The organism is Bifidobacterium sp. M3-N-101, from assembly GCF_023656805.1.
In the GTDB taxonomy this organism is placed as follows: Bacteria; Actinomycetota; Actinomycetes; order Actinomycetales; family Bifidobacteriaceae; genus Bifidobacterium; species Bifidobacterium breve.
Genome location: NZ_JAMOKQ010000005.1, coordinates 115,344 through 223,469, shown reverse-complemented (window position 1 = coordinate 223,469; position 108,126 = coordinate 115,344). Strand labels below are relative to the sequence as shown.

93 protein-coding genes, 2 tRNA genes and 7 pseudogenes (1 of these 102 cut by a window edge) are annotated in these 108,126 nt (G+C 58.3%); 49 read left to right on the top strand and 53 right to left on the bottom strand.

Going from position 1 to position 108,126, the window contains the following annotated elements; all coding sequences use genetic code 11:
- A pseudogene (locus NBH12_RS10960) lies at window positions 1-115 on the top strand (IS30 family transposase); the annotation flags it as partial.
- A gap of 76 nt (window positions 116-191) precedes the next feature.
- Here the strand turns inward: NBH12_RS10960 and NBH12_RS05590 are convergent.
- On the bottom strand, window positions 192-1,265 hold the full coding sequence (locus NBH12_RS05590) for a bile acid:sodium symporter family protein (protein WP_080867876.1): 1,074 nt from the start codon (window positions 1,263-1,265) through the stop codon (window positions 192-194).
- Window positions 1,266-1,526: 261 nt separating this feature from the next.
- On the opposite strand from NBH12_RS05590, the gene NBH12_RS05585 reads away from it, so the two are divergent.
- Together NBH12_RS05585 and NBH12_RS05580 are read left to right on the top strand one after the other, a co-directional pair.
- Window positions 1,527-1,602: transfer RNA gene (locus NBH12_RS05585), tRNA-His, on the top strand.
- Window positions 1,603-1,709: 107 nt separating this feature from the next.
- The gene (locus NBH12_RS05580; protein ID WP_014484006.1) at window positions 1,710-2,735 is read left to right on the top strand and encodes a threonine aldolase family protein; all 1,026 of its coding nucleotides are present in this window, start codon (window positions 1,710-1,712) and stop codon (window positions 2,733-2,735) included.
- 140 nt (window positions 2,736-2,875) lie between these two features.
- Here the strand turns inward: NBH12_RS05580 and NBH12_RS05575 are convergent, their stop codons facing one another.
- Together NBH12_RS05575 and NBH12_RS05570 are read right to left on the bottom strand one after the other, a co-directional pair.
- Window positions 2,876-4,036 carry a glycosyltransferase gene (locus NBH12_RS05575; RefSeq protein WP_014484007.1) on the bottom strand — a complete coding sequence of 387 codons (1,161 nt, stop codon included), beginning with the start codon at window positions 4,034-4,036 and terminating at the stop codon, window positions 2,876-2,878.
- Between the two features lie 116 nt (window positions 4,037-4,152).
- Window positions 4,153-5,403: a pyridoxal phosphate-dependent aminotransferase gene (locus NBH12_RS05570; RefSeq protein WP_174768108.1), complete on the bottom strand. Its 1,251-nt coding sequence runs from the start codon at window positions 5,401-5,403 to the stop codon at window positions 4,153-4,155.
- Between the two features lie 499 nt (window positions 5,404-5,902).
- Here NBH12_RS05570 and purT point away from each other — a divergent pair, with 499 nt between their 5' ends.
- From purT to NBH12_RS05540, 6 genes are all read left to right on the top strand, one after another.
- Window positions 5,903-7,204 (top strand): formate-dependent phosphoribosylglycinamide formyltransferase, encoded by a 1,302-nt coding sequence (gene purT, locus NBH12_RS05565; protein ID WP_015438575.1) that lies wholly within the window; start codon window positions 5,903-5,905, stop codon window positions 7,202-7,204.
- A gap of 81 nt (window positions 7,205-7,285) precedes the next feature.
- Window positions 7,286-8,038, top strand: coding sequence for a phosphoribosylaminoimidazolesuccinocarboxamide synthase (purC, locus tag NBH12_RS05560; protein ID WP_003828646.1), 753 nt, complete (start codon window positions 7,286-7,288; stop codon window positions 8,036-8,038).
- Between the two features lie 207 nt (window positions 8,039-8,245).
- Window positions 8,246-11,980 (top strand): phosphoribosylformylglycinamidine synthase, encoded by a 3,735-nt coding sequence (locus NBH12_RS05555; protein WP_250819256.1) that lies wholly within the window; start codon window positions 8,246-8,248, stop codon window positions 11,978-11,980.
- Window positions 11,981-12,117: 137 nt separating this feature from the next.
- Window positions 12,118-13,455 (top strand): alpha/beta hydrolase, encoded by a 1,338-nt coding sequence (locus NBH12_RS05550; RefSeq protein ID WP_250819255.1) that lies wholly within the window; start codon window positions 12,118-12,120, stop codon window positions 13,453-13,455.
- On the top strand, window positions 13,428-14,798 hold the full coding sequence (locus NBH12_RS05545; RefSeq protein WP_052792333.1) for a hypothetical protein: 1,371 nt from the start codon (window positions 13,428-13,430) through the stop codon (window positions 14,796-14,798). The genes NBH12_RS05550 and NBH12_RS05545 overlap by 28 nt, the downstream gene beginning before the upstream one ends.
- A complete protein-coding gene (locus NBH12_RS05540) occupies window positions 14,795-15,454 on the top strand; it encodes a DUF6320 domain-containing protein (RefSeq protein WP_003828635.1) in 660 nt (219 codons plus the stop codon). The genes NBH12_RS05545 and NBH12_RS05540 overlap by 4 nt, the downstream gene beginning before the upstream one ends.
- Before the next feature lie 83 nt (window positions 15,455-15,537).
- Here NBH12_RS05540 and NBH12_RS05535 read toward each other — a convergent pair whose 3' ends face one another.
- On the bottom strand, window positions 15,538-16,329 hold the full coding sequence (locus NBH12_RS05535; RefSeq protein ID WP_115786396.1) for an FxLYD domain-containing protein: 792 nt from the start codon (window positions 16,327-16,329) through the stop codon (window positions 15,538-15,540).
- 147 nt (window positions 16,330-16,476) lie between these two features.
- Window positions 16,477-16,887 (bottom strand): annotated as a pseudogene (locus tag NBH12_RS05530) (DUF4230 domain-containing protein).
- Window positions 16,888-17,041: 154 nt separating this feature from the next.
- On the opposite strand from NBH12_RS05530, the gene NBH12_RS05525 reads away from it, so the two are divergent.
- The 5 genes from NBH12_RS05525 (at window position 17,042) to NBH12_RS05505 (ending at window position 20,130) form a co-directional block, all read left to right on the top strand.
- Window positions 17,042-17,713 (top strand): hypothetical protein, encoded by a 672-nt coding sequence (locus NBH12_RS05525; protein ID WP_236717498.1) that lies wholly within the window; start codon window positions 17,042-17,044, stop codon window positions 17,711-17,713.
- Between the two features lie 17 nt (window positions 17,714-17,730).
- A complete protein-coding gene (locus NBH12_RS05520) occupies window positions 17,731-18,777 on the top strand; it encodes a hypothetical protein (protein ID WP_052789622.1) in 1,047 nt (348 codons plus the stop codon).
- A 41-nt stretch (window positions 18,778-18,818) separates the two neighbouring features.
- Window positions 18,819-19,085 carry a hypothetical protein gene (locus NBH12_RS05515; RefSeq protein WP_054321862.1) on the top strand — a complete coding sequence of 89 codons (267 nt, stop codon included), beginning with the start codon at window positions 18,819-18,821 and terminating at the stop codon, window positions 19,083-19,085.
- Between the two features lie 186 nt (window positions 19,086-19,271).
- On the top strand, window positions 19,272-19,826 hold the full coding sequence (locus tag NBH12_RS05510; protein WP_025341635.1) for a DNA-deoxyinosine glycosylase: 555 nt from the start codon (window positions 19,272-19,274) through the stop codon (window positions 19,824-19,826).
- Window positions 19,827-19,974: 148 nt separating this feature from the next.
- Entirely contained in the window at window positions 19,975-20,130 is a 156-nt protein-coding gene (locus NBH12_RS05505; protein ID WP_250819254.1) for a hypothetical protein, read from the top strand.
- Window positions 20,131-20,163: 33 nt separating this feature from the next.
- On the opposite strand, the gene NBH12_RS05500 is transcribed toward NBH12_RS05505, so the two are convergent.
- Together NBH12_RS05500 and NBH12_RS05495 are read right to left on the bottom strand one after the other, a co-directional pair.
- The gene (locus tag NBH12_RS05500) at window positions 20,164-20,382 is read right to left on the bottom strand and encodes a hypothetical protein (protein WP_052787422.1); all 219 of its coding nucleotides are present in this window, start codon (window positions 20,380-20,382) and stop codon (window positions 20,164-20,166) included.
- Window positions 20,379-21,959: a Y-family DNA polymerase gene (locus NBH12_RS05495; protein ID WP_171842515.1), complete on the bottom strand. Its 1,581-nt coding sequence runs from the start codon at window positions 21,957-21,959 to the stop codon at window positions 20,379-20,381. Before NBH12_RS05495 ends, NBH12_RS05500 begins: the two co-directional genes overlap by 4 nt.
- Before the next feature lie 310 nt (window positions 21,960-22,269).
- Here NBH12_RS05495 and purF point away from each other — a divergent pair, with 310 nt between their 5' ends.
- The 3 genes from purF (at window position 22,270) to purD (ending at window position 26,230) form a co-directional block, all read left to right on the top strand.
- A complete protein-coding gene (purF, locus tag NBH12_RS05490; protein WP_052828996.1) occupies window positions 22,270-23,781 on the top strand; it encodes an amidophosphoribosyltransferase in 1,512 nt (503 codons plus the stop codon).
- Between the two features lie 116 nt (window positions 23,782-23,897).
- The gene (gene purM / locus NBH12_RS05485) at window positions 23,898-24,935 is read left to right on the top strand and encodes a phosphoribosylformylglycinamidine cyclo-ligase (protein WP_052828997.1); all 1,038 of its coding nucleotides are present in this window, start codon (window positions 23,898-23,900) and stop codon (window positions 24,933-24,935) included.
- A gap of 26 nt (window positions 24,936-24,961) precedes the next feature.
- Window positions 24,962-26,230: a phosphoribosylamine--glycine ligase gene (gene purD / locus NBH12_RS05480; RefSeq protein WP_050824720.1), complete on the top strand. Its 1,269-nt coding sequence runs from the start codon at window positions 24,962-24,964 to the stop codon at window positions 26,228-26,230.
- 521 nt (window positions 26,231-26,751) lie between these two features.
- On the opposite strand, the gene NBH12_RS05475 is transcribed toward purD, so the two are convergent.
- The 4 genes from NBH12_RS05475 to NBH12_RS05460 form a co-directional block, all read right to left on the bottom strand.
- Window positions 26,752-28,311, bottom strand: a complete 1,560-nt coding sequence (locus NBH12_RS05475) for an aldehyde dehydrogenase family protein (RefSeq protein ID WP_250819253.1) — start codon at window positions 28,309-28,311, stop codon at window positions 26,752-26,754.
- A 118-nt stretch (window positions 28,312-28,429) separates the two neighbouring features.
- Window positions 28,430-30,505 (bottom strand): LTA synthase family protein, encoded by a 2,076-nt coding sequence (locus NBH12_RS05470; protein ID WP_250819252.1) that lies wholly within the window; start codon window positions 30,503-30,505, stop codon window positions 28,430-28,432.
- Between the two features lie 294 nt (window positions 30,506-30,799).
- Entirely contained in the window at window positions 30,800-31,723 is a 924-nt protein-coding gene (locus tag NBH12_RS05465) for a metal ABC transporter solute-binding protein (protein WP_052822485.1), read from the bottom strand.
- A gap of 339 nt (window positions 31,724-32,062) precedes the next feature.
- Window positions 32,063-32,833, bottom strand: a complete 771-nt coding sequence (locus NBH12_RS05460) for a hypothetical protein (protein WP_014484022.1) — start codon at window positions 32,831-32,833, stop codon at window positions 32,063-32,065.
- Between the two features lie 50 nt (window positions 32,834-32,883).
- Here NBH12_RS05460 and rpmB point away from each other — a divergent pair, with 50 nt between their 5' ends.
- The 12 genes and pseudogenes from rpmB (at window position 32,884) to NBH12_RS05405 (ending at window position 38,768) form a co-directional block, all read left to right on the top strand.
- The gene (gene rpmB / locus NBH12_RS05455; RefSeq protein ID WP_012578240.1) at window positions 32,884-33,120 is read left to right on the top strand and encodes a 50S ribosomal protein L28; all 237 of its coding nucleotides are present in this window, start codon (window positions 32,884-32,886) and stop codon (window positions 33,118-33,120) included.
- A gap of 170 nt (window positions 33,121-33,290) precedes the next feature.
- Window positions 33,291-33,461: a 50S ribosomal protein L33 gene (rpmG, locus tag NBH12_RS05450; protein ID WP_012578241.1), complete on the top strand. Its 171-nt coding sequence runs from the start codon at window positions 33,291-33,293 to the stop codon at window positions 33,459-33,461.
- Window positions 33,462-33,679: 218 nt separating this feature from the next.
- Window positions 33,680-33,985, top strand: coding sequence for a 30S ribosomal protein S14 (gene rpsN / locus NBH12_RS05445; RefSeq protein ID WP_012578242.1), 306 nt, complete (start codon window positions 33,680-33,682; stop codon window positions 33,983-33,985).
- Window positions 33,986-34,111: 126 nt separating this feature from the next.
- Window positions 34,112-34,369 carry a type B 50S ribosomal protein L31 gene (locus NBH12_RS05440; protein WP_012578243.1) on the top strand — a complete coding sequence of 86 codons (258 nt, stop codon included), beginning with the start codon at window positions 34,112-34,114 and terminating at the stop codon, window positions 34,367-34,369.
- A gap of 49 nt (window positions 34,370-34,418) precedes the next feature.
- Complete coding sequence (rpmJ, locus tag NBH12_RS05435; protein WP_012578244.1) at window positions 34,419-34,541, top strand: 50S ribosomal protein L36; 123 nt, start codon at window positions 34,419-34,421, stop codon at window positions 34,539-34,541.
- Window positions 34,541-34,708, top strand: a complete 168-nt coding sequence (rpmF, locus tag NBH12_RS05430) for a 50S ribosomal protein L32 (protein WP_014484023.1) — start codon at window positions 34,541-34,543, stop codon at window positions 34,706-34,708. Before rpmJ ends, rpmF begins: the two co-directional genes overlap by 1 nt.
- A 181-nt stretch (window positions 34,709-34,889) precedes the next feature.
- On the top strand, window positions 34,890-35,249 hold the full coding sequence (locus tag NBH12_RS11140; protein ID WP_019727902.1) for a metal ABC transporter solute-binding protein, Zn/Mn family: 360 nt from the start codon (window positions 34,890-34,892) through the stop codon (window positions 35,247-35,249).
- A pseudogene (locus NBH12_RS11135) lies at window positions 35,228-35,287 on the top strand (hypothetical protein); the annotation flags it as partial. The gene NBH12_RS11140 and the pseudogene NBH12_RS11135, both read left to right, overlap by 22 nt.
- A gap of 124 nt (window positions 35,288-35,411) precedes the next feature.
- Window positions 35,412-36,557, top strand: a complete 1,146-nt coding sequence (locus NBH12_RS05420; RefSeq protein ID WP_014484024.1) for a permease — start codon at window positions 35,412-35,414, stop codon at window positions 36,555-36,557.
- 2 nt (window positions 36,558-36,559) lie between these two features.
- A complete protein-coding gene (locus NBH12_RS05415; protein ID WP_016462346.1) occupies window positions 36,560-37,315 on the top strand; it encodes a TIGR03943 family putative permease subunit in 756 nt (251 codons plus the stop codon).
- Between the two features lie 424 nt (window positions 37,316-37,739).
- A complete protein-coding gene (locus NBH12_RS05410; RefSeq protein WP_332850534.1) occupies window positions 37,740-38,072 on the top strand; it encodes a transcriptional repressor in 333 nt (110 codons plus the stop codon).
- 348 nt (window positions 38,073-38,420) lie between these two features.
- A complete protein-coding gene (locus NBH12_RS05405; RefSeq protein WP_198554016.1) occupies window positions 38,421-38,768 on the top strand; it encodes a lectin-C in 348 nt (115 codons plus the stop codon).
- A 166-nt stretch (window positions 38,769-38,934) separates the two neighbouring features.
- Here NBH12_RS05405 and NBH12_RS05400 read toward each other — a convergent pair whose 3' ends face one another.
- Entirely contained in the window at window positions 38,935-39,147 is a 213-nt protein-coding gene (locus NBH12_RS05400; RefSeq protein ID WP_232782090.1) for a transcriptional regulator, read from the bottom strand.
- Window positions 39,148-39,150: 3 nt separating this feature from the next.
- On the opposite strand from NBH12_RS05400, the pseudogene NBH12_RS05395 reads away from it, so the two are divergent.
- The 3 genes and pseudogenes from NBH12_RS05395 to NBH12_RS05385 form a co-directional block, all read left to right on the top strand.
- Window positions 39,151-39,594, top strand: a pseudogene (locus NBH12_RS05395) (ABC transporter ATP-binding protein); the annotation flags it as partial.
- A 5-nt stretch (window positions 39,595-39,599) separates the two neighbouring features.
- Entirely contained in the window at window positions 39,600-40,019 is a 420-nt protein-coding gene (locus NBH12_RS05390) for a hypothetical protein (protein WP_025299627.1), read from the top strand.
- Window positions 40,004-40,726 (top strand): ABC transporter permease, encoded by a 723-nt coding sequence (locus tag NBH12_RS05385; protein ID WP_232782068.1) that lies wholly within the window; start codon window positions 40,004-40,006, stop codon window positions 40,724-40,726. Before NBH12_RS05390 ends, NBH12_RS05385 begins: the two co-directional genes overlap by 16 nt.
- Window positions 40,727-40,772: 46 nt before the next feature.
- On the opposite strand, the gene NBH12_RS05380 is transcribed toward NBH12_RS05385, so the two are convergent.
- The 4 genes from NBH12_RS05380 to NBH12_RS05365 all read right to left on the bottom strand — a co-directional run bounded on the left by NBH12_RS05380 (window position 40,773) and on the right by NBH12_RS05365 (window position 43,931).
- A complete protein-coding gene (locus NBH12_RS05380; RefSeq protein WP_003828581.1) occupies window positions 40,773-41,201 on the bottom strand; it encodes a Fur family transcriptional regulator in 429 nt (142 codons plus the stop codon).
- A gap of 8 nt (window positions 41,202-41,209) precedes the next feature.
- Window positions 41,210-42,388, bottom strand: coding sequence for a 5-(carboxyamino)imidazole ribonucleotide synthase (gene purK, locus NBH12_RS05375; RefSeq protein WP_106629865.1), 1,179 nt, complete (start codon window positions 42,386-42,388; stop codon window positions 41,210-41,212).
- Entirely contained in the window at window positions 42,372-42,872 is a 501-nt protein-coding gene (purE, locus tag NBH12_RS05370; RefSeq protein WP_250819251.1) for a 5-(carboxyamino)imidazole ribonucleotide mutase, read from the bottom strand. Before purE ends, purK begins: the two co-directional genes overlap by 17 nt.
- Before the next feature lie 66 nt (window positions 42,873-42,938).
- A complete protein-coding gene (locus tag NBH12_RS05365; RefSeq protein WP_003828576.1) occupies window positions 42,939-43,931 on the bottom strand; it encodes a zinc-binding dehydrogenase in 993 nt (330 codons plus the stop codon).
- Window positions 43,932-44,184: 253 nt separating this feature from the next.
- Here NBH12_RS05365 and NBH12_RS05360 point away from each other — a divergent pair, with 253 nt between their 5' ends.
- Window positions 44,185-46,290, top strand: a complete 2,106-nt coding sequence (locus NBH12_RS05360) for a 1-deoxy-D-xylulose-5-phosphate synthase (RefSeq protein WP_250819250.1) — start codon at window positions 44,185-44,187, stop codon at window positions 46,288-46,290.
- On the opposite strand, the gene NBH12_RS05355 is transcribed toward NBH12_RS05360, so the two are convergent.
- Genes NBH12_RS05355 through NBH12_RS05345 form a run of 3 tightly spaced genes read right to left on the bottom strand, consistent with a single transcriptional unit; the run spans window position 46,274 to window position 49,934 of the window.
- Window positions 46,274-47,803, bottom strand: a complete 1,530-nt coding sequence (locus NBH12_RS05355) for an ABC transporter permease (protein ID WP_250819249.1) — start codon at window positions 47,801-47,803, stop codon at window positions 46,274-46,276. The genes NBH12_RS05360 and NBH12_RS05355 overlap by 17 nt on opposite strands.
- Before the next feature lie 11 nt (window positions 47,804-47,814).
- Window positions 47,815-49,110, bottom strand: coding sequence for a COG1361 family protein (locus tag NBH12_RS05350; protein ID WP_134859392.1), 1,296 nt, complete (start codon window positions 49,108-49,110; stop codon window positions 47,815-47,817).
- 11 nt (window positions 49,111-49,121) lie between these two features.
- Window positions 49,122-49,934: an ABC transporter ATP-binding protein gene (locus NBH12_RS05345; protein WP_134859393.1), complete on the bottom strand. Its 813-nt coding sequence runs from the start codon at window positions 49,932-49,934 to the stop codon at window positions 49,122-49,124.
- A gap of 131 nt (window positions 49,935-50,065) precedes the next feature.
- Here NBH12_RS05345 and NBH12_RS05340 point away from each other — a divergent pair.
- A pseudogene (locus NBH12_RS05340) lies at window positions 50,066-50,365 on the top strand (IS3 family transposase); the annotation flags it as partial.
- Window positions 50,270-50,719 (top strand): IS3 family transposase, encoded by a 450-nt coding sequence (locus tag NBH12_RS11130; RefSeq protein ID WP_250819248.1) that lies wholly within the window; start codon window positions 50,270-50,272, stop codon window positions 50,717-50,719. The pseudogene NBH12_RS05340 and the gene NBH12_RS11130, both read left to right, overlap by 96 nt.
- On the opposite strand, the gene NBH12_RS05330 is transcribed toward NBH12_RS11130, so the two are convergent.
- The 6 genes and pseudogenes from NBH12_RS05330 to NBH12_RS05305 form a co-directional block, all read right to left on the bottom strand.
- Window positions 50,629-51,120 carry a peptide-methionine (S)-S-oxide reductase gene (locus NBH12_RS05330; protein WP_106648641.1) on the bottom strand — a complete coding sequence of 164 codons (492 nt, stop codon included), beginning with the start codon at window positions 51,118-51,120 and terminating at the stop codon, window positions 50,629-50,631. The genes NBH12_RS11130 and NBH12_RS05330 overlap by 91 nt on opposite strands.
- Window position 51,121: 1 nt before the next feature.
- The gene (locus NBH12_RS05325) at window positions 51,122-52,741 is read right to left on the bottom strand and encodes a peptide ABC transporter substrate-binding protein (RefSeq protein WP_025221286.1); all 1,620 of its coding nucleotides are present in this window, start codon (window positions 52,739-52,741) and stop codon (window positions 51,122-51,124) included.
- A gap of 108 nt (window positions 52,742-52,849) precedes the next feature.
- Window positions 52,850-53,026, bottom strand: a pseudogene (locus NBH12_RS05320) (transposase); the annotation flags it as partial.
- 228 nt (window positions 53,027-53,254) lie between these two features.
- Entirely contained in the window at window positions 53,255-55,069 is a 1,815-nt protein-coding gene (locus tag NBH12_RS05315) for a glycoside hydrolase family 13 protein (protein WP_250819258.1), read from the bottom strand.
- Window positions 55,050-56,294 (bottom strand): LacI family DNA-binding transcriptional regulator, encoded by a 1,245-nt coding sequence (locus NBH12_RS05310; protein ID WP_050824706.1) that lies wholly within the window; start codon window positions 56,292-56,294, stop codon window positions 55,050-55,052. The genes NBH12_RS05315 and NBH12_RS05310 overlap by 20 nt, the downstream gene beginning before the upstream one ends.
- A gap of 11 nt (window positions 56,295-56,305) precedes the next feature.
- The gene (locus NBH12_RS05305; RefSeq protein WP_016462335.1) at window positions 56,306-57,637 is read right to left on the bottom strand and encodes an ABC transporter substrate-binding protein; all 1,332 of its coding nucleotides are present in this window, start codon (window positions 57,635-57,637) and stop codon (window positions 56,306-56,308) included.
- Between the two features lie 260 nt (window positions 57,638-57,897).
- On the opposite strand from NBH12_RS05305, the gene NBH12_RS05300 reads away from it, so the two are divergent.
- Window positions 57,898-58,083, top strand: coding sequence for a hypothetical protein (locus NBH12_RS05300; RefSeq protein ID WP_025221282.1), 186 nt, complete (start codon window positions 57,898-57,900; stop codon window positions 58,081-58,083).
- A 277-nt stretch (window positions 58,084-58,360) separates the two neighbouring features.
- Here the strand turns inward: NBH12_RS05300 and NBH12_RS05295 are convergent.
- Both NBH12_RS05295 and NBH12_RS05290 read right to left on the bottom strand, forming a co-directional pair.
- A tRNA-Arg gene (locus NBH12_RS05295) sits at window positions 58,361-58,434 on the bottom strand.
- Between the two features lie 66 nt (window positions 58,435-58,500).
- Complete coding sequence (locus NBH12_RS05290) at window positions 58,501-59,370, bottom strand: MurR/RpiR family transcriptional regulator (protein ID WP_042994204.1); 870 nt, start codon at window positions 59,368-59,370, stop codon at window positions 58,501-58,503.
- Between the two features lie 204 nt (window positions 59,371-59,574).
- Here NBH12_RS05290 and NBH12_RS11125 point away from each other — a divergent pair.
- Together NBH12_RS11125 and NBH12_RS05280 are read left to right on the top strand one after the other, a co-directional pair.
- Window positions 59,575-59,865, top strand: a pseudogene (locus NBH12_RS11125) (hypothetical protein); the annotation flags it as partial.
- Between the two features lie 403 nt (window positions 59,866-60,268).
- The gene (locus NBH12_RS05280; RefSeq protein WP_014484040.1) at window positions 60,269-60,490 is read left to right on the top strand and encodes a hypothetical protein; all 222 of its coding nucleotides are present in this window, start codon (window positions 60,269-60,271) and stop codon (window positions 60,488-60,490) included.
- Between the two features lie 3 nt (window positions 60,491-60,493).
- Here NBH12_RS05280 and NBH12_RS05275 read toward each other — a convergent pair whose 3' ends face one another.
- From NBH12_RS05275 to pdxS, 4 genes are all read right to left on the bottom strand, one after another.
- Complete coding sequence (locus tag NBH12_RS05275) at window positions 60,494-61,672, bottom strand: anion transporter (protein WP_025221279.1); 1,179 nt, start codon at window positions 61,670-61,672, stop codon at window positions 60,494-60,496.
- 80 nt (window positions 61,673-61,752) lie between these two features.
- Window positions 61,753-63,276 (bottom strand): MocR-like pyridoxine biosynthesis transcription factor PdxR, encoded by a 1,524-nt coding sequence (pdxR, locus tag NBH12_RS05270; RefSeq protein ID WP_016462331.1) that lies wholly within the window; start codon window positions 63,274-63,276, stop codon window positions 61,753-61,755.
- 57 nt (window positions 63,277-63,333) lie between these two features.
- The gene (gene pdxT / locus NBH12_RS05265; RefSeq protein WP_015438539.1) at window positions 63,334-63,972 is read right to left on the bottom strand and encodes a pyridoxal 5'-phosphate synthase glutaminase subunit PdxT; all 639 of its coding nucleotides are present in this window, start codon (window positions 63,970-63,972) and stop codon (window positions 63,334-63,336) included.
- Window positions 63,973-63,998: 26 nt separating this feature from the next.
- The gene (gene pdxS, locus NBH12_RS05260) at window positions 63,999-64,874 is read right to left on the bottom strand and encodes a pyridoxal 5'-phosphate synthase lyase subunit PdxS (protein WP_117651058.1); all 876 of its coding nucleotides are present in this window, start codon (window positions 64,872-64,874) and stop codon (window positions 63,999-64,001) included.
- Window positions 64,875-65,084: 210 nt separating this feature from the next.
- On the opposite strand from pdxS, the gene NBH12_RS05255 reads away from it, so the two are divergent.
- Together NBH12_RS05255 and NBH12_RS05250 are read left to right on the top strand one after the other, a co-directional pair.
- A complete protein-coding gene (locus tag NBH12_RS05255; RefSeq protein WP_003828530.1) occupies window positions 65,085-65,315 on the top strand; it encodes a DUF6364 family protein in 231 nt (76 codons plus the stop codon).
- Window positions 65,312-65,734: a type II toxin-antitoxin system VapC family toxin gene (locus NBH12_RS05250; protein ID WP_003828527.1), complete on the top strand. Its 423-nt coding sequence runs from the start codon at window positions 65,312-65,314 to the stop codon at window positions 65,732-65,734. The genes NBH12_RS05255 and NBH12_RS05250 overlap by 4 nt, the downstream gene beginning before the upstream one ends.
- Window positions 65,735-65,782: 48 nt before the next feature.
- Here the strand turns inward: NBH12_RS05250 and dnaG are convergent, their stop codons facing one another.
- The 3 genes from dnaG to alr form a co-directional block, all read right to left on the bottom strand.
- Window positions 65,783-67,885: a DNA primase gene (gene dnaG, locus NBH12_RS05245; protein ID WP_025332128.1), complete on the bottom strand. Its 2,103-nt coding sequence runs from the start codon at window positions 67,883-67,885 to the stop codon at window positions 65,783-65,785.
- A 183-nt stretch (window positions 67,886-68,068) separates the two neighbouring features.
- Entirely contained in the window at window positions 68,069-69,355 is a 1,287-nt protein-coding gene (locus tag NBH12_RS05240) for a deoxyguanosinetriphosphate triphosphohydrolase (RefSeq protein ID WP_003828522.1), read from the bottom strand.
- A 39-nt stretch (window positions 69,356-69,394) separates the two neighbouring features.
- Window positions 69,395-70,753 (bottom strand): alanine racemase, encoded by a 1,359-nt coding sequence (alr, locus tag NBH12_RS05235; protein WP_250819247.1) that lies wholly within the window; start codon window positions 70,751-70,753, stop codon window positions 69,395-69,397.
- A gap of 187 nt (window positions 70,754-70,940) precedes the next feature.
- Between alr and NBH12_RS05230 the strand changes: the two genes are divergently transcribed.
- The gene (locus NBH12_RS05230; RefSeq protein WP_052789799.1) at window positions 70,941-72,368 is read left to right on the top strand and encodes an APC family permease; all 1,428 of its coding nucleotides are present in this window, start codon (window positions 70,941-70,943) and stop codon (window positions 72,366-72,368) included.
- Window positions 72,369-72,650: 282 nt separating this feature from the next.
- Entirely contained in the window at window positions 72,651-73,664 is a 1,014-nt protein-coding gene (locus NBH12_RS05225; protein WP_223261703.1) for a LacI family DNA-binding transcriptional regulator, read from the top strand.
- Between the two features lie 144 nt (window positions 73,665-73,808).
- Here the strand turns inward: NBH12_RS05225 and NBH12_RS05220 are convergent, their stop codons facing one another.
- On the bottom strand, window positions 73,809-74,786 hold the full coding sequence (locus NBH12_RS05220) for a LacI family DNA-binding transcriptional regulator (protein ID WP_021649410.1): 978 nt from the start codon (window positions 74,784-74,786) through the stop codon (window positions 73,809-73,811).
- 109 nt (window positions 74,787-74,895) lie between these two features.
- Between NBH12_RS05220 and NBH12_RS05215 the strand changes: the two genes are divergently transcribed.
- The 6 genes from NBH12_RS05215 (at window position 74,896) to gnd (ending at window position 81,768) form a co-directional block, all read left to right on the top strand.
- Window positions 74,896-75,444, top strand: a complete 549-nt coding sequence (locus tag NBH12_RS05215; RefSeq protein ID WP_021649411.1) for an HIT family protein — start codon at window positions 74,896-74,898, stop codon at window positions 75,442-75,444.
- A gap of 30 nt (window positions 75,445-75,474) precedes the next feature.
- A complete protein-coding gene (gene uxaC / locus NBH12_RS05210) occupies window positions 75,475-76,902 on the top strand; it encodes a glucuronate isomerase (protein ID WP_021649412.1) in 1,428 nt (475 codons plus the stop codon).
- A gap of 35 nt (window positions 76,903-76,937) precedes the next feature.
- On the top strand, window positions 76,938-78,332 hold the full coding sequence (locus tag NBH12_RS05205) for a mannitol dehydrogenase family protein (RefSeq protein ID WP_021649413.1): 1,395 nt from the start codon (window positions 76,938-76,940) through the stop codon (window positions 78,330-78,332).
- A gap of 98 nt (window positions 78,333-78,430) precedes the next feature.
- Window positions 78,431-79,678: a D-mannonate dehydratase ManD gene (manD, locus tag NBH12_RS05200; RefSeq protein WP_032742980.1), complete on the top strand. Its 1,248-nt coding sequence runs from the start codon at window positions 78,431-78,433 to the stop codon at window positions 79,676-79,678.
- A 73-nt stretch (window positions 79,679-79,751) separates the two neighbouring features.
- Window positions 79,752-80,273 carry a gluconokinase gene (locus NBH12_RS05195; protein WP_021649415.1) on the top strand — a complete coding sequence of 174 codons (522 nt, stop codon included), beginning with the start codon at window positions 79,752-79,754 and terminating at the stop codon, window positions 80,271-80,273.
- A 52-nt stretch (window positions 80,274-80,325) separates the two neighbouring features.
- On the top strand, window positions 80,326-81,768 hold the full coding sequence (gene gnd / locus NBH12_RS05190; RefSeq protein ID WP_021649416.1) for an NADP-dependent phosphogluconate dehydrogenase: 1,443 nt from the start codon (window positions 80,326-80,328) through the stop codon (window positions 81,766-81,768).
- A gap of 64 nt (window positions 81,769-81,832) precedes the next feature.
- Here the strand turns inward: gnd and NBH12_RS05185 are convergent, their stop codons facing one another.
- From NBH12_RS05185 to NBH12_RS05145, 9 genes are all read right to left on the bottom strand, one after another.
- Entirely contained in the window at window positions 81,833-83,341 is a 1,509-nt protein-coding gene (locus tag NBH12_RS05185; RefSeq protein WP_032742985.1) for an MFS transporter, read from the bottom strand.
- 108 nt (window positions 83,342-83,449) lie between these two features.
- Window positions 83,450-86,191, bottom strand: coding sequence for a 3-keto-alpha-glucoside-1,2-lyase-like domain-containing protein (locus NBH12_RS05180; protein ID WP_021649418.1), 2,742 nt, complete (start codon window positions 86,189-86,191; stop codon window positions 83,450-83,452).
- Between the two features lie 47 nt (window positions 86,192-86,238).
- On the bottom strand, window positions 86,239-87,108 hold the full coding sequence (locus NBH12_RS05175; protein ID WP_141430316.1) for a YesL family protein: 870 nt from the start codon (window positions 87,106-87,108) through the stop codon (window positions 86,239-86,241).
- A 139-nt stretch (window positions 87,109-87,247) separates the two neighbouring features.
- On the bottom strand, window positions 87,248-88,138 hold the full coding sequence (locus NBH12_RS05170) for a carbohydrate ABC transporter permease (RefSeq protein WP_021649420.1): 891 nt from the start codon (window positions 88,136-88,138) through the stop codon (window positions 87,248-87,250).
- Between the two features lies 1 nt (window position 88,139).
- Window positions 88,140-89,093 carry a carbohydrate ABC transporter permease gene (locus NBH12_RS05165; RefSeq protein ID WP_021649421.1) on the bottom strand — a complete coding sequence of 318 codons (954 nt, stop codon included), beginning with the start codon at window positions 89,091-89,093 and terminating at the stop codon, window positions 88,140-88,142.
- Window positions 89,094-89,257: 164 nt separating this feature from the next.
- Window positions 89,258-90,601: an ABC transporter substrate-binding protein gene (locus NBH12_RS05160; RefSeq protein ID WP_021649422.1), complete on the bottom strand. Its 1,344-nt coding sequence runs from the start codon at window positions 90,599-90,601 to the stop codon at window positions 89,258-89,260.
- Between the two features lie 219 nt (window positions 90,602-90,820).
- Window positions 90,821-92,368, bottom strand: a complete 1,548-nt coding sequence (locus NBH12_RS05155) for a glycoside hydrolase family 30 protein (protein WP_032742990.1) — start codon at window positions 92,366-92,368, stop codon at window positions 90,821-90,823.
- 73 nt (window positions 92,369-92,441) lie between these two features.
- On the bottom strand, window positions 92,442-94,328 hold the full coding sequence (locus NBH12_RS05150) for a DUF2264 domain-containing protein (RefSeq protein WP_021649424.1): 1,887 nt from the start codon (window positions 94,326-94,328) through the stop codon (window positions 92,442-92,444).
- A 181-nt stretch (window positions 94,329-94,509) separates the two neighbouring features.
- On the bottom strand, window positions 94,510-96,837 hold the full coding sequence (locus NBH12_RS05145) for a family 78 glycoside hydrolase catalytic domain (RefSeq protein WP_021649425.1): 2,328 nt from the start codon (window positions 96,835-96,837) through the stop codon (window positions 94,510-94,512).
- Window positions 96,838-96,991: 154 nt separating this feature from the next.
- On the opposite strand from NBH12_RS05145, the gene NBH12_RS05140 reads away from it, so the two are divergent.
- Window positions 96,992-98,089, top strand: a complete 1,098-nt coding sequence (locus NBH12_RS05140; RefSeq protein ID WP_021649426.1) for a substrate-binding domain-containing protein — start codon at window positions 96,992-96,994, stop codon at window positions 98,087-98,089.
- A gap of 83 nt (window positions 98,090-98,172) precedes the next feature.
- Here the strand turns inward: NBH12_RS05140 and NBH12_RS05135 are convergent, their stop codons facing one another.
- The 9 genes from NBH12_RS05135 to NBH12_RS05095 form a co-directional block, all read right to left on the bottom strand.
- Window positions 98,173-98,715, bottom strand: coding sequence for a GNAT family N-acetyltransferase (locus tag NBH12_RS05135; protein ID WP_032742992.1), 543 nt, complete (start codon window positions 98,713-98,715; stop codon window positions 98,173-98,175).
- Between the two features lie 241 nt (window positions 98,716-98,956).
- Window positions 98,957-99,451 carry an S-ribosylhomocysteine lyase gene (locus NBH12_RS05130; protein WP_014484046.1) on the bottom strand — a complete coding sequence of 165 codons (495 nt, stop codon included), beginning with the start codon at window positions 99,449-99,451 and terminating at the stop codon, window positions 98,957-98,959.
- A 113-nt stretch (window positions 99,452-99,564) separates the two neighbouring features.
- Entirely contained in the window at window positions 99,565-101,520 is a 1,956-nt protein-coding gene (gene recQ, locus NBH12_RS05125; protein ID WP_021649428.1) for a DNA helicase RecQ, read from the bottom strand.
- Window positions 101,521-101,825: 305 nt separating this feature from the next.
- Window positions 101,826-103,010, bottom strand: a complete 1,185-nt coding sequence (locus NBH12_RS05120) for a cystathionine gamma-synthase (protein ID WP_015438531.1) — start codon at window positions 103,008-103,010, stop codon at window positions 101,826-101,828.
- Between the two features lie 189 nt (window positions 103,011-103,199).
- Entirely contained in the window at window positions 103,200-104,222 is a 1,023-nt protein-coding gene (locus NBH12_RS05115) for a pyridoxal-phosphate dependent enzyme (RefSeq protein WP_041473293.1), read from the bottom strand.
- A 392-nt stretch (window positions 104,223-104,614) separates the two neighbouring features.
- Window positions 104,615-105,400, bottom strand: coding sequence for an ABC transporter ATP-binding protein (locus tag NBH12_RS05110; protein ID WP_025221268.1), 786 nt, complete (start codon window positions 105,398-105,400; stop codon window positions 104,615-104,617).
- Window positions 105,393-106,184 (bottom strand): ABC transporter ATP-binding protein, encoded by a 792-nt coding sequence (locus NBH12_RS05105; protein ID WP_250819246.1) that lies wholly within the window; start codon window positions 106,182-106,184, stop codon window positions 105,393-105,395. The genes NBH12_RS05110 and NBH12_RS05105 overlap by 8 nt, the downstream gene beginning before the upstream one ends.
- Window positions 106,174-107,067 (bottom strand): ABC transporter permease, encoded by an 894-nt coding sequence (locus tag NBH12_RS05100; protein WP_250819257.1) that lies wholly within the window; start codon window positions 107,065-107,067, stop codon window positions 106,174-106,176. Before NBH12_RS05100 ends, NBH12_RS05105 begins: the two co-directional genes overlap by 11 nt.
- 89 nt (window positions 107,068-107,156) lie before the next feature.
- Window positions 107,157-108,126, bottom strand: partial view of an ABC transporter permease gene (locus tag NBH12_RS05095; RefSeq protein ID WP_250819245.1) — the 3' portion only. Its footprint extends 8 nt past the window's final position; the window shows 970 of its 978 coding nt (coding positions 9-978); its start codon lies off the right edge, out of view; it ends in the stop codon at window positions 107,157-107,159.

The following is a 108,126-nucleotide window of genomic DNA, read 5'->3' as shown; positions in this document are numbered from 1 at the left end:
CGACGAGATCAACAACCGCCCCATGCGCGTGCTCGGCTACCGCACGCCCGCCGAGGCGTTCGCCGACGAACTGTTAGAATTACAGGACCAACAAGGGTGTTGTACTTCTAAATAGACATCGGGAACGCCCAAAACAGTAATCGGGAGTAGGCGGGAGCGGTTATTGCGCAGTCGGTTTTCAGCTGAGAAAATCAGCCTTCGACCTTGGCATCAGCGGTTGCCTTCTTGTCAGCATCGAACGGGTGATCACCGGTCGCGACGTTCTTGGCAGAGCCCTTCTCGCCATTGTCGGAATCCCAGTGGATCTCGTGCTTGTCATCGTGGTTGCGCCACCAGCTGGACAGGATGGAACCAGAGATGTTGTGCCACACGGAGAAGAAGGTGGACGGCACGGCGGCAATCGGGTTGGAGGCAAAGGAGGTCAGAGCCAGGGTTGCACCCAGAGCGGAATCCTGCATGCCGACTTCGAAGGTGATGGCCTTCTGCTGTGCGTAGCGGAAGCCCTTCGGGTAGATCTTGTACATCAGCTTGGAGAAGCCGAAGCCCAGCGAGTAGCCGCACAGGTTGTGCAGGATGACCACCGGGATGGCCATCAGGGAGCTGGCCACGAACAACTTCGGGCCGTTGGCGGCAACGACCACGCCGATGATCAGCAGGATGGCCACCTGGGAGACGATCGGCAGGGCCACGGTAATCTTTTCGATCTTCTTGCCGAAGATCATGTGGCAGATCACACCGAGGGCGATCGGGAAGAGCACCACCTTGACGGCGTTGAGGAACAGGGACTCGACCGGCACGGACACGTACTGGGAGGCCAGCAGCTGCATCAGCAGCGGAATCATGAACGGAGCGCACAGGGTGGAAAGGATACCGATGGAGACATCGAGCGCCACGTCACCGCGGGAGAGGTAGCTCATCACGTTGGAGGAGGTACCGGACGGGCAGCAGCCAACCAGAATCACGCCGACGGCCAGCGGACCGGACAGGTGGAAGATGGCGCACAGGGCCACAGCGATAAGCGGCATGATGATGAAGTGGGCAATGGTACCGACGATGACCATCAGCGGCTGAGTGAGAATGCGCTTGAAGTCATCCAGCGTCAGCGTCAGGCCCATGCCGAACAACACAATACCCAGCATGTAACCGGTGTATGCCTTGCCCCACAGGCTGGCAGCCGGCACGAAGTAGTTGAATACGGCCCACACGATAACGATGGCGGTGAACCATTTGGTCAGCCAATCAGCGAAAGCCTTGACCTTCTCCATGATGTCTCTCTTCTATGTTTGGTGAAGTAACATCGCAAGAAACTAAACGGAATTGACCAAGAATGGACAATTCTGTTCGCATCGTGAACGCTCGCATGTCCACACCCAAGGCATGAGATGCAAAAGAACAATGCCTTCGACGGGCGAGAACGCGATGAGCCACAATCGCAACACACCGGCACGCACATTTTCCACAGGATTGTGTATAGTGTTCACCTGTTGTGCTAATTCAGCGCTTTGCGCGCCGAGTCAAACACCATGGTGGCCATAGCTCAGTTGGTAGAGCATCTGATTGTGGTTCAGAAGGTCGCGCGTTCGAGCCGCGTTGGCCACCCCAGCAAGACCCTTCCGTTCATGGAAGGGTCTTTTGTTTTTTCTGCGCACCCCCACGTTGTACACTCGGGGCTGTCCACTTCACCAAACCCAAGGACATAAAGGTCCATCATGCTGTCTTTTGAGAACGATTACTCCCGCGCTGCCCACCCTGCCGTACTGGAGGCCGTGGCCGAAGCCAACAATCATCTGTATTCGGGTTATGGCTCCGACGAGCTTACCGAACAGGCCAAGGCGAAGATTCGCGAGGCTTGCGGCCAGCCGGATGCGGACGTGTGGTTCCTGGTAGGTGGCACACAGACCAACCAGGTCGTCATCGATACCATCACACCGGCGTATGCAGGCGTGATCACGGTCGCATCCGGCCATCCGAACGTGCATGAGGCCGGCGCCATCGAGTTCTCCGGCCATAAGGTACTCACGATTCCCCACCACAACGGCAAGATGGATCCGGCCGAATTGGACGAATTCTGCAAGACCTTCTATGCGGACGGCAACTACGAGCACATGGTGTTCCCCGGTTCCGTATACGTCTCGCAAAGCACCGAATACGGCACCATCTACTCCAAGGCCGAATTGCAGGCCATTGCCGACGTGGCGCATACGTACGACATGCCGCTGTTCGTGGACGGCGCACGTCTTGGCTATGCACTGACCGTCACCGGCAGCGATATGACGCTGGAAGATATGGCAAACATCGCCGATGTGTTCTATATCGGCGGCACCAAGGTAGGTGCCCTGTTTGGCGAGGCTATTGTGTTCACCAAGCACAACACGCCGAAGCATTTCCTGACCCGTATCAAGCAGCATGGCGCGCTGCTGGCCAAGGGCTTCGTGCTGGGTGCGCAGTTCGATGCACTATTCACTGACGACTTGTACTTCAAGATCGCCCGCAATGCCAATGAGGCGGCCGACCGCATTCGTGAGGCACTGCACGCCAAGGGATACACGCTCACCTTCGAAGCACCGACCAATCAGATCTTCGTGACGATGGACCAGCCGACCATCGACCGGCTCGAACGTGACGTGAAACTTGGATTCACTGAAAAGGCTGATGATACGCATACCGTGATGCGCATCTGCACGAGCTGGGCCACCACGCCCGAAGAGGTCGACCAGCTTATTGAGTTGCTGTGACCGTTGAGCTCCAGGTCTCTCCCTCCGCCATCGCTTCGCGATGCCAGCTCCCTCGTCAGAGGGAGGTTTTTTAAGCTCGCTCTGACGAGGGAGCTGGCCGCCGAAGGCGGACTGAGGGAGAGACCCCGGTGAAAACGAACCTACTCCCCTATGGCTTCGCGTTCCATGTCCACGAACTTGTGAACCGAGGCTTCCACGGAATAGTGCGCCTTGGTGTATTCGGCGTACTTCTCACCCCATTCTGCACGCTCAACCTGATGTTCGATCCACCAATCGATACGCCGTGCCAGCATCGCCGCATTCTGCACCGGGAACAACGATTCGCCCAGCAGCGCAAACTGGCTGGCCGCCGATAATTCGGACGCGGCAATCACCGGTACCAAGCCGCAAGCCATCGCCTCAATTACACTCACCGATTCGATGTCGGCAATCGAACAGTGCACGAACAGATCGCCCGAACGCAGCAGATCCGGCATATCGGCATGCTTGTGAAAGCCGATGTCGGCCTTGCGTGCCAGCAAACGACCGGCACGGAACCTGAGATACTGTTTGAGCGGCCCGGTACCGGCGATGATGAGCTGAATGCCCCCAGCATGCTTCGACATCGAAACTGCCTTAATCAGCGTAATCTGATCTTTCTCGCTGGCGAGCCTGCCGGACGCAATAACGCGGAACGGTACCGGAGCGGACGCCTCAGGATCAACCGGCTTCTTGGGTGAGTAGACAGGCGAATAACCGTTGGAAATCACATGCAGTTTCGCCTTGTATCCGTGCGCGCGTAGCAAGCTGGCGGTCATCTCGGTGGGCACATGAATATGATCGATGCGCTTGTACAGCCAATGTTTGAATAACCAGTACAGGAAGCTGGAGATGCCGGGAATATGGCGTAACGGACCGGCGGAATACAGCACGTTTTCAGGCTGCAGATGGAATCCGGCAGTGACCGGAATACCCATTTGGTGGGCGACCTTTGCGGCACGACGGCCGAACTTGAACGGCATATAGACATGCACCACATCCACACCTTGGAACGCGGTGCGGAACAACGTGTCACTGGGCTCGGCGAACTGCATGAGCTGTTTAGCCGCCACCCAGGAAACGAGCGGAACCTTGTTCACTCGTGCGGGATATTCAGGGGCGCCAACACCTACGAGCCGCACATGATGCCCTTGTCTCTCCAATTCAGCAGCCCACTGCAAGGCCGAATTGGACGTGCCATTGCCCTGGCTGCCCACGGTATCCACCACCAGAGCGATGGTCAGCGGGCGGTCAATGCTCTTTTCAATCCCGTTTTCGCGCATTGCTTCATCGTAGCCGTCACATCTGGCGGCTGAGTCCGGACCAATAGGAAATGGTATGGCTCAGCGACGTTTGCCCAATAAGGTGACCTATCGTTGCCGCACTACAGGAATAGCAATCACTTGTCTTGCAGAGCCCTCGAAACCCGCGCTGCAGCCTGAAACAGATCAGCGGTGTGTTTGAGCAAACTGATACGCACCCAGCCTTCGCCTGCTTTGCCGAAGCACGAGCCCGGCATCAATGCGACACCCGCGGTCTTCAGCAACCAATCTACGAATGCCGAGGAATTATTTGCCAAGTCTGCCGAGCCATCCGCAACCCTAACCTCACTCACTGTGCCATCGTGCACGCCCGCGCTGCCCCACCGCTCAGGTACTTTGGCCCATGCGAACAGTCCACCTTGCGCTTCAGATACCGGCAGGCCGGCTTGGGTAAAACCGTCTCGCACCACTTCGAAGCGATGCTGGTATTGCACGGCGAGCGCCGCCACAGTGCTCTGATCGGATTCCAATGCCACTGCACCGGCCTGCTGGATGACGCTGGACGCCAGTACCGCGGTCTGCCTGTGCACGGCCTTGACCTCAGCCAACACTTCTGCATTCCCAGCCACAAATCCACCGCGCCAGCCGGCCACCATATACATTTTGGAGAGTGACCCAAGTTCCAGAGCCACATCAAGCGCACCGGGTGTCTCCAATAGGCTCAGCGAGCGCGTACTTCCGAATTCAAGCCCAGCATAGGCAAAATCATTAAGCACGATGAACCCATACTGCTGAGCTAGGCGTACAGCGGTTTCATACAGTTCCGGCGCGGCCACAGCGCCGGTCGGATTGTTGGGATAGTTGAGAATCAGCAGCTTCGCACGTTCCCACACAGCCGGATCAACAGCATCCAAATCAGGCAGGAAACCACGCGCCGGATCGGCGGGAATCGTCTCGAATCGACCTCCGGCAACCGCCGTGGAACCTTCATATTGCGGGTAATAAGGATTGACAGCAACAACCGTCTCGCCCGGATCGATAAGCGCCTGAATAACAGTGGCAATGCCTACTGACGAGCCGGAAGTCGCCAGCAGTTGAGTGGCCGGGTCCACGGAGACACCGTGCTTGCTCTCGTACCAACCGGCAATAGCATTCAGGTATTCCGGCAAACCATCAAATGACGGATAGCGAAACAGGGAAGGATCATGGGCGGCATGAGCGAGCGCATCCTGCACAAATGCAGGTGGCTGACCATCCGGATTGCCTTTGCTTAAGTCGATGACATCTTCGCCGGCGGCGATGGCTGCTGCAGCTCGGGCATCCGCCTCGGCAAAAGGATTGCCCGGCAACCCTGCTGCCCGCTGAGAAATCAAAGCCGCGTTCGACATCGGTATGCCGGCCTCCCCTGTATCCAGCCAGCGGCGTACTGGTTTTGGAACACCGCCGTCATCCCCAAAACGTTGGCCCGACCGTACTACAAACCTCATCGGCCGGTGATTGCTAAGGTACGGCAGCTCTGTTACGCGCGCAATGGCGTGTCTATACGCAGTATTTATGGCAGGTTACGGGCAGGACAACTTTTTTTTCAATGGCATGCGGTGCTGTATCGACCACTCTCAGGCTTCCCTCAGGCGGCCAAAGTTCCCATTATTCCTTGGGACGGTGAAACCTCCATGGGAATGTGCTTTCTGTCCTGAATCGCAACCCCATCATGTGGTAAACGTCACACCGTGCGGTAAAAAACGCACCGTGCGGTAACACGATTTTAGCAAACTGCGGAATTAAGCCATTTTGCATTACTGCACCGTGCGGATTTCACTGCACCGTGGGTCATTCACCGCACCGTGGAGCGCTCGCCTATTCCATGCAGCATGGCAGAATGTGGGTATGACTGAGAACGCCGTGAATACTGCCGTGACTTCCCCCTCCCCCGCAATTCCTGCCGTGAACCGCCCGCTCGGCACACCGCTGGGCAAACATCCCACCCGCGTGCTGTTTCTGGGTGCAGGCGAGCTAGGCAAGGAAGTGGCCATTGAGCTGATGCGGCTGGGCGCATGGGTGTGCGCAGCCGACTCCTATGCCGGTGCTCCAGCCCAGCAAGTGGCGCATGAATATCGCGTGCTGGATATGGCGAATGCCGCCGAGCTGCAGGTGTTGTTCGATGAAGTCAAGCCGGACATTATCGTGCCCGAAGTGGAGGCCATCGCCACCGACATGTTGGCCGGAGCTGCAGCTGCCGGTGCCCAAGTAGTGCCAAGTGCCGAGATTGCTGCGATCTGCATGGATCGCGAACGCCTACGCGTGCTGGCTCACGAGGAGCTGGGCTTGCCGACCACGCCGTATCGTTTCGCTGGTTCGTTGGAAGAGCTGCGCGCCGGGGCTTTGGAAGTTGGCTATCCATGCGTGGTCAAGCCGTTGATGAGCTCGTCTGGTCACGGTCAGTCGGTGGTACGTTCCGCCAATGCCATCGATGCCGCTTGGACCGAGGCTCAGGAAGGCCGCCGTGCCGCCGATGAAGGTGATGTGTCGCGAGTAATCGTGGAAGCGTTGGCCCCATTGGAACGTGAGTTGACGGTACTGACTGTTTCTTCGTCCGCCGGTATTGTGACATGCGCGCCGATTGGTCAGCGTCAGGAGTCCGGCGATTATCGCGAGTCTTGGCAGCCGGCCGCTGAGCCAGGCGGCGAATCTGAGCGGGCTCAAGACATTGCACGCACCGTCGTTGAAGGCTTGGTGGCCAAGGCACAGGCAGCCGGTGAAACCGGTTGGGGCGTGTTCGGCGTGGAACTGTTCGTGCTCACCGATGGTTCGATTCTGTTCAACGAGGTTTCTCCCCGCCCGCACGATACCGGCATGGTGACGATGGCTTCCCAGCGCCTGAGCGAGTTCGCGCTGCACGCTCGCGCGATTCTAGGTCTGCCGATTACTGCTGAGCATGTGGCACTTACAATTCCGAGCGGCTCGGTGGCTGCCAGCCACGCCATCGTGGTGGCCGGCGATGGCGAAGCCGAATTCACCGACGTGGCCGCCGCACTGGCCGAGCCCAGCACTGATCTGCGTATTTTCGCCAAGCCCGAAGTGCATGGCCACCGCCGCATGGCCGTGGCACTGGCCGTCGGCGAATCCGAAGCCGACGCCCGCGCCAAGGCCGCCCACGTGGCCGATGCGCTGACTATTACCGTGAAGTAATCCGTGAGTGTTGTTGTAGCCCTCGATTGGTACCCTTTTACCGTTAGTTCACCTAGAAATTTCACTCCTGAAAGGTGAGTCATGGAGAAGCTGGAAAAGCTCTACGAGGGCAAGGCCAAGCAACTGTACGCAACCGATGATCCCGAGGTTCTGTGGGTCGAATACAAGAATACCGCCACTGCTGGCGATGGTGAGAAGAAGGAAGACTTCACCGGCAAGGGCCGTCTGAACAACCTCATCACCACCATCATCTTCGACCTGCTCAAGAAGCGCGGCATCGACAGCCACCTCGTCAAGCGCGTGAATGACACCGGCCAGCTGGTACGCAAGGTGAACATGTTCCCGTTGGAGATCGTGCTGCGTAACGTGGCCGCCGGTCACTTCTGCTCCCGCTTGGGCGTGGAGGAAGGCCTGCCGCTCAAGGAGCCGGTGCTCGAGTACTTCCTGAAGAACGACGATCTGCATGATCCGTTCGTCAACGATGATGACCTCGTGGCCCTTGACGTGTGCACCCGTGAGGATCTGGCTGAGATCGCCCCGCTGGCTCGTAAGATCAACGAGGCCCTGATCGAGATCTTCGCCAAGATCGACGTCAAGCTGGTTGACTTCAAGATTGAGATGGGTCGCGCCACCGACGGCACGTTGCTGCTGGCCGACGAAATCACCCCGGATTCCTGCCGTCTGTGGGATCAGAAGGACCACTCCGGCAAGGTCGAGCACCTCGACAAGGACCTATTCCGCCGTGGTCTGGGCAGCATCATCCCGGCCTACGAGGAGATCGAGGAACGTCTGGCCGAGCTCGCCAAGTCCGAAGGCATCGAAGTCGCCGAGTAAGTCGTTTAGGTGCAGGTAGCAGAACATATAGCTGGCTCCTCTCTCTGAGGGGAGCTGTCGCCGATAGGCGACTGAGGGGAGGTCAAGACGTTCACCGCCATGACAACTCCCCTCAGTCAGCTTCGCTGACAGCTCCCCTCAGAGAGGGGAGCCAAGTTCTTTTACCGCACTTCTTCAATTTTTCAATAATTTCAAGAAAGGATTTCCATGGTTTTTCGCGTGTACGTGGAAAAGAAGCCCGGCTTTGATGTCGAAGCCCAGCAGCTTGCGGGCGAACTGCACACGATCCTCGGACTGACCGGCCTCAAGGCCCTGCGCATCGTGAACCGCTACGACGTCGAAGGCATCTCCCAGGAGCTGTTCGACCAGACCGTGCCCACCGTGTTCAGCGAGCCTCAGGTGGACAATGTGGCCTACGACCTGCCCGACTTCGCCGGCGCCAAGGTCTTCGCCACCGAGTTCCTGCCCGGCCAGTTCGACCAGCGCGCCGACTCCGCCGCCGAATGCATCCAGCTCATCTCCCAGGGCGAGCGCCCGACGGTCCGCTCCGCCAAGCTGTACGCGCTGGAAGGCGAACTGACCGACGCCGACGTGGACACCATCAAGCATTACGTGATCAACCCGGTCGAGGCCCGCGAGGCCAGCCTGGAGACCAAGGAAACCCTGAAGACCCAGGTGCCGGTGCCCGGCAAGGTCGAGACCATCGCCGGTTTCAACGAGATGGACGCCGAAGCCGGCCAGAAGTTCATCGACGAACGCGGCTTGGCCATGGATCTGGCCGACCTCGAATTCTGCCAGAAGTACTTCAGCGAGGAGGGCCGCGAGCCCACCATCACCGAAATCAAGGTGATCGACACCTACTGGTCCGACCATTGCCGTCACACCACGTTCGGCACCGAACTGGACGAAGTGGACATCGATGACGCCACCGTCAAGGCCGCCTTCCAGCGTTACCTCGACATGCGCCACGAGCTCGGCCGCGACGCCAAGCCCGTCTGCCTCATGGACATGGGTACCATCGGCGCCAAGTGGCTCAAGAAGAACGGCATCCTTACCGGTCTCGATGAGTCCGAGGAAATCAACGCCTGCACCGTCAAGGTCAAGGTTGATGTGAACGGCGAGAATCAGGACTGGCTGTTCCTGTTCAAGAACGAGACCCACAACCACCCCACCGAAATCGAGCCGTTCGGCGGCGCGGCCACCTGCATCGGCGGCTGCATTCGCGATCCTCTGTCTGGCCGTTCCTACGTGTATCAGGCGATGCGCGTCACCGGCGCCGCAGACCCGACCGTGCCGGTGTCCGAGACACTCGAGGGCAAGCTACCCCAGCGCAAGCTCGTGACCACCGCTGCCGCCGGCTACAGCTCCTATGGCAACCAGATCGGTCTGGCCACCGGCCAGGTCGATGAGATCTACCACCCCGGTTACGTGGCCAAGCGCATGGAGGTGGGTGCGGTCGTAGCCGCCACCCCGGCCGACCACGTGCGCCGCGAGACCCCGGCCCCCGGCGACAAGATCATCCTGCTGGGCGGTCGTACCGGTCGTGACGGTATCGGCGGTGCTACCGGTGCTTCCAAGGCTCACAATGTAGAGTCCTTGGAACTCGACGGCGCTGAGGTACAGAAGGGCAACGCTCCTGTGGAGCGCAAGCTGCAGCGTCTGTTCCGCCGTGGCGATGCCTGCCGTCTGATCAAGCGCTGCAACGACTTTGGCGCGGGCGGAGTGTCCGTGGCGGTCGGCGAGCTGGCTGACGGCCTGTTCGTGGACCTCAACACCGTGCCCAAGAAGTACGAGGGCCTGGACGGCACCGAACTGGCCATCTCCGAATCTCAGGAGCGTATGGCCGTGGACGTGGCCGCCGAGGACGTGGACGAGTTCCTCACCTACGCTCGCGAAGAGAACCTCGAAGCCACGGTGATTGCCAGTGTGACCGAGGATCCGCGCATGGTGATGACCTGGAACGGCGACGAAATCGTGAACCTGTCCCGTGAATTCCTGGCCTCCAACGGTGCCTCCAAGCACCAGACCGTGCACGTCGAAGCCCAGCAGGGCTACGAGACCCCGTGGGGCGAGGGCACGTTGGCCGAGCGCATGAACAAGATGGTCACCGATCTCAACGTGGCCTCCAACAAGGGTCTGTCGGAGCGCTTCGACTCCACCATCGGCGCGGGCACCGTGCTTATGCCGTTCGGCGGCAAGCGTCAGCTCACCCCGAACATGGCCATGGTCGCCAAGCTGCCGGTGTTCGGCGAGACCACCACCGCTTCGGCTATGGCGTGGGGCTTCAACCCATACATTATGTCCAAGAACCAGTTCACCGGTGCATACCTGTCTGTGGTCGAGTCGCTGGCCAAGCTGGTCGCGGCAGGCTTCGAGCATGAGAAGGCCTACCTGAGCTTCCAGGAGTACTTCGAGAAGCTGCGCGACGAGCCGGAACGCTGGGGCAAGCCGACGGCCGCCGTGCTCGGTGCGCTGATGGCCCAAGTTGATCTGGGCGCCGGTGCTATCGGCGGTAAGGACTCCATGTCCGGCTCGTTCGAGGATCTCGACGTGCCGCCAACGCTGATTTCCTTCGCCGTGGCCGTGGGCAACATGAAGCGCGCCACCTCCCCCGAGTTCAAGGGTGCCGACCACCGTATCGTGCGTATCGCACCGCGTTACCTGGCCGACGGCCTGACTCCGGACAAGGACGCGCTGCTTGAGGCATTCTCCGTGATCGAGGAGCTCACCGACTTCCACGATGCCTTGGCCGTCTCCACGCCGGGCTATGGCGCCACCGCCGAAGCCCTGTTCAAGATGACGCTCGGCAACCGCATTGGCGTGACCCTGAACGACAGCATCGCCGTGGATGACCTGTTCACCCCGGCATACGGCTCGTTCATCGTCGAGCTGGCAGACAACGCCAAGCTTCCGGCCGTCTCCAACCTGGTCGAAATCGGCGAAATCGGCACCACCACCTCTGAATACGCGTTCAAGGCCGCCGGTGAGACGCTGGACTTGAACGCCGTGCAGGAAGCTTGGGAGTCCGGCATCGAATCCGTGTTCCCATACCGCTCCAAGGGCGAGGATAAGGGCAAGACCGTCGAGACCATCGACTTCCACGCACCGAAGAAGACCGCGTACACAGGTTCTTCCGTTGCCAAGCCGCACGTGGTGATCCCGGTGTTCCCGGGCAACAACTGCGAGTACGATTCCGCCGCCGCCTTCGAGCGCGCCGGTGCCGACGTGACCACGCTGATTGTCAACAACCTGACGCCGGCCGCCGTCGCCGAATCCACGCAGGCACTGGTCAAGGAAATCAACAAGAGCCAGATCGTGATGATTCCGGGCGGCTTCTCCGGCGGCGATGAGCCGGACGGTTCCGCCAAGTTCATCACCGCGTTCTTCCGTGCGCCGGCCGTCACCGAGGCCGTGCGTGACCTGTTGAAGAACCGCGATGGCCTGATGCTCGGCATCTGCAATGGTTTCCAGGCGCTCGTCAAGCTGGGTCTGGTGCCGTACGGCGACATCGTGCCGATGACCGACACCTGCCCGACGCTGACCTTCAACACCATCGGCCGTCACCAGAGCCGACTGGTCCGCACGCGCGTGGCCTCCGACCTCTCCCCGTGGCTGGCCAAGACTTCGGTGGGCGACATCCACACCGTGGCCATCTCCCACGGCGAGGGCCGCTTTGTGGCCTCCGACGAGGTGCTCGCCCAGCTCAAGGCCAACGGCCAGATCGCCACGCAGTACGTGGACGAGACCGGCACCCCCGGCATGGATCTGGACGTGAACCCGAACGGCTCGCTGCTCGCCATCGAGGGCATCACCAGCCCGGACGGCCGCGTGTTCGGCAAGATGGGCCACTCGGAGCGTTCCGGCAACGGCCTGTACGTCAACGTGCCCGGCAACAAGTACCAGCCGATCTTCGAGGCCGGCGTGGAATACTTCGCCGCCTGATAATCGGCGCACATCGCGCCTGATACGGCACACAGGGAAGGAACTCTCGGGTTCCTTCCCTTTTTTGTTCATGCCGGTCATGGGCTAAGGTTGGGGTGTTCGCACTACCGAATCCGCCGCTGAAAGGACCTGTCGTCATGCCGATCAACGAGGCATTGTTCACCGCGATGAAGGCCGCCAGCTACATCAAGCCCAACGCGGGCAAGTCGTACAAATTGCAGCGCGTGGCGGAAGAGCTTATCGCCAAGCAGGCACCCGCCAATCCGAAATGCCGTGTCGAGGATATTTCGGCGCCTATGGCGGATGGATATGCCGTACCATTGCGAGTGTTCACGCCGCTGGTCGCCTATGGAGCGCCCCTGCCCGAAGCCCTGGAGGAATCTTCCGCCAATGACACGCCAGTGGCCTCGGCAATATCCGCGATTCTGCCCGCCGTATTACCCAAAGTCCTACCCAAAATACCCATCAAGGAAAGCACGTCGAGCGGCAACACCGGCAGCATTCCCGACGACTCCGGCACGGAAATCCCCGTGATTACGCCACATGGCACTATCCTGTTTTTCCACGGCGGAGGTTGGGCCACGGGCGGCATCAACCTGTACACGCAGGCTTGCGCGCATATGGCCGTGCGATTGCAGCGCCGTGTGATTGCGGTCGAGTACCGGCTGGCTCCTGAATACCGCTTCCCTACTGCCGTTGAGGATTGCTATGAGGCGGCCCGGCAGTTGTTTGCCGGGGAGTTGCCGATTTCTGGGGTGGGTGGAGGTTCTGCCGCTGATGGCCACCCCCAGTCGGCTTTGCCGACAGCCCCTGCCGGCGGGAGCGATATTCCTGCGGACCAGAGAGACATTCCCGCCAGCGGGGGCGATATGTCTGACCCCGCTCCCGATCCCGACAGCATCGTGCTGTTTGGCGACAGCGCGGGCGGCAATCTTGCGGCCGCCGTCTCGCTCATGGCCCGTGACCGCGGCGAGTTCATGCCGCGCACGCAGATGCTGCTTTACCCGGTAGTCGGCAACGACTACAATCCCGAGACCAGCCCGTTCGAATCGGTGCGGACCAACGGAACCGACTACATCCTCACCGCACAGGACATGGCCGATTACATCGACATGTACCGTTCGTCCGTGGCCGACCTGACCAATCCGTATTTCGCGCCGCTGACCGCGCACGACCTGAGCAATCAGCCGCGCACGCTGGTGTTGTCCGCCGAATACTGCCCGCTCAGAGACGAGGATGAAGCGTACGCCCGTCGCCTGCAATTGGTGAACGACAACGTCTCCTGTTACCGAATTCACGATGGCATCCACGGCTACCTGCTCAATACGTCGGCCGTGGGACTGGTGGCCACCACCTACCGAATCATCGAGCATTTCCTCGACGGCACACCGCTGGAACCAGCTCCCGGCACCGGCACCACCGCCAACGCACCGGAGGGAGGCTACGCGTGGCAAGACGTACTTGGTACCGACTAGACAACATCGGCAAGTTCTACTCCTCCCAGGCTGGCCGCTCCTCGCAGACCGTGTTCCGCTATTCGGCCGAGCTGGCGGACGACATCGATCCGGACATCCTGCAGCACGCGCTCGACCATGCCATCGCCCAGTTCCCGAGCTTCAACGTGCACCTGCTCAACGGCATGTTTTGGCATTACCTCGAACAGTCGGACGGCCGGCCGCTGGTGGAGCCGGAACATCTGCCGATATGCTCGCGGCTGCATTACGGACCCAAAAGCATGCTGTTCCGCGTAAGCTATTTCCGCAATCGTGTCAATCTCGAGGTCTCGCACATCATTTCGGACGGTCGCGGCGCCATCAACCTGTTCAAGTCACTGCTGCACGCCTACATCGCCGAGCGGTACGACGTGCCGGGCGTGCCTTCGGATTACGACGGTTCGGATAGCGACAAAGCCGAAAACAGCTTCGACAAATACTACGAGAAAGACAAGGCCGGCGCTGCGCCAGGCACGAAAATCTACCGGATGGCCGGCCCCATCGACCGGGCCGCGCCTACGTTCATGGAATACCACGTCAGCGCCAGCAAGGTGCTTGGTGCAGCGCATCAGTGCGGAGTGAGTCTCACCTCCTACCTCATCGCCGCGATACTGTGCGCGATTCGCGACGTCATGCCCTCGCGCGCCCGCAATCGCGCGATTCGCGTGGATATTCCGGTCGACTTGCGCGCCTTCTTCAGGTCGGAGACCGTGCGCAACTTCTACGGCATGACTTACGTGGCGTACACGCCGGCCGAAATCGAAGCCGATGAGGACTCCGCGAAAACTTCCGCAACAAGCCCAGACGCAGCCGGCGACGGCCAGCAGTCCGCCGCCCGCACCGCGCACGGCAACGGTATGGGTAGATTGCTGACCGATGAGCCGTTGGCCGACATCGCCCGCCAGGTGCAGGAGCAGCTCGGCCATGCCACCAGTCGCGAGCGCGTCGAATCGCATATGAACCGCATGATTGCGCTGGAAAAGAATCCGGTGCTGCGTCTCGCGCCCTCCCCTGCCAAGGACTGGGTGCTGGAGCTGGCCCGGTTCATCGCCGACCGCGAGACCACGACCACCGTCTCGAACCTTGGCCGAATCACCTTGGACGAACGACTCGCGCGTCATGTACGTTCGGTGAGCTTCCTCACCACACCGGCCAGCCTGAATTTCACGGTCTGCTCGTTCGGCGACGACCTGAGCATCGGCATCTCCACCATCTACCATGATCTGAACGTCATCAAGAATCTGTGTCGGATTCTCGCCGCGCAGGGCATCAGCGGCCGTATGAACATCGCTGGCGTGCATGTGGAGAAAGGAGCGTCGGCATGAAGCATTGCGATGCCTGCACCGTCGATTTCACCGGCGATATGGCCCGTTGCCCGCTCTGCCAGAACGAATTGCGCGGCGAGGCCTCCCCCGCTGCATTCCCCGCGCAGCAGATCTATCTGCGTCCGAGGCGTTTGGCGGTGGAAATCATCACGTTTGTAACCGGCGCGATTTTGCTGCTGCATGGATTCTTCAGCTATCTGTTTTCGTGGCCGATACCGATTGCCAGTGCATCGGCGGCCGCGCTGATCATCAGCGTGCTGTTCATCAATAGTGCGATTCTGCACGTGCCGCGGCCGCTTCGCCTCATGTTTCGATATTTCTATATCATGCTGGCGATTGCACTGGTCTGGTTTGTGGCGACGATGAATCATGTCGTCACCATGTTCGTCATACCGATCACGTGTCTGGTTTCGCTGGTCTTTGACGTGGTGCTGCTTATCGTGCTGCGAGCCAAGGCCATTGACGAGTATGCCAAGTATCTGGCGTTCGACATCGTCGCTGGTCTGCTGCCTCTGACGTTCATTCCGCTCGGCTGGGCTCCGTGGGATGTGCTGGTGATGGTCAGCGGGCTGGTCTCCCTGCTGGTGCTGCTCGGCCTGCTCGTCTTCGCCCGCCGCCAGCTCTTCTCGGAATTCGGCAAACAGTTCTCGGCGTAAGTTGACTGATATTGACGTTTAATAGTGATGGCCCACAGGAAGATTCCCTGTGGGCCATCACTATCTGTTGTGTATGGATACGCTTAATCGTCTACTTCATAGTGGTCGACAGATGCCTTCACCTGCGCCGCATCGGCATCGCTACCGGTTTCGAATTTTACCTTTTCTCCTGCAGGCCAAGCATTAGTACTGGCGTATACTTCGGCAGCCTTCACGCCATCGGCATCGTATAGAGCCAATATCAAGTTGACGGTACCGAAATCGATTCCGCTGATGTTTTCGATGACGGCTGAGTATGCGTAGTAGCCATATCCGTCATCAGTTTTCTCAAAAGTCGCAGAGGCAATCAGATTATTCAGCGCGTCTTCCGTTTCCGTCTTTTTCTTGACGGACGAACCGTTGGCAACAATATCATTCAATGGATCTTGATATTTACTGTCTACCGTGAGCTTGTAATTATCGACAAAATCCTTGAGCAATGCCGAACGCTTATCGTATACCTTAGTCCATTCGGTGCTGTAATCCGAGCTGAGATAGGAATAATCCTCGTTCACTTTTTGTGAATCCTCAAGCAGGTTGATATAAGTAATGACTTTCTCCTGCAACTTCGAATCCTTGAACTGCCGCTCTTTCAAAGGCTCATCGTTATCGATTTCAGCCTGAACAGCATCTTTGACATGCTTGACGGAATCGGTATCTTTCTTCTGCTCGTACTGGTCGAGAACATCCGAACGCTTCTGATACGCTTTTGCGATTATGGACATCGCCTCATCATCCGCATAGTCTGGACCGTCATCCTTTTGAGTGTTACCGCAGCCTGCAGCGCCAACGATGAACACCAAACTAACGACCGCTGCAAGTACCGTCTTACCCACGTTTCGTACATAGGAAATCATAAGAGTCCTCTCAATTCCTCGTTTTTCCTATGACGCGACTGCATAACCTCCAAGAATAAATCAGTTCCCAACTGATTTTTGACGATAAATAATTGACCTTGCTATACCATAAAAAAGCGCTGTTACTCATGCCTCATAGCATGAGTAACAGCGCTTGGCAACAATGTAGACTATTTTTTTCGGCTCTGTTGTGTGGATATTCACCGTATACGAGTCCATTTCTGCAATAGATGAATACATCTTTTCAATCACCGTTTTTGCCTGCTCATTAGCATTCTTCAACAAATCCCCCTTATTCAGTTTCTTTTCCGACTGCGTTTTGGCGTCTTTCAAGGCATCTGCTGTATCTGAAACTTCATTGCCGTTAAATAGTGAAGATTCTTCATCAAAGAATCTCAATGAATCCGGGTCCACCGAAACTGACTAGATAGTAGGTGCTGGCAGCGTGATGTCGATGGTTCGATTATGCTTATTGACATCAATCTCAGCCTTACTCAGATCGACGCCGGCACGGGCCTCAAACGTATAGAACATCACAAATGATTTTTTTTATTGAGGAGAGACATGGTGGTGATTAACGCAATTTACAAAAAGCTTTACGCGCAAGACTGTGGCAGCCGACTAAGTGGGGTAAGAAGCTTCTGAAAATCGCGGATTCCATAAGCTACTAAGTGACGGAAGCGAGTGGACAATGCAAACGCGGGAGCATGTGTTGGATACTTTGAATCATGACGGCGCGAAAGTCTTTGCCAAGGGGATGATAAGGCAGGGATGGAATGCTCTAGGTGAGGGAATGCATAACACCGTAGTCGGTATCCAGCATTCGTTGAAGAACAGTGGCAGGGCATGGAATCGTTTCGTCTCCGGATGGCAGGATGCGAAACAGGCCGCGAATGCCGCTCATTCTAACCCAAACAACACGGTGATGAGGGATTTCTGGGATGGTCAGTTCAAGAGATTCGGAGATTGGAGCAAAGGCCACGGGTGGTCCATCGGCAACACAATTATGAATGCCCGAACCGGGTATACCGATTTTCGGGGTATCCACGACATGAAGAATATCGCGGCTGTCGACACCCGTCGGACGGTGTGGGACACCATGAATATTGGCCAGCATTTTTTGGCGTATGCCAACGCGACGTATGACACGTTGAATACGGCGAAAGTGGTGAAGCCGTTTGTGAATCCGACTGCGGATGGTGGTCTGCAGTGGAAGCATTCGCCACAGGATTATTTCAAGACGCTCGTTCCGGATCCAGATCAGTTATGGAATTTCAAGACCATATATCAGGCACCGGGAAAGTTGTCCGATGGGGCGGCTGAGGCATCTAATGCCATTCGAGTTGGTATCAGTGATCTATAAAGGATGGATGATTGACGATGAGCAGGAAATCGGATGCTGCTGAGCGTGGGCGGGAGGCTTACGCGCGGTGGAAGGAGCTTTCGGAGGATGAGAAGAATGAGGATCTTCGTCGGCGTCTTCTCGCCTCCGATCAGAATAATCCCGTGGTCAGGGATATGTTGAAGACTGTCGAGAAGGATATCCGGGGTCGTTCCTCGGCGAATGGTGGTCCGACTCTGGAGTATGAGAGTCATGGTTTGTTTGCGCTGACGGTTCCTCATCTGCATGGTCCGCGTCCGGGGCGTCGTGCGTTCGGAATGCGTGGCGTGGTGTTGAAGTCTTTGTGGTTCCTGTTTGTTTTTGTGGTGTCCGTGGTGGTGCAGGTAGTGTTCATGGATGCGGCGAAGGCGAATGGGTCGGGTGATTGGTGGCCGTTGGCGGCCGTCCCCAATGTTGGGGTGTTCGTCATTGTGTTTGCGTCGATAGCGTTGTCTCCGTTCATCGTTTACGCGATTGGCAGTTTGTGGCCTCGTCTGACCGTGCCTTTCGTGATGTTCGCCTCCTTGGCGATGCTTGCGGCTGGTTCGTTTGTGGGCCAGGAGGTTGGTCGTAGGTGGTTGTGGGACCGGTATGTGGCGACTGGCTTGTTGAAGCCGGGGGATTTCGTGGACTGGTCGTCTGATCGTCTGCCTGCGCCTTTGGCACAACCCGCGTCGGGTGGTTGGTGGGTGACCGGCTTGGTGGCCGGTGTACTGCTGGTGTCGGGTTCCCTGTTCCTGTACCGGGAGGATCGGCATCGTGGGTCGAACATTCTTCCTCGCTATATATCGTATGGTGGCGGCGTGGTTGGTCTGGTCGCGGCCATCGGCATCGCGTTGACCCGTCATGTGAGCGGTTTCGCGTTGGTGGCGGCCCCGCTGGTTGCGTTGTTCGTTGGGTTCCTGTGGTTCCCGTTGGATTTGGCGGCTGCCTGTTTTTGTGTGGATAATCGTCGTGAGTCGTGTGGCGAGTGGCCGGCCGCGTTCTGGCTCACCGCCGAGGCGTTGTTCGTCATTGGCGTGTGTACGGCGCTGCCCATGACGTGACGTCTGGTTGTGTGCTGGGATGGTAGTGCAAAGGAGGGTGAGTGGGGATGTCCATTCGGTTGGATGAGCGACGGTATGTCGAGGAGTTGAAGCGGCTGGTTGCGGATTTCCGGATGTGGAAGAATCCGCTGGTTCCGTTGCCGGATGGCTTCGAGGACGATCTGGCGTGGAGCAATGTTGCCTTCCTTATACTCTTCAAAACCAAAATCGGTTTCCTTGGCCGTAGTAAGATCCTGAATCTTTTCCAACTGCCTGGCCACAACCGAATTGGTCAGAGTCGCCTGAGGATGCAGCATATTGTCAACTGACCTATATCCAAATACCGCAGCAATTGCGCAAACGACGACTAAAACACCAATAAGAATGGCTTGTGCCTTCACTGGCAATTTCTTCCACCTTTTTTCATTGTAAATCCTTCTTCTCTTTGAGGGAATATGACATTAACTGTCCGCCCCCGAACTATTTTCAAGACCAAACGGCATAATATGGGGCTTATGAGCGAACATGTGGAGCATGGGTTTGGGCCGGTGTGGGATGGTGAGTCCCGGGCTTTGATTTTGGGATCGATGCCGAGTCCGAAATCCCGAGCGGCGGCGTTTTACTATATGCATCCGCAGAACCGGTTTTGGCCGGTGATGCAGGCGCTGTTTGCCAACTCCGCTGATCCTACTGACGCTGTCGGCGATTTACCTGAGTCCCGTCGTGCGTTTGCTCTGCGCCACCACATTGCGTTATGGGATGTCATTGCTTCTTGCGATATCACCGGAGCCAGCGATGCCAGCATCCGCAATGCCGTGCCCAACGACTTGGCACCAATCTTGCGCGGCGCTCCGATCGCCCACATCTTCGCAACCGGCGCGAAATCAGCGCAACTTTACCGCAAACTTATCGAGCCGCGCCTGACCGAAGCCGGCATCGCCATCGGTATGACCCAACTGCCCTCCACCAGCCCGGCCAACGCCTCAATGCGTTTGCCGGACCTTATCACCGCCTATCGCGAAGCTTTTCAAAAGGCAAACGTACTAGAGAATGCGTATTGGAAAAACTAGAAGTAGATACCTAAAAGTATGGCGAAACCATCAATCTCGGACGGCAAACCCAGCATCACGAATCCTATCTTGCATCTCATTGGCAATAGCAATACAGCGCGTCCGCGGAATACCAGCCTTCACGCCAACACCAGTCAAATCCGCAACAGTGACGCGCTTCCCCCTTCCGTTCACCGAAGTCGCTTCCAAGCCCAGCCAGCTGGAGAACAACATGAAGGCCGCCGGCTTCAAGATTCCAGCCGATGCGATGGCCGAGATCGACAAGATCACTGGCTTCCACCGCTTTGAGCGTCACGTGGGCTGACGGATCTGAGACTTCCTCCAACGGGAGCGATTGTTAAGCGCCGAAATCGGTATCGCCTTGGGCCTCGGCCTGAGCGATGGCGGTTTCGGCGTTTTTTGCTGCCTGCTCGATGACTTGGCCGTAACCGGTCAGAGCCGCGAACGGCATGAATTGGGCAGCCCGCTGGCGGCGAGACATGTGTGGATGCTTGCGCGACTGGTGATGGGGCAGGTTGATGATGTCATCGTATGCGTGAGTTTCTTGCAAGGTCATGCGCGATGACCTCCAATCTGACGGTTGCGAGTCTGACCGGTGGCACCGTCTTCCATATCCATGGCTTTGATGACGGCGTTGCGGCCGAATTTACGTTTCACATCCAGCAGCGCACGCTGGATATCATGCTCACCATCTCTGTCATCAGCGGGCTCGGACCCATACGATTGAGCCTCGTCATCACCGAACAGGTCGAGCTGCTCATAGCGTTTGCCGGCGGCAAGCTCCTCCGGCGTGGCCACATCATCGGCGATGACGGTCAGGCGTCTCACGAGCAGGCGTGAATCCACAATGCGCTCGTACAGCATCGTCATGGCCTCACGGATACGCGCCGAAGATGACGTGAAATCACCCAAACCAATCGACCCGACCGCGCTCTTGGGCACTTTACGCCCAAACCGGTCGACGGTCACCGGCCCCTGATAACTTTTCGCCGCACGCTCAGCGGCACGTTTCATCGCATAATCAGCGCATGAATCGAGCTTCGACGCGTCCAAACTGCCGATGTCATAGCCAACGGCAAGCGTGAGTCGATTCGTCAGCACGCCTTTATCAACCAAATCGAGGGCGAGCGCATCGGCCATCTCCTTGGTAATCAGTCGGGCCGTGGCATAGTCGGCGGGACCGGTGAGCACCTGCCCACTGCTGATGCTGTGCGCATCCGGCTCATAGGATTGAATGTCTTCAATCTCGCACGGTTCCCAGCCCCATGCATGATCGATCAGCAATTCGGCATTCACGCCGAACATGCGGTACAGCAGATCCTCGTTGTAGTAATCCGAGGCACGCCCAACCGAGCATCGGGCGATATCGCCCATGGTCATCAAGCCGGCATGCTCGAGCTTCTTGGCATAACCACGCCCAACCCGCCAGAAATCGGTGAGCGGACGATGATCCCAGAGCAGCCGCCGGTATGACATCTCATTCAGTTCGGCCACACGCACGCCGTCCGCGTCGGCCGGCATATGTTTGGCGACGATGTCCATAGCGACTTTTGCCAGATACATATTGGTGCCGATACCGGCAGTGGCGGTGATGCCGGTTTCAGCAAGAATCTCGCGCACAATGGTTCGCGCCATCGCATGTGGCCCCATGCCCAGCGAGCGCAGATATGGCGTGGCGTCGATAAACACCTCATCAATCGAATACACATGGATGTGTTCGGGAGCGGCGTACCTGAGATAGATACCGTAGATCTGCCCGCTGACTTCCAAATAATGCGCCATGCGCGGCTTGGCGATGACCATCGAGGCCTTGAGTCTTGGCGAGTGTTCCAGATCGCACGCATCACAGGACTCCCCGATCAATCGACCTCCAGGAGCATGGACCGCGCGCTCGATGTTGACCCCGCTCAAGCGTTGTTTTACCTCGAACAGCCGTGCACGACCAGGAATGCCATAGGCCTTGAGCGACGGTGAGACCGCCAGGCAGATGGTTTTGTCGGTGCGGGTCTCGTCGGCCACCACCAGATGCGTGGTCAACGGGTCGAGCCCGCGCGCCGCACACTCCACCGAGGCGTAGAAGGACTTAAGGTCTATGGCGATATAGACATGCTCGCGTTGCATGTCTCGGGCCATCGCCATCACCTCCTTATCCACTGCCAGCAGCTTGACTAGCATAGCAAAGCAATCGAACATTTGTTCGACAGTGCGCAGCGAATCATTCTCAACAAGAAAAGTGCGAGCAATCCAAACATCTCGGCACAATCGAACATTTCCACAATTGACGGAATATCAGGGCTTCTCGGTGACCAATGTTCATTTCGCCGCCTTTCACCCGCACACTTTTCTTATTGAGAATGATTCGCTGTGAGACAACACGCGATGTAGCCGCCGATTGGTAGGGTTGGCAGATAGTTAATCCCCTGTTTGAAAAAGGAGCTTTGGCTTGTCGGCTGAACTCGAAGACATTCACGAGGAATGTGGCATCTTCGGCGTGTGGGGCCACCCCGACGCCGCCCGACTTACCTATTTCGGCCTGCACGCGCTGCAGCATCGCGGTCAGGAAGGTGCCGGCATCGTCTCCAACGATCACGGCCATCTGACCGGCCACCGCGGACTCGGACTGCTCACCCAGGTGTTCAGCGATGAGCGCGAAATCGAACGGCTCAAAGGCGACCGAGCCATCGGCCACGTGCGTTACGCCACGGCCGGCTCCGGCACCACGGACAACATCCAGCCGTTCATCTTCCGCTTCCATGATGGCGACGTGGCTCTGTGCCACAACGGCAACCTGACGAACTGCCCGTCACTGCGCCGCAAGCTGGAAGACGAAGGCGCGATCTTCCACTCGAACTCCGACACCGAGGTGCTCATGCACCTCATCCGCCGCTCCCTGCAACGCACCTTTATGGACAAGCTCAAGGAAGCGCTCAACACGGTGCATGGTGGCTTCGCCTACCTGTTGATGACCGAAGACGCCATGATCGGCGCACTCGACCCGAACGGCTTCCGCCCGCTTTCCCTCGGCAAGATGAAGAACGGCGCTTACGTGCTCGCTTCCGAAACCTGTGCCCTCGATGTGGTCGGCGCCGAGCTGGTGCGCGACATCCGCCCCGGTGAAATCGTGGTGGTAGATGACCACGGCTACAAGATCGTGCAGTACACCAACAACACGCAGCTGGCCATCTGCTCGATGGAGTACATCTACTTCGCCCGCCCGGATTCCAACATCTACGGCATCAACGTGCACTCCGCCCGCAAGCGCATGGGCGCACGCCTGGCACAGGAATCGCCGGTCGATGCCGACATGGTCATCGGCGTGCCGAACTCCTCCCTGTCCGCGGCCTCCGGCTACGCGGAAGCGGCTGGGCTGCCCAACGAGATGGGTCTGATCAAGAACCAGTACGTGGCCCGCACCTTCATTCAGCCCACGCAGGAACTGCGCGAGCAGGGCGTGCGCATGAAACTGTCCGCCGTACGTGGCGTGGTCAAGGGCAAGCGCGTCATCGTCATCGATGACTCCATCGTGCGTGGCACCACTTCCCGTCGCATCGTCCAGCTTCTGAAGGAGGCCGGCGCCGCCGAAGTGCACATGCGCATCAGCTCGCCGCCGCTCAAGTACCCGTGCTTCTACGGCATCGACATCTCCACCACCAAGGAACTCATCGCAGCCAAGATGAGCGTGGAAGAGATTCGCGACTACATCGGCGCCGATTCGCTGGCCTACCTATCTCTGGACGGCCTGGTCGAATCCATCGGACTGAACGCCGATGCCCCGTACGGCGGCCTGTGCGTCGCCTACTTCAATGGCGACTACCCCACCGCTCTGGACGACTATGAGGCCGACTTCCTGAAGTCCCTCACCCCCGAGGATCGCGTGCGACTGCCTGAGTTCGCGCTGTACAAGAGCAAGTACGTCGGCAACGAGTACAACACCGTGCAGCCGGATGCCCAGTAACTTATCATCAACCCATCCAACAACTCCTTGACCGGAGGCGCTTGCCTCCCCTCAGTCGGCTTCGCCGACAGCTCCCCTCCAGATGGGAGCCAGAATAAGTAGAAAGGCCCAACCAAATGCCACAAGCATATGAGAACGCCGGCGTGAGCGTCGAAGCCGGGTACGAAGTCGTCAAGCGCATCAAGTCGCACGTGGCTCGCACGAACCGCCCCGGTGTGGTCGGCGGTATCGGCGGCTTCGGCGGCCTTTTTGACCTGGCTTCCCTTGGATACAAAGAGCCGGTTCTCATCTCCGGCACCGACGGCGTGGGCACCAAGCTCATGGTCGCCAAGATGGCAAATAAGCACAACACCATCGGCATCGATTGCGTGGCCATGTGCGTCAACGACATCGCCGCTCAGGGTGCCGAACCGCTGTTCTTCCTTGACTACATCGCCTGCGGCAAGAACGATCCGGCTCTGCTCGAGCAGGTCGTGGCCGGCGTGGCCGACGGCTGCGTGCGGGCCGGTTCTGCACTGGTCGGCGGTGAAACCGCTGAAATGCCGGGCATGTACGACGAGGACGAATACGATCTCGCTGGTTTCTCGGTCGGCGTCGCCGAAAAGTCCGCCATCGTGGACGGTTCCACCATTGCCGAGGGCGATGTGCTCATCGGCTTGCCCTCCACCGGCGTACACTCCAACGGCTTCTCTCTGGTGCGCAAGGCCCTGTTCGAGCAGGCTGGCTACACCGTGGACACCGAACTTGACGAGCTGGACGGCGAAAAGCTCGGCGACGTGCTGCTCACCCCCACCAAGATCTACGTCAAGGCTCTCTCCCCGCTGTTCAAGGCAGGCGTGGTCAAGGGCGTGGCCCACATCACCGGTGGCGGCTTCATCGAGAACATCCCGCGCATGATTCCGGACGGCCTGGCCGCTGAGATCGAGCTCGGCACCTGGCCTGTGCTCCCGATTTTCGATGTGCTGGAGAAGGCCGGCAACATCGATCACAAGGAGATGTACAACATCTTCAACATGGGCATCGGCATGGTACTCGCCATCGACCCCGCCCGCAAGGACGAGGCGCTGAAGCTGCTCACCGACAACAACGAGCCCGCTTACGTGCTCGGCTCCATCACCGCCGACACCACCGGCACGCAAATCGTACTGAAGTAACTCGCTTTCCGCAGGAAAGGAACAACATGGGTCAGAAAGTATTGGTCATCGGCTCCGGAGCGCGTGAGCACACCATCGCCTACACGCTGCTCAAGGCACCGAGCGTTGACGAAGTCACCGTGGCCCCCGGCAACCCGGGCATGCTCAAGGACGGCATCCACACCACGCAGCTCAGCCAGTCGAACCACGCCGCACTCATCGACTTCGTGAAGGACAACGACTACGACTGGGTGCTCGTCGGCCCGGAAGTCCCGCTGATCGAAGGCATTGTGGACGATTTCGCCGCCGCCGGCATCAAGGCGTTCGGCCCATCCAAGGCCGCCGCCCAGATTGAAGGCTCCAAGGATTTCGCCAAGCAGCTCATGGACCGTCACAACATTCCGACCGCCCAGTACAAGACCTTCAGCGATCTTGAGCTGGCTCAGGACTACGTACACGAGCATGGTGCTCCGATCGTTATCAAGGCCGATGGCCTGGCCGCCGGCAAGGGCGTGACCGTGGCCATGGACGAGCTCACCGCTCAGCGTGCTCTCGAAGACATCTTTATCGACCACCGCTTTGGCTCTGCCGGCGCCAAGGTCGTTATCGAGGACTTCCTGGACGGTCAGGAATTCTCCCTGATGAGCTTCGTCAACGGCACCGATTTCTGGCCGATGCCAATCTCCCAGGATCACAAGCGCGCCCATGACGGCGACGAAGGCCCGAACACCGGCGGCATGGGTGCCTACAGCCCGGTTCCGCAGATTCCGCAGTCCGTGGTTGACGAAGCCATCGAAACTATCGTGCGCCCCACCGTTGAGGGCATGGCTGAAGAAGGCACGCCGTTCACCGGCATTCTGTACGCCGGCCTGATTGCCACTGCCGACGGCCCGAAGGTCATTGAATTCAACGCTCGTTTTGGCGATCCGGAAACCGAAGTCGTGCTCCCCAAGCTCACTTCCGACCTTGGCGCTGGCATCTCCGCCATTCTCGACGGCGAAACCCCTGAGTTCACGTGGAACGAGTCCAACGCCACCCTTGGTGTGGTGATTGCCTCCAACGGCTACCCGGAGAACGTTATCAAGGGTGCTCACGTGCCCGAAATCGACGTTGACGAGGATTCTCACGTCTACTACGCCGGTGTCGCCTCTGACGAGCACGGTAACCTTGTGGCCAACTCTGGCCGCGTGCTGCTCGTTGAGACCTCCGCTCCGGATATCAAATCCGCGCAGGACAAGGTCTACGCAATCATCGATAAATTCGAACTGCGGGGAATGTTCTATCGCCACGACATCGGCTTCAAAGCCCTGAAGTAGCAGAACGGCGCATCTGCCGCGTTGCTGTCTCGTCGACGTACCTGTTGCGCTACACGCAACCGTTGCGGTACAGCCGCTCCCCTCAGGTGAGGACAGCCCACTGGGCTGTCCTCTATACAGTTCGGCACCTTCCTCGACGCGCCTTGCAGCTGCACCACTTCTGCTACTTCAGGAAACCTGAACGCTTGATGATGGAGCGTTAGCCGCGTATTTTGGCCCGGTAGTCGATTTTGACTCTTTTTTACGAACCGGGACAGTTGCTCACCTTCAGTATGGAAGTATTCGGGATTCCTCTCCATGCTCAACAGCGTCGTTTCGCCATTCCCTATGGATACCAACAGTATGTCTGCCGATGATTTTGTCCCGGTACACAATAATTGGCCAAAATCCGCTACCGGGACAGCGATATTTGTCCCAGCACGGAAGTTAATCGATTAACCCAACTACCGGGACAGCAAACATTCGCCGTATCAGAGTAACCATCGGTGAATAGCAGAAAATTTCACCGAAAACATCATCATTCAACTCAGCTTTGAGATGAGATCCATCAGCTTGGCTTTGGCCTCGTTGAATGGCGGATATACCAACCGTAGGGTGTCGGGGAACTGCGGCTTGCTGACCACGGTTTTGATGTGACTGAACGTGCGGAAGCCCGCTTTGCCGTGATACGCACCGATACCGGAACCGCCCACACCACCGAACGGCAGTCGGCTGGAAAGCAGATGGCCCAGCGGCAATGAGTATCCAAGAGCACCGGAACTGGTCTGGCGCTCGAAGGCAAGCCGCACTTCATGGTCGTGCGAAAACACATATGCTGCCAACGGGCGAGATCGCCGATTGATGAAACGAATTGCAGCCTCGGCATCTTCGACCACCACGATCGGTAGAATCGGGCCGAAAATCTCCTCCCCCATCACCGGCGCATCCGGCTGCGTGCCGTACAGCACGGTAGGAGCAACGTAGCGAGCAGCCCGGTCGACCTTACCACCGCACATCACACGGCCGGCCGGATCCACCACGCCAGGCACCGCAACAATACCGGTCTCAGCGGTATCAGGACGGGCCTCAGCTGCCGTATTTCCAGACGCAGCGGCATTAATGCGTTTCCCGACCATGTCCACCGCAGCACCAACCGCAGACGCCACCTGAATCAGCGGAGAGCTCGACTCATCAGAGGGCACGGTACCGACCGGCAGCAGCTTGCAGAGTCTGTCAAAGTGCCGTTCGTTGATGATACGGCCAAAGTTCGGCGAATCCTGTGGGTTCTTGCCATAGAACTCGGTGACTGCCACGGCAATACGTTTGGCCAACGCTTCAGCCACATCCGGCGTGGCAAGCACATAGTCAGGCGCCACGCAGGTCTGCCCGGCATTGGTGAATTTGCCCCACACAATGCGGCGTGCAGCCACGTTGATGTCCGCAGTACGATCCACAAAACATGGCGACTTGCCGCCAAGTTCCAAAGTGACCGGCGTCAGGTTCTCGGCCGCCGCCCTCATCACGATTTTGCCGACGCGCCCGCCACCGGTATAGAAGATATGGTCGAACGGATTCTTCAGCAGATCACCGGTTTCCTTAGGTCCACCTTCAACCACATGCACCGCCTCGGCATCGAGGTATTGCGGCACGAGTTCAGCAAGCAGTTTGGATGTATTCGGTGAGAGCTCGGACGGCTTCAGACAGACGGCATTGCCTGCGGCGAGCGCGTCGGCCATCGGCTCCAAAGCCAGCAATACCGGATAATTCCACGGTGAGATGATAAGCACCACGCCTTTGGGCTCGGCGATCGTCCATCCGGCGGCAGGCTGCAGCATCCAATGCATCGCCTTGGGATGCCGGGCAGTCCACAGGCCCAGACGATTGCGTACAAACTGCGCCTCGCCAGCCACCAGGTTCAGTTCCATAAGCACTGTTTCAGCCGCGGGCTTGCCCAAGTCGGCCATGGCCGAGGAGATGAAAGCATCACGGTTCTCCATAACCAGACGGCGCAATGCGTTCAACTGTGCACGTCGCCATGCCAGCGGCCGCGTGAGACCGGATTCGTAGGCAACTTTAAGTTGTTCGAAAGTCTCGTTCGTCATGGAAGCCCCCTTACTTTACGGCAGTGCTACTGCAATTTCAGACGGGCTGTACCCGCGCCTTGCTGGCTCGCCTGTCGGCTCGCACGCTGCCTACAGACAGCCTACTAGGCCGTCTGCTTTACGGCAGCGTCATAAAATCAGTATCTTTCAGATAGTTTTTGCCGGCGGTGATGTCGTATTGGATGAGTTTGTAGTCGGCAAGCAGCTGCTTGGTTTCGGCGTCAAAATCATCCTCGGACATCGGGTTGCCGTTTTGATCGAGATAGATGTTCTGGCCTTCGGGAATACGATCCCATCCCTGAATCTTGTTGACCACGGGCGGTTCCATGGCGGCAATCTTGGCATGCATTTCGGTCAGGAATGCCAGATACGGGCTCACCTCGGCGTCCATATGTTCGGCAGCCTGCGCCACGAAGAAGTTCGGCGACGAGTAGGCCGCATCGCTGGCCTTGTTACCTTGGGTGCTTGAGGCCTTGTTCGACCAGATGAAGTAGTCGGTCAAATGCAGCGCCAGGGAGTTGTTTTCATCCCCGCTGGCGGAAGAATAGATGCCGGGCAAGTGGTCACCGTAGAACACCACGGTGACGGGCTTATCGAGTGCATCCAGCTCGTCCAAGAACTCCTGCGTGGCCTGATCGGTAATCTCTACGCCCTTCTGGTAGGTCTCGATTGACTGCTGCTCGTCGTCGCCCAGCGGCGTACCAGTGGTGGATTCGGCGGTGTAGTCGTTGTTCTCATACCATTCGTGGTAGGGCATGTGGTTCTGCATGGTGATGATCTGGATGAACTTGCTCGCAGAACCGTCCTTGATGCCTTCCAAAGCGGAATCATAAGATGACTTATCAGAAACGTACGGCGACTCGTCGATCTTGTCCTGATACTTGATCACGTCCGGTCCGGTCAATGTGTAGAAGTGCGAGAAGCCAAACTTCTTGTAGTTCGTGGCTCGCGAGTACATGCTGGACTCATACGGATGGTAACCAAGCGAGTTGGCGGGCGCACCCCACAGCTGATTGATGGTGGGGGTCCAATGCTGGCTGGGCACCAGCTGCTGGTATGGGCTGGATAGCGAGGAATCGAAGTTGGCCATGCTCAGGCCGGACAATCCCATGTATTCCAGGTTGGCCGTACCACCGCCGTAGCCGGAGGAGAGCATCAGACCGGAAGTGGTGCTTGCCTTGATTTTGCGGATGTTGGGCATTGAATCCTTGTTGACTTTCAGCCCTGGCACACGCGACGGGTCGGAGAAGGATTCGGAAAGCACGTACACCACGGTGGAATCATTGAGGTTGTTGGTACGGGAAGCGTTGATGGTTTCGGCTTCCTGCTGATACCGGGCCGCAACCTTCTTCATGGTCTCCTCGGAATAGTCACTTGGCTTGTCCATGATTTTCGGGTTGAGCTGGCGGGTGAACGCCACCAGCGGACCGTTGCGCTGCGCGTCATATACGGAATCCCACATGGACGGAATGTCACCCATGGTACGAGAAAACTTGTTGGCCACGGAGTCGGTGGTGCTCACCTGAATGCAATACAGTGCGAATATCAGAACCGGCAGCAGCAGCAAAATCAGTCGGGAGGTGAGATTCAAGCTCAAATTGTCCGTACGAATCATGCGGCCTTTGCGCCCGTCAAAGTGCCGCATCACCAGAATCGCGGCAAGCAGTACGGCGAACGCGCCGAGTGCCACAAGAATCGTTACATGCGCTCCAGCCGGGATGAACGTCAGCATATTGCCGGTGTTCGAGCCGAGGAAACCGAGGTCGGCCGGCAAGATGGCCTCATAGCGAATCTCGATTTTGAAGTGTTCGATGGCGGCCACAATGATGCCGACGCCAAGAATCACGATGCTGGCGGTCCAGAACCGGTTGAACAACATAAGCAGCATGAGGTACAGCAGCGCCACAAGCAGTATGTTGAGCACGAATACGAAGTTGCCATCGGTCCACATCTTGCTTACAAAGCCGAATCCGACCGTGGGGCTGGATAGCTGCACGCGGGTGGAGCTGGAGGAGACGCCCACTTCGAGCGCGGCCACGACAATGATGTCAAAAATAACGAACAGCACGCCGTATACCCAGCTGGGGAAAGGCTTGTACGTGCGCTTGGGCGTGACTTCGTCAGCCTCGGTCCGCTTGGACCAAAGCTTGAAACGGGGTTTCACTGTGGTGATACTGCTAGTGTTTTCGCTCATTCGCCTGTTTCCGTATGTGACTGTTCAAGGGCATATTGTTGCCGCCGAACCTTGGAAAATCCATAGTTCCACTGTTTTTCTTACTGTTTCCTAACTATTTACCCTAACGCAAAGGGTGCCTCGGGGTATCCCCGAAACACCCTGATTGATAAGGAGCCTTCCCTGATATCGCATCTATTGCCGCGTGATATCAGGCCAATCGAATTACCTTAAGGTGTATCCCCACACGATCCTTTCAGACACCCCATTATCGAGTTGACCTGCATGCATATACGGCAACATATGCGGTTTGGGCTACTTCACAGCGGCGGCGAACTGGTCGACCAGTGCGCTCATCCAGTCAAGCAGGTTGGTGTACTGCTTTGGCATCTGCTCGGTGAGCTCCACGATCGGCACGTTGGCATCCTTGGCGACGCCGGTGATCTGGTCGGTGGTGGAGTTGGCTTCCTGGCTGTTGAAGACCAGCATCTTGATGGAGCCGACCTTCAGCGTGTCCTGGAAGTCCTTGATGTCAGCCGGGGTCGGCTCGCTCTCGTTGGCGGAGGCCTGGGCGTAGCCCTTCGGAGTGGCGTCGGTCATCTTGAGGTCGTCGGCCAAGTACCAAGCCACGGATTCAGTGGCGGCGTAGGGCAGGTTCTCGGTCTTGGAGGAAGTGTCCTTGATCTTGGATTCGAGCTGGTCTTCCTTGGCATGCCAGTCCTTGTTGAACTTGGCGTAGTCGTCCTTGTGGCTCGGATCGGCCTTCTGGTAGGCGGCGGTGATGGCGTCCGCGGTGTTGGAGCGCACCTTGGCGGAGAACCAGACGTGCGGGTTGTCGCCTTCCTTGATGCCGGCGGTTTCGGCGGCGGTGACCAGCGTGGCCTTGGTGGACTGCGCGGCCTTGGTGGCCCACGGGTCGTAGTCGGCTCCGTTGACCACGGCAACCTTGGCGGTGCCAAACTTGGCGACATCCTGGCTGGTGGGTTCGTAATCATGTGCTTCGACGTTGGTCTTGGTCATGATGTTGGTGACTTCGACGTTGCTACCGCCGAGGTCCTTGGCCACGGAACCCCACTGGTTGATGGAGGCGACGACCTCGATCTTGCCGGAAGACGCGGCGCTGCTGGAATCGGACTTGCTGCCGGCGGCATTGCTGGAACCGCAGGCGGCCATCGAGAACAGGGTCGCCGAGGCGGCCGCGATGGCGAGCGCGCGCTTGGCGTTGGACATGATGGACATGATTGGATTTTCCTCTCTAATTCAGCTGTTTGGCTGGGCGATGTTGCTGTTGCTGCATCATCGCTCGGCCACCCACACGACAGAATAACATGTATTGAGAATTATTATCATTTGCATTTATATCGGCGTGTTGCACGCGCACACCCGCGCTGCCGGCGGAAATCCCGCGCCCCGACGACGGCAACGCGGGATCCCGCCGTTTTCGGCAGACGAAACGGCAGTATCCCCGCGTCCGAACGATACCCGCGCGGGGGTTCTGCCATTTAAAGCCTCGGAAACGACAGAAATCCCGCGCCACCTTCGTTCGGACGCGGGGGGTTCTGCCGTTTGCCGCACATGTCACAACGGCATCGCGGCACAGACCGACGCCTGCACCAGGTCGACGAGCCCCACGGTGTGGGCATCCTCACAGACCAGCGCATCACGCAAGGCGATTGCACGGATGATGTCGCGGCAGGCGCACTCCCCGTCTGTACCCAAATGGCGTGCCAGGCAACCGGCACCAATGACCGGCAATTCGAGCACGCACGAGGCCTCACGGATCAGGCGGGAGACCACTACGCCGGTCGAACGCTCGTCATAGACGCCGTTCTCCTCGCCCATGCCGTACAGGCACAAACGGTCGTCGTCAAAGAATCGCTCTTCGAATTCGTCAAGGCCTACGGCATTGGCCACCGCACCCACGAACATCGACTCACCCCACTCGTTGAGACGGAAGGAATCGGCCAGATACTGCGCGACCGGCGTGGCCTCAAGGCCCACAGGCAGCGAGACCAGAAACGCGCCGGCCCGACCTTGCAGCGATCCGAGCGTCCGTTCAAGGTCATGTTTGACCGCGCAGCTCATGCAGCACCCCTCGAGCCCGAACGAATCGGACTCGCCGAACACCACCCCGCTTGCCTGGGGCTTCGCGACGTTGCGCACGATATCGAGACCGGATTCCACGGCTTCGTTCGGGCGCACGTCATAAGCAATCGAGCATACGGACGGGAAGGAATCGACCAACGAGAACGCCACGGAGTCCAGGCTCAGGCGGTCGGCGCCGGTGAGCAGCACCACGGGCGTGCGCCCCTCCGCGTTTCCCTGTGATTGCAATGCCGGATGAATCATGACAGCCTTTCTGATTTGATAATGGTTATCATTATGATATAGTTGCAGGCATGTCCAAAACATGTCAAATTCTGGGAACACGCGCCGGGGTCGGCAACCGCGTCTCCCACTCGCACAGGAAAACACGCCGAACCTTCGCCCCGAACCTGCAGTCCAAGCGGTACTGGGTGCCGTCCTTGCAGCGGCACGTCACGCTTACCGTGAGCGCCAAGGGCATCAAGACCATCGACCGCATCGGCATCGAGGCGGCGATCGCCCGCATCCGCCGCGATCAGAACGTCAACTGAACCGGCCACGGCATCACCCCCATGCTCGGGCAGTCAGTAGGCCCGCCACTGTGCCGGCGCGTAACCGCGCAACAAACCGCGCTAACGAGCTGCATCACCCACATGGCACCGCGACGTACGCGACATACGTGACATAACAGCGTGACACCCACACATAGAAAGCACCACTCATGGCAAGCAAATCCTCCGCAATCCGCCCGGTCATCACCCTGAAGTCCACGGCCGGCACCGGATTCACCTACACCACCACCAAGAATCGTCGTAATACGCCGGACCGTCTTGAGCTCACCAAGTTCGATCCGGTAGTCCGCAAACGGGTGCTCTTCCGAGAGACCCGCTAATCCATCTGTTCGTTCATTGGACACCAGTCGCGAGGCGAGGAAGAGGCTTAAGCACCCGCCGAAATCGTTTCCTTGTTGGCATTCCGGCGGTTTCCTCTATCACCATTTCATGAACTCATCTTCCGAACCTTGCGGCATGCGCCCAATGAACGAATGCACTCGTCCCAGCTCCGGCCGGCGCGATTCCCGCGCCCCGGAGCCTTATCAAGGAGCCGGACATGGCCAAAACCAGTAAGATCAACCGACAATTGCAGCGCGAACGCATGGTCGCCAAGTATGCCGAACGCCGCGCCGAATACAAGCGCGACAGCGTCAACCCTCATCTGACCGCCGAAGAACGCGCCGAGGCGATGCGCAAGCTGCAGGCCCTCCCCCGCGACGCCAGCCCCACCCGTCTGCGCAACCGCGATTCCATCGACGGCCGCCCGCGCGCCTACAACCGCAAGTTCGGCCTGTCACGTATCAATCTGCGCGAGAAGGCACACAAGGGCAAACTGCCCGGCGTGGTGAAATCCAGCTGGTGATCGGGCCGGCACAACCGGCCGTCAGGCCGTCTCAGGCCATCTCAATTCACCGGATTCCACCCGCGCGTCCGACGCCATTCTCATCCATATCACCACACAACACCACACAACCAAAGGTCCATAACCATGCAAGAGGGCATCCACCCCGAATACGGCCCCGTGGTCTTCTATGACCGCTCCGCCGACAAGTACTTCCTCACCAAGTCCACACTGGTGGCCAAGGCCGTAAACCTGCCGACCATCGACTGGGAGGACGGCAACACCTACCCGCTCGTCAATGTGGAGGTGTCCAGCTACAGCCACCCGTTCTACACCGGCAAGAATGTGGTGATCGACGCCGCCGGTCAGGTGCAGAAGTTCAACGCTCGTTACGGGCGCAAGTGATTCGCCGCACATTCCGCAAAGACCGTAAGACAAGAAGAAAGGAACGGACATGAAGGTCAAGGCATCGGTCCGCTCATTGGCCCGCAAGGATGGCTCCTATGTCGTCCGCCGGCGCGGCCATCTGTATGTAATCAACAAGAAGAACCCCCACTGGAAGGCGAGGCAAGGCTGATGGCACTGCCCAAGTACAAGGCGTCCCGAGCAAACACGCATTCGCGCCGAGCCAACTGGAAGGCCAAGGTGCCTCAGCTGGCCACGGCCAGAACGCCTGAAGGCGAAGTGGTTCAGGTTCCGCAGAATCTGGCCGCAGCCGTACGAAAGGGGTATATGAAGCCATAACCAACATCGTGGATTCCGCAATCCATCAAGTCTCGTAACAACAACTCGACGGTCCGCTCCACAGGCCGGCGGCGTACGTTCTTTCTCCCATTTCCTTCCGTATGCCGTCACCTGCCGGGGCGAACCGCCGTTTTATGAGGCCACCGCATCCGATCTGGCCAAGCTCGCCAAGGCAGACATCGTGGTGCCCAACGGCGCCGGCTACGACGGCTGGGCGGAAAAGGCGCAGCTTGACAAGAAACGCCAGACCATCGTGAACGTGGGCGGCCTCATGGGCGTCACCGCCACCGACGAGCACGAGCATTCCCACGACCACGCCGAGGGCGAAGAAGGCCGCCATCACCACCATGGTGCTACGAACCCGCACCTGTGGTTCAGCCCGGAAGCCGTGCTGAAGGCCGCCGAAGCCATCAACGCCGTCTACGCGGACAAGGCCGGGGCCGGTTCTGCCACCGCCGCCACCGTGCAACGTCACTTCAACGACAGGAAGAAACCCTCAAGGAAATGGACAACTGGCCCACGTATTACCCGGCATCCATGAGCAAGGAGGAAGTGGCCACCGAGATGCTGGCCCACTGATTCGCCATCGGCCCAGGCAACCATGTGCAAAGTTCCCCGCATATCGATGTGTACCATCGGTATGCGGGGAACTCGCATATTATCTCGACCACTATCATGCGTACGGTGCTAATATGACGGCGATATGGCAGGTGATATTCGCATGAAAGAACCTCGCATGCAGCGCACGGAACAGGTGAACACCGCGCAACAGGACCATTCGGCGAACTATCTGTTTCTGATTATCGGCACGCCGCTGGTGGCGTTCCTGATTGCGGCTTCCGCGATGCTCGAGTCGCGTGGGTTTCCGGTTCCGCTGGTGCGTATCGGCACCGGTGCCGCGGGGCTTATCCTGCAGGCGATTCCGTTCATGCTGCTGGGCGCGATGATGTCGGCCGCGGTCAGCACGTTCGTCAGCGCCGATTTTCTGACCCGCCACATACCGAAATCGTTGGCCGGCGGACTGGCCGCGGCATTGGTGGCCGGTCTGTGCCTACCGGTGTGCGATTGCATGGTGGTGCCTACGTTCGCGAATCTGATGCGCAAACGCCTGCCGCTGCCGTGTGCGGTGACGTTTCTGTGCGCAGTGCCGGTGATGAATCCGATGGCGATATGGTCCACATGGTTCGCATTCACCGACAAACCAGGAATGGTGGCGGCCCGCGCGGGGTTGGGCATGGTAGTGGCGATAGTCGCGGGGGTGTCGTTCGCGGTGTGGCCGCCCCGCTCCCCTGCGGTACGTGAGAGGCCGCTGACGATTGGGCGGTCGTTGGTTTGCGAGGATTGTGCAGGGGCGACGGGTGATTCGCCTGAGAGCCACCCCCCAGTCGGGCTTTGTCGACAGCCCCGCCGGCGGGGCACGGGGCGTGGATTGGAGCGGTTCACGCATTTCATTCGGCATACACATGACGACTTTATGCGGATGATGCCGATTCTGCTGTTCGGCACGATCATTGCCTCCATCATGCGCACCGCATTGTCGTCGTTGACCAACGGTTCAAGCACGCTCGATGACGCTGGTGCCATCGTACTGATTCTGGCGGCGATGGGACTGGCGTTCCTGTGTTCGCTGTGCTCTACGTCCGATGCGGTGATCGCCGCCAGCATGATTGGCGCGCTGCCGGTCTCCGCCATGCTTGCCTTCCTGGTCTTCGGCCCGATGCTCGACCTCAAGAACACGCTGATGCTGGCCACGGAATGCCGGCCACGGTTCATCATCCGGTTCATCGCGACCGTGGCGGCGGCCTGCTTCCTCGCCGCGATTGCCGCCCATCTGGTGATGGGAGCGTAGCCATGAAACGCAAAGTCGCACTCCCCGACCGCGTGGAGGCGCTGTGTTTCGCGGCGCTGGGCGCGGCCATCGCCTATGCAGCGGTGGGCGGATCATACACCACGCTGACCACGCCGCGTTCGCTGCCGTATCTCATCATCGGTGCGGTACTGCTGTTCGTGCTGGCGACCGCAGCATGGCTCGGACTGTTCCATGCCACGGAGCGTTCGGTTTTACGGTTCCTGATCGCCTTGATTATTCCGGCGCTGCTGATCGCCGTGCCGTTCCAGCCCAGCAGCGGCAGCGGCGGCTTCGACGAGTACGCCGGTGGCCGCGCTATCGTCATTCCCCGCAGCTCGCACAAGCCTGATGGCTCCTCGCAGCTGCACGGACTCGACACGGCGAACAAGACCCTGACCATCAGCGACGACGAATTCGGCTCATGGTTCGAGCAGATCGACCATAATCCGCAGCGTTACGTCGGTTACCATGTGCAGGTCACCGGGTTTGTGAGCAAGTCGCGTACGTTCGACGCGGACGAGTTCGAGCTGTCCCGCCAGTTCATGTCCTGCTGCATTCTCGACATGACCCCATTCGGGTTCATAGCCAGCTCCGGCAAGGCCGGCACCCCGCACAATCACGACTGGGTCACCGTCGACGCCGTCATCAAGCAGGGCGCCTACGGCTCCGCCGGCCACGAGCGCCAAGGCCTGATACTGCAGGTCCGGTCGGCCAGCAAAGCCGCAGCCGCCCCGACCGGCTACTTCTACTGGCAGTAAATGACGCGTCTCCCGAAATGGAAAGCACTGCGCTGCGCCATGACTCGCCCCATATCGGCAGAAATCCCGCGTTACAACGAAAGGTACGCGGGGGCTCTGCCTTTATAGGGCTCAAAACTGGCAGAAATCCCGCGCAGGCCTCGTTGAAACGCGGGATTTCTGCCAGTTGATTCAAATCATGTGACAACATGCCGGGCATCTGATTTGCTTTAATAACGATAATGAATATCATTTGTTAACGGAAAGGGGCATAACGTCATGAGCATCGAGCAAACCGCGACCACTCGGCGCGTGACGCGACCCCGACTCCTCATCACCCAGGTCCTGGCGGAACTATCCCGATTCGCCACGGCCCAGGAAATCACCGACATCCTGCGAGCGCGGCACGCGCATCGGCACGGCCACCGCCTACCGCAATGTGCAGATGATGGCCTCCCAAGGCGAGCTCGACGTAATCCACGTCAACGGCGAGGCCCTCTACCGCGAGTGCTCGGACCAGCATCACCACCATCACATCGTATGCCACGAATGCGGGCGGACCATCGAAATCGAGATTCCCGGACTTGAGCAGTGGATCGACAAAGCCGCCAAGCAGTTGAAGTACCAGACCATCGCCCACGAACTGGAGATTTTCGACCTGTGCCCCAGGTGTGCGGCGAAGCATGCCATCGAACCGCCTCTCAGCGTCGGCACCTCACCAAAGGATGGACCACTGACGACGCCAGACGATACTGGCCGTCGGCGCTCGAACAAATAATGGCGCAGTCCCGACGCTACTGGCCTTCAGCATCGGTGCCCTTCCAATCCTTGGCGCAATAGCGACGATATAAGCTCCACTCGCATCGTTAGATTGCCAACGCCTGGCGCAGCACCGACGCCAGACACGCTCATCGTCGTCGTTCCACCAATATTTGGATTGGTACCGCCACCACCTATACCAGGCGTCGACACTCGGCCAACAATCGGCCCGTTACCGACACAAAACTGCATGAGGTCTCATTGCTCTTAATAGCAGCAATGGGCCTGATAATCACTTTCACCAACTTTCGCCGCTGCCGTCTGCCGCCCTACAGTCGCAGACGAACAAACGCTGAAAGGAACAACAATGACTATCAAGACCATCGATGAGCATGCTTACGAGATCGTTACCGAAGAGGGCACCTTCGCCGTCTGCAAGGACACGCTGGCCAAGTTCGACGCCACCAAGCACGAGCACGGCGTGGCCGCCTGTGGCCGCTGCGGCTGCTGCTTCACCGGCGACTGCTGCGACGACACCGGCTGCGAGCACAACCACACCGAAGAGTACGGGGGCAAGGCTTGCCTGCACGCTTGCAACGAGAACCGCGAAGGCCACGAGTGCGCCTTCTGCCACCTTGCCTTCGACACCAACGAGAAGTGCCACGATGAGATCCTGGCCGACCTCAAGGAACTCAAGGCCGAGCTGGCTGTCTGAGTTTTAGGTTTCCGATTTCTCCTGCGGATTGACCCCTCTCAGGGAGGGGGCCAAATTCCGACACGAACCACCGCGCTTACCGTATGATGTATACGGGCGCGGTGGTTTTGTTTTTCTCGATGATGGCGCAGATTTGCTCGGGTGCCTCCTTGCAGCCGCGCCGGATTCATAGCCAGATAATCGATGAGACGGCGGAGACCAGAATTTCCAGCGCATAGTCGTGCGGAATGCCGCTGTAGCTCAGCTCGGCACCCACACGGGCCGCCTGCCCAAGCAGCATCTGCTTCAACACATCCTTGACCCGGTCATACATCTGCATATCGTTGCCCGAACGGGACAGTGCGTCGAAGAACGCATACTCACGCTTGACATAGCGCAACGCCTCGGCTTCGTGTTCCAGTTCTACAATCTGGTGGCCAACCTCACGGCCAAGGAGAACGTGGAGCTCGCCTCCGAAATCATGAAAGACGCGCAGGAACCGACCCAAGCGCTTATCGACGTGGGGCTTCAGGACCGTATCAACAACTTCCCCGCGCAGCTTTCGGGCGGCGGACAGCGGTTCGTGGCCATCGCCCGAGCGGTGGCCACGAACCCGAAGATTCTGCTGTGCGACGAGCCGACTGGCGCTCTGGACTACAACACCGGCAAGCAGGTGCTGCAGATTCTGCAGGATCAGAGCCGTAAGAAGGGTGCGACCGTGGTCATTGTGACGCACAATTCCGCCATCGCGCCGATTGCCGACCGCGTGATCCACATGCATGACGCGCGCGTCAAATCGATCGAAGTGAACGAGCACCCGATGGATATCAAGGATCTGGAGTGGTAAGCAGTATGACCGATCTCAACGATTTCACCGAAACGACCAACCTTACGCCCGCGACCGACTCCGCAGCCGATTCCGCCGCAAATTCAGCAAACGACTCCTATACCGCGCCCGGCAGAACGCCCCACGCGCACAAGGCCAAGCGCAACCGCCGACGCAACGGGTCATTCCATAAGCGCATGCTATGGAAAGACATCCGCGTCACCATGGCCAAATCCAAGGGTCGATTCGCCTCCATCGTGAGCCTGATGACGCTTGGCTCCTTTGCGCTCGTAGGCCTGTTCGTCACCGGCCCGGACATGCAAATAACCGGCACCGACTTCTTTAATCAGAACAATCTCGCTGACATAACCGTCATCAGCGATTATGGCCTGACCAAAGCTGACGAAAACATTATTCGCAGCGCGCCGAAGTGGCCAAGGCGATGAAGGGCGGGGCCGTCTCCGAGTCCGCGCCGATCTACTACGAGGAGATGTCGAAAGTGGCCGGCACGGAGAACGACAAACAGTCGATTACCCTGATCGCCACTGATGACACCTACAATTTCGGCGACTACATCACCCTGCGTTCGCGCACCGGGCACAAGCCGCAGGTGCTCACCGACCGTGGTGCGATCATCTCCGAACGTATGGCGGAGATGATGGACGCCAAGGTAGGCGACACGATTACCGTCACCGATTCGAGCGGCACCGAGCGCAAGGTGCGCGTGGACGGCATCACCGAAATGCATATCGGGCATTTCATGTTCATGACTTCGGGTGGCTATAAGCACGTGTTCGGCGAACAGTACCAGTCGAACGCCTATATGGTGAGGCTCAAGAACCATGAGACCTCCAATGTGGAGTCGCGTAGCGCCAAGCTCATAAAATTGGACGGCGCGAAGGGCATTGTGCAGAACACGACTTCGAAGAAACAGGTGGCCACAATCGTCGACTTGCCGGATCAGATCATGGAAGTGCTGATTCTCGCGGCTGAGCTGCTGGCCGTGGTGATCCTCTACAATCTGACGAATCTCAACGTCTCCGAACGTATCCGCGAACTGCCGACCATCAAGGTGCTCGGCGGACTCGGCGTGCTGGTCTACCGGCGGTTGAAGACGGTCGACATGCTCAGCGCCCTGAAGTCGGTGGAATAGCAGCGGAATAACAAATGGGATCGGCTTTGAAGCCGATCCCATTCAATTATTCGCTCACTGCTTTCTGAGCCTTCTGCGCTTTCTGCTCCTTTTGGCAATCAGGGCATAGTCCGAAGACCTCCAGGGTGTGGGATTCGACGGTGAAGCCGTGGCCGTCGGCCACTTTGCGCAGCCAAGCCTCGCTGGGCGGGTCGATTTCCACGGTTTTGCCGCACCGCTTGCACACCAAGTGGTGGTGATGTCCGTCGTCGCCGCATAGGCGGAACAGCTGCTGGCCGTCCAGGCGGATCGTGTCGGCGGCACCGGCATCGGCCAAGGCGTTGAGCTGGCGGTACACGGTGGCCAAGCCGATTTTCGAGCCTTCGTCCTCCAGCCTGCGGTGCAGGTCCTGAGCGGAGATGAACTCCTCACAGTCGGCCAAGGCGGCGCGAATCGCGTCCTTCTGCTTGGTCTGGCGTTCGATATGTTCAACCATCGATAAGGTCACGCCTTCTTTTTCAGGTCGTCCCAGCAGCCGGTGGCCTCAAGGTCAGCAACCGTGGCATCAGAGTTGTCGGTGAGCACGGTGATGTGGCCCATCTTGCGGTCGTGGCGCACCTCGGCCTTGCCGTAGTCGTGCACATTCCACTCCGGGTGGGTGGCGATCAGCGCGCGCGTCGGCTCCACATGCTGGCCGAGTACGTTGACCATCACGGCCGGCGAGAGCAGCTTGGGCTTGGGCATGGGCCAGCCGGCGATGCCGCGGATGTGGGCGTCGAACTGGTCCATCGAGCAGGCCTCGATGGTGTAGTGGCCGGAGTTGTGCGGGCGCGGGGCGAGCTCGTTGACGATGACCTGATCGTCCTTGGTGATGAACAGTTCGATGGCCAGCGTGCCAGCCAGTTCGAAGCCCTTGGCCAAGCGAATCGCCAGTTCATGCGCTTCGCGGGCCACATGTTCGGACACTTCGGCGGGGGCGATGGTCATGTGCAGGATGTTGTTGCGGTGCTCGTTACGCACGATGGGGAAGGTGACGAAGTCCTTGCCGTTGCCGGAGACCAGGATCGAAGCCTCGAATGCGAAGTCGACGAAGCCTTCCAGGATGCTCGGCGGGAAGCCGCCACCACGGTCGGAACGGGAGCGGATCTTCTCCAAGTCGGCGTCGGAACGCAGCACGAGCTGACCGTGGCCGTCGTAGCCGCCGGACACGGTCTTCAACACGGCCGGGTAATGAATCTCATCCAAGGCGGCGTCAAGCTCATCGAAGTTGTTGACGGCGCACCACGGTGCGGTGGCGGTGCCGTGATCGTTAATGAACTGCTTCTCGTGCACACGGTGCTGGGTGACGCGCAGCAAATCGGTGCCCTGCGGGGTGGCGGTGATGCCGCGCACCTCATCGATGGCGTCGGCATCCACATTCTCGAACTCGTAGGTGAGCACGTCGGACTGCACGGCCAAATCATGGATGGCGGTCTTGTCGTCGTATTCGGCGGTGATCTGGAAATCGGCCACCTGACCGGTTGGGCAGTTTGGCGTTGGATCGAGCACGCCAACGCGGAATCCCATATAACGGGCGGATAAAGCCATCATGCGACCGAGCTGACCACCTCCGATGATGCCGATGGTCGAGCCCGGCATCAGCATGGAGACGCGGCCGCCGGTTTCCTCAGACAAGCTGGGCATTGGATTCGGCCACCTTTTCCTTCAGTTCGTTACGGTAATCCTCAAGCTTGGCTGCCAGCTCCGGCTCGAAGGCGGAGAGCATCTGCACGGCGAGCAGACCAGCGTTGGTGGCGCCGGAGTTGCCGACGGCAGTGGTGGCCACCGGAATGCCGCCGGGCATCTGCACGATGGACAGCAGTGAATCCCAGCCGGAGAGCGCATGGGAACGCACGGGCACGCCGATTACGGGCAGCGTGGTCTGGGCGGCAATCATGCCCGGCAAGTGGGCAGCGCCGCCTGCACCGGCGATGATGACCTTGAGACCGTTGGCACGAGCATTATGCGCGAACTCGGCCATGAGCTCAGGCGTGCGGTGTGCGGAGATGACCTGCTTGTGGTAGGCGACGCCAAACTGATCGAGAATATCGCAGGCGCGCTTCATAGTCTCCCAGTCGCTGGAAGATCCCATGACCACCGCGACTTCAGGCTTGGATTCATTTGCCATTATCATTTACTCCCTAGTTATTGAGAATACGTCCACTGTACGCCCGGGCGCTTACTTCGACATGCCTTACAGCTCAATGGCGATTTTGCCGAACACATTGCCTTCTATCATCTTGGCAAAAGCCTCAGGAGCGGCATCCAGACCGGAGAATACGGAATCAATCGCCGGATGCAGATTGGCACGTTCCACAAAGCGCAGCAAACGAGCAAAATCCTCACGCGAACCCATGGTGCTGCCCTGCACGCGGATGTCCTGGAAGAACAAACGGGTCAGCTCAGCGCCGGGCTGATCTCCAGTGGTAGCGCCGCAGATGGCAATGGTGCCGCCTGGTCGTACGGATTTCATCGAATGACTCCATGTGGCCGCTCCTACAGATTCAATCACCGCGTCCACCTTGCTGGGCAGGCGGGCACCAATCTCAAATGCGGCATGAGCGCCGAGCTTCAACGCCTTGGCTCGCTTGTCCGCTTCACGTGAGGTGACGAACACCTCAAGGCCGGCTGCCTGCGCAAGCTGAATCGCCGCGGTGGATACGCCGCCGCCGGCGCCTTGAATCAGCACGGAGTCGCCAGGCTTCACACCGGCCGCGTCGAACAGCAATGAATATGCGGTCAGCCAGCTGGTGCCCAATGCCGCAGCCTCAATCTCGGTGAGATTGGACGGCTTGGCAAACACATTGGCGGAAGGTACGGCGGTTTTCTCGGCCATGGTACCGGGATACTTCTCCGAAAGAATCGTGCGACGCTCCCCCGGAGCCACACCGGCACCATCAGTACCGACGAACGTGTACAGCACTACCTCTCTACCGGCCTTCAGCCCATGCTTGCCGGGAATGTCCTCGTCCAGAATGCCCACGGCATCGGTGCCCAGGATCATCGGCGTCTGTTCGGCCGACAACCCCACGCCCTGCAGAGACCAGACATCATGATGATTCACGGTTACGGCACGTACCGAGACGGTCGACCAGAATGGCCGGCTCTGCGGCTCGGGCTGGTCTCCCACCGCCAGCACGGATAACGGGTCATCATGATTGACGGCAGACGCATATACGGCCTTCATTGCACGCTCCTTGAAGATCGGCCGGTCACCACAAGGTCCGGCAAATTACCTCCTTTATTTTCCCACACAACACTCTGTGAACACCGCCCATCCATGCTGCATGCTGTATCAAATCCGCTATCCCTCCTCATCGCCGCAGTATTTGCAGCATTTACGGAGATGTTGAGGGTATTGCCCTCATCCGCGCACGTTGCCGCCTGCGCAGCGCTAGCATGTCGGTTTCGGTATGAATTGTGGAGGGAGATTCGAGGATATGCATAGCATGCCGGGAAACGGAATCAGTGCACACGATGCCAGCGGCGCAATCGACAACACTCATTCCACCGACTCAGGCAATCTCGCCGATGCCACCCTGCTGCGTCGCATTACCAGCCCTGCCGACGTCAAAGCACTCTCCCCCAATACACTGAATGAGCTATGCCGCGAAATTCGCACCACCCTACTGCATTACGGCCATATTCACGGCGGGCATATAGGCTCCAATCTGGGCATGGTGGAAGCCACCGTCGCACTGCATCGCGTGTTTGATTCACCGCATGACCGCATTGTGTTCGATGTCTCCCACCAAAGTTACGTGCATAAAATGCTCACCGGCCGCGCTGCCGCCTATCTGGACACAAACCGATTCGGCGACGTGACCGGATTCACGAACCCGGACGAGAGCGACCATGACCAGTTCGTGCTGGGGCATACCGGTACCTCAATTTCATTGGCCTGCGGATTGGCGAAAACCCGCAATATGGAGGGGCCCGATAGCGGCATCGGCAATGTAGTTGCCGTTATCGGCGATGGTTCGCTAAGCTCGGGCGTGGCATTTGAAGGCTTGAATAACGCCGCTGAGCAAGGCGGCAATCTCATTATTATTCTCAACGACAATGAGATGTCGATCGCCGGTGATTTCGGCGGCATGTACGGGACACTCGCCCGGTTGCGCGCCTCGGGCGGCACTGCACAACCGAACCTATTCAACGCATTCGGACTGGATTACCGTTATGTGGAGCATGGCAATGATGTGGATGCGCTGGTAGCGGCATTTGAGGAAGTACGCAATATCGACCACCCTGTTGTGGTGCATATCCACACGTTGAAGGGTGCCGGCTACGACGGCGAGCCCACCAGCTCCGCCACCGGAATCCACCCGTCCAGCAATCTATCGCACCGTGAACCGTGGCATTCGGATCATTGTAATCTGTCCGACCATGAACCGCATGAGGGTCAGTGCGAAGCCTCCCATTGGCAGAACCCGGATTCCGCCATCGGCAAGCCTGATGATCCGCGCAAATATTATGGCAAGATGGCAATGGCCGCGCTCGAACCGCGATTTGTCAGCGAACCGGGATTGGTGGTCATCTCCCCCGCCACGCCAGGGTCGAACGGCATCACCCATGAATTCCGCGAACGCGCAGGCTCGCATTATGTGGATACGGGCATCACCGAATCGCATGCCGTGGCTTTCGCAGCTGGCATCGCACGGGCTGGCGGCACACCAGTGGTGGCCACTACGGCCTCATTCTTCCAACGCGCCTATGACCAGTTCTTCCAGGAGATGAGCCTGAACCGGTCTCGGGTGACGGTGCTTGATTTCCTAGGCGGCCTATCCGGTTCCGACAACACGCATTCCGGCGCGTATGACGTGGCGATGTTCGCCAATATTCCTGGCATCACGATGCTGGTGCCTACTTCGGCAGATGAGTATCTGGCCGATTTGGCATGGGCGACGCTGCCGGCTGGAGCCGATGGAGCTCCCGATGGGCCGGTGGTGATTCGGGTGCCGGGTGAGGCGATTCTGGCTGCGGAACGGGAGCCGAGTTTGTTGCCGGTGACGGGTGGACGGGTTCAGGTTGGCCACCCTCAGTCGAGGGCGTCGACAGCTCCCGTCAGCGGGAGCGAATCCGCAGCACACCGAGTTGCTGGCGTAACGGCTCAGCCCACCAGCGGGAGCGACCCCTTGGCTTGGCGTATTAATCAGACTGGTTCGCGGGTTGCGATCGCCGGATTGGGCAACGCATATCCGCTTGCGGAGCAGGTGGCTGCCGCGTTGACCGCCGAACATAGCATGAAGGCAACGGTCATCGACCCGCGCCAGTGCACGTCGTTGGATGCGGATGCGCTGGAATCGTTGCGTGACGGCCACGAGCTGGTCGTCACGCTTGAAGACGGGCAGCTGGAAGGCGGCTGGGGTGAGAAGGTGACCGCATACTATGCGAATCATCATGTCTCGGACAGCAGCCGTAATCCTCGTGTGCTGAACTTCGGCGCAGCCAAGGAATTCACCGACCGCGTGCCGCTGGGCGAACTGAACGAACGTTATGGACTGACGGTGGAGCAGGTGACAGAGGCGATCACTCGTTGTTTTTGATGGCATCCAGGGCCGGGATTTTGACGGCTTTGTTGGCCGGACCGAAGCCGAACAGCAGGCCGATTAGTGTGGAGAACAGCACCGCAAACAGGAACAGCCACCACGGAATCACCGAATAGCGGGTCACGTCCTCACCTCCGACCAATGCCTGCCACATAATCATCCATATGGATGTGCCACCAGCACCATCGCCGGAACTTCCGTTTGAGCTGCCGACCATGCCGCCCGCATACATCCTGCCGGCCACATTGATGCCCAACGATATCAATCCACTCAGCATGCATCCGATCAATCCGCCAAAGAATCCGATTGCGCCGGCTTCAGTCAAAAACATGACGCGGATATCACGCACGTAGCAGCCGAGCGCCTTCATAATGCCGATCTCGCGCGTGCGCTCGGTCACGGACATGACCATCGTATTGGCGATGCCGATGGCCGCCACCAACAGAGAGACCGCGCCGATGCCGCCCAGAATCAGCTGAATCGCTCGCGACTGCTCCTCCAACGACTTGCGCATGTCCTCATAGGACGAAGTCTCGTAGCCAAGCGCCTTAATCTGCGATTCCACTTCGGGCACGGAGGAAAGATCCGCAGCCTTGACCAACACCTGATCGTAGTTGACGGTTTTTTTGGCGGCGGCCGGATCGACTTTGGCGCGCAAATCCTTGAGCGCCTGCAAATCCATGACCAGACCGTCCGCCGTGGCATATCCCTTGTTGTAATCGCCGCCGATAATGCCGGACGCACGCAGATCGATGGTGACGTTGTCGGATTGGTCGCTTCCAACAGTCGTTCCGCCTCCCCCGCCGTACATGTTCTGCACATATGGGTCGCCCTGATAGTTGGTTCCGGTGGTCAGGCTGATTTGCGTGGTGAGCGGGTCGAAGAACGGGTCCTCATCCTGATCCGGCTCGCATTCGCCGGTGGCCGAATTGAATGTGCAAGACGAATAGCCGCTGCCACGGGTGCCGGTACGCATCTCACCGTTTTTCAACGTGTCCATGAACCCGTAAGCAAACCATTCACCGGCAAGAACCTGGTCTTTGGTGGTTGGCTTGCTGCCATCGACCATTTTGTAGCCCATCTGTTCGAACTGGCTCATATCGATGCCCATGATCTGCACGTGATCGTAGATGTACCGTCCACCTGCGCCGGCCTTGGCCGTGACGTTGTAGGGGAAGTTCATTATCGGAGTCGCGCCGGATACGCCGCTCATCGAGCGGAACGATTCGAGCGCTTTGTCATCGAGCTTGGCATCGCTGGATGCCGACGATGATCCGTGCCCGCCGCCCATCGGCCCGGCATAGCCGCCACTGGTGTAGACGGTGACAATGGATAGGTCGCCCATCGATTTGAGCATTTTTTCATTCTGCTCGTTGATGCCCTGCCCGAGGGAGATCATGAGCACAATCGAGCAGCATCCGACGATGACGCCCAGCACGGTCAGTATTGTGCGGGATTTACGTCGCCATAGGTTCTGTCTGCACAGTCGCAGAATGTCGCTGAATCGCATGGCCGGAACTTTCAGACTGTTTGAGCGGAACCGTCAGATTGGCCCGAGTCATCGGGCACAATCTGGTTCGGTTCGGCGGCGGCGTTCACCGGCTCGATCACCGTGGTCGGCGTGGCGTCGGTGGACGGGCTGATTGCGGACGTACTTGTTGCGTCGCCGCTTGCAGTGGCGTTATTCGTGGTGGTGCTATCCGCAGCATCGCCCACAGTCTTGCCTCTTGCAATATCGCCGCCGGACTGAGTGCCTAATTTGCCGTCGGCATTGCCGTCAGCCCAGTCATCCCACTCTTCATCAATCTCGCTCTTGGCTTTCTTCTTGCGATGGCGACGCACCAGCAGAACGATACCTACGATTACCGCAACCGCAACGGCTGCCGCTGCCGCCCATACCCACCATGGCAAACCCTGGCTGGCATTCTGATTCATATCGGAATCGACCCTGCTTGGATCATCCATCGGCGCCGCATCAGCCACCGAGAGTTTGACTGGGAACTCTTTGGTTTTGCTCTGTCCATCGGAATCCTCATAGGACACTTTGAGTGTGGCGTTGAGTTCACCGGAAGCGGTGGGAGTGAAGGCATAGCCAATAGAGCCGGTGGCCCCGGAAGCCACATTGCCCACATACTGGGTCTTCATCGTCGCGTCAAAACCCTCTCCCTCCATCGTGGTCTCAACGTTGGCGATGTCGCCCTTGCCCTTATTCACATATTCCAGCGTGACCGTGGTCTCCTGACCGGCCACAATCTGGTCTGACGGCACCGGATCGCCAACCTCGAAGCGATCGGGCTGGCTGATTGGCACGGCTATCTTCACGTCGGACTGGTTCGAGGAGCGTGCGCCGGAGTCCAGATATTCATACCTGAAACTGACAGTCACCGGCTGGGCACCGCTTTTGGCCGAGGCGAGCGCCTGCATCGGCACAGTCTGGCTCAACGAATATCCGGCCCACAGCGCATCGAAATAGAAGGTGTTCGTGCCGCCCGCAATGGCGAAGCTTTCGCCGCCGTCCACCGTGACCACCATGTTCGCGACGGCCACCTGACCCATGTTCTGGAAGGTGAAGTTCAAGTCGAATTTGGCACCGGCAGCCACGGAATCGCCGCCGTAGGTGAAGTTGGTGACGATGATGTTCGGCACCGGTCCGGCCACCGGCGTGGGAGCCACGCTCTGATCGGCCCCCTGCGCGCTGCCGTCATCCGCGTCTACGGCGTATGCCAGATGAGGCAGGGAAACGATGGCGAGCATCATGGATAGCGAGGCAAGCAGGGCAACGATGATGGCAAGCATACGTGTGGTGAGGTGTTTCATCGGGCATCTCCTTAGACGGTTTGTACGGACGGCACGGATGCGGACGGCACTGCAGTAGGTTGAACGGCTTGAACGAACTGGTCGGATTGAGCCGACTGAATGGACTGAGCTGAAATCGATTGAACAGTGACGCCTTGGTTGATCTGGTCGCTGACGATACGTCCATCAAGCAGTGTGACGATGCGATCGGCGTAGGCGGCCATCTGCGGGTCATGGGTGACCAACACGATGGTCTGGTTGAAGTCGCGAGCGAAGGAACAGATCATGGTCATGACTTCGGTCTTGGTCTTGGAATCGAGATTGCCGGTGGGTTCATCGGCGAATACCACTTCAGGCTTGGTCACGAATGCACGGGCAATGCCAACACGCTGCTGCTGTCCGCCGGACATCTGCCTCGGATAATGGCCGAGTCGATGCCCGAGCCCGACTCGTTTGAGCACACTACGAGCCACGCGGTCGCGACGTTCCTTTGACACTCCGCGGAACATCAACGGCATCGCCACATTTTCCAGCGCCGTCAAATTGGGCAACAGGTTGTACGACTGAAACACAAAACCGATGTGCTTCTGCCGAAATGCCGCAAGTTCACGCTCATTGAGCTTGCTGACCGGCACCCCGCCGATTCGCACCCCGCCGCGCGTGGGCTTCTCCATACCGGCGAGTTGGTTGAGCAGCGTGGACTTGCCGGAACCGGACTCGCCGAAGATACAGCAAATCTGTCCTTGCGGAATCGCCAAAGTAACGCGGTCAAGCGCCACCACGGTCTCATCCTCGACCGGATACTCTTTGCGCAGGTTTCTCACTTCGATAATGGCTCGCGCCACGGGCCCTTCTTCCCTCGTTCGTCGCCATTGGCGGACTTTTCGGCAACAGCCGTTTTTCAGCACATCTGCTGCCAGTGTATAGCTAAAGCACAGCCGCCGCATCCCTTAAGGGTGTTCCCGGGTATGAGAAGGAGATGGAGGTGGACGTTTCAGAACAAGCGGCGCCGGTATTCGCGCGAAGGCAGGCGTGATACGGGCCAACGCCGCCCGCTGCCCGATATCGGCGCAGTGCGGGATACCGGGCGTTCCCCGCTCCACCTACTACCGGATGATCGAGCATCCCGAGACGGAGCGTGCGGATCCAATCGCCGGCGACGTGCGCGCGGCCTGGCGCGATGGCCGCGAACGCTACGGCGCCAGGAAGATCAAGGCCGCCCCGGAAAGGAGGGGCGTCACCGCGTCCAGCAGACGCATCGGCAACATCATGCGCGAACACGAACAAGCCGCCGAAGAAGGAGCTCGCGTACCGGAACCACTGCACCACGATCGAGCAGCTGAGGCACAACCTCAACGACTACGTGTGGCGGTCCGACAACCAGCGGCTCCACTCCACCCCCACACAAACACCCGAAGAGCCGTTTTTCAGCATTTCCATGTCCCATGCAGTCGACTACACCTTGGCTGTACCCTCATCAATAACTAATCGTTGTAGGGCCGCGATGGACACAAGCGATTTGACTGCAGTGACACTGCTCTACATCGAGAGCTCCTTCTGGTATTTCCCGACCTCATTCAGTAAGGTGAGCGGTATATGGCATTCGGCTCCCGGATGGGATGCGAGATAGTGCTGTTGTTCCTCGGAAGACTCCTCAAATCGAGTGAGCCGTTCGATGGTCACATCAGCAAGGTTTCGCTCACGAATGGCGGCTTCGAATGCATCCCTCTGTTCTGAATCAGTCCAATAGAAACCGGCATGCTCTGAAATGGGTGTTTTTTCATCGGCCGGAGTCTCCTGAATGAGCAGGGCATGCAATCTAGCCAGTGTTTGCAGTGAGACCTGCTGCGAATCGTAGGCGACGGCCACAGTCTCCACGGCGCCAGCTTCACCGGAAGCAATCTGCTCCCCTGTGGGTCGCGGGATTCTCGATTGTGCGAATCCCGCGACTGTGCTTGTCACACCTTGCACCCGGTCATAGTAGGTCTGGACGCCCCAATAGCATCCCCCTGCCAGATAGACGGTGGGCATATCATTTCTCCAAATCAGCATACATCGGATAGTTGTTATAGGTGAACGCAGCTTTCTTAATGTCCTTGGAACCAACTGCCGTGATGTTCTGATACCACAACGGAATCTGCGGCAAATCGTTCAGCAGAATCTCTTCGGCTTCCTGATACTTGGCGTTGGCATCATCGGTCGTGGGGGCCGCGGAACCTTCGGCGAGAATTTTGTCGACATTGTCATTGTGGTAGTCGTATTCGTTGTATCCGCCATCGGAGCTGAAGCGCAGCGTCAGATAGTTTTCGATGTTCGGATAGTCCGGGGCCCAACCCGACTGGTATGGAGTGGGCAGAGTCTTGTCGACGGCGGCGGTGCGCAGCTCCTTCTTTGTCGGATATGACTGCGGCTGCACATCGACACCCAGATTGTCCTGCAACTGATGCAAGACGGCTTCAATCCACTGCTTGTCACTGGAATCGGCGTTGTAGGCGATGCTCAATGTTCCATCCCACGGGGAGATGGCATCCGCCTTCTTCCAGAGTTCCTTCCCCTTCTGTGGATTGTATTCGAGGATGGTCTTGTTCTTCAGATTATCGGTGTATCCGGTGATGGAAGGCGCCGAATAATCAACTGCCTTGACACGGGTGCCATAGAAGAGCTTCTTGATGATCAGGTCTCGATCGATGGACAGGCTGATGGCCTGACGGCGAAGTATGCCTTCCTCCCCGCTGAAATGCTTCAGGCGTTCGGGAATGCTGATGCCCTGTGTCTGGGAACCGGCCGCGGTGAACACTTTCACATTCTTATTCTTCTGATAGGAAGAGTAGGAGGTGGCGGGAATCTGATCCAGAAGATCGAGGTTACCGGCCTGAACATCAGCGTATGCCGAGTCCAAGGTCGTATAGAACCGGAAGTCGATGCCACCGTTCTTCGCGGGGAAGTTGCCCTTGTAATCGTCGTTACGAATGACCTTCGCGCCCTGTCCATGCTTCCAGGAAACGAGCTTATAGGCACCGTTGCCAATCGGCTTCTCGCCATACGCTTTAGGATCCTTATAGAATGCTTCCGGAACTGGCAGGAAGCTGACGGAACCCAATTGGCTGGGCAGTGCGGAGTCCGGCGCGTTCAGATTGATCTGGAACGTGTGGTCATCCTTGACGACCAGTCCTGACAGCTGAGCGTCTGAGGGCGTGCCTTCCTTCTGCAGTTCGTCGTATCCCTTGACGATGGAGAAGTACGAGGAGTTCAGCTGGGCGTTGGTCACGTTCGCCGCATAGCTCCAGGCCTTGGTGAACGACTCCGACGTGACCGGCGTGCCATCCGTGAACTTCCAACCGTCCTTGATCTTCACTGTGAACTGGGTTGCGTCCGAATTCGGTGTGATGCTTTCGGCCACTTCATTCACCGGCTTGCCGGACGGGTCATAAGCGACCAGACCAGCGAGGATGGCGCTGAGTATGCGGTCTCCGCCGACTTCACCGGTGTTCATCGGCACCAAGGAAACCTGCGGTTCGGTGCCGTTTACGCTGATGACAGCGTTTGGACCCGCTGACGAATCGTTGGCGGATGATGCCGACTGGGTGCTGCCGCATGCCGAAAGCAGCAGGACTGGTGCCAGAATCGCGGCTATCTTCTTCCATCGAACCATGAATTTTCTCTCCTGTTAATGTTCACTTTTCGATAAGAAACATTATTACCTAATGGAACAGCCAAGGAAGGCAGATTCGATATATCGATTTCTTATAGGACGTTATCCCCTGGTTGATCCGCTGTTGCGTATCCCCTGCACCCAACGCTGCAGCGTGGAGCGCGGGATGCTGTACTCCTCCCTGATCCGCGACGACAGCTTGCCGTTCTCGTACGACTGCACGATCTGCCGCTTGGACTCCTCCTCGTAATGACGCGGATGATTCTGATCGGCCGTGATGATCATCTCCTTCGTTGCCCTGTCCCACACGAGACCGTCCAATACATTGCAGCCAATCCATCGTCATGGTGGTTCGTCTCCTTGGCTCTTATCCCCTGTCCCAGTGGTCACACGACCGGTGTCGGGTATCGACCCGACAGCCGTGATACGGCGTGAGGGCCCCGTGCCGCGCATGGTGTTGGTTCATGCGTGGCGCGGGGCCCTCTTGTCGGTTCGGCGGCGGTTGGGTCCGGTTTATTCCGGATCGGTTTCCATGGCGAACGCCTCCCATGGTCCGAGTGTTCCCGTGGTTTTCAGGTTTCCTACGGGATCGTCCGTGTTGGCGATGAGGATCGTGCCGTCGGGCATCGTTTCCAGTTCTCCGGCCGGTGCGGCCTGTGTGGGCGAGAGGTTGATGACGGTGAGGATGGTTCGCTCGTCGAGGGTTCTGGTGAAGGCGATGATCCGGTCGTTTCCGGTTTCCACGCGTCGGTAGTCGCCGGCGGCGACCACGGGGTCGGTGTGACGCAGGGCGATGAGCCGTTTGTGGAACGAGTACACGGAGTCGGGGTCGTCGATCTCGTCGGCGGCGTTGATCTCCGTGTGGTTCGGGTTGACGGCGATCCAGGGTTCGACCGGGGCGTCGGGCATGGTGAAGCCGGCGTAGGTGGAGTCGTCCCATTGCATCGGGGTGCGCGCGTTGTCCCTGCCGTATCGGGCGAGGGATCGCATCATGGTCTCCGATGTCCGTATCCCGGTTTCCTCGACGCGTTGATGGTAGGCGTTGATGGATTCGAGGTCGCGGTACTGGTCGAGCGAGGTGAAATGCGCATTGGTCATGCCGAGCTCCTCGCCCTGGTAGACATACGGAGTGCCGCGGTGCATGTGCAGCAGCAGCGCGAGCGCCTTGGCGGAGCGGATGCGGCCGGTCTTGCTGGTGTCGTCGCCCCAACGGGAGACGACACGCGGCTGGTCGTGGTTGTCGAGGAACAGGCTGGCCCAGCCGTGTCGGGCGATGGCGTCCTGTTGTTCGGCGAGCTTGGTTTCGAGGTCGGCCGGCGTCCATGGTTTGTCGTCCCATTTCGATTCGGGGGTTTGGTCGACGCCCATGTGTTCGAACAGGAAGAGCATATCCAGCTCGCCGTTGGCGGGGTCGGTGATGTGCTCGTTGCGTTCGGCGGTGATGCCGGGGGCCTCGCCGACGGTGAGGAAGCCGTCACGCCCGTCGAACACCTCGCGGCGCATCTCGGCGAGGAACTCGTCCTGACGCGGACCGTCGGCGCAGAACGGGTTCGGGCTGGAGTAGCCCTCCTCCCCCACCGGCAGGTCCTGGAGCTCGGAACCGGTCTCGCCGGGCAGCCTGCCGTTTGCATCCGTACGCTTGGAGATCAGGGTGATGACGTCCATGCGGAAGCCGTCGATGCCGCGATCGAGCCACCAGTTCATCATGTCGTACACTGCACGGCGCACGGCCGGGTTCTCCCAGTTGAGGTCCGGCTGCTTCTTCGAGAACTGGTGCAGGTAGTACTCGCCGCGCTCCGGGCTGTACTCCCATGCGGAGCCGCCGAAGTAGGAGCCCCACTGGTTCGGCTCGGCGCCGGGCGTGCCGGGCTCGTGGCCGGGGCGGGCGGGACGCCACCAGTACCAGTCGGCGTGCGGGTCGTCCTTGTCCTTCGACGCCTCGAACCACGCGTGCTCGTCGGAGGTGTGATTGACCACCAGGTCCATCACGATCTTGAGTCCGCGCTTGTGCGCTTCGGCGAGCAGCTCGTCCATGTCGTCGAGCGTGCCGAACAGCGGGTCGATGTCCTGGTAGTCGGAGATGTCGTAGCCGTTGTCGTCTTGCGGGGACCTGTAGACCGGGGAGAGCCACAGCACATCCACGCCGAGGTCGGCGAGATAGTCGAGGCGGGAGGTGATGCCCTTCAGGTCGCCGAGACCGTCGCCGTTCGTGTCCCGGAAGGAACGTGGGTAAATCTGGTAGACGACGGCGTTCGACCACCACGGGTTCGGGGAGGCGCCATTCGTGCGGACGGCGTCGGGCAGGGGTTCACGGTTGAAAGAGGTCATCATCGGCTCCTTTGTTATCGTTCGATGATCGCATGGTCGTTGTGGGATCGTACGGGTGCGCCTGTGGAGTTGTCGCGGAGCGTGAATTCGCTGCCGTCGGAGCTGGAGGCGGTGATGCCTCCAGCGATCCTGCGCGTCGTGTATTCCACGGTGGTGCCGTCGCCGCGAGTGATGCGGGTCCGGGCGTCGTCGCGGAGCGGGTTTCAGGCTCGCGGGGCGCGCCGAGCGATCCGCGGCGTTGGTAGACGGGCGGGATGAGCGTGACGCGATCGCCGCGCCATGGTTCGCCGTCCATGAGACGGACGATCATGTCGACGCCCATGCGGCACAGGTCCGCGGGCAGGAGCGGGTATTCGTCGATGCGCAGCCGCCTGCCGATCGGGTCGGTGAAGGTTCCCGCGGAGATCACGGACAGGTCCGCGGGGAAGCGGATTCCGTTCTTGCGGGCCACGGCGACGAGGCTGTTGAGGAACATGGGGCCGCCTTGGGACACGATCGCGGTGTCCCCATTGAGCATGGCCATGTCGAGGATGGTTTCGATGGCGTCGAAGTCGTCCTCGTCGGTGTATTGTTCGTCGACCCGGATGTTCCGGCGTCGCGCGTTGTCGAGGAGGGCGGACCGCAGGCGGACCAGGTAGTTCGCTCCCCCGCCGCGTTCGTAGTCGACGTGTTTGCCGCCGATGAACATGATGCGGGAGTGTCCGAGCCGGTCGAGCCGGTCGATGATGCCGCCGCCCATGAGGGTGAAGTCGATGTCGACGCACGGGATGCCTGTGTCCGCGCCGGGCAGTCCGATCGACACGAACGGCACTCCCGTGGCGGCGGCCACGGCGAGACGGCTGTCATCCATGTTGACGTCCATGAGCACGACCCCGTCCACGAGTCCGGTGTCGATGAGCCGTGCGAGTTGCTCCCCGCCGTTCTCCTCGGTCAGCAGGAGGGTTTCGTAGCCGTGGAATCGTGCTTGTCTGAGGAAGTGAAGGAAGTAGGCGAAGTAGTTCGTGTAGCTGGTCGAATCGTGAACGGGCGAGCTCAGGGCCACGAAGTGGGTCCTCGTCGTGCGGGCGGCGTGTTCTCCGGGCTCGGGCACGTAGCCGATCTCCCTCGCCGCGGCGAGGACCCTGCGTCTCGTGGCCGGGGAGATGGGTCGTTTCCCCGACATCACGTACGAGACGGTGCTGATCGACACGCCGGCCTTGCCCGCCACGTCCTTGATTCCGACCATGTCTTGCGTTCCTATCCTTCCTTGACGGTGAAGCCCTGGCTCCTGCCCTGCTCGACGAGCTTGGCCTGCCATGCCTTGACGCCGTCCATCAGCGTGCCCTGGCCCATGTAGGCCGCGCCCACGGTGTCGGTGAAGATGCTGCGAGCGTACACGTCGTACGGGAGGAATTCGAATCCGGTGACCACGTTCTTGGCGGCCTCGGCGAACACGGCGTTGAATTTCTGGCCGCCGAAGTATTCGACGGTCTCGCCTTTGGTGTTGACCATGGTGGTCTGGTTGAGGAACTTGTCGTTCTTCATGGATTCGAGGTCGGCGGGGAAGCCTCCCTGGTCGACCCTGGACATGACCGCGTCCTTGTTGTGGAGCGCGTACGCCATGAACTTGTACGCGGCGTCGGCCTTCTTGGACGAGGAGAGGATCGCGAGGGAGCTGCCGCCGCTCTCGGAGACCTCGTGTCCGCCGGCCGACCATGCGGGCATCTGGGCGATGCGCCACTTGCCGGCGCCTTCGGACGCCTGGTTGAGGAACATGCCGGGCGCCCATGCGGCGGTGATCACGCCGGCGAACTCGCCGGAGCCGACGGCGCGGTACCAGTCGTCGCTGGTGCCCTTGGTCTTCGTTTCGATGAGGTCCTCGTCGATCATCTTCTGCCAGAGCTTGGTGAATTTCCTCACGCCGGGGTCCCCGGTGAGGTTCACGGTCACGGTCTTGCCGTCCTTGGACGTGGAGTAGGGGTGGCCTCCGGCCTGCCAGACCATGGCATTGAAGAATCCGGCGTCGCCGGGGTCGTTGGTGATGTAGGATCCGACCGCGCGGATCTTCTTGGCGTCCTCGTAGAACTCGTCCCATGTGGCGGGCGGTTCGTCGATGCCGGCCTTGTCGAAGACCTCCTTGTCGTAGAAGAACGCCATGGGGCCGGAGTCCATGGGCAGCCCGTAGATGCCGCCCGCGTAGTTGACCGAACTCCACGTGCCCGGCGTGTAGAAGTCCTTGAACTTGCCGGCCCCGTTGTCGGTGAGGTCCTTCAACGCGCCTTTGATGGCGTATTCGGGGATGGCGTAGTATTCGATCTGCGCGATGTCGGGGGCTCCGCTGCCCGCCTCGATCGCGTTGGACAGGGCCACGTACTCGTCCTTGCTGCTGCCGGCGTTGGCGAACGTGACCTTGATGTCCGGATTGTCCTTCATGAACTGTTTCGCATTGGCCTTGAGATTGTTGTCCCACGCCCATACGGTGATCTCGGTCTTGCCGTCCGAGGATGCGTTGTCGGTGCCGCATGCCGCCGTGGGGGCGATCATGGCGATCATGGCGATCACGGCCGTGGCCGTCTTGGAAAACCTCATTGTCTCCTCCTATGGGTCCCTTTTCGGAAATCGTCGGCGTCATCTTCGGTGTCGTCGACAGCTCAACATCATACGGACTGGCTTCCAAGCCCGCCAATTTATTTCGATGATTTCGACGATATCGGACGAAGGATTGCGAACCGGTTCGATGAGGTGTTCCCGCCCGCCGCACACGTCCGCCAAGATTATTCCTTACGCTATGGAGGCCGGACCATCGAAAACCCGACCGATATCGGAGATTGCGTGTGCCGTGATGTGTCATGACGGAACAATCGAACTGGACCGTGTTCCTGTACGATCCGAAGACCCTGCCCATCGACGAGTCCGGATTGCCCGTAGAGGGACTGTGTTCCATGGCCGTGTACCACATCCACGTCGCCGCGACGGCCGCCGATGCGAACCGGTGCCATATCCTGCGTCCCGACACCATCTGCGTGGTCCGGTAGTCGTAGGGGTACATGTACCAGTAGCCGCCATATCTGGCCAATCGTATATGTTCCGGCAGCATGATCAGTTCGAGTGCGAACACGCATAGCCACATGAGCGAGAACGGTATGGTCACGGGCGGTGCCGTGATTGTCTGCCATATGCTCTGCATCAGGATCTCCCGTCTTTGCCGATTCCATCGTTTCCCGGTTCGTTGTCCTGTCGTGCACCCAGTAATCTCGAAGCTCGCTAATACATAAAGCCCTTGGAATCATTACGATTCCAAGGGCTTTTTCGTGACCCCGGACGGGCTCGAACCGTCGACCTTGAGATTAGAAGTCACATGCTCTATCCAGCTGAGCTACGGGGCCAAACTCGCATCAGTCTAATCATAGGGGTGTAAAAGCTCCGCGGTATATCGCCCTAGAGCTAACGGCTCAGCCCTCGAACACGCGGTCACGAATCATGCGGCCTGACTCATCCAGTGCCGCGGAGAAACGGCCGTAATTAGACAGAATCACTCCCATGTAGAGCATATCCACAAGCGCGGCATCTGCCACGCAGGAGAAAATGGCATTGCCATAGATCGCGCGCGAACCACGTCCGGTCAGCAACACCACATCGGCCCAACTGGACAAAGGCACGCCTACGGCATTGGTAATCGCAATGGTTTTTGCACCATGCGATTTTGCCAATCGCAGCGCCTTGACCGTATCCGACGAACTTCCGGAGTGAGAGAACGCTATGGCAACATCGCCATGGCGCATATGCCCGGCGCCAATCTGCTGCATGTAAGCATCGGTGCTGAGACGGCAAGTGAGTCCCAGATAGCCGAGCTTGGTGAACAGATCGGTCGCAGGCGTCAGCGAATTCTCCACACCGAAAATATCAATAAAACCGGCTTCGGCAATCAGCGCGATTGCTTTACGGTAAGCCTTGACATCCAAGGCATCACACATCTCGCCAATGAGCGTTTTCGCACCTTCGGCGGCCTTGGCGGGAATCTCCTCCACATTGTCCCATGGATTCAAATCGAACCCGGACAGTGGGTCGAACGTCACCTGATGTTCGGCGGCCGGATGCCGCAATACATAGCGCAGTTCACGGTATCCGCCGAAGCCAAGCTTGCGGGCAAACCGGATTACCGTGGGCTGGCTGACATGGGCGATATCCGCCATCTGGCCGACAGTCAGATCGGCGGCTTCTTCGGCATGCTCACGAATGTACTGTGCCACAGCGCGCTCCGCCGGGCGCAACGACGGATACACATGGTCGATGCGCTCGAGTATTCCCACCGAGGACTGCACAGCAATACTCCCGTCTTCTAACGTTAACCTCTGTTTTCGAGCGTACCGGCCGTATAACGGCGATTTGGCATTAAGGACTGACCGGAATATGAACTGTGCCTGAACTCTTCCGCCGCATTTCGCACATCAGACACGTAAGATTGAGTTATGGTGCGGATTTCGGTGGGGAGCTCCACCCATCAAGTGAGCGAACGACTGTACGGCGTGTTCTTCGAGGACATCAACCACAGCGCAGACGGTGGATTGAACGCCAACATGGTGAACAACTATAGTTTCGACGGCGTCTACCTCGATCACCACACTTGGCGCGCCGCAGGCTCTGACCGCTGGCGCACCCAAGCAGACCCACTGCGATTCTGGGATTTCACCAATTGCTCGGCCGTCAGCTATGGCACCGAAATCCGTGGGGCACATGGCCAGAGAATGACCACCGATTGCCCCGAACCACCGGTGCACGCCAACAGCCGTTACGTACGTATCACCGCCCCGCGTCCCCTCTGGCTCCATCATCGTGACCACGGAAGGCTGGTATCGATTCGTCACCAAAGTCAGCGGAAAAACCACCGATTACGGCAAATTGCGCATCACCGTGGAATCCAGCAGTAACACCGACGACCACACCGTCGTCATTGTTCGCGATGAAGATTGAACCATATAGCGTTACGCTGGTCACTTCACGGTAATACACCGCTTCATCGGGCATGCAGATTCTCGCGTGCCCGCTATCGCATGCTTTCCCCGCACATTTTCGAAAGAATCACCCTTAAGGATGAGGGGAAATTGTGTGAAATAAGGGAATAATGGGGGATATCCCCCATAGCGGATGCCGATATGGGCAGCCATGATGGAAATCACGACGGTCACCAGACCGTCGGCCAACGATGAAGGAGTGTGCGGCATGTTTATGAATCTGTTCCGCAGGCAGCGTCCTGCATTGGCGCGTCTGGCTCGCAACTCCAACTCCTATCAGCACCCGATGGCCAAAGCCGTCAACTCATCCCCTATGACGTCAGCGACTTCCGCGACTTCCACTCTGGACGCGGCCATCAGCCAGGTTCACAACATCCCGGTTTCAGCCATGAGCAGGATGTCCGGCTCTCCCACCGTGTATGCCCGATAGGCTCTATTCGATAATCCAGCTCAAGGTCAGCAGCACCACCAAGAACAGCACGTTCACCGCCGAATAGACGGCGAGGTAACGCCCCTTCTTATCCGGGTATTGGCGCGTGACATTCTTATAAGCCACCAGCGAGGCCATGGATGCGATAAGCGTGCCCATACCACCCAGATTGGTGCCGATGATCAGCGCCCGCCATTGATTGCAGAAGCTGGACAGCAGAATGGTGGTAGGCACATTGCTGATTACCTGGCTGGACGCCACCGCCACTTCCAACGGATGGGAACCGACCAGGGTGCGTGCCAGCTCATAGAATTCAGGCACACGGCGCATGTTACCGATGAAAATGAAGAACATGCAGAAGGTCAGCGGCAGTCCCCAGTCCACATATTTGAACACGCGGCGGTCGGTGAACAGGAACGATACGACCACAATCACGCACATGGCCCATAACGGGATGATGCCGGAAACAGCCAGCAGACAGACGATGAACAGCAGTGAATAGATGACCGTGCGCCAGCCGCCGTAACCGGCGCCGTAACCGGTGATGCGGATCTCATCGGGCTGATGTTTGCTGCGTTCGGGAGCGAGCACACCGGTTTCGAGATCGCCCAAATCGCCCACTGGTTTGCTGCCGAACACCACAGATATCACAATGACCAGCAGTATCGCTGCGGTGAAGGAATACGGCGCCATGATGCTGATAAATCGCTTCGTCGACATTTCGGTGAGCGCTTTGAGGTACAGATTGTGCGCGTTGCCGACCGGCGTCAGCATACTGCCCACATTCGCGCCGATGGTCATCAGCGTGGCCACCAGTATGGTCTTATCCTCTTGGCCCGCCATGATAAGCACCGCAATAGCGAATGGCACGAACGTGACCAGGGCGACATCGTTGGTGATGAGCATCGCGGAGAAGAACGTCAATGCCACCAAGGTGAGCACCAGCCCGCGCATGGTGGAAGTACGTTGCAGCAGACGGGAGCCAATGATGCGGAAGATGCCGATGCGCTGAAATCCGCAGACTACAATCATCAGGCAAATCAACTGGCTGATGGTGCTGGCATGGATGTACATGGTGTATTCATCATCCGGAGGTACTACAAAACACGAAATCAGTGCAAGTATTGCGGCAACGACAAGAATCGTTTCATTTTTGGCCACATTGACCAGCCAACGCCGCATTCATTCCTCCATGAACATTCCCGTTACCGCACCTGTTTTATTCTACGCGCAGATTGGCATAAGGTACGTAGTCTCGTCGCTCAGCTGGCCTGAATCGTCCGCTCTAATGCTTCGCAGATGACTCGGATGCCGTCGGTGATATCGGCGGCATCCGGGCGCACGAAGTTGAGACGGATATGGGAATCATCCATTTCGTCAACATCGAACACACTGCCCGGCATGAATGTGACGCCTTGTGAACGGCAGGATTCCAGCACGTCAAGCGAGCGTACGCCCTCCGTCAGGGATAGCCAGATGTAATAGCCTCCGGCCGGCACAGTCCAACGCACGCCGTCTGGGGCGAATCGTTGCAATGCCGCGATTGCGGTGTCTCGCCGCCGCCGATAGGAATCAGTCAGCGTTTGAATATGCTCGGCGATGCGACCTTCCTTAAGCAGCTCCAAGCAAATACGCTGCGATGACGTGCTCGTATGCTGGTCGACCATGCGGCGTAGAGCCGCCAGGCGGTTGATGACGTGCGGGTCGGCCACAATCCACCCTGTGCGCAGGCCCGACGTAACAGTCTTCGAGAACGTGGACAAGTACATCACGTATCCCGCGTTCTCCATGCCCTTGAGCGGTATGGGGCGATGCGAATCGGATGATTTCCCGCCATACCACAGGTCGCCGTAGGCGTCGTCCTCCACGATTAGGCACTGGTAGCGTCGTGCCACGTCGATGAGTTCACTGCGGCGTTCGGGCGGCAGCGTGGTGCCGGTGGGGTTTTGGAACGTGGGAACTGTGTAGATGAGTTTGGGGCGGAATCGCGCGCAATAGCCTTCCAGCAGGTCGGTGCGCATGCCGTGTTCATCGACCGGCACGCCGATGATGCGAGCATCGGCCGAGCGGAACGTTTGCAATGCGGGGAAGAACGTGGATTGTTCGACCAGTACGCAGTCGCCAGGATTGACGAATGCGCGCACGATAAGATCGATGCCTTGCTCGGAACCGGAAAGCACCATCACGTTTCGTACATCGCACTGCACGCCGCGTGTGCTCATATGCTCGGCAAGTAATGCGCGGAGTTCATCGAATCCTTCGATAGGCGATTCTGGCTGACCGTCGAATTCGCGCGATTCGAACGCTTCAATGCTCACTGAACGCAACAAATCGTCGGGAATATCCGCCGGATTAGGCGAGCCGGTGGCAAAGTCGATGATGGTATCGCCGCGTTGCGCCCGCTCAGCCGAGGCAATGTCGTGGTAGGTGAATCGGTTGGAATAGTCGGAGAACAACACCGACCACGGCGGCCGCACAACGCTCGGTTTCGGCTCCTCGTCAATCGGCTTATGTCTCACTACAGGAATCCGGGCAGTCTCAGTATGCTGCAACGGCAGCACGAACGTGCCTTTGCCTACTTTGGAGGCGATGAGTCCCTCATCTTTGAGTTGCTGATAGGCCTGTAATACCGTGGTGCGATTGACCTCGAGGCGTGAGGCTAACTCGCGTTCAGGCGGCAAACGATAGCCCTCAGCCATTGCGCCGGAGACAATCTGTTCACGCAGCTCAGCAGCCAGCTGCCGGTACATCGGCACCGTGCTGCGCCGGTTCAGCGTGAACTGCATGGCAGATCGTCTCCTTGATTCGTCGGTCGAATACCAGTCTAACGGCAGACGAATCGGCTACAGCGACAGGAAGAGCTCATGGATGCGGATGTCGTCCGTGAGCTCGGGATGGAAGGCGGTGGCGAGGATGTTGCCTTGGCGCAGGCCCACCACGTGACCATCGACTTCGGTTTCGACCGTAGCCTCGGGGCCGACCGACACCACGTAGGGCCCACGGATGAACACCAGTGGAAAGTCCGCGATGCGCTGTGGGTCGTCGGCTTGGCCAAAATCAGCGATGGCTTGGAAGCTGCCGAGCTGACGACCGTAAGCATTGCGGCGCACTACAGCGTCGAGCGCGCCGAAGTAGACGTTCTCATCATTGTCGAGCTTCTTGGCCAGCAGAATCATGCCAGCGCAGGTGCCAAGCACCGGTTTGCCGGCCTTGATGTGCGCGGCAAACGGTTCGAACAGGCCGGTGGAACGCAGGAGTTTGCCTTGCGTGGTGGATTCACCGCCAGGCAGGATGACCCGGTCGATGGATTCATCGAAATCCTCGGCCGCGCGCAACAGCTTCCACGGGGCGCCGAGCTTGTCGAGCACCGCCGCATGTTCGGCGAACGCGCCCTGCACGGCCAGAATACCGGTCACGCCGTGCGTGGCGGTTTCGGCGTCTGCGGATTCTTCTTTGGAAATGTATTCAACAGCTACAACCATGTTGTCCTCTCCGGCTTCGGCTCCCGTCACTCGCCGCGAGCGGCCATGATGGTCTGAATCTCGTCCTCGTTGATGCCGACCATGGCTTCGCCTAGGTTTTCGGACAGCTTGGCGAGCAGGTCGGCGTCCTGCCAGTTGGCGGTGGCCTTGACGATGGCGGCGGCGCGCTTGGCCGGGTCGCCGGACTTGAAGATGCCAGAGCCCACGAACACGCCTTCGGCGCCGAGCTCCATCATCAGGGCGGCATCGGCCGGAGTGGCCACGCCACCGGCGGCGAAGTTCACGACGGGCAGGCGGCCGTTGTCATGCACGTACTTGGCCAGGTCGTAGGGCACGGCCAGCTGCTTGGCGGCCTCGTAGACCTCGTCGTCGCACAGGCCGACGAGCTCGCGAATCTGCTTGTTCATGGTGCGCATGTGGCGCACGGCCTGAATCACGTCGCCGGTGCCGGGCTCGCCCTTGGTGCGAATCATGGCAGCACCCTCGGCGATGCGGCGCAGCGCCTCGCCCAGGTTCTTCGCGCCGCACACAAACGGCACGTCGAACTGGTTCTTGTCGATGTGGTACACGTCGTCGGCCGGGGAAAGCACCTCGGATTCGTCGATGTAATCGATTTCGATGGCCTGCAGAATGCGGGCCTCGGCGATGTGGCCGATGCGCACCTTGGCCATAACCGGAATCGAGACGGCTTCCTGAATGCCCTTGATCATGGCCGGGTCGCTCATACGGGAGACGCCGCCGGCGGCGCGAATATCAGCGGGGATGCGCTCCAGCGCCATCACCGCGCACGCGCCGGCATCCTGCGCGATTTTCGCCTGTTCGGGCGTGGTGACGTCCATGATCACTCCGCCCTTGAGCATTTGGGCCAGATTACGGTTGAGTTCCGCACGATTCTGCGTCATGAGTTTCCCTTCGTTTCGACGCTGCTTGGTATCGCGCTTCATTATTGAACGGATCGGATTGGCCCCACCCAAACCAGTCCAATTTGGATGGGGCCAATCCGCAACTTCTGCACCCATCCAATCCAACTTACATCTGACCTTGATTGCTCCTCGAACCGATATACGTATATAATGAAAAAACTATACGTACAGCGACTAGGAGCAGGGGCCATGACCAAACTCACACTCAGCATTGACGAACATACCATCGAGAGGGGCAAACTATACGCCCGTCGACAAGGCCGCACATTGTCTTCCATCGTGGAGGACTACCTTGAATCATTAACGCGAGAGGATTCAACGGCACAGCTATCACCGTCGATTCGCGCGCTCATGGGCATCGGGCAAGGCCCCGCCGACGAAAATGACTACCGATGGCACCTCATGGAGAAGAACTCATGAACAAACTCGTCGTTGACACCAACGTATTTCTTGACGTCATACTGGCTCGACAGCCTATGTGCGAGGCCTCCGCAAGTGTACTCGACCTATCGTCGCACCCCGAATACGACATTCTTATGCCGGCACATTCCGCACCTACTATCGCGTATATCGTAGAGGCAAACGCAAATCGAGCCAAAGCGCGTCAGGCACTATCTCTATGTCTCGGCATCGCCCATGTCGCCGCGTTGGATGAAGCCACAATATTGCGAGGGCTGTCATACGACTTCAAAGACACCGAGGATTCCTTCGTTGCCGCCATCGCGGAACGAGAACGCGCCGACTTCATTATTACCAACAACATAAAGAATTTCGCGCTCTCCCCCATCGCCGCAGTCACACCAATCGAATATCTCAGCCGTCTCGCATCCAAGAAGTAAGCGCACAGAACAAGTAAGCCCCTATGTGAGAGCCGCCGAAAACGCCAATTAGCCAACGGTGTTGCCATAGATTTGGGCTTGGAGGTCTTTGCGGGCGGTTTCCATGCGGGTGATTTGGCCAAGGAGGGTGATTTTCTCTTCGCCGTCGGGCAGTTGGGCCATGCGGCGTTTGGCTAGACCGATCTGGCGCATGAAGCCCATGTCCAATAGTCGGGTGAGCAGTTCGGTGGCGTATCGCTGCTCCTCCGCAGTGGCGGGTCGTAGCTGCATGGCGGCGGCACCAGGCGCACCAGCGTCACCGGGCGCGTTCGGCTGCACGGGTTGCGCACCGTTGCCGCTGTCATCTCCGGGCAAAGGCAGCGGCATGACGGCCAGCTCGTTGATGACCTGATTCAACATAGGCCCGCCGGCCTTGGTGAGGTTGTGCATCCACAGACCCTGCGGGGTGTTGTCGGATGGCAGTCCGCCGGCGGCCGCAATCACCTGAAACAGGGTGCGGAACACCGAAGTCATGAAATGGTCGATGGTCAGCTGGCCGAACATGGTACGGTCGATGGCGCGCGGCACCTGAATCAGTGTGGCCATGAACTGTTGCTCGGCGATGAACACGGCATCATCAATCTTGAAGTATGCCTGCTCGGCGGCATCGCGACGCTCCAGAGTCTTGCGGGCGGCCGGATTGGCATATGGATTAGTGCCGGGTTCCACCCGACGCTCCTCACGGTCGAACCGGCGCTTGGGCGCATAGGCGTCCTCGTCGCGCACGTGCATCTGACGGCGGGCTGTCATCACCTCGCGGCGCATCACCTCGAGATCCACGCCGATACGGCCAGCAGCCTTGCGCGCATAGGCATCCCACAGGGAACGGTCGCGAATCTGTGCCACCAGCGGAGCCACGGCTTTCATTGCCCCCACTTGACCGGGAGTATACGTTAAGTCAAACCGGCCGATGGCGGCATCGATCACGAAGTCATAGAGCGGCTTGGCATTGGCAATCAACGAGCGCACCGCCTCATTGCCTCGTTCGATACGCAGATCGCAGGGGTCAAGATTGTTGTCGGCCACAGCCACAAAGGTCTGGGAAAGGAATGCCGAATCGAGACCAAAGGCGTGCAGTGCGGCTTTCTGGCCAGCGGCATCGCCATCGAACGTGAATACGATACGTGAACTCAATGGCTGGTCTTTGATCTTCAGCGGACCGACCAATTGCACCGCACCCAGAGAATCGTCGGCAATAAGGCGGCGTACGATCTTGGCATGTTCGGCACCGAATGCGGTACCACACGTAGCAATGGCGGTGTCAATGCCGGCCAGATGCATGGCCATCACGTCCGTATAGCCTTCGACGATTACCACCTGCCGCTTCTTGACGATGGCGGATTTGGCCAAATCGATTCCGTAGAGAACCTGGGTCTTACGGTAAAGCTGCGTATCCGGCGTGTTGATGTATTTGGCGGCGATCTGGTCGTCCTCATACAGTTTGCGCGCGCCGAAGCCGAGCGTGCGTCCGGTCGAATCGCGGATGGGCCAGGTCACGCGGCCGCGGAAATAGTCGTAGATGCCGCGCTGGCCTTGGCGGGCCAGGCCGGCGTCGAAGATCTCCTTCTGTGTAAACCCCTTGGATGCCAAATGACGCACGAGATTATCCCAGCCTTGGGGCGCGTAGCCGCAGCCGAAACGTTCGCAGTCGGCTTGGGAGAAGTTGCGGCCGCCGAGCAGTTTGCGGGCGGGCAATGCCTCCTTGGTCAGGATTTGGGAGACGAAGAAACGCTGGGCTTCCTCGCAGGCTTCCAGCAGTCGCGTGCGCTTGGAGCCATTGTTCTCGCGGTTTGGACCGTTGCCACTGTTCTCGTAGTGCAGCTCGATGTGGTACTTGTCGGCGAGTAGTTCCACGGCTTCACGGAAGTCGATGTTCTCGGATTGTTCGACGTATTTGAACACGTCGCCGCCCAAACCGCAACCGAAGCAGTGCCACACGCCGAGCGAGGGGCGCACGTTGAAGCTGCCGGTTTTCTCGTCGTGGAACGGGCATAGGCCGACGAATGTGCCGGTTCCGGAGGGCTTAAGCGTTACGGTCGCGGATACGATGTCATACAGGTCCGCGGCGGCGCGCACCTTCTCGACATCTTCTTTCTTAATCATTCCGACCATAAGTCTCTAGAGTAGCGCCACGTGTGAGACACGGTAGATATGTACCGTTACTTTCTTGGCTCCCCTCACTCGCCTATGGAGACAGCTCTCCTCACCCGAGGGAAGCCAAGGGATAGGTCATAGCTCTCTCAGGGAGGAAAGCTGTCAGCGCAACTGACTGAGGGTGCCCGCCACGGAACAGCCTCAGCACAGGATGGAATGAAGAGCCAAGGCGGAATTGTCGGTTAGGGACGCCACTTGATCGATGGCCACGCGCAAACGTTCATTGTCGTTGGTGGACTCATTCCAATCGGCTAGGAACTGGCTTTCCAGCGCGTCGGAGGGCTGCGGTGAATCGGCCATCAGCACGTCGATCAGGTCCTCGACGATTTTCAGTTCCTCCTGGTGGAACGGCTCCCTCTCACGCGGCGCCATGACGAAATACACGGCGATGCCTTTTAATGCCACAATCTCGTAATTCGTATCCTCGGGAATCACGATATTGGCGGAGTAACGCGTCAACGGTCCCGGTCCGTATGTATCGCGAGTGGCGGTTTCCACCGACCAGCAAAACCGCCCAATCAAGTCGGAGGTGATGTTCTTCAACTGCGCCAAAGCTTGACGTGATCCGTTGAAATGCGCAGGGAACATATGCTCACGCCTGAGTCTCATGAATGCTGCCAACAGCTTATCCGCATCCCACTTGGTCCCATACCAGCCGCGCGTCTGCTCGATGATGTGGTCCAAAATCTGTGAATCGGCGAGCACAATCGGGTCGAAGGCACCAGTGGCGATGGAATCCTCAACATCATGCACCGAATAGGCGATGTCATCCGAAAGATCCATGATCTGGCATTCCATCGGCTTGGTAGCCACAGGCGCGCCGATTTTCAACCATCGGAACACGGGCTCATCATCCGGGTAGACGCAGAACTTCTTGGACCGCTCCCCCTTGGGATGCTGGTCGGCCTCAGCCAAAGTCCACGGATATTTGACCGCCGCATCAAGAGCTGCACGGGTCAGGTTCACACCGGCGGAACGGCCGTCCGGATGGAAGATTTTGGGTTCGAGACGGGTCAGAATGCGCATGGTCTGCGCGTTACCCTCGAATCCGCCAATATTGCGCGCGATTTCGGCGAGCGCCCGCTCCCCGTTGTGCCCGAACGGCGGATGGCCAAGATCATGGGCCAGGCAAGCGCAGTCGACCACATCAGGATCGCAGCCAAGCATTGCGCCTATTTGTCGACCGATTTGGGCGACTTCCAGCGTGTGGGTGAGGCGGGTGCGAGCGAAATCATCGGTACCAGCAATCAGAATCTGGCTTTTCGCGCCGAGACGCCGCAGGGCGGACGAATGTATCAGCCTTGCGCGGTCACGCTCAAAAGCGGTACGGGCTTTGGACTTCGGCGGTTCAGGTGCCCAACGCTCTTCATCAAAGGCACTGTAGCCCTCATCGCTCAGCACCCGTTCCCCATCTTGCGTTGTTTCCATAGTCCAAGCATAGGCCCATATATCGGCTGCCGTACAGTGTTACAGCAGCGTGGCTGGATCGAGCTTGGCGAGGTCGTCAGCGGGCAGCACCTCGGCGGCGTGCTCGTAGAGACGCGGAATGCGATTGCGCAGGCAAGTGAAGACCTCATAGCTGATGGTATCGGCGGCACGGGCCCAGTCGTCGGCAGTGGGCTCCACAAACTGCTCACCACGACCCGGGCCGAACAGTTCGACCGTGTCGCCCTCGTGAACTCCGAGTTCGGCGGCGGAACCGTGCAAATCCACGATGAACTGGTCCATGCACACGCGACCGCAGACGCGGTAGAGCTTCGGGCCCTCGGTGGTCATAATGCGCACTGGCCCGCCCGGCTTCTCCACATGCTTGGCACCTTCCATATCGAATCCGGAGGCGGAGCGGTGGATGCCGTCGGCGTAGCCCAATGGCACGATGGCAGTGGACGTGTTGTCTGGAGTCAGGTACGTGCGGCCGTAGGAGATGCCATGGCCGGCCTCCACATCCTTGACCGTGCCGAGCTGCGCCTGCAGGCGCATGGCCGGGGTCAGATGCCAGTCGCGCGGGGTGCCCATCGCGGGATCGGGCTCGTAGCCGTACAGGCCGATGCCGGGGCGGGTAAGTTCGAAGTGAATCTCCGGGCGGTCCAAAGTGGCCGCCGTGTTGGCCAGGTGACGGATCTCCGGCGGAATGCCGGCCTGTTCCATGCGGCGCGTGAAGTCCTTGAATGTTTCGATCTGGCGGTCGGTGGAGGACACGAATTCGGGCACATCGGGCGAATCGGCCACGGCGAGATGGCTCCACTGACCCACAATATGCAACACGCCCTCTTTGGCGAGCGGCACGAGTTTGGCGAGCGCGGCGTCGAATCCGGCCGGCGTGAAACCGTTGCGACCGAAGCCGGAATCGACCTTGACGTGTACGCGGGCGGGCTTGCCGAGCTTGCGTGCGGCGGCGGCCACGGCATCGATGCCGGGCAGGGAGCCGACCGATACGTCGATATCGGCAGCGATCAGCTCATCGAATGGCACTTCGGTGCCGTTGTAGACCCAAGTCAGAATGCGGCAACGGTCGGGGCCGATGCCGAGCTTGCGCAGCAGCAACGCTTCATGCGATTGCGCGGTGCCGAGCCATGTCGCGCCGCCGGCGAGCGCGGCCAGTGCGGCGGGCAGCAGTCCGTGGCCGTATGCGTCGGCCTTGACCACGCCCATCACCGCCGTGCCGGAGTTCGGGCCGCCGACCACGGAGACCAGGTGGGCCATGTTGTCGCGCATGGTTTTGAGGTTCACGATGGCCTGTGCGGGGTATTGGCGGCGGGCGGCCGCATAGTTGGCCTTGCCCTGCTCGGACGAGAATGCGATTTCGGGTGCTGCGTTCATGCTCATAGGCACCTATTGTTGCGCAGGAATGTGACGTGTGGTCACAATCGTTTGTTTTCGCCCGGCAGTCGTACACTAATGACCGATATGCGGTTTCTCGGAAGCCGCCTTTGATTCCCGGCGTTGAGGCGTGCCGGGATCCCGGAAATCCGTCCGGTCTAGCCCCATATCTTAAGTTTCATGAGAGAAGAACATGGATCTGTTTCGTAAGAAAAGCGTGGATCAGCTTGTCGCCGAATCCACTCCCCTGAAGCGCACGATGCGCACCTTCGATCTGACGATGCTCGGTATCGGCGCGATCATCGGCACCGGTATCTTCGTGCTCACCGGCAAGGGCGCGCTCACCGCCGGCCCGGCCCTGTCCGTATCGTTCCTGCTGGCCGCCGTCTGCTGCGGTTTCGCCGGCCTGTGCTACGCCGAGTTCGCCGCCATGGCTCCGGTCTCCGGCTCGGCCTACTCCTACGCCTATCTGGCGTTCGGCGAGCTCATCGCCTTCGTGATCGGCTGGGATCTGATTCTGGAGTATGCTCTGCAGGCGGCCACCGTGTCCGCCGGCTGGTCGGGATACTTCAACAAGTTGTTGGAAGGCTTCGGACTGCATCTGCCGGTCGAGCTGACCGCCGCCTACGGCACCAACCCGGACGTCACCACCTACTTCAACCTGCCCGGCTTCGTCATCGTGCTGATCATCACGTGGGTGCTGTCCATCGGCATCAACCAGACCAAGCGCACCAACGACGTGATGGTGCTCATCAAGCTCGCCATCATCGTGCTGTTCATCGCATGCGCCGTGTGGTATGTGAAGCCGTCCAACTGGCAGCCGTTCTCCCCGTATGGCATCTACACGTTCCAGCCCGGCTCCACCCAGCCGTACGGCATCGTGCCGGCCGCGTCGATCGTGTTCTTCAGCTTCATCGGCTTCGACGCCGTCTCCTCCTCCGCCGAGGAGACCGTCAACCCAAACAAGACGCTGCCGCGCGGTATCCTGCTCTCGCTGGCCATCTCCACTGTGCTCTACGTCATCATGACCATGATCATGACCGGTGTGGTGCCGTACAAGGAGTTCGCCAAGTACATCGACGCCCCGGTCGCCGGCGTGATCCTGGAAACTGGCATGAACTGGCTCGCGGTGATCGTGAACCTCGGCGCGCTGATCGGCATGACCACGGTGATGCTCGTGCAGCTGTACGGCCAGTCCCGCATCTGCTACGCCATGAGCCGCGACGGCCTGTTCCCGGAGTTCTTCGGCCACGTGCACGAGAAGTACCGTACCCCGTTCAAAGGTACATGGTTCTTCGGTATTCTAACGGCCATCGCCGGCGGTTTCATCAACATCAACGTACTGTTCGAATTGGTGAACATCGGTACGCTGTCGGCGTTCATCATCGTGTCCGCGGGCATTCTGTGGATGCGTAAGACCCAGCCGGACGCACACCGTGGCTTCCGCGCTCCGGGCGTGCCGTTCACGCCAATCTGCGCGATCATTTTCTGCTTCATTCTGATTTGCGGTTTGAATTGGGAGACCTGGGTGCGTTTCGCAATCTGGTTCGCCCTTGGTTTGATCGTGTATTTCGTGTACAGCCGCAAGCATTCCGCATTGAACGAGCCAGGACTGTTCTGATTCGGTTTCAAGCGGGTTGCCAAGCCCACTGCTCAATCTGCCGACGCTTACATACTTCTCATCGTCGGTAGATTGAGCAGTCCCCAATCTGCCGACGATAGAAGGGATGTAAGTGTCGGTAGATTGAGCAGTCCCCAGACCACCGACGGCCACGTGCCCCTCAGCGTCGGTGGTTCGCAGGATTCCCAAACTGCCGACACTCATGCACATCCCATATATATATTGCAATCCGTCACCAGGGGAACGTATAACATATACTGCAAAGAAAATTCCCACACACCGGTGGCGCAAGAGATGTCTAGACACAGAACATATCCCGGAATCGTTGATGTAGCACGCGCAGCAGGTGTATCGCCCTCCACCGTCTCAAGGGCATTCTCTCGTCCAGGCCATGTCAGCGAAGCCACGGCGCAGCAAATCTTCGACACAGCGAACCGACTGGGATATCGTTCCGGTACCATCACGCCACTCACGGTCGGGAAGCCCAAACATCGTCTTATTTTGCTCGCCGTTTCCGATATCAGCAATCCCGCCTTCGCCCAGCTTATCCGCAATACCCAGCATGAATGCATGCGACAAAACTCCGGGCTTCTTATTGCCGACACGGAAGAAACCAAAATGAACGAGCGTGACAGTCTCCACGATCTCAATAATGTAGATGGCGTGCTGCTGGCCTCTTCTCGACTCAGCGATACCATGATTCGTAAATTCGCCCGGCATCATAAAGTAGTCATGATCAACCGTATGGTACGCGGCCTACCGTCCGTGATTCCTGATTACAGGCCAGGGTTCGAATCGGCGGTAGCACGTCTCATCGCACTTGGTCATACCGGTGTCACGTATCTTACCGGCCCAGAGGCTTCTTGGGCGGAAGGTATGCGTTGGCGCACCCTGTCCGATGTATGCAAGGAAAAGAACATGTCACTGAAGCGCCTTCCCTGCAAGGAGCCGACTTTCGAGGCCGGTCGGAAAGCATTCTCGCAATTCATGCAACAGACGGATTCCACTTCCATCATCGCCTACAACGATCTGCAGGCGATGGGATTTATCGCTGCGGCACAGCAACAACAGATAGACGTGCCTCAACGTTTCTCGATTATAGGCATCGACGACATCGCCGACTGCACCCTGCTCTCTCCGACGCTCAGCAGCATACGCATCGACCGCCGCAAAGAAAGCAAAGCCGCGGTAGCCATGCTATTCGATAACGACAATGCGGATGCCCATACTTCTTTGAAAGTACCTACACAGTTCATAGAACGCAATAGCGTTAGCATTCCCGGCTCGGACCACTAGGACATTTCATCCAGACACGCCCCGTTCGCCATGCATAACCCCAACCATCGATCTGGAACCTGAAGGACATCGTCACGAAGCTTGATCAATGCCGATGCAGCATAGCGCCACCGGCATCCCTACCAGGTAAACGCATGGCGTATGTCAATCGCCGGCAGCCCCCACACTACCGCGCATAACGAAATGGGAGCCAATCATAATCGGCTTCAGGGATCGGCGGAGGTTCCCTCCACGCAATTGGCCGATTAATTCATCCGTAGCGGTTTTTCCGATTAAGGTACGATCTATGCGAACCGTTGATAATGCCGGACTGACGATTGCGCTGATGGGGATGTCATCAATTCCCCCAACAGACACCTTTTCTGGGACTTTGATGCCGCAATCCTTCATAGCGGTCATGAATCCGATGGCCATGATGTCGTTATAGGCGATCACCGCGGAGGTGGGGTGCTGGAAGAACTGGGCCACGCAGGATACCCCGCCGCCGTAAGTGGGAGAAGAACCTGGTATGACATTCAGCGCAATGCCTTTTTTCTTGCAGATGCCGGACAGTGTTTCTCGCCTGACCGCATTCTGCCATGAATCCGCAGGCCCTGATAGATAGGTCAACGATTTATGCCCTAAGGAGCATAATTCTTGGAGGAACTTCTCCAAGCCGCCATAGGTATCCGCGATCACCGATTTGACACCGTGAACCGACCGATTAATCAGCACCAAGGGTTTCGCCTTCGCCATTTTTTGAATATTCGCGTCGGACAGACGCGATGATGCAAGCACGATTCCGTCTACGTATTCTTCGGTCAGCATCAGCATGATGTGTTCGATCGAACTCATCTCCTGAGAATCGATGATCATAATCGAATACCCGTATTCCCTGCAGCGATGCTGAATGCTTTTGACGAATTCCGCGTACACCGGATTGCCGATGTCGTTGATGACCACGGCGATCAATTTACCGGAATCATCATTCGACTGCTGAGCATTCTTGCGCGGGACATATCCGACTTTTTCCGCGGCATCGTATATTCGCTTCAAGGTATCGGCATTAACCCGCTCGGGATGTACGAAAGCGCGCGACGCAGTGGCTATGGATATATGCGCGGCCTGGGATACGTCGCTCAAACTGGCATGGCATCGCGCGGCAGATTCACTGCTCACGGTTTCTCCTTCCCCATTTTTCTAACAGATACCTCACCGATTTGCAATGCATCGAGCCATTCAAAACAAATAAATGCAAAATATCACACCTTTTGAAGCCCAAGTATATATTGAAATCGAATTTGCAAACATGACGCACACCGGCAATGTGGCCAACAACCGCAACGTCACATTATTCGTAAAGGATGAGGTATGCCGCAGACAGAAAAAGAACCTTGCGCCTACTGCGATGGGGGGCGAGCTTTTAGACGCATTCGGCATTGCAATCGCCGAATTGCCAGCTTCGAAGCTCGTGCTGTTTAAGGAACAAAGCCATAGGGGTCGCGTCATCGTCGCTTCGAAGCATCACGTTTCCGAAAGCGTAGATTTGCCCGACGAGGAACGGGCCGCGTTTCTCGATGACGTGAATCACGTGGCAAAGGCATTGCACGAGGCCTTCCATCCTGACAAGATCAACTACGGCGCCTATGGCGATGATGGGCATCATCTGCATTTCCACCTCTGCCCCAAATACCGGAACGGATTCGAGTGGAAGACGGTGTTCGCGATGAATCCCGACCGCGTGTATCTTGACGCATCGCAATATCGGGAATTGGCACAAGCCATTATTCAGCACTTGTAAACAAAGCTATTAGTTCCAGGAGTAATTACTATGACATCCGCACTCAATGAAGATCGCCTGCTCCCCGCAGATCCGAGTCAACGATCCACCGCACGACGACTGTACGAGGCGATTAAGGACCGCCCCATCATCTCTCCGCACGGTCATGTGCCCATCGACTGGTTCGCTCAGGATAAGCATTTCAAGAATCCCACAGACCTGTTTATCACACCGGATCATTATGTGACTCGTATCATGCACGGGCACGGTGTTCCGTTCAGCGATTTGGGAGTGGGACAGAAGCATTTCACCGACGAGCAGTCGCGCAATGCCTTCCGCTTGCTGGGAAAGTACTGGTATGCCTATGCAGGCACGCCAATGCGCTATTGGTTCGAGGATTCGCTATCCAACGTATTCGGTATTGACAAGCCCCTCAATGAGGACACCGCCGACAGCATCTACGATGAGCTCAACGAACTTCTAACATCCGACGACTTCACCACGCGCAAACTCGTCAAGCGTTTCAACATTGGTTTCATCTCCACCACCGATGACCCCACCGACGATTTGGCTCTTCACGACCAGGTTCGCGCCGACAGCACGTTCCCGTCGCGCTTCGCTCCCTGCTTCCGCCCGGACCGTTATCTTGAGGTCGACCGTGTGGACTGGGTTCAGCTGTCCGATGCGCTAGGCGAATCGGCCGGCGTGGACACCTCCACCTATGAGGGGTTTGTAGAAGCCATGCGTCGCCGTCGCCTGTTCTTCAAACAGCATGGCGCGGTCGTCTCGGATCATGGCGTGGATTCTTCACGTGAGGGCGACTGGTCCGGAGACACCACCCGACTGTCGGATGATGGGGCAATCCGCCTGTACGACAAGGCACGTCGCAACGCCCTGACCCCAGACGAGGCACATCGACTGCACGCCCATCTGCTCAACGACCAGGCCAAACTCGCACAGGATGACGGCCTGGTGATGACCATGCATCCCGGCGTGATGCGCAACCACTACCGTAGGCAACTCGTCAATTATGGCCCGGATTGCGGAGCCGACTGCCCGATGCCCGCCGACTGGTCGCATTGGCTTCGCCCTGTGCTCAACGAATACGGGGACAATCCCGATTTCCATCTTGTGGCGTTCACCATGGACGAGACCGCATATTCTCGCGAGCTTGCTCCGATGGCGGCATATTATCCGGCACTGTACATCGGCGCACCCTGGTGGTTCCTGGACGCACCGGAATCGATTCTGCGCTATTACGCGGATGTCGTACCCTATGCAGGATTCTCCAAGCTTTCGGGCTTCATCGACGACACCCGCGCACTCTGCTCCATTCCAGCCCGCCACGACATGAACCGCCGCCTGACCGCACGCTATGTTTCCGGCCTGGTCGCCGACCACAGATTGAGCTACGAGGAAGGCGAACAAATCGTCATCCGTTCCGTGGACGGGCAACCATCAGACGTATTCAAACTCTGAAAACCGCAACACCATCCATCCTCCAAGGAGTTTTCATGACCACCGCACCAGATCCCACATCATTGCCGAGGCTGACCCGCGCAGAGCACGGACGCAGCGCCGCGCCGATCCGCATCATCCACTTGGGCATCGGCAACTTCACCCGCGCCCATCAAGCCTGGTATACGGAACACGCACCGGACGCAGCCCAGTGGGGCATTGCCGGATTCACCGGCCGCTCCCGTCGAATGGTCGACAAACTTGACCCGCAAGGCAACGTCTACACGCTGATCACCTCCGCACCGGAAGGCGATTCGTTCGAAGTCATCTCCTCGATCTCGTCCATGCATGAAGGTGGAGACATGGAGGCGCTGCGCAAGTACTTCGTCGACCCGAACGTCTCCATCGTCACGTCCACAGTCACCGAAGCCGGATACAAAAGAGACGCCCACGGCAATCTCAACGTTCACGACACCGACGTATCAGAAGACCTCGCCAAACTCCGCAACGACGTGAACGCATCCGAACTATCCACCGTACCCGCCCGCATCGTAGCCGGTCTGGAAGCGCGACGCGCAGCAGGCGCCGACGCAATCACCATCCTCCCCTGCGACAATCTCGCAGGCAACGGAGCCGCATTCCGCCGCGTAGTCGAACAAGCCATCGAAGCCGTGGATCCCACCCTGCTGGAATGGACCCGCGACAACGTGGCATGGGCCACATCCATGGTCGACCGCATCACGCCGGCCACCACCGACGCCGAACTACGAACCGTGGCGGAAACCAAAGGATGGTACGACGCAGCCCCCGTACGCACAGAACCCTTCCTCGAATGGGTCATCCAAGGAGACTTCCCCAAGGGACGCCCCGCATGGGATGAAGCCGGAGCCGTCATCACAGATGACGTAGAGCCCTACGAGCAGCGCAAACTCTGGATGCTTAACGGCTCGCATTCCACACTCGCCTACGTCGGACCGCTATTCGGCCACGAATCAGTAGCCGAAGCCATCGCCGATCCCAAACTGCAATCATGGGTGAACGAATGGTGGGATCTTGCCGGATCGTACCTATCCGTGTCCAGCGACGACTATCGAGCCAAACTGCTAGAACGCTTCTCCAACCCACGCATCCACCACCACCTCTTCCAAATCGCCACCGATGGTTCGCAAAAACTACCGGTACGCATCGTCCCCGTCGCCAAGCATGCGCTCGCCGAAGGACGCGAAATTACGGCTCCTGCACGAGCCATCGCCGCATGGATCGTATTCCTGCGCAGGTTCGGCGATACACAGGCCAAAGATGTGAACCTCGATGAGGTGAAGAAGCTTGCCAACAGCGGCGACGTCACTTCGGCGGTGTCCTATTTGGACAAGGATCTTGGTGCCAACACCGTCTTCACCAACAAGGTAAACGAGCTTGTTCATGAGCTGTCTTCGACGACGGCCGCATGATCATACACATAAATAAATAATCAAAAACACAAACTTCCTCGCCGCAGGTGGGGACTATGGCGCGGAACGTGCCGCGCCATAAGAGAAAGGAATACACCATGGCAATCGAAAAAGCTGAAGTCTTCGTGACAAGCCCGGGACGCAACTTCGTCGTCTTTCGCATCACCACCACCGACGGCGTCGTTGGACTTGGTGACGCCACCCTGAACGGACGCGAACTTGTTGCCGCGAAATATCTCGAGACCATTGCACCGAGCCTTATCGGCAAGAACGAGGACAACATCGAAGATATTTGGCAGTACCTGTACAAGGGCGCGTACTGGAAGCGTGGTCCGGTGACCATGGCCGCCATCTCCGCCGTGGATGTGGCTCTGTGGGACATCAAAGCCAAGAAGGCAGGCGTTCCGGTCTATGAGCTGCTGGGCGGAGCCTCCCGTACCGGCATTCTGACGTATGCCCACGCCTCTGGTGTGGACTTCCCGAGCCTGTTCGATTCCATTGACATGTACCGTGATATGGGCTTCAAGGCCACCCGTATCCAGTTCGCGCTGCCTGGCATTCCGTCAACCTATGGTGTTGCCGGCTCGGCCAATGCACAGCAGGGCGCCGGCGAGAAGGGTCTGCGCTACGACTATGAACCTGCACGTCGTACCACGGTGCCTGTCGAGGAGGTCTGGGATGCCCGCACGTACCTCAACACGCTGCCGGGAGTCTTCGAAGAGGTTCGTAACAAGTACGGCAAGGATCTTATCCTGCTGCATGATTCCCACCACCGTCTGAGCCCGATTCAGGCTGCACGCTTCGGCAAGCTGCTTGAACCGTATGACCTGTTCTGGATGGAAGATTCCACCCCGGCCGAGGAGAACCAGGAATTCCTGCGCGTTGTCCGTCAACACACCACCACACCGATCGCCATCGGCGAAATCATCAACTCCTGGACCGATTACATCACCCTGATCAAGGAACAGCTCATCGATTACGTGCGCTCCGCCGTCACCCACACCGGTGGTCTGACCCACATGAAGAAGCTCATGGCCTTCGCCGAGCTGTTCGGCGTCAAGTCCGGCTTCCATGGTCCGACCGATGTCTCTCCGGTCGGCATGGCCGCGAACCTGCATCTTGATCTGGCGATTCCGAACTTCGGCATTCAGGAGTACATGAAGCATTCGGATGAGACCCTTGAGGTGTTCCACACCTCGTACATGTTCAAGGATGGATACCTGCACCCGGGCAACAAGCCTGGCCTGGGCGTCGACTTCGACGAGAAGCTGGCTGCCAAGTATCCGTACCAGCCGGCTCCGCTGCCCGTTGACCGTCTGCTTGACGGCACCATGCACGAGTGGTGATTGAGCCATCGGTTTTCATCGGGCGACCGGAACGTATTCGAGTCTGGTCGCCCTTTCCATTCAAGGAGAATCCATGCTTGATTCCAATGTCAAACCCGTCAGCCTGGTTGTTATGGGCGTAACGGGCACCGGCAAAACGACCTTGGCTGAGGAGCTCGTACGCAAATTGGGGTGGCCGTATGCCGAAGCCGATGATTTCCATCCACAAGCCAATATCGACAAAATGGCCTCCGGCCATCCACTGACAGACGAGGATCGCTGGCCTTGGCTGCGCAGCCTACGCGATTGGATCACCGAGCAGGCAGGCAAAGGGTCCAGCACCATTGTCACCTGCTCCGCATTGAAGCGCGCATATCGTGACATATTGCGCGAAGCCGATGCACAAGTAGTCTTTGTGGAGCTCGATCTTGACAAGGACGATATCGCCGAGCGTATGGAGCAACGCGAGCATTTCATGCCCGTCACGCTTCTGCAATCGCAGCTTGACACCCTTGAGCCTCTTCAGTCCGATGAGCATGGCATACGACTGGTATCCAACCAAACTCCGGAAGTGCTATGCCAAGAAGCATTGCGCCGACTGAAGCTAGCGAAATAGGCTCAATCCATATTCGACGTTCATTAATACCAAAAGCAAAGGGATACAATCCATGACAGCACAAGCCAACATCGGCGTTATCGGTCTCGCTGCAATGGGCAGCAATCTGGCTCGCAACCTTGCCCACCATGGCAATACCGTGGCACTGTTCAATCGTCACTACTCCCGCACGGAAAAGCTGATCGCGGAGCATGGCATCGAAGGCATTTTCGTCCCCGCCAAGACCATGGAGGAATTCGCCGCTTCCCTGCAGCGTCCGCGCACCGCCATCATCATGGTCAAGGCCGGCGCCCCCACCGATGCCGTGATTAAGCAGCTTGAGGAGGTTTTCGAGCCTGGCGATATCATTGTCGATGGCGGAAACTCCTATTTCAAAGACACCATCAAGCGTGAAAAGGAAGTCCGTGCTGCAGGATTCCACTTTGTCGGCTGCGGCGTGTCCGGCGGCGAGGAAGGCGCCTTGAACGGCCCGTCCCTGATGCCAGGAGGCACCGCGGAATCATGGAAGACGCTTGGACCGATTCTGGAATCCATCGCCGCTAAGGTCGATGGCGAGCCTTGCGCCACGCATATCGGTACCGATGGCGCCGGTCATTTCGTCAAAATGGTACACAACGGCATCGAGTACGCCGACATGCAGGTTATCGGCGAAGCCTATGACATTCTGCGCCGTGGCCTAGGGCTCTTCCCCGAAGCAATCGGCGACGTGTTTGCCGATTGGAATAAGGGCGATCTTGATTCCTACCTCATCGAAATCACCGCCGATATCCTTCATGAGAAGGATGAACGTACCGGCAAGCCGCTGGTCGACGTGGTCGTCGACCAGGCAGGTATGAAGGGCACTGGCACATGGACTGTGCAGACTGCGTTGGAGTTCGGCTCGCCCGTTACCGGCATCGGCGAGGCCGTGTTCGCACGCGCACTGTCAAGCCACCCGGAATTGAGGCAGGCAGCACAGGAGAATACGCCTGCTGGTCCTAACAAGGCCATTGCAACGGAAGATCAGGCGGCCTTCATCGAGGATGTGCGTCGTGCACTGCTCGCTTCCAAGATCATCGCCTATTCTCAAGGACTTAATGAGATCGAAGACGGTGCCAAGCAGTACGGCTGGGATATCGACTTGGGAGCCGTTGCCAAGATCTGGCGCGGCGGCTGCATTATCCGAGCGAAATTCCTCAACCGCATCACCGACGCCTACACCAATGGGCACCCGGCTGCCTTGGCACTTGATCCGTATTTCGCCAAGTTCCTTGCCGATGCCCAGGATTCCTGGCGCCGAGTCATCAAGGCCGCCATTGATGCAGGTATTCCGACACCTGTGTTCTCCAGCTCTCTGACCTATTACGATGGCTTGCGTTCGAAGCGTCTGCCAACTGCTTTGACGCAGGCACAGCGCGACTTCTTCGGAGCACACACTTACGGCCGAGTGGATATGCCTGGCGTGTTCCATAAGTTGTGGGCAGAGCCCGGTCGCCCGGAGGAACAGCAGTCCTGATAGGGAGCCGATAGAAACAACAAAGCCGATGCGTTTATGCATCGGCTTTGTTGTTTCTTATTTGCTATTTCCAACATTCCTCATAGGAAAGTCCGGTAAGCCGTTCCACGGTACGCCGAACGGATGCATTAACCTCTGTCTTGTCTCCCCCAGCCCGCAGTCGATCGACCTCATGCAGCACGTCAAAATCGGTCCGCTGATTGATGGCAAGGCACGATGAGACAATCCAGCATACAATCATCGCAACGGTGTAAAAGCCCAGCATGACCGCGGCAATGCCGATCGACGCCTCTCGAGACTGCCGTGGCAGTGAGGAATCGAACCCTACCATGGTAAGGACCAGGCCGACACCAATGGTGACGATTCCCGAGCCGAGCTGGCGGAGGCTTGATTGCACACTGGAAAAAGTAGCCGAACGGTACCTACGCGTAACAATCTGATCGATATCCGGCATGAATACCAATACCGTCCATGGCAAATACCCCACAAGCGCCTTGAACACGAAAAACCATAGCGATGCGGCAACTGCGAGCACCATCCACACAGCACTAGGCAGAGCACCGGTCAACACCCATGCCAAGGCCAGCCATGCCACACCAAGCAGCATGCCCGCAAAAGCGAAGGCATAGAGCCGGCGCACCCCGAACTTCACCACTGCCTTGCCGAACAACGGCATCAGTGGCAACGAAACAACCGTGCAGCCCAGCAACAGCGAGGCAAAAGCAGCGGTTTTGTTCCAGTCGTACAGAACGAAGAACAGGAAGGTCTGCCCGAACACATCGGATGATGTCTGTACTAGGAGAAAGATCACCAGATGCTTGCGGAATTCGCGAATACGCAATGTCGTGGCGTACTCGCGTATCACATGTGCCGCCCGGCGAATCCACCCACGCAGCCCAAGACATGTCTCATGCACCGTACCGTTGGCGTATTCGCCGAAGCCGGCCTGCTCGGGTGTCATCTCCCATGTGGTCTTCCATGTGACCGCTACGGCGCAGGCGAACAGCACCGTCGAGATGATGCCCACCACCATATAGGCGGTTGCCTTGGTCTCGCCAAACATCGACAACGCCCAGCTTCCGGCGAGTGGGATGAATGTGGCTGCGGCTGTGGAAATGAACATTCGCGTGGTCGACAATTTCGTTCGCTGGCTGAAGTCCTTCGTCATCTCGCCGGCCAACGGGTTGTAACAGGCTTGGAATGCCTGAGCCAGCATCACCCACAGCACATACACACACGCATATAGCCACACCGAAGAACCGGGAATCCATAGCAGTATGCCGATAAACAGCGAAGGAGCGATGATCATCAGCATGAAATGACGCCGGCCGAATCTGCGCCCGATGCGGTACCGATACAGATTGTCGTCGAGGACTCCGAACAGCAGTGCGGACACTGCGCTGATTATGGCGCTGGTGCCGATGATTCCCTGCGCGACGCTAATGTTCATTCCGCAAAAACGCGTCCAGAACAAAGCCAGATAGGTGGTCACCAATGCAAGTTGGCCGCCTCCGAAGAAATCACCTGCCCCGAACCCCAATGCCGACCATATCGATATGGTCTTCGGATGCACCCTGCTGGGCTTATCTGGCTTATCTGATTTATCAGACCGGATGGATTGTGATTCTTGCTGATTCCTCGCTGCCATATCTTCTGTCAATCACGTTTATGCTGTTATGAATTATGACAACGTTCCGATGGCATCAACCGACCATGTTGCATGGCTGGCCAGTTGCAGTGTAATCGTATGCCTGCCTTTTGGCAGCCCCTCGACTCTCAACTGCGTCCGTAATGATCCCTCATTGGGCATCGTCGGCATGTTCTCGGCGAATAGTATGCCGTCAACAATCGCATTCACACGCACAGTGCCATCTGATGGCCCGAATACGTCAAGTCCTGTGCCTATGAACGTATGCGTTAGTGAGGATCCCGGATCGTTTGTCGTTGAGATGGAACGCATATAGGTGAACATGCCCTGGCCATTGCGGTGAAGCCAATTGCCGTCGTAGCGGATAATTGGCGAACGTGAGTCGTCCCAACTCACCATATGCATGTCGTCGATAAGCGCTGTGCAGTAGGGGCTGAAACCATCGATGCGTTCAACACGCAAATTGGAGAAACGCACATGATCGAAGCTGCTGCCCAGATTGATACGGCCGGCTGACTGTGGGCGATCATCGATCCAGCTTGTTACCAAGGCCCCGTTGACCCACATGCTGACGCATGCTCCCGATACTTCAAGAGACAACGTGAACCATTGTCCACTTTCACGAGGAAATACCGGTTTGCCTGCACGCAATGCGGATTGCCTAAGGTCCTCGAAATGGCCGCGTCTTTTTTCGTCACCGTACCGCCGTAACAGCCATAGGCCATCCGCGCGCAGCTTGACATCATAGCCGCAGATGTCGGTGGTGAACTTGTCGCCGCCCATCTCGCGGGCGCCCAACAGCACGTATGGTGCACGGCCTGCATAGTCCTCGAATTTCACATCGACCGAGACTCGGTAATTGGTCCAACGCATATCGCCGATTGCGGTGCGCGGGTCGCCTTCAATCCAAGTGTTGCCCGCCTGGGTCGCGCTGATCTGCTGGCGCAGTACATGACCACGTTCATTATCCGGCACGATTTCAAATGCGCCGTTGCTATCGGTGGTGTACCGTGCGCTTGCGCCGGCATCACCGCCACGCGATTGCAGATACTCCTCCGTCGCGAGGTGTTGGGCATGCACGACTTCGACCGGCTCGAACTGCTCATAGGCGAAGTCGTCGGCGTACAGCAGTCCGCGACTTGCGTCAGCATCGAGCACCGCACGGGTTCCTTCCGCAGTTGACGGTATGGCGTATGGCTCGACGTCGGCAAGGGTGGTGGCCGTGACCATCGACCATGGGAGCACGGTGACGGTGAATGTTCCGTTCTCCGCTGCGACGCTTCCCACATGACGGCGCCATGACGCGTCATATGCCTCGCCTGGGCGCGCCGCTATCGTCTGCCAGATTTCAAGCTGCTTTGACGAAGCGGCAAGATTCTTGTCCACGGTGATGCGGTAGCTCTTTTCAAATGCCGAATCGTTGACGATCACCGTGCTGAAATCGCTGCCATCTGGGGCGGCCAGCGTCAGATAACTGGGCTCTCCGTGGCGGGCACCATTAACAGGATTGTTACCGCCGACCCTGCATGCGGACGCATCGGGGATGGCACGCCAGATATGCGGTTCTTCGCCTTCTTCCTCCCATCCCAGTTCGGCGTATTTGGCAAAATGCTCCAGTACCGCGCAGCCTACATCGTAATACAGCCACCCGCTCCACGGGTCTCTGGCCGAGATCAGCTCTTTGGCCGCGTACTCCATATGCTCGTAGCACGCGCCTATGGCCGGCTGGTATATGGCATGGGTTCGCCTGGAGCACACGAACCCCTTGATCAGGGTATTCGCCATTTCCAATGGGCCGTTTTGCCCGCCGATGCCTGTACTCACATATTCGCCGAAGCGCTCATTCCCATTGGCATGATCGAATGCATCGGCACGTTCCGTGGCTTTGAGTCCATCGCCGTTGGTGTTGTTGGGACGATCGGCCGAGTTGGAGAACACCGCCTGGGCTTCAGAGTTCCAAATCTCTTTATCGTATTCGTCGGCAAGACGCGTGAAATTGCCGTTCTGGTCGTCCTCGACGGAATAGTGGTATGCAGCGATATCCATGGCCTTGAGATACTCAGGGGTAGCCAGCACGTCACCGGCAAAAGTTCCTGTACACTCTTCATCAGAAGTGATAACCCTGATTTGGCGGAACAGTCTGCGCTCCTCATCCGAAATCCACCCTCTGTTAACATCATCGGGACCATTGCCTTCAAATCCAACGTCGTCGGTACGCACCTGCTTGGCGAATTCGGCGATCCAATCCATATCCGCGGTACGTTCGTTGACATCGGGATTCACCGAATCGGCCATAATGCCGTATCGGCGATATACCGCCAGAATCGTGTTCTTATACCAGTGGTAGACATCATCGTTGGTATGCACCCATGTAGGGGCGGACCAGCGCAATATGCTCAGATGAATGCCAGGGTTGTACAGACTTGCATCGGCGGCAAGCTGGAAGCCCGGCTCACGCGCTACAACCGGATATTCATCATGTGTCCGCATGGTCGCTGGATCGGGCCCTGTGGAGTTGTTGCGGTCATTGCCCATTTCGACCTTGACGGTATTCATCATCGGACGTCGACCGCCGAACAGTGTCTCGATCAATTTCCAGTACACTTTGGGATGATCCGCTTTGTAATCCATAAGAAGACTTGACGTGGCGTTGCCCGACAGCACGCCGAATCCCTTATAGGTAAGGCCATGAACGCTCTTGGCGGCATTATGCACGGCCTCCTGCGTCAGGTGGATATCAACAGAGTGATCGGCGTTGAATTCGTTATTGCTCATAATATTGCCTCGTTGCAATCGTTGGTGAAATATGATGTTGGGGAGCGTCAGGAGATGTAATCCTTGGTGCCTCTGAACCAAGAACTCTTCGACGCGGCGCTGTTACGCGTCGCATGGTACATGTCGATAATGCGCTTGTCGCCGCTCTCCATTGCCATGGACGAGAACAACACACTTGCCTGCCAATTAGCACAAGCCCATACCACGTAGGCGGCGATGCCAGAGGCGAATACCAGCACGGGAATAGTCCATGTGAACAGCGCCCACGCATAACCGCCCAGCGCAACCAAAGTGAGCAACAGCACAGGGATACGGCGCACGGATAGGAGGAAACCGTTCTTCAGTAGCTGCACATACTTGGCCTTAGGGTATTCTACAGCCAGCACGAGTGAAACCATCATGGACTGCAATGCCATCAATATGCAGATCACCAGCATCGGGACGACAAACCCTCCCCCGCTCAGCTGCAGAACGATGAGTATGTCGTATCCGAAGCAGAACACCAGGAACCAGTAAAACACTCCGATGCCCAGACTCCGTTTGAAAAGACGTGCATAAGCTTTGAAATAAGACTTGATAAACAGCACCGAAGCATCCGGATATACGTATGGCGCCGCAATCCATTCCGGAGGGAAATCAGGATCAGATTCATTGTCCAGCCATACCTGGGTACGCATGGAAGCATTCATGGACAGCAATGTGGGCTGATCGCGGAATATCGCGAACAGCGCCGCCATCCCTGGCATGCTGAGGGCCGCGGCCACAATGTACAGCGCCCAATAGTCGAAGTTGTTGACGGCGAATGCGACCACTACCAAAGGCAGAGCACCGACAATCAAACATAAGCTCGCCTCGATGATTACTATCACGGTATTCACTATTGTCGAATATGTGCGATTAAAATTTTCTGATTTCATATCGGACTCCATTCCTCTGGTCATTGCATATAGCCGCCACACCAACCGTGAGCGCTAAATAGATTTCACCATGTAATACAGCAGGGCAGGAGCCACAGTTATGCAGTGGCTCCTGCCCTTTCTGCGATTCACCAAGCTATCAGCCCTTCATACCGGACGTTGCGATACCCTCGATGAACTGCTTCTGCCCGATGAGGAAGACGATCAGAATCGGGATGACCGACATGACCGAACCTGTCATGATCATGGCGTAGTTCGCGGAGTTCTGCGAGATGAAGGTCTTCAAACCAAGCTGAATGGTCCACAGTTCCGGAGAACGCAAGTACATCAACGGACCCATGAAGTCGTTCCATGTATTGGTGAAGGTGATGATACCCAATGCCGCAATCGACGGACCCGACAACGGCAGCATGATTCTCAAGTAAATGCCGAATTCGGACAAACCGTCGAGGCGAGCTGCTTCGGACAACTCTTCAGGAATCGTGTCGTAGAACTGCTTCATCATGAACACGCCGAAAGCACCGAAGGCCTGCAATAGGATGATGGACCAACGTGTATCGGTCAGATGCACTGCGGAGAGCATCTTGTACTGCGGAATCATGTAGGCCTGCCACGGCACTGCCATGGTGGCGATGTAGATGAGGAACAGCACATTGCGACCGCGAAAGCGAATCTTCGAGAAGCCATATGCCGCGAACGAACCGGTGAACACCTGCAGGAAGGTCACGCAAATCGCGAAGAACACGGTGTTGCCCAACCATGTCAGCATGTTGGAATCGGTCCAGATCTTGATGTAGTTATCCCAATGCCAGACGCTGGGGAACCACTTCACCGGGACCAGGAACACCTCATTGTTCGGCTTAAGCGATGCCAGCACCATCCAGACGAACGGCAGCAGCACAAACGCCGCGACGCCGATCATCAGCACATAGCCGAGAACAATACCCGCGATCTTCAGCGGCGGCATCTTCTTCTTGTTCCACGGAATTTCCGCAGCAGTGGGAACGGGAGCAACAACTTGGGAACTCATCTTACTTCTCCTTCTTGTTGTTGTACCAGAACTGGATCAGGGTCACGACCATGCACAGCGCGAACAGCACCAGGGAGACCGTGCTCGCATAACCGAAATCACCACGATCGAAGGCGACACGGTAGACGTACTGCGCAAGCACCAGCGTGGAGGTTCCAGGACCGCCGTTGGTCATCACCAAGGTCAGGTCGAGGATCTTGAACGAGCCGATGGTCAACGTCACCAGCACGAAGAACAGCGTAGGACGCATGCACGGCACCGTGACCTTCCAGAAACGCTGCCACGCATTCGCACCGTCAAGGCTCGCCGCCTCATACAGCTCGGCAGGGATCGTCTGCAGACCGGCGAGCAGCAGAATCATGAAGTAGCCCGCCTCACGCCAAGTCGCCACGATGATCACTGCGACCATGGCCCAATGCGTCGATCCGAGCCAGCCGGGGGTATGGCTGGTGAACAGTCCGAGGAACTGGTTGATGACACCGGACTTGGCGTCGAACAGCATGTTCCACACCTGGGCTACAGCCACGATGGAGGTGATATAGGGGAAGAAAGCAACCGTACGGAAGAAGGCGCGTCCCTTGAGCTTGGAATTAAGCAGAATCGCTAGTCCGAAGGCGATAGCGACCGTCAGCGGGATATGCACCACCGCGTAGACAATCGTATTGACGAATGCATCCTTGAACACACTGTCATGCAGCAGTCGCTTCCAGTTCGTCAATCCGTTGAAGACCGGGTCGCCGAATGCGCTCCACTTGGTGTTGGCGATGTAGAACAGCGCCAGCACAGGAATCAGCGTCAAGATAATGAAGCCGATGAAATTGGGGGCTATGAATCCAATGCCATGGATGAAATTACGACGGGAAATGGTCTTTTCGGCCAACTCACCTTTGGTGACCGGCTTGCCTGCCTTGCCTGATGCGTTCGTAGGTGCATCGAGTGATACCGACTGCGACATAACCTTCCTCTCCTTTTTACAAGGAAAACAACATGTATATATAGTGGGAGCGCCCTAGCCGCATGTGTCACACCCACTTATCGTGGGAGCAATAACGTTGCGGTGCACAACATGCAGGGAATCTAGGACGCTCCTTTCATCACCAGTAATCGATACGGCAATGATTACTCGGTGATCGCTCCTTGATCGATGGCGTTCTGCTTAGCGTCGGCCAATGCCTGGTCAACGGACTTGGTCTTGGTCATGATCGAGGAGTGTGCATCATCAAGCAGCGAGCCGATGGTGTCTCCACCCTCACCGACCGGGTTCTCAGGCTTGGTTTCATTATCCTGCCAGGCCTTCTTGGACAGGTCATCGACGGCCATGCCGTCCACGGAGAAGAAGGTGTTCTTCACTGCGTCGGAAAGATAGGCCGGAGTGATGGCCACGGCGGCGAGCACCTTAGCGCCCTCTTCGCCAGAGCAGAACTTCACGAATTCCTTGGCTGCAGCAAGCTTCTGTCCGGTAGCCTTGGAAGAGACCGCGAAACCGGTCGGGTCGCCGAAGGTAACGGCCTTGTCGGACTTCTTGGCATCCGGGTTCTGCGGAATAGGAGCCATGCCCCACTCGAACTTGTCGGCGTCACCGCTCTTCTGATCGTTGACGATGTCCAGCGCATACCAAGTACCCATCGGTACCATCGCGGCCTTTTCGGTGCCGAACTGAGCCTGATACTGCACGGAAGTGGTCTTGGAGGTGTTCCAGTCAATGGTCAGGCCCTTATTCTGCCACTGCAGTGCGCGCTTGTAGTAGGACTTCATATAGTTGAAGTTGCCCTTGAAGAACGTCTTGTCAGGCTGGTATCCGGTCTGTGCCAGAGCAAAGGACTGGACCACCGAACGCCAGTTGTGCTGGTACATCGGGTAGACCGCGTTGGCGTCGTAGCCCGCGGCCGGCAGTTTCTTCTTGAGCTCCTCGGCGACCTTGGTGTAATCGTCCCAGGTCCAGGTGCCGTCAGGCAGGTCCACGCCCGCCTTCTCGAACATCGTCTTGTTGTAGAAGAGCACCCAGGAGTCCTGGCGGTATGGCAGAGCGTAGTACTTGCCGTCAAGGTCATAGCTGGAAATATCGATGTTCTTGTCGCTCTTATAGGTCTTGGCGATGTCAGCGAGATCAGCCAGGCCACCGGACTGCGCATACGTGTAGTACTTCTGCAGGTTCTTGATAGGGAATACATCTGGTTGGGAACCGGCGGAGATATCGCCGGTCATCTGCTTGTCGTAGTCGTCGGCCGAGTATTCCTTGACCTTGACGGTGATGTTCGGGTGCTTCTTCTCGAATGCCTTAGCAAGGTAAGAGAATTCCGGACGAGAATCAAGAGACCAGCCTGCCAGCGTGATTTCCGTCTTGGCGTTTTCATCCAGCGCCTCACTTGAGCTGGAATCGTTGCTGCCACTACCGCAACCGGCAAGCAGCGTGCCGATCACAGAAGCCATAGCAATTACTTTCATGCCACGTGTCAACTTCATTGATGTGCCTTTCTCTCAGCATCATTGTCCAATAGTCCATACATCACTGTATGTATCTATGTGATTGTTAAATATATTGTTCGTTTCTGATCAATAAGGCTATTTGCCATTATTTGCATTTGCGCAATTATCTTTTATGAGCGAAATCGTGCAAAAGAAATACGGGACCCGGACGAAACCAAGTCCCACATAAGAGCAACCTTCCAGAATTCCAAGCCGTTAGAACAGCGTCTCATCATGGTCATCAGCCGGATGAGGGGTATAGGTGATCTTGAATTCATCATCCTCAGGAACAGTTGAGACATTCATCTCTCGATCAGACTTATGGAAGGTAACTGTTCCATATGCCGGCACAACGACTTTCTGCCAGCGCGCCCCCTCACCGTTAATGGTGATGGCCGCTTCGACATCCGTGCCGCCAGGATTGTACACGATCACGCTCAGGTCGCCGCGTTTGTTCTCGAATGCCACCGATCCTAGACCGCCATTGCGACCATCCGGCGTGTAATTGGACGAGCCAATACGCCGTGAACCGACCGGCACATCCTGTCCATAATTGCGCAGCATGAAGTACTCGAGGTTTCGTTTGACCTTGCCGGTGCTCGAGTCGATGGTGATGACTCCACGACGCCCGGACGTGCCTGCATAGCTCGGGAATCCCTGCTCGTCAAGTGCTATGTTCCACAGGTTGATCAGCCCCACGCCATTACGAACCAGCCAATTGCCGATTTCGCCGAACATCACATGGCTGGCCTCGTCGACAGTTTCATCAAGCATGCATCGACGTTCCGTCATCGCACTCTTCCACTGGGGGAATTGGCGTGTTCCATTATGCACCCAAGTTGGAAGACCGGAATATGTATGGAAGGCCGCTCCCGCAAAGCACTGTGCCTGTGCCGGCGTCATGTATTCGCTGACCGGGCGCTGCCAGAAGCGCAATGAGTCGTCTCCGAAATAGATTTCAACATCAGGGAAGGCCCTGTCAAGCGCGGGACGCAGGTATTCGCTTCCCCACTTAGTCAACTCCTCCGGAGTCCAGACGGTAATCGGCCAGGGGCAGCCGTTGGACGGCTCGTTTTGCATCGTCACAGAAGTGATGTGAATCCCGAGCTTGGCGTACGCCTCGATGAATTTGACGAAATACTGGGCATACACATAGTCAATGGTGTCTTGGTAACGATAGCCATTGCCGACGTATTCTCCAATGCGCAAGCGCCCCGAACCGTCGATGCGGTTGAATGTCTTCATCCAGGCCGGAGCACTCCATGGGGAGGCCATAATCTTGACGGCCGGATTAATCGATACGATTTCCTGAAGCACCGGCACAACATTCTTCATGTCTCGGGTAGCATCCGGAGCCCCTGGCTCCCCTGTTCCTATGGAGAAGTGTTCCAAAGCGGCGTCAGCGGCAACACCATCCGGCAAATCGTCATAGGTGTAGTATTTCTGGCTGGAGAAGTCGCATGCGCCTATCGACATACGCACGGAGGAGAAGCCACCTTGCTCGGGGTCGAACATCTCCGTAAGAATCGCGTGACGCTGTTCGCTAGTCATTGAGTTCATGAACAGCGATGCCGAGGAATCCGTAATAGCCGCTCCGGCGCCTTCCCACATCTGGTATTCCTGTGTGGGGTCAACGACGATCTTGACGGCGTCCCCTGGGGTCGAAACGATGTGCGGAACATCGATCGGGGTGCGGCGATCCTTCAGATCACCGCTGGTACGGGTCCAATACTCATATCGATAAGAGTTGACGGGCTGAGCCATGATTTTCCTTTCTACGATCCGCTCCGACTGCCGCAATGCAGCCAGAGCGATACATATACCAAACTATTCGCGATTATTCGCCGTATTCCTGCAGAACGACGTCAGCATCGCCTACATGCAGTACGTTGTCTTGCAGACGGACTTCGGGGATGGTGATAGTGCCGTCCGAGCTGATTGATTCGCCTTCGGCGTCGCCGAGGTATAGCGACACGAAGGTATAGATACCGAGGTCGATTACACGGGTCTGCAACGGAATACGCGTCTTGGGATACAGCAGGTTGACGTTCGGCTCAGGAACCGAAAGCTCCACATCGAACCCCTGCGCACCGACCAGACCGATTATTCCTTCCTGAGTGCGGTAGAAGACCGCGTTATCGATTCCGGCGGCGATTTCCTGCCCACCATCCGGCAGGGAGAAACCACCTTCAGCCAGATGCAGGCGACGCGCGGTGTCGATTCTGTGGACACGCACATGCCATGGCATATGCGGCACCACGAAATTCGTAATGGTCACATCGTCGAACGGCTTCCATTCGCTGTACACGTAGTCGTCGTGGATGGCCCAGTCGGCATAGCCGTAGGCGGTCTGCCAGTAGTGCTCGCTTTCGGATATGGCAAGTGTGCTGTCGTAGGCACCCTGTTTGAGCAGTACCGCCGCTTTGGGCACCGAAAAACCGAAAGTGGTGGAATACACGTATTTCTCATATTTGGCGTTGGCATGGGCGTGCTCATGGCTGTGCTGCCCCGCAGTAAATGCCTGCACTTCTCGTCCGGTGCTGCTGTGCGCCACCAACATACGCGGTTCCGGCTGCTTCTTCAGCGGCGCGAAGGCGATTTGCTCGGATTCTCGCACTATCCAGAAGGGATCATCGTCATCGATGCACAGGAAAATGAACGTCTTGAGCGCCCAATACGCGGACGCCGGCCCGTTGTAGCCTTCGGCCATGTTCATGTTGGGGTAGGCGTATCCGATAGGAATTAGGCCATCCGACTGGAAGATGTTCTGGGAGAACCACCAACGCAGATTACTCAGCAGCAGATGCTTGAAATCGGCGATGCTGTAGTGTTCAGGAGGCTCTACGCCGGCAAACGAGGCTGCGGCCCAAAACGCGGCCTGCGCAAAGCGGTAGTCGAGGCTTCGCCCGTAAGGCAAGCATTCGCCGGTGGTTGCGAACCAATTCGCATAGCTAGGCACGAATTCGGACGCCCGCTTTTTGAGCAGCTGTTCCTGCGGACCGTTCCTTTTGGTCAGACCGACCAGTACCAGGGTGAAGAATTGGTAGGCGAAGGGGATGTAGTTGTCGATCTGGTTTTCATAGCCGTCATATGACCATCCGTGCCCGAGGTAATGGGAATTCGTGATATCGAAATCGTCCTGGACGAGCTTGGCGTATTCCGGATGACCGGTGTCGACGAACCAGCTGTTGACGAGCGTGCGGAAGAGCAGCCAGTTGGTCTTGGGAAGCACTTTATGGTTAACCTGATCCATCCAGCGCAGAATATTCTGCTGCTGCTCATCGGTGATATGATCCCAGAATTCCGTCTTGGTCTCATAGAGAAAGGCGGAGATGGCTCCCATTTCCACAAAGATCTGATCATAATCAGTCAAATCCCCACCCCAGTAATCAGGGTGGGAGGGATCAGTGCAATTGACCAGGCTTTCGGTCGTCCACTGCCACCACTGGCCGAAACGACGAATATTGCTTCTGTTGTGGAACAGCGGCCCCAGACCCCATAGCAAGCGGGCAAACCCTTCTATGGACGTACGATCCTGACTGTATACGGCACCGCTGTCGCTCATGCGGAAGCGACCATACCGCCCACCCCTCATCGCCAGCTGCACCGCAGGAGTCAGCAGTTCCACCAAGGCATGCTCGCACTGAGCCTTGGTCCTCAATGGATTACGGGCCACCTGCGCATTAAACGGTTCGATATGCTCTTCATATGGATTGGCGATCATGTATATTCTCCTTCGAACAATCAAACAGCCATACCACGTTATGCAGCACCATCACGTACTGACCATTAATGATTATATATGATTATAAATGATTGTTTCTTTTGGGCATGTTGCTCTACAGCATCGCAATATCCACTCCGCATAGGTTCAGCCATCTAGTGCTTGCAGCAAGCGACGCGCCTCATACGGACCTCATTTCAATCACATCGCCTTGCTCATTCTCAATCCGCGCAACCATTCCGGACGGCATGTCAAGATCGACCGATACATGCCCTTCCTCGCGAACACAGCACACGCGAATGCTGCCACTAGGAGTTGGAACGACTCCCCTTGCTTCATGTGCATCACCCAATTGAGGACGCACCCGGAACACGGCATACCCCGGTTCAATCGGCTGTACTCCAAGCATCCCCCACTCCAGCAGATATGCAGGAGACGCCGACCAAGGATGGGAATACGTGGTATTTCCCTTAATGGACACATCCCATCCCTCCATAGTCGAGCCGCAGCCGGTAGACACCATGTGATGCCACGAATGCAGGTTCCTCGGATCGTCATCGGCCATCATACGATTCGCCAAAGCACCGAAACCGTTCCTATACAAGCCCTCAAGCAACACAGCAGCTACATACGGACTGCAGCACATGCCCTTATTACGAATATAATCGGCGACCATTGCCCGACGATCTTTAGGGACGTCCACGAATGCCAACGCAAATGCATTCGCATGAAGAGAACCATGCTGCAACTGATCCCCCTGCGCGTTCAAACCGTCCCTATAGCACTGCGCATGATCATCCCACAATCGCGCATTAATCGCCGATTCCAATGCCGAAGCGCGCCCAGCATACCGCACAGCATCAGCAGCATCGCTAACCACACGCGCCATATCAGCCATGGCCCGGTAGGCCGCACAAGACAACGCATTGATTACCGTATTCACTGGGCCGAATACGAAGCCATCACGCTCAGCCGGAGGCCAATCAACCAAATCACCATCCATATGGCCGGCCTCCCCCGGCTCCTTGACAATCAAACCACTCGATTCATCGACATACCGTTCCGGGAGGAATGCGCGCAACGCTTGATATTGCCTACGAATCTGCAACTCATCATTACTGACCATCCAAGAATCATGCACGGCCAGAATCAAATACAACGGCCATTCGGTAGGCCACGTACGATTCGCGATCAGCCAATCAACACTGTACCGTCCAAGCCGAATCGCATCAGCCCCGCAGTCCAGTGCCAAATGCGAGCGCTGCTGCAACCATGCATCGGCTTCGTAAGGTGCACGCTCACGGGTCCACGAATCCGCGTAAATCGGACCATTCAGCGCTTTGATGCTATTACGGCAAAAACGCCAGACCTCATTCAAGGTCTTATCGCTGCATACAAAACCCGCAGCATCGTCATCGAACGGATACTCAATAGCCGCGGCCCTCACCGACGAGGCAGCGGCGCAAACCGCATCTTGCGAGGCCTGAGTCTGAGCAGGGATAATCTGCACATAACGGAATACCCGCATACCCCAAGTCTCCACTGCTGGAGTCTGCGGGGTGATATGCCAGCTGTCCTGATAGGTATTAAATGTGCTCAAGCGGTAACGGACATTACCATTGTCATCCAGCACCTCGCCATAGCGGATACGCACATCAATATTTTCCAAGATGTGAAGCGATTCGACATCCAAGGAGATTCCGCCCACGCAAGTGCGCCCAAAGTCAAGAATCAGCGTTCCTCGATCATCGATTCTTGTAGCGACGGGGTCAAGGTAATGCACTCCGACGTTCGCAGTCGGCGTTAGCCGCAGGTCATCGAATTGCTCGCATGGCACAGCCTTGGGCCAGGAGCTGTCGTCGAAGCCCGGCTCGCTGAAACCGAATGGGTACCATTGCGTCTGCATATCCTCAGCCGGCGCTTCGAAATATTGCGTTCCTATCGAATCGGCATTCGGATAGGCACGATTGCCGACGATACCCTTCCAGTTGGACCCGGTTCCATATGTCATGTGGCACCCATCGGCAAGTACGATTTCCATATAGGCCCAGAATCGGCGTTCCCGCATCGTCCAGGCCAGTACGCCCATCGCATTCGGCCCGGCCTGCAGCAATCCGGTTACGTCGAATGTGTTGACGCGCGATTCATTCTCTACCGGAAACACCGGTCCCAGGCCGACGAAGTAACCGTTCACCCACATGCGATACACGAATTGTCTGGAGGGTTTAGTCGAGGAAGCCGTCGCATAGAGCGTCGCTTTGCGCACCGGCGTGCTCGGCAATGTGAATTCATGCCGCAGAAAAGCCCATCCTCGGCCATTGTCCGGGGACTGAATGATGCTCGGCTGTCGAAAATAGCTATCGCCCGACGACTCGTTGCCGTTGTTATTATCGGGATAATCCGCAGCTGCTTTCATATCATCATCGCCCGCTGACGATGGGTCGACCCATATCGTCTGCGCATTGCTCCATTCAAGGCCCTTATACAGCAGTTCACTATCATCGAGCATCTCTATTCCTCCCTTGGAATCGGCACTCGTTATGGAATCAAGCGTACCTTATCAGTATCAATCATCTTTGATTAAAAAATATCAGAATCAATCGACTATAGACTTCGTATAATATACGTATCAGACAAGGCAAGGAAGACTGGGGCACACCATCATGGCACTGAACGCAGAGCAACGAGACTATCTACCCGACGAACGCCGCAACATGATCCTCAATCTGCTGACACAGCACGAAGTGGTCACGGTCACGCAGCTTGCCACCTCATTGGAAACCACGGAAATCACCGTACGCAGGGATCTTAACGCACTAGCCAGAGCCGGCCTGCTCAAACGTATCCGCGGTGGCGCAATGTCCATTGGCACCATCAAGGAGCCCGCCCCGGCCGGCAACGCCGCAATTCCCGAACCCGACACGCCGGAAAACACCAGCATCGGTGTCATGGTGCCCGAACCAAGCTTCTTCTGGCCGGGAATCGTGAACCATATGAAGCATATCGCAGCCGAATCGGGCATATCGTTGACTATCCGCACCTGCTCCTACGACGAGAACATGCACGAGGAACGCATATTGCAAGAGCTTGCCGACGCCCCTAGAGTCTGCGGCATTATTGCCGCTCCGAACTCCCACCCCCATTTAGGGCAACATGCATGGCAGTGGATCGAAACGACAACGATTCCCACGGTGGTTCTGGAACGTGAGCAGCCGCTGCTCACGACACGTTACGTGGATTCCGTACAGACCGACCATCGCCGCGGCGTATGTAAAGCGGTATCCCATTTTCTTGCGCATGGACATACACACATCGGCGCAACCTTCAGTCAAACTCCCACATCAGCCATCATTCAGCGAAGCTGGCAGGATATTGTCGAACAAACACCGCGGATCGAATGCCCGTTTGTCTTGACTGGCATGATGCCCTATGACACCGCTGGCGTAAAGACCATCGTCGAGACCATCATCCGATCCGATATCACCGCACTACTGGTGCACTCGGATTATCTTGCCATCGCCATAGCTCAAGCCCTTGAAAATCAGGGGAAACGCATACCTGACGACATATCGCTGATTTCTATAGATGGCTTCGCCACACCAAGCTCGCGCCCTCTGACGGTACTGCGTTCCGATGAAGAGGAATTGGCAGCCTGTGCCATACATACACTACTAAGCCGTATTCAATCACCCGATCAGCCGGTACATCGCATGTATCTGGATCCGACGCTCATCGATCGAGGATCCGTGGTACAGCGATAAATCATCTCCGACCCGCCGATGGTCAGCACCATCCCAGCGTCGGTAGTTTGATGGGGTTTAAATTACCGAGGGCAAGAGATCCATCACCATTCATGCCGCTGATAAGCGATACGCGTGGTGTCGGACGGCCTGTCAAGCAACTGAATCAAGCCGCAACGCGCGAAACCATTCGATTCGAGCACGTGCTGCATGGCCTTGTTATTGGGGTGGGTGTCGGCGCGCACGTTGCCGTAGTGCTTCAGGGCCCACCTGATGCAGTCGCGGGCCGCGTGGCGCACCAGACCGGATGCGGCGATGCGGTGGATGGTCACATAGGTGTCGTTGTCCAGCCAGGCGCCGTCGATTTTGGCGTAGGTCGGATCCTTGCCCGGGCACAGGGCGAACTGGGCCAGAATGCGTTCGTGGCCATTGCAGGTGTCGACCAGCAGCATCGTACGCTGGTTGGCGATGTCGTCCTCAATCACCGATTCACGCGGAAATTCGTTGCCCCACTGGGTGGGGTTGCCGTTGGCGGCCATCAGCGCGCGTGCGCGTGCGTAGATTTTTTGCATCTGCGGCAGATCGCGCATGGTGGCGTGGCGGAAACGGCGGCCTGTCGCCTTGTTTGCAGCGTTCGACTGAGTCACTTCTCACCTCTCCGACATGCCGGGTTGCCGGCACGGTGACCGGCGACTAACTGACGGCCAACCTACCATGCCGTAGGCACAAGAAATCCCCTCCGCGTTGCATGACGGACACTAATAAACAATGACTCCCGTCCGCAGGAGCCGGACAGTCCAGCCGAGTTGAGGACAGCCATCCTCAGTCGGCTTCGCCCCCGGCTCCCGCCAGCGGGAGCCGAATCAGAATTGAATCGAATCAGACGAATCAGACGACCTTGCGCTCGAACGGGTCGGAGCTGATGCCTTCCTCAAGGATCTGCTTGGCCCATTCCTTGGCGGTGAACAGGCTGTGGTCGCGATAGTTGCCGCAGCTCTTCTCGGTGGTGGCGGGAACATCATCCCACGTGGCCTTGTAGGCGATGAATTCCAGCGATTCCTTGAGCGCCTTGGCCACATCCTCAGTGGAGTGCGTGCCCCAGGTCAGCAGGTGAAAGCCGGTGCGGCAGCCGAACGGCGAGCAGTCGATGTAGCCCGGGATACGTTCGCGCAGCAGCACGGCGATGGTGTGCTCGATGGTGTGCAGGCCGCCGGTGGGAATCGCCTGCTTGTTCGGCTGGGTCAGACGAAGATCATAGTTGGAAATCACGTCGCCGTGAGGACCCGTTTCCGTGTCAATGTAACGCACGTACGGCGCCTTGACCTTGGTGTGATCCAGCTGGAATGATTCAACGACGGGCTTCTCAGCCTTTTCCTCTGCCATGCTCGGCTTCCTTTCTACACATTTGCATGTTCACATGCTGTATCGCTTAGCAAGCGTAGTCGCGCCTACACGGGAATACACGGAAATACCCCATGATTCGCTATAGGCAATGGTTATTGCGCATTCCCGGCGTTAAACGAGGCGACGGCTTCCATAAAGCGCTTGCCGTAAAGGTCGAGCTTGTGCTGGCCCACACCGTTGACAGCCAAAAACTGCGCATTGGTAATCGGCTTGATACGGGCCATGTCTCGCAATGTCTTGTCGGAAAAGACGATGTACGGCGGTTTGCCGATTTCCTGGGCGATGGTGCGACGCAGTTCGCGCAGCTTCTGGAACAGCGATTCCTCGTCATCGTCCGGGATATACGAGCCCAGCGCATCGCCGGGAACATTGGCGGAATCGGCAGTATCAGCCACTCCCCCGCTCCGACCGGAACCGGCCGCCGCCGACTTGCGTTCCACCCGTTTGATCTCATAGTGGAAGTCGGGAGCGGCGGTTTCGGCCGCCCGCGCACCGAACATGACGATTGGCATACGCCCTTCGGCGATTGACAGGTACCCGTCCGTGGCCATCTGGCTCAACACGTCGCGCACGCGAGCCTCGTTCACGTCCTTGAGCATGCCGAAGGTGGGCATCCGCTCCGGGTTCAGCCATGCCAGATCCTGTGCCCGCGAACCGCGCAGGATCTTGACGATCTTGCCGGAACCGACGCGCTGCCCCACGTCATGCACGCAACGGCTGATCGCCTGCGCCACGCGGGTCACGTCGATGGTCTCGAACGTGCTTTCGCAGTTCGAGCAGGCACCGCATCTGCCGGACTGCGAAGAGTCCGCCGCAATGTCTTCACCCGCCGCGGAACCAGCATTCGGCGACAATTCCTGACCGAAATACCGGGTCATATACCGGTGCAGGCAGTCGGTGGTGCGGCAGTAGCCGACCATACCGTCCAGCAGCCGGCGCTTGGACTGGCGAACGATCTCCTGCTCTTCGGGAGTCAATCGCTCGTTCTCATAATCGTTATCCAGCAACCGACGCCGGGTGACGATGTCTGACTCATTCCACAGCAGCGTGCATCGGCTGGGCTCGCCGTCACGGCCCGCGCGGCCGGCCTCCTGATAGTAGGCTTCAATGGATTCGGGTAGATTGTGGTGGATGACGTAACGCACGTTGGACTTATCGATGCCCATGCCGAAGGCGTTGGTGGCTACGACCACCGGCACCTTGTCGGTGATGAAGTCGCGCTGGGCCACCTCACGCGCGTCCGGCGACATGCCGCCATGGTAGGCGACGGCCGGATGCCCCATCTGGTTCAGCGTGTCGGCGAGCGCTTCGGTGGTCTTGCGGGTGGCGCAGTAGACGATGCCGGATTCGTCCGGATGGTCGGCCACATACCGCGCCACCCATGCGGCCTTGTATTTGGTCTCCAGTTTGACCACATCAAAATACAGGTTCGGCCGGTCGAATCCGGTGACGGTGACGGCCGGATTCCGCAATCCCAGCAATCCCACGATGTCGCGGCGCACGCGCTCGGTGGCGGTGGCGGTGAATGCGCCGACCGGCGGGCGCTTGGGCAGGCCGACAATGAAGTCGCCAATACCAAGGTATGACGAACGGAAATCCTGCCCCCATTGGGAGACGCAGTGTGCCTCGTCCACGGCAATCAGGGAGATTGGCGTGCGGGCGGCGAAGTCGCGGAATCGGCCGGTTTCCAATCGTTCCGGAGCCACGTACAGCAGTTTGAGCTGACCCGCCGCAGCCTGGGCGAACACCACGGCCTGCTCATCCGGGGTTTGGGTGGTGTTGACGAATGCGGCCGGCAAGCCCAGATCATTCAGGGCATCGACCTGATCACGCATGAGGGAGATCAGCGGCGAGATCACGATGGTAACACCGGGCATCAGCGCGGCGGGAATCTGGTAGCACACGGATTTGCCGGCACCGGTGGGCATAACGCCCAGTACGTCCCGGCCATCCAGCAAAGCATCGACGATGCCTTGCTGGCCTGGCCGGAACGAATCGTAACCGAAGTATTGCTTGAGCGCCCCCAGCGCCGCCTCATGTGCCGTCATGCTTCCCAACCATACCGCATTGCCGCGGTCACAAGTCATGTATGCCTGTTCAATTATCCGTAAATCGATTTCAAGGGGCGGATTGGACGTTTCGGGGACATCTACTTCCGTTTCAAGGGGCTGGTCATCAGCTAAACCACATATACAAATGACATTATCCCAACGCCATTCCGCCGTTTTCACGCCTTGTCTACTTGGGCAACAGCCCCTTGAAACGGAAGTAGATGTCCGGGATAGCGCAAATCCGCCCCTTGAAACGGAGAATCACCGAAGTTACGTTCCGAGGACGGCTCGCAGCGTCTCCGTCACAGACGGTCGAGAGCCTGCTTGAGGTCGGCGATGAGGTCATCGGCGTTTTCGATGCCGACCGAGATACGCACCAGGTTGGCGGGCACCTGCAAGGTGGTGCCGGCCACGGAGGCGTGGGTCATAGCGGCGGGCACCTCGATCAGGCTTTCCACGCCGCCGAGCGATTCGGCCAGCGTGAAGATCTCGGTGTAGTCCACGAACTTCTTGGCAGCCTCGGCACCGCCGGCAAGCTGCACGGAGAGCACGCCGCCGAAGCCGCCATGCATCTGACGAACCGCGATATCGTGGCCCGGGTGGGATTCGAGGCCCGGATACCAGACGCGCTCAATCACGTCAGCAGGCTGGGATTCCAGCCATTCCGCCACTTTCAGGGCGTTGGCGCTGTGACGCTTGACGCGCAAATCCAGAGTCTTCAGGCCGCGAATGTCAAGGAACGAATCGAACGGGGAAGGCACGGCACCGGCTGCGTTCTGCAGGAAGGCCACCTGCTCACGGGTTTCCTCATCGTTGAGCACCACGGCACCGCCGACCACATCGGAGTGGCCGCCGATGTACTTGGTGGTGGAGTAGACCACCACATCGGCACCATCATCGAGCGGGTGCTGCAAGGCGGGCGAAGCGAAGGTATTGTCGACTGCCACCTTGGTGCCGTACTTATGGGCCACTTCGGAGGTGACTGCGATGTCGGTGATGTTGAGCAGCGGGTTGGACGGGGTTTCGACCCACACATACTTGTACGACTTGGCGGCGAGCGCGGCTTCCACGGCGGCGGTGTCGGTGATGTCCACCACATCGAGGCCCACGCCCCACGGCACGAACACCTTGGAGAGCAGACGGTAGGTGCCGCCGTACACGTCGTTGCCGAGCAGGATGTTGTCGCCGGGCTTGATGGTGGAACGCAGCAGCACATCGATGGCGGCAAGGCCGGAGGAGAAGCTCAGCGCGTACTTGGCGCCTTCCACGGCGGCGAGCTGCTCGTCAAAACTGGTGCGGGTGGGGTTGATGGAGCGTGAGTAGTCGTGGCCGCCGCGCAGGCCGAGCACGCCGTCCTGCTTGAAGGTGGAAGTGGCGTAGATCGGCGTAACCACAGCACCGGTGGTGGGGTCAGGCTCCTGGCCGGCGTGGATAGCGCGGGTGGCGACGGCGGTGTTGGCGAACTTGGCGTTGTATTCAGCGGACATGGTGTTGGTTTCCTTTGGTGTTTGGTTGGGTATTGGACGGGTTTGGAAAGTTATAGGATCTTTGCGGGCTGGCTCCTCTCAGTCAGCCTTCGGCTGACAGCCCCCCCCAAAGAGGGGCGCCAGAGCCCTTTTTGGCTCCCCTCTCCGAGGGGAGCTGTCGCGGAAGCGACCGAGGGGAGCACGTAGCGTTTAGAGGTACTGCTCGGCAAGGGACGGCTTGGTGGTGCGGTCGACCACGTCGCCGTAACCGTTGGCGCGCATCCAGTCGTCATCGAAGATCTTTTCGAGATAGCTACGGCCGGAATCGGGGGCGAGCACCACCACGATCTGGTTTTCGTCCAGATCGTTGGCGAGCGCGTACTTGATGGCACTGGCCACGGCCATGCCGGACGAGCCGCCGACCAGCAGCCCCTCCTCGCCGGCCAACCGGCGGGTCATTTCGAAAGCTTCGGCGTCGCCGACGCGCACGATGTCATCGGTGATGTTCCGGTCGAAAGCCTTGGGGTAGAAGTCCTCCCCCACGCCCTCGATGTCGTACTGGTGGACTTCCTCACGCGAGGTGGCGGAGTAGATGGAGCCTTCCGGGTCGGAGCCGATGACCTTGACCGCGCCGTCGGAGACTTCTTTCAGATACTTGCCGGTGCCGGAGATGGTGCCGCCGGTGCCGATGCCGGCTACGAAATGCGTGACCTTGTGATCAGCGGCCTCCCAAACTTCCGGTCCGGTGGTGTAGTAGTGGCTCAGCGGACCGTTCGGATTGTCGTACTGGTTCGGGCGGAAACCGCCGGGAATGGTGTTGGCCAGTCGTTCGGCGACCTGGTAGTAGGAGCGCGGGTCGTCGGGGCCGGCATCGGTCGGCGTGACGATGACTTCGGCACCGTAGGCGCGCAGCACCGCACGCTTGGATTCGGAGACCTTGTCCGGCAAAGTGAAGATCGTACGGTAGCCGCGCTGCTGGGCGACCAGTGCCAGACCGACGCCGGTGTTGCCGGAGGTCGGCTCCACGATCACGCCGCCGGGTTTCAGCTCGCCGGACTTTTCGGCGGCGTCGATGATGCGCTCGGCGATGCGGTCCTTGGATGAGCCACCGGGGTTGAAGTATTCGACTTTGACGGCGATGGTGGCCTTGACGCCGTCCGTCTGCGGGATGTGGTTCAGCTTGACGAGCGGGGTGTTGCCGATGAGTTCGGCGAGGCTGTTGTGGATGGTCATCTGAAGTCCTTTGTTGCTGGGGTTGGGGTTTGCTGCGTTGCGTTCGTGAACCGACGTTCCCAGACGAATGGACTGTGGCCTTGTGCTTTGAAATTCGAGTATTTCAGTGATGAATCCGATACGGCCCACAGCTTGCGCGTTACACGGTTGCGCCTATGCCAAAGGTTCCACGAATTCTTGCGGCAAATCTGCCGCGATTGAATGCTCTATCTCAAGTTATGCGTCACTGACCGCTCGCCTAGGGGCGTCGGTTAGCGACAACAACATGAGATAATCTGCATGTCTCACACCATAGCACAGCCCGCGACAACTGCGTGTCGCGGGCGTTCATATGGTGGGCGTGAGGAGTCGGCAACGATTCCGCCGTCCCTTCATGAGGGAGCCAAGGGGAGTTACAACGAGGCGGCTTCGATGAGTTGGCGGGTGTAGTCGGACTGGGGACTGCCGAGCACTTCGGCGGTAGAGCCTTCTTCTTCGACGCGACCATCGTGGAGCACGAGAATCCGATCGGCGATATGCTGCACCACGCCGAGGTCGTGGGACACCATGATCAATGCTGTTTCACGACGTGTTTCACGGATGGCGGCGAAGGTATCGAGAATCTGGATACGCGCGGCCACATCGATGGCGCTCATAGGCTCGTCGGCAAGAATCACTTTGGGCTCGTTGATGATGGCTCGCGCGATAACCACGCGCTGCGCCTGACCTCCGGACAAGTCGACCGGATACCGGTTCAGGAAAGTGGCCGGTTCAAGGCCAACCATGGTCAGAGCCGCGGCCACTCGCTCAGCGATTTCGGCTTTACCGAGGTCATGCCGCTGCAACACCAATGGTTCGGCAACTGACTGAGCAACCCGCCAACGCGGGTCAAGCGACGAGAACGGGTCCTGAAACACCAGTCCCGATTCGCGGCGGAGCGCTTGCACACCGGGTGATCTGCGACCACCGGCAATGGATTGACCGCCATACGTCACAGTGCCGGAATCGGCGGATTCGAGGCCGAGCATGATGCGGGTCAGCGTGGACTTGCCGGAACCGGAACCGCCGATGACGGCCAAGCATTCGCCAGGGCGGACGTCGGCGGAGACGTCGAAGAGGACTTGGCGGCGCGCGGAGCGGGGACCGAAGGATTTGTTGATGGATTGGGCGGAGAGGAGGAGCCTATTGCCATCACTCATGAGAATCCTCCTTGGGAGTGCGGAGGGTGAGGGTTTGGGCGGCGGCGACCAGTCGTTGGGCCTGTAGCGTGGCCGGTGCGGCAAGCAGATTGGCGGTCGCGCCGGACTCCACAATGCGGCCAGCGTCCAGCACATAACAACGCGTTGTGGCACGTGCCAACACGGAGAAATCATGGGTGATGAACAGCATCGAGGCACCGGCATCGTCCACTAGAGAGACCAGCAGATCCACAATCTGTCGCTGGGTGATGGAATCCAACGCGGTGGTCGGCTCATCGGCGATGATGAACCGCGGCGAGGTGATCAGCGCCGTGGCGATGCCCACGCGCTGCTGCTGCCCACCAGACAACTCGTGCGGATATTTGCCGGCTATATCACGGTCCAGCCCGACCTTGTCCAGCATGGCATTCACTCGGTCGGCACGTTCGGCCTTGGTCAGGTCGTAATGCAATTTCAGCGGCAGAGCGATCTGCTGGGCGACAGTCATCACTGGGTTCAGTGAAGCAGCTGGATTCTGAAATACCGCGCCCATATACCGGCCACGCAGGTCGGCGAGCACATGCTCAGAGGCACCGATGATTTCCGTACCGCTCATATCAATCGACCCGTCGGCTGCAGCAGTCAATGGCAGCAGCCCCAGTATCGCCTTGGAAATCATCGATTTGCCGGAGCCGGAGGAACCGATTAGGCCAACCCGCTCGCCATCGGCAATGGCCAAGTCCACATCGGAAACAATTAATCTGCCGCCGACAGCAATGTTCAGACCATGAATATCAACGCTCATCGCCGCCCTCCCCTGCTTCCCTCAACGCGGGATTGGCGACCGGGTCGATGGCATCACGCAACACATCGCCGAAAATATTCAGGGCCACCACCACGAGAGTGACAATCAGACCGGGCCACACCACGGTCAGCGGAAACACATTGATGAGCTTGACCGATGTGGCCAGTGAATGCCCCCAGCTCGGCACACCCGACGGCACACCGATACCGAGGTACGTAAGTCCTGATTCGGCCAGCACCGCCGTGCCAGCGGACAGTGACAGTTGTACGGCCAGCACGGGCAGGATATTCGGCACGATATGGCTCACCAACACACGCCATCCGCTGGCTCCATTCGCCAGGGCCGATTCCACATACGATGAACGGGCCGCCAGCAACGCCACCGGACGGGCCACACGTGCCAGATTCAGCCCGTGTCCGAAGCCGCAAGCGATGACGATCACGACGATGGACGCACCGAGCGGTACAGCAAGAATCAGCGCGATAAGCACAGTGGGAATGGAGATCAGCGCATCGACCACCACTACAGACGAGCTGGCAAGCGCCGCATTGCGTGCGACCATCGCCGCAATGAGCAGCAGCCCCCAAGCGGCGGAAACCACTACGGTAAGCAGCACGATGAGCAGGTTCGTATGTGAGCCGGCAAGCAGCCAGCTGAACACGTCGGCTCCGGTACCGTCGGTGCCGAGCCAATGCGCGGCGGAGGGTTTAGCCCATACGTGGTAGCCGTCGGTGGCCCATAGGGATTGCGGGGTCCAGAACAAAGAAACGATGGCGATCAGCAGCCATGAGGCGAGCACGATAAGCGCGAATTTGCCTTCGGCCCGGCGCCACATGGAGTGGAGGACGATTGCGAAAGCCGCTCGTTGACCCCCCTCCGGCATCGCGGTGCGACGCCACCTCACATCAGCGGGAGGATTGGGAACACGCTCCCCCTCGACTGCAGACGGCGAGAAGGAAGTAGACGATTTGCTCATGCGGTCACCTCCGTGATGGTGGCGGCGGTTTTGAGGCGCGGGTCGAGCACGCGGTGGAGCAAGTCGACCACGAGACCAATTAACAGAAAGAATGCAGCCAGCAAAAACAGCTCACTTTGCACGGCGATGAGGTCACGATTGCCCACGTCGGTTACGAGACCATTGCCGATACCCGGCAGGGCAAACAGGTTTTCGATGACCATCACGCCGGTGATCATCGAGGCGAACGTCAGTCCGATAACGGACACCAGTTGCGGGGTCGCCAACCTCAGGCCGACATGCAGCACTGCCTGGGTGCGGGTCATGCCGCAGGAACGAGCCATGTCGATATAGCCGGAACCGGCCAAATCGTCCAGAGCCGAACGCGTGTATCGCATGATGGTCGCGCCCACGATGACACCGACCGACAACGCCGGCAAAATCAACGACAGTATCGCCGAACCGGGCGCTCCCCAATCGTCCAGAGGGAACCCTTGCGAAGGGAAGACGCCAATCAGTCCGACGCCACGGCCGAATAGCAGAATCAGCAGCAATCCACCCCACAGGGCAGGGATGGCACCGCCGATGATGGCCAGCACATGGAATACGGAACGCACTCGTTCGGAGCGAGCCAGCACCGCTGCACAACCCAGCGGCAGGCCAATGACCAAGGCAATCAACATGCCAAGAATGATCAGAGGAAAGGTGATGGCTGCGCGCGAGCCGACCAGTGAGGTTACGGAACGACCGGTCAGGATGGACGTGCCGAAATCACCATGGATCAGTGCACCCATCCAATCAAAGTATTGCGCGACTAATGGCCGATTCAAGCCGAGCTGTTCGCGCAACTGGGCCACGCGCTCGGGCGGCGAGTTGACGCCGGCCATCACGGAGGCCACGTCGCCGGGCAGAATGCGCAATGCCGCGAAAATCACCACGGACAGGCCGAGCAGCGCTATGACAAACAGCGCCAGTCGTTTGAGCACG

Bases quoted from the DNA above. Each gene is read 5' to 3' on its own strand.
- NBH12_RS05590 (WP_080867876.1), bottom strand. From the start codon at position 1,265: ATGGAGAAGGTCAAGGCTTTCGCTGATTGGCTGACCAAATGGTTCACC.
- NBH12_RS05580 (WP_014484006.1), top strand. From the start codon at position 1,710: ATGCTGTCTTTTGAGAACGATTACTCCCGCGCTGCCCACCCTGCCGTA.
- NBH12_RS05575 (WP_014484007.1), bottom strand. From the start codon at position 4,036: ATGCGCGAAAACGGGATTGAAAAGAGCATTGACCGCCCGCTGACCATC.
- NBH12_RS05570 (WP_174768108.1), bottom strand. From the start codon at position 5,403: ATGTCGAACGCGGCTTTGATTTCTCAGCGGGCAGCAGGGTTGCCGGGC.
- purT (WP_015438575.1), top strand. From the start codon at position 5,903: ATGACTGAGAACGCCGTGAATACTGCCGTGACTTCCCCCTCCCCCGCA.
- purC (WP_003828646.1), top strand. From the start codon at position 7,286: ATGGAGAAGCTGGAAAAGCTCTACGAGGGCAAGGCCAAGCAACTGTAC.
- NBH12_RS05555 (WP_250819256.1), top strand. From the start codon at position 8,246: ATGGTTTTTCGCGTGTACGTGGAAAAGAAGCCCGGCTTTGATGTCGAA.
- NBH12_RS05550 (WP_250819255.1), top strand. From the start codon at position 12,118: ATGCCGATCAACGAGGCATTGTTCACCGCGATGAAGGCCGCCAGCTAC.
- NBH12_RS05540 (WP_003828635.1), top strand. From the start codon at position 14,795: ATGAAGCATTGCGATGCCTGCACCGTCGATTTCACCGGCGATATGGCC.
- NBH12_RS05525 (WP_236717498.1), top strand. From the start codon at position 17,042: ATGCAAACGCGGGAGCATGTGTTGGATACTTTGAATCATGACGGCGCG.
- NBH12_RS05520 (WP_052789622.1), top strand. From the start codon at position 17,731: ATGAGCAGGAAATCGGATGCTGCTGAGCGTGGGCGGGAGGCTTACGCG.
- NBH12_RS05510 (WP_025341635.1), top strand. From the start codon at position 19,272: ATGAGCGAACATGTGGAGCATGGGTTTGGGCCGGTGTGGGATGGTGAG.
- NBH12_RS05500 (WP_052787422.1), bottom strand. From the start codon at position 20,382: ATGACCTTGCAAGAAACTCACGCATACGATGACATCATCAACCTGCCC.
- NBH12_RS05495 (WP_171842515.1), bottom strand. From the start codon at position 21,959: ATGGCCCGAGACATGCAACGCGAGCATGTCTATATCGCCATAGACCTT.
- purM (WP_052828997.1), top strand. From the start codon at position 23,898: ATGCCACAAGCATATGAGAACGCCGGCGTGAGCGTCGAAGCCGGGTAC.
- purD (WP_050824720.1), top strand. From the start codon at position 24,962: ATGGGTCAGAAAGTATTGGTCATCGGCTCCGGAGCGCGTGAGCACACC.
- NBH12_RS05475 (WP_250819253.1), bottom strand. From the start codon at position 28,311: ATGACGAACGAGACTTTCGAACAACTTAAAGTTGCCTACGAATCCGGT.
- NBH12_RS05470 (WP_250819252.1), bottom strand. From the start codon at position 30,505: ATGAGCGAAAACACTAGCAGTATCACCACAGTGAAACCCCGTTTCAAG.
- NBH12_RS05465 (WP_052822485.1), bottom strand. From the start codon at position 31,723: ATGTCCATCATGTCCAACGCCAAGCGCGCGCTCGCCATCGCGGCCGCC.
- NBH12_RS05460 (WP_014484022.1), bottom strand. From the start codon at position 32,833: ATGATTCATCCGGCATTGCAATCACAGGGAAACGCGGAGGGGCGCACG.
- rpmB (WP_012578240.1), top strand. From the start codon at position 32,884: ATGTCCAAAACATGTCAAATTCTGGGAACACGCGCCGGGGTCGGCAAC.
- rpmG (WP_012578241.1), top strand. From the start codon at position 33,291: ATGGCAAGCAAATCCTCCGCAATCCGCCCGGTCATCACCCTGAAGTCC.
- rpsN (WP_012578242.1), top strand. From the start codon at position 33,680: ATGGCCAAAACCAGTAAGATCAACCGACAATTGCAGCGCGAACGCATG.
- NBH12_RS05440 (WP_012578243.1), top strand. From the start codon at position 34,112: ATGCAAGAGGGCATCCACCCCGAATACGGCCCCGTGGTCTTCTATGAC.
- rpmJ (WP_012578244.1), top strand. From the start codon at position 34,419: ATGAAGGTCAAGGCATCGGTCCGCTCATTGGCCCGCAAGGATGGCTCC.
- rpmF (WP_014484023.1), top strand. From the start codon at position 34,541: ATGGCACTGCCCAAGTACAAGGCGTCCCGAGCAAACACGCATTCGCGC.
- NBH12_RS05420 (WP_014484024.1), top strand. From the start codon at position 35,412: ATGGCAGGTGATATTCGCATGAAAGAACCTCGCATGCAGCGCACGGAA.
- NBH12_RS05415 (WP_016462346.1), top strand. From the start codon at position 36,560: ATGAAACGCAAAGTCGCACTCCCCGACCGCGTGGAGGCGCTGTGTTTC.
- NBH12_RS05410 (WP_332850534.1), top strand. From the start codon at position 37,740: ATGATGGCCTCCCAAGGCGAGCTCGACGTAATCCACGTCAACGGCGAG.
- NBH12_RS05405 (WP_198554016.1), top strand. From the start codon at position 38,421: ATGACTATCAAGACCATCGATGAGCATGCTTACGAGATCGTTACCGAA.
- NBH12_RS05390 (WP_025299627.1), top strand. From the start codon at position 39,600: ATGACCGATCTCAACGATTTCACCGAAACGACCAACCTTACGCCCGCG.
- NBH12_RS05380 (WP_003828581.1), bottom strand. From the start codon at position 41,201: ATGGTTGAACATATCGAACGCCAGACCAAGCAGAAGGACGCGATTCGC.
- purK (WP_106629865.1), bottom strand. From the start codon at position 42,388: ATGCCCAGCTTGTCTGAGGAAACCGGCGGCCGCGTCTCCATGCTGATG.
- purE (WP_250819251.1), bottom strand. From the start codon at position 42,872: ATGGCAAATGAATCCAAGCCTGAAGTCGCGGTGGTCATGGGATCTTCC.
- NBH12_RS05365 (WP_003828576.1), bottom strand. From the start codon at position 43,931: ATGAAGGCCGTATATGCGTCTGCCGTCAATCATGATGACCCGTTATCC.
- NBH12_RS05360 (WP_250819250.1), top strand. From the start codon at position 44,185: ATGCATAGCATGCCGGGAAACGGAATCAGTGCACACGATGCCAGCGGC.
- NBH12_RS05355 (WP_250819249.1), bottom strand. From the start codon at position 47,803: ATGCGATTCAGCGACATTCTGCGACTGTGCAGACAGAACCTATGGCGA.
- NBH12_RS05350 (WP_134859392.1), bottom strand. From the start codon at position 49,110: ATGAAACACCTCACCACACGTATGCTTGCCATCATCGTTGCCCTGCTT.
- NBH12_RS11130 (WP_250819248.1), top strand. From the start codon at position 50,270: ATGGCCGCGAACGCTACGGCGCCAGGAAGATCAAGGCCGCCCCGGAAA.
- NBH12_RS05330 (WP_106648641.1), bottom strand. From the start codon at position 51,120: ATGCCCACCGTCTATCTGGCAGGGGGATGCTATTGGGGCGTCCAGACC.
- NBH12_RS05325 (WP_025221286.1), bottom strand. From the start codon at position 52,741: ATGGTTCGATGGAAGAAGATAGCCGCGATTCTGGCACCAGTCCTGCTG.
- NBH12_RS05315 (WP_250819258.1), bottom strand. From the start codon at position 55,069: ATGACCTCTTTCAACCGTGAACCCCTGCCCGACGCCGTCCGCACGAAT.
- NBH12_RS05310 (WP_050824706.1), bottom strand. From the start codon at position 56,294: ATGGTCGGAATCAAGGACGTGGCGGGCAAGGCCGGCGTGTCGATCAGC.
- NBH12_RS05305 (WP_016462335.1), bottom strand. From the start codon at position 57,637: ATGAGGTTTTCCAAGACGGCCACGGCCGTGATCGCCATGATCGCCATG.
- NBH12_RS05300 (WP_025221282.1), top strand. From the start codon at position 57,898: ATGACGGAACAATCGAACTGGACCGTGTTCCTGTACGATCCGAAGACC.
- NBH12_RS05280 (WP_014484040.1), top strand. From the start codon at position 60,269: ATGTTTATGAATCTGTTCCGCAGGCAGCGTCCTGCATTGGCGCGTCTG.
- NBH12_RS05275 (WP_025221279.1), bottom strand. From the start codon at position 61,672: ATGCGGCGTTGGCTGGTCAATGTGGCCAAAAATGAAACGATTCTTGTC.
- pdxR (WP_016462331.1), bottom strand. From the start codon at position 63,276: ATGCAGTTCACGCTGAACCGGCGCAGCACGGTGCCGATGTACCGGCAG.
- pdxT (WP_015438539.1), bottom strand. From the start codon at position 63,972: ATGGTTGTAGCTGTTGAATACATTTCCAAAGAAGAATCCGCAGACGCC.
- pdxS (WP_117651058.1), bottom strand. From the start codon at position 64,874: ATGACGCAGAATCGTGCGGAACTCAACCGTAATCTGGCCCAAATGCTC.
- NBH12_RS05255 (WP_003828530.1), top strand. From the start codon at position 65,085: ATGACCAAACTCACACTCAGCATTGACGAACATACCATCGAGAGGGGC.
- NBH12_RS05250 (WP_003828527.1), top strand. From the start codon at position 65,312: ATGAACAAACTCGTCGTTGACACCAACGTATTTCTTGACGTCATACTG.
- dnaG (WP_025332128.1), bottom strand. From the start codon at position 67,885: ATGGTCGGAATGATTAAGAAAGAAGATGTCGAGAAGGTGCGCGCCGCC.
- NBH12_RS05240 (WP_003828522.1), bottom strand. From the start codon at position 69,355: ATGGAAACAACGCAAGATGGGGAACGGGTGCTGAGCGATGAGGGCTAC.
- alr (WP_250819247.1), bottom strand. From the start codon at position 70,753: ATGAGCATGAACGCAGCACCCGAAATCGCATTCTCGTCCGAGCAGGGC.
- NBH12_RS05230 (WP_052789799.1), top strand. From the start codon at position 70,941: ATGGATCTGTTTCGTAAGAAAAGCGTGGATCAGCTTGTCGCCGAATCC.
- NBH12_RS05215 (WP_021649411.1), top strand. From the start codon at position 74,896: ATGCAAAATATCACACCTTTTGAAGCCCAAGTATATATTGAAATCGAA.
- uxaC (WP_021649412.1), top strand. From the start codon at position 75,475: ATGACATCCGCACTCAATGAAGATCGCCTGCTCCCCGCAGATCCGAGT.
- NBH12_RS05205 (WP_021649413.1), top strand. From the start codon at position 76,938: ATGACCACCGCACCAGATCCCACATCATTGCCGAGGCTGACCCGCGCA.
- manD (WP_032742980.1), top strand. From the start codon at position 78,431: ATGGCAATCGAAAAAGCTGAAGTCTTCGTGACAAGCCCGGGACGCAAC.
- NBH12_RS05195 (WP_021649415.1), top strand. From the start codon at position 79,752: ATGCTTGATTCCAATGTCAAACCCGTCAGCCTGGTTGTTATGGGCGTA.
- gnd (WP_021649416.1), top strand. From the start codon at position 80,326: ATGACAGCACAAGCCAACATCGGCGTTATCGGTCTCGCTGCAATGGGC.
- NBH12_RS05180 (WP_021649418.1), bottom strand. From the start codon at position 86,191: ATGAGCAATAACGAATTCAACGCCGATCACTCTGTTGATATCCACCTG.
- NBH12_RS05175 (WP_141430316.1), bottom strand. From the start codon at position 87,108: ATGAAATCAGAAAATTTTAATCGCACATATTCGACAATAGTGAATACC.
- NBH12_RS05170 (WP_021649420.1), bottom strand. From the start codon at position 88,138: ATGAGTTCCCAAGTTGTTGCTCCCGTTCCCACTGCTGCGGAAATTCCG.
- NBH12_RS05165 (WP_021649421.1), bottom strand. From the start codon at position 89,093: ATGTCGCAGTCGGTATCACTCGATGCACCTACGAACGCATCAGGCAAG.
- NBH12_RS05160 (WP_021649422.1), bottom strand. From the start codon at position 90,601: ATGAAGTTGACACGTGGCATGAAAGTAATTGCTATGGCTTCTGTGATC.
- NBH12_RS05155 (WP_032742990.1), bottom strand. From the start codon at position 92,368: ATGGCTCAGCCCGTCAACTCTTATCGATATGAGTATTGGACCCGTACC.
- NBH12_RS05150 (WP_021649424.1), bottom strand. From the start codon at position 94,328: ATGATCGCCAATCCATATGAAGAGCATATCGAACCGTTTAATGCGCAG.
- NBH12_RS05145 (WP_021649425.1), bottom strand. From the start codon at position 96,837: ATGCTCGATGATAGTGAACTGCTGTATAAGGGCCTTGAATGGAGCAAT.
- NBH12_RS05140 (WP_021649426.1), top strand. From the start codon at position 96,992: ATGGCACTGAACGCAGAGCAACGAGACTATCTACCCGACGAACGCCGC.
- NBH12_RS05130 (WP_014484046.1), bottom strand. From the start codon at position 99,451: ATGGCAGAGGAAAAGGCTGAGAAGCCCGTCGTTGAATCATTCCAGCTG.
- recQ (WP_021649428.1), bottom strand. From the start codon at position 101,520: ATGACGGCACATGAGGCGGCGCTGGGGGCGCTCAAGCAATACTTCGGT.
- NBH12_RS05120 (WP_015438531.1), bottom strand. From the start codon at position 103,010: ATGTCCGCTGAATACAACGCCAAGTTCGCCAACACCGCCGTCGCCACC.
- NBH12_RS05115 (WP_041473293.1), bottom strand. From the start codon at position 104,222: ATGACCATCCACAACAGCCTCGCCGAACTCATCGGCAACACCCCGCTC.
- NBH12_RS05110 (WP_025221268.1), bottom strand. From the start codon at position 105,400: ATGAGTGATGGCAATAGGCTCCTCCTCTCCGCCCAATCCATCAACAAA.
- NBH12_RS05105 (WP_250819246.1), bottom strand. From the start codon at position 106,184: ATGAGCGTTGATATTCATGGTCTGAACATTGCTGTCGGCGGCAGATTA.
- NBH12_RS05100 (WP_250819257.1), bottom strand. From the start codon at position 107,067: ATGCCGGAGGGGGGTCAACGAGCGGCTTTCGCAATCGTCCTCCACTCC.